The sequence below is a fragment of the Pararhodobacter oceanensis genome, assembly GCF_003076755.1.
Taxonomy (GTDB): domain Bacteria; phylum Pseudomonadota; class Alphaproteobacteria; order Rhodobacterales; family Rhodobacteraceae; genus Pararhodobacter; species Pararhodobacter oceanensis.
Genome location: NZ_QDKM01000007.1, coordinates 1 through 114,230, shown reverse-complemented (window position 1 = coordinate 114,230; position 114,230 = coordinate 1). Strand labels below are relative to the sequence as shown.

Below are 114,230 nucleotides of genomic sequence, written 5' to 3'. Positions count from 1 at the left end.
TATGAATAACCTGACTGAGATGGCGATTGCCTTATGATTAACCGGCCGCTCCACCTGCCGCCCCTCGAATGGATCCGCGCTTTTGAAGCGGCGGCGCGCTGTGGCAGCTTCACCGCAGCGGCGGCGGATATCGGGATCACCCAGTCGGCGGTCAGCCAGCGGATCTCGCAGCTTGAGAAAACCTTGGGCGCGGTGCTGTTCATCCGGCAGGCGCGGGCGATTACCCTGACGGTGGAGGGCGAGGCGTGGTTGCCGCATGTGCAGTCCGCGCTGGGCACGCTGCACGACAGTTCCGAGGCGCTGTTTGGCAGTGCGCGCAAACGGCTGGTGATCTCGGCCAGCCAGTCGGTGATTGCGCTATGGTTGCTGCCGTATTTGCCGGCGTTGCGGCGCATCGCGGGCGGGCAATTGGCGGTGCAAACCATGGTGCTGGGCGCCCATGATGCGCCACCCGAAGAGGTGATCGGGATACGGTATGGCGCGGGCGATTGGCCGCAGGCCTACCGATGCCAATTGTTCCCCGAGAGCATCGCACCGCTGGCGACGCCGGAACTCTGCGCGCAGGCAGAGGCATGGACAGATTTGCCGCGGATTGCCTGCGCGGGGCCAAGGCCGGGTTGGAATACATGGTGCGCGCGGTTTAACGTGCCGACCACGCCCGTGCCGCAGCTTCAGTTCGACACATTTGCCGCGGCGCTGGGCGCGGCGCGGGCGGGAATGGGCGTGGTCTTGGGGTCATTGCCGCTGTGTGCCGAGGATCTGGCTACGGGGCGGTTGCTGCAACTGGGCGATGAGGTTCTGGCGCATCATGAAAGCTATTGGATGATCTCGGGCAAAGACGCGGTCACGCGCCGTCAATGGGACGAGATCTGCGCGGTGATCAGCGCCGCCTGAGGGGGGAAAGGGCCTGCAGTTCCCCGCAAGCCATTGATTTCGCGCTTATTCAAAGGCCCAGCCGTCGTGCTCAATGCGGAAAATCCGGATTGGCGCGCCGGGCTGTCCGGGATCAGCGCGCAGGCGGAAGACGGCGGTATGGGCGCGGCCGAAGTTCGTAATAATAACGTTGATGGTGATCATCCCGCGCAACATCGGCTGCTGCGGATCGGGGAAAGGCGCGCCGATATGGCCCGAGAAATCCTGCGCGCCGATCAGCGGGTCAACCTGTGGTGGATTGCGGCGGATATTCTCGACGACGCCGGAATGGAAGTAATGCGCCGCCTGTGACGGATCGAGCGGGTTCGGGCCACCGACTTGCGCCAGATCGGCGGCTTCATAGAGCGCATACACGAGGTCTATTGCATAGGATACCGGATCGATCTCGGCCTCTTGGGACGGCGTGGAGGGGGCGCTGTCTTCGACCAGATAGCGTGCCGAAACCCAGCCCGCGACGCTCAGATCGGCCGAGCGCATCAGGCACCAGCGTGGCGGCAGGCTGGCAACTTCGGCGTCAGTCATCGCGGAAAAATGCGCCATTGTGTAGAATGGCACGCAGGTCACCATCTGCAACCCGCGCGCGTTATGGGCAAACCGCTCAATCACCGCGTAATCGGTGCCCGGCCCCATACGCGCGTTGAGCCGGTCGTTCGAGGCGACGCCGTGCACCCGCCACGCATCCGGCCCATGGCCGTCAAGTTGCGCCGAAGCGCTGGCGGGAAGTAGCGCAAGGCAGAGGGCGGTTATTGCGACGAGAGGTAGGCGGCGGGTGATAAAATCACGGGTTGTTAAGAGCGTGGTGGCTAAAGTCATTTCAACTCCGAAAACTTGAGAAAACGTTAAAATATTGGGTCAATGGGGGGAGCCTATGAAATAACGCGCATGCGGGTCAATGCAATCTACGGGTGAGTCACGCGCTGGACGGGGCGATAGCTGTGGCGAGGCAGGAAGTAGAGGATCGGACACCTGTGATTTGCGCATCGCGGTCAAGTCTCGGTGAGTCGGGGCTTGACGCATGGCAAAGGCGCCTAGATCAACGCGTAACCCGGCGCGCTTGGTGTAAGCTGCCGTGGATTATAGATGAAATACGCGCAGAGCTGCCTGCGCCCTGCTGGAACGGGCTATGTGATGACCAAGACGAGTTCGCCGATCCCGCCCGACATAAGCGCTGCATTTGAGCGGCAGGCCGCGCGGGTGGTTGACCGGCGACGCAACTACGGATTGGCGGAACGACGGGCGGATCTGGCGCGCTTGTCCGAGGTGATCACGGCGAATGAGGCGGCGATTGTCGCGGCGCTGGCGGAAGATTTTGACAAGCCCGAAACTGAGGTGATCCTGACCGAGATCATTCCGGTGCAGCAGGACATCAAACACGCGCGCCGCCATTTGGGCCGCTGGATGCGTCCGGCGCGCGCGGCGCCGTCGCTCGCCACCTTTGGCACCTCGGCGCGGGTGCGGCCCGAGGCGCGGGGCGTCTGCCTGATCGTTGCGCCGTGGAACTACCCGTTCAGCCTTGCGCTCGGGCCGTTGGTTTCCTGTCTGGCGGCGGGGAATGCGGCGATCCTCAAGCCCTCCGAGATGACGCCGGCCACTTCGGCCCTGATTGCGCGGCTGATCGCCGAGGCGTTTCCGCCCGATCTGGTCACCGTGTGTGAGGGCGCGGTGGAGGTCTCGCAAGCGCTTTTGGCACTGCCGTTTGACCATATTTTCTTCACCGGCAGCCCGGCGGTGGGCAAGATCGTGATGGCGGCGGCGGCGAAAACGCTGGCCTCGGTGACGCTGGAACTGGGCGGTAAATCGCCAACCATCATCGGCCCCGACGCGGATTTAAAACGCGCTGCGGATTGGGTGGTTTTTGGCAAATTCGCCAATGCGGGGCAGACCTGTATCGCGCCGGATCACCTGTATGTGCATGCCTCGGTTAAGGAGGAATTCACCGACCTGCTGCGCGCGCGGATCGGCAAGGCGTTTGGCGACGATGGGGCGTCACCGGCGCTGGCCTCGATCGTAAACGCGAAACACGCCGAGCGGCTGGGCGGGCTGTTGACGGACGCGCGCGATAAGGGCGCCGAGGTCACTTTGGGGGGCAGCCGTGACGGGGTGCGCGTGGCGCCGACGCTGTTGGAAGCGATCATGCCCGAGATGGAGATCGACCGCGAGGAGATTTTCGGCCCGATCCTGCCGATCCTGCCCTTTGAGGATCTGACCCAGGTCATCGCGCAGATCAACGCGCGGCCCAAGCCGTTGTCGCTGTATATTTTCGACAAGGACCGCAGTCGCATCGACCGGATTATTGCCGAGACCAGTTCCGGCAGTGTCGGGGTGAACCTGACGATGATCCAGTTTATTCACCATGGATTGCCCTTTGGCGGGGTGAATAATTCGGGGATTGGCAATGCGCATGGCCGCTACGGGTTTCGCGCGTTCAGCCATGAGCGGGCGGTGCTCAGCAATTATTTCTCGGCGCTGCCGCTGATCTTTCCGCCCTACACGGGTAGGGTCAAGCGGTTGATCGGATTGGCAAAACGGGTGCTGGGCTAGGCGCTTATGGGATCGCTGCGGCGCAGCAGGTAGATGTCCATGATCCAGCCGTGCCGCGCGCGTGCTTCTTGGCGCGCGGCGATGATCGGCGCGGTGGAAGTTGCCAGCGGGCCGTGGTGGAGGATTTGCTCGTCCATGCCCAGAAACGCGCCCCACCAGATGTCCAGCCCCTCGGGCGCAAGGGTTTGAAAGCTACAGTCGCCGTCGAGCATCACCACCAGCGTCTCGGCGTCCTCGGGCCAGCCGTGCTCGCGCAAGCGGCGGCCGGTGGTGACCTGCACCGGCCCGTTCACCGTGTTGAGCGGCAGCGTATGGGCGGCGGTGAGTGCTTGAATCGCAGTGATCCCGGGCACCACGCGCAGCTTAGGGCGCGGGGTTAGGCGCTCGGCGATGCGCAGGGTGCTGTCATAAAGCGAGGGATCGCCCCAAACCAGCAGCGCCACCGGCCCCGCACGCTCGGCCTGTGCCAGAGCCGCTTGCCAGCGCGCGGCGATCTCGTCATGCCAAAGGGTGACGCGGGTTTGATAGGGCAGGGTCGGATCACGCTGCGGGTAGTCGAAGGGGATGATCTGCGCGGTGCTGCCGCTGGCGCGGATGATCTGCAGGCGGAGTTCGGCCAGATCATCCTTACCCGCGCCCTTATGCGGGATCAGGATCACCGCGGCCTCGCGCAGGGCTTGCTGCCCCTCAAGTGTCAGATGCTGCGGGCTGCCGGTGCCGATCCCGATGAGCCAGAGGTCGGTGATCGCGGGATGTTCGGCGATGGTTAAACTGTTGGGCATGTCACTCTTCCACCAAGGGGCCATAGAGGATCAGCGCCGCTGCATCGCCGATCTCGGAGCGCAGCTTTTCGGCCAGCGCGGCCACCGTGGTGCGGGTCAGGTTTTGCGCCGGGCCGCTGACGTCCTCGGCGAGGATCGCCGGCGTGTCGGCGGGTAAACCGTGTGCGTGCAACACCTCGTAAAGCTGCGGGAAGGTGCGTTTGCCCATGAAGACGACGGTCGAGGCCAAGGGGTCGGCGAGGGCCTCTAGGTTCATATCCTCGGGTAGCCCGCCGCTGACGTCATGGCCGGTAACGAATTGCACACGGCGTGCGCTAAGGCGGCGAGTCAGCGGGATGCCGGCGGCGGCGGCGGCGGCGATAGCCGAGGGCACACCGGGGATGATTTCATAGGCGATCCCGGCCTCGCGGAGCGCGACCAGTTCTTCCTCGAGGCGGCCGAACAGCCCGCTGTCGCCGGATTTCAGCCGCACTACCCGCTGCCCGCTTTGCGCGTAATCGACCAGCAGGCGGCTGACGTGATGTTGCCGCGGCGAGGCGCGTCCGGCGCGTTTGCCAACCCCGATCAGATCGGCGTCGGGGCGGGCATGGCTGAGCACTGGGCCGGACGAGAGGTCATCAAACAGCACCGCATCGGCGCGGCGCAACCGGTCGACGGCTTTTAAGGTTAATAACTCGGGATCGCCGGGGCCGGAGCCGACGAAAGAGACAAATCCGCTCATGTTTGCTCCGCGGTGATCAGGTGGAAGAATGTGCCCGTGACATGCCCGCGGTGCGAGCCGGTTTCCGGCACCGGATTGCCGTCGGCATCGCCGACTTTGGCCAGCGGTGCGTCGGGTTGTTCGAGGATGGTCGAATAATGGTATTCATGGCCGCGCAGTTTGGCGCCAGTGGCATATCCGGGCAGAGGCGCCTGCAATTCGGCCTGCCGGTAGCCCAGATGGAATTTGCGTTTCTCGTAGCTGGTGACCAAACCAAGCAACCCCGCCATCTGGTGGCGCGTGCCGTCTTTGTCGATCAGCGCTTCGCCCAAGGCCATATAGCCCCCGCATTCGCCGTGAACGGGGCGGGTCTCGGCGTGGCGACGCAGACCGGCACGGAAGTTTTGCGCGGCGGCGAGGCGACCGGCGTGCAACTCGGGGTAGCCGCCCGGCAGCCAGACCAGATCGGCGTCGGGAGCGGGGGGCTCGTCGGCAAGGGGCGAGAAGGACAGCACCTCGGCGCCCGCTGTGCGCCAGCCCTCGATCAGATGCGGATAGGTGAAGGAAAACGCCGCGTCGCGCGCCAAGGCGATGCGCTGCGCCGGCGGTTTCGGCAGAGGGCCGCCAGCGGGCAGGGGTTTGCCGCGGGCGGCGGCTTTGATCGCCTCGATGTCCACATGTTCGCGCAGGAATTTGGCATAGCCCGCGATGGCCGCCTCAAGATCGGGGTGTTCGACGGCTTGGATCAGGCCCAAATGCCGCTCGGGCAGGGTCAGATCGCCGCGGCGGGGCAGGGCGCCGAGCACCTTGAGACCGGCTTTCTCCATGCCCATGGTGGTGAGCCGCTCATGGCGCGGTGAGGCGACGCGGTTGAGGATCACACCAGCGAACGGCAGATCGGGGTTATAAAGCCGGAACCCCAGCGCCGCCGCCGCCGCCGATTGCGCCTGTCCGCTGACGTCGACCACCAGGATCACCGGCCAGCCCAGTCGCAGCGCGGTCTCGGCGCTGGTGCCATAGCCGCTTTGCCCCTTGGTAGCGACGCCGTCATAGAGGCCCATCGAGCCCTCGGCGACGCAGATTTCGGCGTCATGCGCTTGGGTGGTGATCGCGTCGAGCAACCCGCCGCCCATCGCCCAGGTATCAAGGTTAAAGGAGGCGCGCCCGCTGGCCGCGAGGTGAAACGCGGGATCAATATAATCCGGCCCCGATTTGAACGGCTGGACCTTGAGCCCGTCCTCGGCCAGCGCGCGCAAAAGGCCCAGCATCACCGTGGTTTTGCCGGTGCCCGAGGAGGGCGCCGAGATCATCAGTCCCTTGGGATTATTCATCTGCGTCACTCCAGTTCGCCCAGGGGCTTTGCGCGGTTTGTGGCCGGTAGCGGCGGTCGTAATTCTTGGCATAGAGGCAGCTTTCCTCGAAATCCTCTGCGCCCAAGTCGCGGGCCAACGTAGGGCCAACAAGGATCAAAGCGGTGCGGGTGATGCCCGCGTCGAGCCGCGCTTCGATGTCACCGAGCGTGCCGCGAATGATCTGTTGGTCGGGCCAGCTGGCGCGAAACACGATGGCGACGGGGCAATTGGCGCCGTAAGCGGGGGTCAGGGTTTCTGTGACATGGGCGAGGTTCTGGATCGACAGATGGATCGCCAGCGTCGCGCCGGTGGCGGCGAAATTGGTTAATGACTCGCCCTCAGGCATGGTCGAGGCACGGCCCGGTGTGCGGGTCAGCACCACGGATTGCGCCAGTCCGGGGAGGGTCAGTTCCGCGCCCAGTGCAGCGGCGGCGGCGGCGAAAGAGGGCACGCCGGGGGTGACCGAGACGGGGATGCCGAGCGCGCGGAGGCGGCGGATTTGCTCGCCCATCGCCGACCAGACCGAGAGATCGCCGGAATGCAGCCGCGCCACGTCATGGCCTGCTTCATGGGCGCGCTGCATCTCACTGATGATCGCGTCGAGGTGTAGCGACGCGGTGTTGATGATCCGCGCATTCGTCGGGCAATGGGCGAGGATTTCCTGCGGCACCAGCGATCCGGCATAGAGGCAGACCGGCGCGGCGGCGATCAGATCGCGCGCGCGCAGGGTCAAGAGGTCCGGCGCTCCGGGGCCGGCGCCGATGAAATGGATGGTCATGGGGCGTCTCTTTCTGCGATGGCGCAACTGGCCATGCGGTCGGGGGAGGTTTTTCGCGGGCCGGTGAGGCGCGCGCCGGGGCCAGCGGCGGAGAGCGCGGCGGCCTCGGCGACGCTGCCGGTGCCGTGGGCGGCGATTGCGGCGGCGGAATGGGTGAGCGTCGCTTGGGCGCGCAGGTCTGACGGGGCGACGGCGTGGATGCTGAGGCCTAAGTCCTGCGCCAGGGCCTGCAGCGCGGGACTGCCCGCCTTGCTGGCCGCGGTGGCGAGAAGGTCGGGGCGCGCGCTGGTGAGGTTGAGGGCGGCGCGCAGACTGTCGACGCTGGCGCCTTGGCGAAATCCGAAACCGGCGACGATCATAGGGTGACGCTCCATTGCACCACCGGATAGCTGGATTTCCAGCCGCGTTTGCTACCCAAAGGCGCGGATTGCGCCAGTTCAATACGCAGCAAATCGCCGCCCCATGTCGCCTGCGCGTGCGCGAGCTGGGCTTCGGTTTCCAGCGTCACCGCATTGACGACGAGCCGCGTGCCTTGGGGCAAATGCGTGGTCAGCCAGTCGAGCATATCGGCGCTGAGCCCGCCGCCGATGAACACCGCGTCGGGCGGGGGGAGACCCGCCAGCGCCTCGGGGGCCTTGCCGTGGATCACATTGAGCCGGTCGACGCCCAAACGCGCGGCGTTCGCGGTGATCCGCGCGGCGCGCTCGGCGCGGGGTTCGATGCTGGTGGCGCGCAGGCTGGGGTGCGCAAGCAGCCATTCGATCGCCACCGAGCCCGAGCCGCCGCCGATATCCCATAGATGCTCATGGGGCCGTGGGGACAGCGCCGAGAGGGTCAGCGCGCGCATCGGGCGTTTGGTGATCTGCCCGTCGCTGTCGAACCAATCATCGGCCAGCCCGCTGGATTTGGGCAGCGCCGCGCCCGTGCCAGCCAGTTCGATGGCGGCGCAGACGGGATGGGTGAAGGTGCGCTTGGGGAGCTGTGCGGCAGTGGTGTCGGTGCGGCGCTCGCGGGGGCCGCCGAGAGCCTCAAATATGGTTAAAGCCGAGGGGCCGAAGCCGGTGGTGTTGAGATACTCTGCCAGTTCAGCCACTGCGGCGCCGTCACGCAGCAGCACGATGAGCCGGGTGCCGCGCGCGAGATCGGGGCGCAGGCGGGTTAAGGGGGCGGCGTGGAGCCCGCGGCAGAGCGTGGTTTCCAGCCGCCAACCCATGCGCGCGGCGACCCACGAGAAGGTGGAGGGGCCGGGCAGGGCGGTCCACTCCTCGGGCGCCAGATGCCGCGCGATACTGCTGCCGGCGCCGAACCAGAACGGGTCTTGCGAGGCCAGCGCCACGACGCGGTGTCCGCGCATGGCCTCAAGCCGCGCGATCCCGTCGGTGAAGGGCACGGGCCAAGGGATCAACTCGGCGCTGACCTTGGGCAGCAGCGTAAGATGGCGGGGCGGTCCGATGATGAATTCGGCTGTTTCCAGCGCCTCAAGGCTTGCACGCGGCAGCCCCTCCGGCGCATCTTCGCCCAACCCGACGATGGTCAGCCAAGGAGCCTTAACCATGACATATAACCTTTTGGTTCTGGGCGGCACCTCTGAGGCGACGGCGCTGTGCCAGCGGCTGAGCGCGGCGGGAATACGGGCGACGCTCTCCTATGCGGGCCGTGTGGCGCGTCCGGCGCGTCAAGCGCTGCCGCAGCGGATCGGCGGGTTTGGCGGGGTTGAGGGGTTGATCGCTTACTTGCGCGACAACGCGGTCACCCATGTGATTGATGCGACGCATCCTTTTGCCGCGCAGATGAGCAGTAATGCCGTTGCCGCCTGTGCCGAACTCGGCGTGCCGCTGGTCGCACTGACCCGCCCGGCGTGGCAAGCCGAGGCGGGGGATGACTGGATAAACGTGCCGGATATCGCCGGTGCAGTGGCGGCTCTGCAGCGTCCTGCCTTGAGGGTGATGCTGGCGGTCGGGCGCATGCATCTGGCGGAATTCGCGCCCAATCCGCAGCACTTCTATCTTTTGCGATTGATTGACGCGCCCGACGCGCCGCTGCCTTTCCCTGATTGCGAAGTGGTTCAAGCGCGCGGTCCCTTCACCCTTGCGGATGATCTGGAGTTGATGCGCGCGCATCGGATTGACCTTGTGGTGTCGAAAAACGCCGGTGGTGTCGGCGCCTCGGCCAAGATCGAAGCTGCCCGCGCCTTGGGGATTCCGGTGATCATGATCGACCGCCCCGCAATTCCCGCGCGGCGCGAGCTGCATAACGTCGATGAGGTGCTGGCGTTTATCGGTCATTCGGGCGCCGCATCCATCGGCACCGAGCGCGGCGTGTAAACAATGGGCGCGCCGTCGCGAGTGATCAGCCGCGTGGTCGAATTTCCCAGCAGAACTATAGTGCGCATATCGGCCATCTCGGGGCGGGCCTCGGGCAGCGAGACGATGCGGATCGCCTCTTCAGGGGTCGAGACCGCGCGGGCGAAAATCATCGGGCGGGTGTCGGCGCAAGCTTCGTTGAGGATCTCGAGCACGCGGGCGAAGCCGTCGGGGCGGGCCTTTGAGCGCGGGTTATAGAAGGCCATGGCGAAATCAGCCTCGGCGGCAAGGCGAAGGCGTTTTTCGATCAGTGCCCAAGGCTTGAGATTGTCGCTCAGGTTGATCGCGCAGAAATCATGGCCCAAGGGCGCGCCGACCCGCGCGGCGGCGGCGAGCATGGCGGTGATGCCGGGCAGGACTTCGATCTGCAGGTCGCGCCACGCGGGAGGGCCGGATTCCACCGCCTCGAACACCGCCGCTGCCATAGCAAAAACGCCGGGATCGCCCGAGGAGACCACCACCACATGGCGGCCCGCAGCGGCCATTTCCAATGCGTGGCGTGAGCGGTCCAGTTCGACGCGGTTGTCGCTGGCGTGCAGCGTCAGCCCGTCGCGTGGTGCCACGCGGGCGACATAGGGGATGTAGCCGACGATATCGGTGGCGCGGGCCAAGGCGGCGGTGACCTGTGGTGTGACCAACGCCTCGGCACCCGGCCCGAGACCGGCGATGACCAGCGAGCCGCTCATGGCCGCCGCCCTGTGCCATGCACTATGACAATCGAGAAATAGGGCGCCGGTCCTTGTGTTTCGGCAAGCCTCTGCACGGTTTGTTCCTTGGTGCTGGCGTGTTCGACCAGCCATGCGGCCTCGTATTTACCCGCGCGGCGCAGGGCGCGGCGGAGCTTGTCGATATTGCGCCCGATTTTCATCACCACCAGCGCATCGGCGGCCAGCATATGGCGCGTCAGATCGTCCTCTGGCAGCGTCGCCATCAGCACGCTGAGCACGTCGTCGCCCCAGGTGATCGGCTGCCCCGTTGCCGTCCAAGCCGCCGACATGCCGGTGGTTGCGGGCACCACCTGCAACGGGGTCACGCCGTCAAGACGGGTGTAGAGATGCATGAAGGAGCCGTAGAAAAACGGATCGCCCTCGCAAAGCACGACCACATCTTCGCCGCCCTCGGCCAGCGAGGCCAGATGCGCGGTGCACTCGGCATAGAATGTGGACAGCGCGGTGTTATAGGCAGGGTCGCCAAAGGGCGTTTCGGTGGTCAGCGGGTAGTCCATCGGGAATTCGACCGCCTCGGGATGCAAGAGCCCGTCGACCAGCGCGCGGGCGCGGCCTTTGGCGCCTTTCTTACGGAAATAGGCGATATGGCGGGCGTTCGTCACCAGCCGATGCGCGCGCAGGCTCATCAGATCTGGATCGCCGGGGCCGAGGCCGACACCGTGGATGGTGCCGAGGCGGTTGGTCGCCGGCTGCGATGGGGCGTTGATCGCGGCAGTCATTCCGCGCGGCTCGCGATGGCGTTGATCGCGGCGACGGTGATCGCAGAGCCGCCTAAGCGCCCCTCAACAACGCAAGAGGGCACCGGCTGGTCGGCCCAGAGCGCGTCCTTGCTCTCGCGGGCGCCGACAAAGCCGACGGGACAGCCGATGATCGCCGCAGGGCGCGGGCAGGCGGGATCTTTGAGCATGTTCAAGAGGTGAAAGAGGGCCGTGGGCGCGTTGCCGATCGCGACCAGCGCGCCCTCAAGATGCGGGCGCCAGAGTTCCAGCGCCGCGGCGGAGCGGGTGTTGGACATGCTTTGCGCCAGCGCCGGCACTTTGGGGTCCCAGAGCGTGCAAATTACCTCGTTGTCCTTGGGCAGGCGGGTTCGGGTGACGCCCTCACTGACCATCCGCGCATCGCAAAGGATCGGCGCGCCGGCCTGTAGGGCGGCCCGTGCGACACTGGCGAAATCGGGGGACATGTGGATGTGGTCTTCCAGCCCGACGAGACCGGCGGCGTGGATCATCCGCACGGCGATAGGCTCTTCCTCGGCGGTGAACCGCGCGAGATCGGCCTCGGCGCGGATGATCGAGAAGGACTGCGCGTAAATTGCGGCGCCACTGGTTTCATAGGTGTAAAGCGTGTCGGTCATTGGGTGTTCACTTCGCGAAGAATGTCATCTGGGGAGAGCGCGCGGCGCTCGGGTGTGTCTGTGGCGGTGCCATGGCGGATCAGGTCGAAACGCCCATCGCGGCCGGTGAGTGTCAGGTCGGCAGCGGTTTTGCGCGCGCAGCCTTTGGCGCAGCCCGAGACATGCAGCGTGCCGTTGATTTGGGGCGCGAGGCGCTTGGCGAAGGCGCGGGTTTCGACGCTGGATGAGGGGCAATAGGGCGCGCCGGGGCAGGCATCGACGCGCAGCAATGGGTCGTGCGGATCGGTGAGAAAGGCGTCGGTGTCGGGCAGTGTGCCACCTTCAAGATAGAGCATCCGCCACGGGGTCAGGCGGATCGCTTGCAGGGATTGCGCGCGGATCACCTGCGCAAGCGCTTCGGCGTCGATTTGGCCGAAGGCGGCGCCGATGAGGGAGCCGGTTGATTGCCGGCCGATCTGCGGCGCGGGGGCAGCAGGCAGGGCAGGCGCGTCGCACCATTCTGGCGGCAGGGGGGAATGCGCCAGCACCTGCGCCATGCGGCGGTGATCTGGAGTGAGGTGATCGGCGAGCCATGCCGCCATCTCGAGCAGCGCAGGAATGGCCGTGTCTTCGGTCACCGCACGGCCCGCCGCCGCCCCATCGGCGCGCAGGATCAGGCCAGAGGCGGCGCGTTCGATGCGGATATCGGCGCTGTCGCGGGTCAGCAGCGGTTGTGCGAGTGTATCGATGGCAAAGCCGATTTTCGCGGGCAGGTCTGGCAGGTCTGCGAGCTGGTCGATCAGCTCTATGGAAAGGCGATGGATGAGGTCTCCCGATTGCCAGAAGGGGGCGACGAGAATATTGCGCCGGGATTCAATGGCCGGATCGGTGTCGAGAAGGTCGAGATCGGCCAGCGCCTCGATCAGCGCCAAATGATCGCCCTCGGCGACGCCGCGGATTTGCAGATTGGCGCGGTTGGTCAGGTCCAGATAGCCGTGACCGTAGCGCTGGGCCAAGGCGCAAAGCCCCAGCGCCTGCGCAGCCGTCAGACGTGCCAGTCGCGGGCGGATGCGCACCACCAGTCCGTCCGCCGCCAGCATCGGGCGGTGGGCGCCGGGGCACCAGCCTTTGACCGTCGCCGCGCTCATGCGCTGGCCTCCAAAGTCGCAAGCACCGAGTTGCGCCGCGTTTGCCACAGACCCGCCTGCAAGAGTGCCGCGAAGCGGTCCTGCATGGCGCGATGGGCCTGTGGATTGGCGTCTTGCAAGAAGCCGTCGACCTCGGGGTTGCCCAAGGTGGCCTCATGGTAAAGATCAAACAGATGCGGCGGCACGGCAGCGGCGAGATGGGCGAAATGGGCCATATGCTCGAGCGTCGCGGCAATCTCGGCCGCGCCGCGAAAGCCGTGTAATTTCATGCCATTGATCCAGTCGGGATTGGCGGCGCGGGCGCGGACCACGCGGGCAATCTCCTCGGACAGTGCGCGGGCGCGGGGGGGCTCGGGATCGGTGTTGTCGAGATGGTAAAGCGCGGCCTTACCGCCGGTGAGTGCTTGCGCGGCGGCAAACCCGCCTTCATGCGCGGCGTAATCGGCGGCCAGCAGGAGGTCGGTTTCGGGCAGGTCTTGGGGATGCACGAAAGCATCAGCCTGCGCGACACGGGTGCGGATGCCGCTGGCGTCTTTGGTCGCCGCCTCGCCGTCGAGCGCCCAAGCGCTGGCGTTGAGCCACGTGAGACCGGCTTTCTCGCGGCCCGCGGTGCTGTAATCCTCCAGCGCGTCGCCCATGCCCAGCCCGAAGCTGCCCGGCGCCGGCCCGTAGACCCGCGCCAGATCCGCGCGGCCCGCGTAGGGGTTCCAATCCGGCGCCTCGTCGCGGGCGGCGAGGGCGCGCACGGCTTGGGCGAACAGAGCCGAGAGGGTCGGGAAAACGTCGCGGAACAATCCCGAGACGCGCAATGTCACGTCGATGCGCGGGCGGTCCATTTCGGCCAGCGGCAGGACTTCGATGCCCGAGACGCGCTCAGAGCCCTCGTCCCAGAGCGGGCGCACGCCGAGAAGATGCAGCGCCATGGCGAATTCTTCGCCCGCCGTGCGCATGGTCGCCGAACCCCAGAGATCGACGATGAGGCCGCGCGGCCAGTCGCCCTCGTCTTGCAGGTGCTGCCGGATCAGCTCATCGGCGAGGCGCACGCCCTGCGCATAGGCGGCGCGGGTCGGCACCGCACGCGGATCGGTGGTGAAAAGGTTGCGCCCCGTCGGCAACACATCGCGGCGCCCACGGTAGGGCGAGCCCGAGGGGCCGGCGGCAATGCGCCGCCCATTGAGCGCGTCGAGCAGCGATTGGCGTTCGTTTTCAACCGATTGCGCGGTGGCGAAAGGCGCGTTGCCCTGCGGCGCACGGCCCCAGATATGCAGCCCTTCGCCGAATTGGCTGTCCTTGATATCGCAGACAAATTGGTCGATGCGGGTGATCGCCTCGGCGCTGCAGGCGGCGTGCGCGAGGCCGAGATCATCCTCGAGTCCCTGCGCTTGCGCCTCCGCGCGGATGTCGCTTTGAAGCCGGTCGCGGCGGCGCGGGTCAAGCCCGTCGGCGTTGGAAAACTCGTCAAGCAGCGCCTCAAGACGTGCCAGCCGGTCGGGGGTGCTGCTGGCTTTCATTGGAGGCGGGATATGGCCCAGCGTCACCGCGCCAATGCGGCGTTTGGCCTGCGCGGCCTCGCCGGGGTCGTTGACGATGAACGGGTAGATTATGGGCAATGCGCCGGTCAGCGCCTCGGGCCAGCACTCGGCCGAGAGGGCGACGGATTTGCCCGGCAGCCATTCGAGCGTGCCATGGGCGCCGATATGGACCAGCGCGTCGCAGTGGCTTTGCAGCCAGAGATAAAACGCCACATAGGCGTGGCGCGGGGTGCGGGCGAGGTCGTGATAGCTGTCGGCGCGGCCCTCGGGCGTGTCGCGCTCGGGCTGTAGCGCAAGGGTGATATGACCGCGCTGGGTGGCTTTGAAGTGGAAGGCGCCGTCGCGGAAATCAGGATCATCCTCGGGTGCGCCCCAAGCCTCGGTGAGCTGGGCGCGCAGGGTTTCGGGCAGGCACGCAAGGGCGGTTTTATAGGCGGTGAACGGGTAGGGGATGGCGCGAGCTGCAAGCGCGTCGGTCAGCGGTTGGTCACTGGTGGCGACCGCGTAGCCTGCGCCCTGCAGGGCGGCCAGCATCGCCTCGGCGGATTGCACCGCGTCGAGGCCCACCGCATGGCCCATGTTCCAATCCTTGCCCGGATAGGTCGAGAGGACCAACGCGACGCGCCGTTCGCCTGCGGGTTTGGCGGCGAGGCGGGTCCAGCCCTGCACGCGGTCGGCGATGGCGCCGATGCGGTCAGGCTCGGGGCTGTGCGAGAGGCGGGCGAATTGCAGGTGTTCATCGCGCGCGCCGGGGTCTTTGAAGCTGGCGACACCGGTGGTGATCCGGCCGTCGACCTCGGGCAGCACCACATGCATCGCCAGATCGGCGGGCGAGAGGCCGCGCTCGGCCTCGGCCCATGCTTTGCGGGTGGAGGTGGCGAGGGCGACCTGAAACACCGGCACATTGGCGGCGTCCAAGGGCGAGCTGCCCGTGGCGCCCTTGCCGGAAAACGCGGTGGCATTGACGATGGCGACGGGGGTTAGCGCCTTGACCTGACGGTCGAGCCAAAGGGCTTCCTCGGGGGCTTTGAGCGAGGGCGCGAAGAGCGCGCGCACGTCATAGCCGCGGGCGGTGAAGGCGTCATAGAGCGCGGTGATCGGGGCAAGATCGGCGGCGACCAGATATGAGCGGTAGAAGACCAGAAGGATGCGCGACCTGCCCGCCAGAGCCTCGGGTGAGCCCATCGGCAGCAGCGGGCAGCAAGCGCCCGCTTCAGGAGTCCACGCGCCGACCGGCGGCAGGGATTTACTGCCGCGCACGGGACCGGCGTAGAGACCGGCGGCCAGCGCCATTTGTGCCAATGCGGCCTGCGCGGCAATTGCGCCACCGCTGTCGCAGAGATGTGCCAGACGCCGCAGGGTGGATTTGGGCAGCGTCGACATTTTGTCGAGCCGTGCGTCGGGGCGGCCATCGGCGGGCAGAACCGCCAGCGCGATGCCCTTTTCCTGCGCCAAGGCGCGGATGCTTTGCAACCCGTAGGGCCAATATGGCACCCCGCCGATCAGCCGGATCAGGATGCCCTTGGCGCCGCTCAGGGTCTGCTCGATATAGGTATCGACCGAGAGCGGGTGTTTGAGCGCGGTGATATTGGCCAGCCGCAGGGACGGCAAACGCCCCTGCGGCCCGCCGCCACGATTCCAGCCTTCCGCGAAAGCGCCAAGGTCGGAATCCGATAGCGAGAGCACCACCAGATCGGCGGCATCCTGCGCCAGATCGACGGGCGTCTCGCCTTCGTCCAACCCGTGGCTTTCGCGGAAGACTACATGCACGGCGTTACTCGGCGGCTTCTGCGCGCGCGGCACCCAGCGCGGCGCGGATTGCGTCGGCGTTGATGTCGTCATGCTCGGCGATCACCACCAGACGACCGGCGCGGGGCTCTTCGGCTTTCCACGGGCGGTCGAACTGGTGACGCACCCGCGCGCCCACCGCCTGCACCAAGAGGCGCATCGGTTTGCCCGCAACGGCGGCATAGCCTTTGACCCGCAAGATGTTGTGATCCTTGGCCAATCCCTCGATAGCGCGGACCAGAGCGGCGGGATCGGTGAGTTCGGGGATCTCGACGACGATGCTTTCGAAATCCTCATGCTCGTGATCATCGGCGCCGTCGTGATGCGAGGGCCGCGCGTCAATGTCATCCTCGGCGGCGGCCTCGAGACCCAGAATGATGCGCGGGTCGATCTCGCCCTCGGCGACCTCAATCACCGGAATTGGACGCGGGGCGACGGATGCAATCAGCTCTTTGGCACGCGCAACACCCTCGGCACCGGCCAGATCGGGTTTGGTCAGGAGGATGATATCGGCGCAGGAAATCTGGTCCTCGAAGACCTCGGAGAGGGGCGTGTCATGGTCAAGGCTGTCATCAGCGAGCCGCTGGGCATCGACGCGGGCCACATCGGGCGCGAAACGACCGGCGGCGACGGCTTCGGCATCGGCGAGCGCGATCACCCCGTCAACGGTGATTTTCGAGCGGATGTCGGGCCAGTCAAAGGCTTTGAGCAAGGGTTTCGGCAGCGCCAGACCCGAGGTCTCGATCAGGATGTGATCGGGGCGCGGGTCGAGCGCCATCAGCGCCTCAATGGTGGGGATGAAATCATCGGCGACGGTGCAGCAGATGCAGCCGTTGGCCAATTCCATGATGTTTTCGGCGGGGCAATCGGGGATCGCGCAGGCTTTGAGGATCTCGCCGTCAACGCCGACATCGCCGAATTCATTGACGATAATCGCCAGCCGCTTGCCGCCCGGGTTCTGCATCAACTGGCGCACCAGCGTGGTTTTACCGGCACCCAGAAAGCCGGTGATGACGGTGACGGGGAGTTTCGCAAGATCAGACATTTGGGACCTCCAATGGGGGGATGCGTGCGACGCAGTTGCGTTTGAAATGTTCGGGACGTTCGCGCCACGGGATCAGCCCGTTTTCGGTGGCGTGGTAGCGGGCGGCGCCGTCAAGCAGCATCGCCGGATCGGCAACCTCGTCGAGATTGGCGAAAACATAGGTCCAGCGGTCACCGCCGCGCAGCGCCACGGTGCAGCCGTGGTCGCAGTTTTGCAGGCAGGCGACCGGCGTCAGACGGATCTCTTCGGGCACCGGCAGCGCGGTGAGCGCGTCAAACAGAATCTGGCCGGGCCAGCGGTCGTCATCGGCAACGGTGGCGCGACCACGGCGGCATTTGACGCAGATCAGCAATTCGGTGGGAGGAAGCGGCGTGTCCGCCTGATCTTTCATGGCTCTCGGCCCCATCAATTCAGGGGACGCAGGCATGAAAGGCGAGGGTTCTCCGGTGGCCGGAATCACCCCGACCCCAGAACACCCCGTCCGGTTGCGTCGTCACGTGTTGGCAGGTCTCCCGGCTTACGGATCCAGCGCCAGACATGGCTCTGCGGCTGATCTGCCTTCCCAGCGATTGCCAGTGGCGATGATCGGCCTTTCCGTTCACGGTCGCGGGGGCGGCTGCACTTGACCGCGAGGATTCGCGGCTGCACATTCCCTTTTCACCTGCCACTGGCAGGCACCAACACACCCAGAGCTTTCGCCTATAGCGCATCGCCTGTCAAGCCGAAGGAAGTCACTCGATGGCCAATGATCTGAACGCCCGTCACACGGAAAAAATGCGCAAAATCAAGGCGGCGCGCGATAGGATGATGGAGAGCAAGACCGAAGAGAAAGGCTTGATCATTGTGCATACGGGGCCGGGGAAGGGCAAATCCTCCTCCGCCTTCGGGATGATCATGCGCTGCATCGCCCACGGTATGCCCTGCGCGGTGGTGCAGTTCATCAAGGGCGATAGGCCGACCGGTGAGAAGACCCTGCTGCGCGAGCGATTCGCCAAAGAGTGCCGGTTCTTCGTCTCTGGTGAGGGGTTTACTTGGGAAACGCAGGACCGAGAGCGCGATATCGCGGCGGCGCAAAACGGCTGGCGGATTGCCAAAGAGCAAATTCTCGATCCCGAGATCCAGTTTGTGCTCTTGGACGAGATCAATATCGCGCTGCGCAACGATTATCTGGCTATCGACGAGGTGGTGGAGTTTTTGCTGCATGAAAAGCCCGAGATGACCCATGTCTGCCTGACCGGCCGCAACGCCAAGCCCGAGTTGATCGAGGCCGCCGATCTGGTCACCGAGATGACCCTGCTCAAGCACCCGTTCCGCGACGGGATCAAAGCGCAAATCGGCGTCGAGATGTAATCCGCGATGACCCGCGCAGTGATGATACAGGGCACCGGCTCGAATGTCGGCAAGTCGATGCTGGTCGCCGGTCTGTGCCGTGCGGCGCGGTTGCGGGGGCTCAAGGTGGCGCCGTTCAAGCCGCAGAATATGTCGAATAATGCCGCGGTGACCGAGAATCTGGGCGAGATCGGGCGCGCGCAGGCGCTGCAGGCGCTGGCCTGTGGGTTGGCGGCGCATACGGATATGAATCCGGTGCTTCTGAAGCCCGAAAGCGAGACCGGCGCGCAGGTGATCGTGCAGGGCAAGCGGCTGACGACGACGCGGGGGCGCGAGTATCCGGCGCTGAAACCGCGGCTGATGGAGGCGGTGCTGGAGAGTTTTGCGCGGCTCAAAGCGCGTCATGATCTGGTGATTGTCGAGGGCGCGGGCAGCCCCGCCGAGGTCAATCTGCGCGCCGGTGACATCGCCAATATGGGGTTTGCGCGTGCTGCCGACTGTCCGGTGATCCTGACCGGCGATATTGATCGCGGCGGGGTGATCGCCCAGATCATCGGCTCGCAGGCGGTGATGGAGGCGGGCGATAACGCGATGGTGGCGGGGTTCCTGATCAACAAATTTCGCGGCGATCCGCGGCTGTTTGACGATGGTTACGCGTATATCGCCGCGCGCAGCGGCTGGCGCGGGTTTGGCGTGGTGCCCTATTTTGGTGACGCCTATAAGTTGCCCGCCGAGGATGCGCTGGACCTGCCCAAGGGCGGCGGCGCGGGTGGCTATAAGATTGCGGTTCTGACCCTCTCGCGGATTGCGAATTTTGATGATCTTGATCCATTGGCACAGGAACCCGGCGTCAATCTGACCATGGTGCGCGCGGGGGAGGTGATCCCCTATGACGCCGATCTGGTGATCATCCCCGGCTCGAAATCCACCCGCAGCGATCTGGCGTTTCTGCGCGCGCAGGGCTGGGATATCGACCTCGCGGCGCATGTGCGGCGTGGCGGCAAAGTATTGGGGATTTGCGCAGGGTATCAGATGCTTGGCGCAATGGTGCGCGATCCTTTGGGGATTGAGGGCAGCGCCGGTGAGACCGCCGGTCTGGGGCATCTTGGGGTCGAGACCGAGATGACGCCGGACAAACACTTGACCCAGATTGAGGCGGTGCATCAGGCGACAGGCAGCGGTTTTCAGGGCTATGAAATCCACATCGGGCGCTCGGAGGGCGCGGACCGGCAGCGGCGTTTTGCAACGGTTGACGGGCGGCCTGAGGGCGCGGTCTCGGCGGATGGGCGGGTGATGGGGAGTTACCTGCACGGGATGTTTGCCAATGACGCATTCCGTGCCGCTTTCCTGCGCAGCATCGGCGGCGAGGCTTCCGGATTGCGCTATGCGGACGGCGTGGACGAGACGCTCGACGCACTGGCCGCACACCTCGAGGCGCATGTCGATGTGGCGGGGATTCTGGGCTGCGCGCGGTAGATTTTTGATGTGCTAGGCGTCTGCAGGCGGGCAGGCGGCCAGCGCATCCTTCAGCCGCGCCCATTCCTGCGCCCCGCCGGGCAGGCCGAGCCGCAGCCATGTCTTGGAATAGGGGAAGATCCGCGACCAGATTTGGTGCCGCGCCAGATGGTCCTGAGCGGACTGCGCATCAGGCGTGTCGTAGAGCCGGAACAGCTCGGTGCCGCCAAGCGGCACCCAGCCCGCAGCCTGCGCCAGAGCGTCGGCAAGCCTGGCCTCGGTCCGCAGCCGCTGAATCGTCGCCTCGGCCCATGCCCGATCACCCAGCGCCTGAGTGGCAATACGCAAAGCCGCGCCGTTGACCGGCCACGGCCCCGCCATCTCCTCGAGTTTGCCGATTTCCTCGGCATGGCCAATGGCAAAACCCAGCCGCAAACCGGCCAGCCCGTAGAACTTGCCGAAGGAACGCAAGACGATCAGCCCGCGCGCACCGGCCTTGGGCGCCAATGAGTGTTCGGGCTGCATATCGCCGAAGCTTTCATCGACCAGTAGGCGGGTTTCGCGCGCTAGGTCCTGCAGCGCGTCGGGTGTAAACCGCTGCCCGTCGGGGTTGTTCGGATTGACCACGACGGCCAGATCGGCGCCGGCAAGATCCTCCAATCGCTGCACCTCGCGCACCTGCCAACCGGCGGCGCGCAGGGCGGCTGCGTGCTCATTGTAGGTCGGCGTCAGCACATGCGCGCACCCCGGCGCTGTGAGATAGGGAATCATCTGGATCGCCGCCTGCGCGCCTGCGGTGGCCAGCATCGGCGCCTGCGTGCCGTAGGTCTCGCGCGCTGCGGCCAGCAGGGCGGATTTCGCGGCATGTGTCGGCAGCATCGTCCAATCCTGCGGGGGGATTGCAGGCACGGGATAGGGCTCGCGGTTGATGCCGGTCGAGAGGTCAATCCAGTCCTGCCCGCCGAAACGGGCGATAGCGGCGTCGATATTTCCACCGTGATCGCGCAAAATCGCCTCCGTCATATCAGCGCCAGTCCGGCCAATGCGGCCACCCCTAAGATCATCGCGCGGGCATATAGCGCAAGCCCGCGTCGCAGATCGCGCGCATCGGGGTCGGCGCCGCGGGCATTGACCCAAGGCTCATTGGCGATCCCTTCGGCGTAGACCCGCGGCCCCGAGAGCCGCACTTGCAGCGCCGCCGCCATCGCTGCCTCGGGCCAACCGGCATTGGGCGAACGATGCTTCCGCGCGTCCCTGCGGATGACGCGCAGCGCGGCGCGCGGGCGCGGTGAGGCCAGCGCGAATAGCAGGCCGGTCAGGCGCGAAGCGGGCAGGTTGACCAGATCGTCGATCCGCGCCGAGGCCCAGCCGAAGGCCTCATGGCGCTTGCTGCGGTGGCCGATCATCGAATCCAGCGTGTTGATCATCTTATAGGTCGCGATCCCGGGTAGGCCGAAAATCAGCCCCCAAAACAGCGGCGCGATCACCCCGTCCGAGGTGTTTTCGGCAAGGCTCTCCAAAGCGGCGCGGGCGACGGCAGACTCGTCCATGCTTTTGGTATCGCGGCCCACGATCATCGAGACCTGATGGCGCGCCTCGGGCAAGTCTTGCCGTTTCAATGGTTTGGCGACCGCGGCGACATGCTCATACATCGACCGCATGGCGATGAACGGCCAGCAGAGGATGCCGAGGAGGACCACGCCATAGGGGCCATTGGCCAGCATCTGCACCAGCGTGGCAATAGCGGCGATCCCTGCGATACAAATGATTGCGGCGACCACGCCAGCACGTTTGCGTCGTTTGAAACTGTCGCCCTCGTGGTTCAGCTTACGGTCAAGCGCGGAGATCAAAGCGCCGAACCATGTCACCGGATGGCCGATGGCAACATAGAGGCGGGGCGGCCAGCCGATCGCCAAATCCAGCGCCACGGCGATCAACATGACAGCGGCAAAATCCATCACCGCCCTCCGGCCTGAAAGCGCAGGATCTGGCGGAAACCGGCGTCGCGCAGGGCGGATTCGGCATGCGCAGGCACCGTATCGGGCGCGAAGATCAGCCCGCGCGCAGCACCGGTATGGGCGATGACATGGCCTAGGGCGCCTAGCTCCTGAGCCAATGCTTGGGTCGGGTCCGTAGGCGCGCCGCGCAGGACCAGCGTGCGCTGCGCCGAGCGGCTGGAAAGCTGTGCCAATGTTGGCAGATCACCCGCTTCCGCGGCCTTGGTCCAGACGGGTAGCAGATCGCTGATATCTGGAAAATTGCTGTCCCCGGCATCGGTGCGCTGCATCGAGCCGTAAAATCCGCCAATCACCTCAAAGCGCGGCAGGGGCGGTAATTGCGCCAGAAACTGCCCTTTGCGCGAAGCCCAAAAGAGGCGCTCGGGCTGCGGAAACATCAGCGGGTCCGAGGCGCCCTCGCTGGCGACACAGGCCTCAGCCAACGCCTGCGGCTCGCCTTGATAGCCCGCCAAACGGGCCAATGCGACCAATGCGGCAGTGGAGGCTCCGGCGCCGCCGCCAACCGGCATGTCAGTGTGAAAATCGACGCGTCCGTGCAGGGATAGCCCGAGGCTGCGCAAGAACGCCTGCGCCTGTTCCAGCGTCAGGATCTTCTCACCGCCCAGTTCGAACTCCGCGCCACCGCCCAGATGCGCCCGCAAGCTCAAGACGGGGCAGGGCAGCGAGATCAGCGCCACTGGCCCATCGGCGCCGATGCGGCCCTGTAGCAATTCGCCGAAATGACCTGCCACACGTTGCACCTCGGGATCGGCGGCAGGCCTCCGCCGCGCCAAAGCGCCCGCGTCCCTCTGGTCGATCCCTTCATCGCGTGCCACGGCGCGAATTCTCCTTTCAAGCCCGCGGCGTTTCTGCTTTGTAACGCCTTCAGGAACAAGGGGCTGTTTTCGCATGGCGTATTCTGTGTTGGTCACCGGTGGCGCGCGTTCGGGCAAAAGCCGCATCGCGGAGGCGCGCTGTCTGGAGTTCGGCGCTCCGGCGGTCTATATCGCCACCGCACAGGCCCATGACGATGAGATGCGCGCCCGGATCGCCGAACATCAGGCGCGGCGCGGGCCGGAGTGGCGCACGATCTCGGCACCCGTCGAACTGGCCGCAGCGCTGGCCGAGAGCGACGGCGCCCCGCGGCTGGTTGATTGCCTGACGCTCTGGCTGAGCAATCTGATGCTGGCGGGGCATGACTGGCGCGCCGCGGGTGAAGAGTTGATCGCGGTGCTGGCGACGCAGGTGTCGCCGGTGGTTCTGGTGTCCAACGAAGTTGGCATGGGGATCGTCCCTGAAAATGCCTTGGCGCGCGCGTTCCGCGACGCAGCGGGGCTGATAAATCAATGGGTTGCACAAGATGCGCAGGAGGTTATCTTCGCCGTTTCCGGTCTGCCCTTAAAGGTGAAATAAATGAAATTTACCTCTCTTGATGCGATTGCCGGTCTGGCGTCGGAACTTCCGGTCTCGGATGCGGCTGCGGTCGCGGCGGCGCGCGCGCGGCAAAACAGCCTGACCAAGCCGCCGGGAGCATTGGGGCAGCTGGAGACGTTGGCCGAGTTCATGGCGGGTTGGCGCAAGACTGCGCGCCCCGAGATCACCCGCGCGCAGGCGCTGGTTTTCGCTGGTAACCACGGGATTTGCGCTCAGGGCGTTAACCCTTTTCCGCAAAAGGTCACCGCGCAGATGGTGGCGAATTTTCAGGCGGGCGGCGCGGCGATCAACCAGCTCTGCCGGGTGAATGGCGCCGATCTGAGGGTGTTCGCGCTGGAGTTGGAGCGCCCGACGCAGGATTTCACCCAAGCGCCGGCGATGAGCGAGGCCGAGACGTTGGAGGCCATGCGGATCGGCGCCGATGCGGTTGATCCGCAGGCGGATGTGCTGGTCCTGGGTGAGATGGGGATCGGCAATTCCACCGTCGCTGCGGCTATGGCGGCCGGTTTGTTCGGCGGTGATCTGGCGGATTGGGTCGGGCCCGGCACCGGCTCGGATGCGCCGGGGATGGCGCGCAAGATTGCCGCGATTGAGGCAGGTCTGGCGCGCCACAAGGGCGCCAAGGGCATGGGAATTCTGGCGGCGCTGGGCGGGCGTGAGCAGGCGGCGATTTGCGGCGCGGTGCTGGCGGCGCGGGCGGCGGGGATCGTGGTCTTGCTGGACGGATTTATCTGCACCGCTGCTGCGGCGGCATTGCACGGTGCCGATCCGCGGCTGCTGGATCATTGTTTGATCGGCCATCAAAGCGCCGAGCCGGGGCATCGCAAGCTTTTGGAGAATCTCGGTAAATCTGCAATTCTGGGTTTTGATATGCGGTTGGGCGAAGGCTCGGGCGCGGCCTTGGCGCTGGGCATTCTGCGTTCGGCTCTGGCCTGTCACAACGGTATGGCGACCTTCGGTGAGGCCGGGGTGAGCGAGGCGTGAGGCGTCTGGCGGAGTTTCGGCTGGCGCTGATGATGCTCACGCGGCTACCCGCAGGGCACATCGCCGCGCCGCCTTCCATCGGCGCCTCGGCTTGGGCGTTTCCGCTGGTCGGCGGGATCGTGGGCGCGCTCTCGGCTCTGGCTTTGCTGGTGGCGCTTTGGTTCGGCATCGCGCCGGTGATCTGCGCCGGATTGGCGCTCGTGGCTATGGTGTTTGTCACCGGCGGGCTGCATGAAGACGGGCTGGCGGATCTGGTGGATGGTTTCGGTGGCGGGCAGAGTGTAGCGCGTAAGCTCGAGATCATGCGCGACAGCCAGATCGGTAGCTATGGGACGCTGGCGCTGATCCTCTCATTGGGGCTGCGCTGGATGGCGCTGCATGTGGTGCTGGTGCATGCCGGTGCTTGGGCCGCTGCCACTGCATTGATCGCAATCGCGGTGGCCAGTCGCTCGGGATTGGCGGCGGCATTAACCTTAATGCCCGCAGCACGCGCAGACGGACTGGGCCGCGCGGCGAGCGGGGGCAGCAGCCTTCAAGCGGCAATCGCCTCGATCATCGGCGTCGCCGTGCTGCATATCGCCTTTGGATGGTCCGGCCTGATCCTCGCCGCTGTCATTGCTGCCGCGCAGATCGGCCTTGCTCGCCTCGCCATGCGCCAGATCGGCGGGCAAACCGGCGATGTTCTGGGCGCGCTGCAACAGATCGCCGAAATCACCGGCTGGGTCGCCCTGACGGCGCTGCACTGACCGCGCTAATGCCCCCACTTTATGCCACAAATATCCCGGGGGAGCGCGCAGCGCGGGGGCAGCGCCCCCATTCGCGTCAGTCAATCTGCGGGAACACATGGGTCTGTTTGACCACCCCGTAGACAAAGCTGCTGTCGATCGAGCCGATGCTGCCAATCGGATGCAAATGTTTGCGCACAAAGACCTCGTAATCGGCCAGATCGGCGACCACCACGCGCAGCAGGTAATCCGAGGTGCCGGTCATCATGAAGCATTCCAGCACCCGTTCGACGCGGCTGATCTCTTGTTCGAATTGGCGCACCACCGCCTCGGTATGGCCGTTGAGGATGATGCGCACGAACACGGTGACCGGCAAACCGTAGGCTTCGGCGTCGACGGTGGCGCTATAGCCGGTGATCGCGCCGCTTTGCTCCAGAAGTTTGAGCCGCCGCAGGCAGGGTGAGGGCGAGAGGTTGACCTCGGCAGCGAGGTCTTGATTCGTCATCCGTCCGTTGCGCTGAAGGGCGCGGATGATCTGGCGGTCTTTTGCGTCCATCTGGTGGATCCTTGGCATAATCTGCCAAGAACCTATCCAGAGACGCCTATCTTCGCAATCAAATTGCCCCGGTCTTGGCATATCATCGGTGTGAACACAGAGGAGCCCGCCATGCGCAACCGTCCCGACAGCTTTGCCACCACCGCGATTCATCACGGCTATGACCCGATGCAGAACGAAGGCGCGCTAACGCCGCCATTGCATCTGACCTCGACCTTTGCCTTCGACACCGCCGAGGCCGGCGGCGAGATGTTTGCAGGCGACCGCGCGGGGCATATTTACTCGCGGATTTCCAACCCGACGAATGCGCTATTAGAGGCGCGGATCGCGGCGCTGGAGGGGGCCGAGGCGGGGTTGGCGCTGGCCTCAGGCATGGGTGCGATCACCGCCACGATGTGGACTTTGCTGGCGCCGGGTGACGAGGTGATCCTTGATAAGACCCTCTACGGCTGCACGTTCTCCTTCATGCAGCACGGGTTGGCGAAATTCGGCATCACCGTGACCCATGTCGATCTGACCGACCCGCAGGCGCTGGCGGCGGCGATCACGGCCAAGACCAAAGTGGTCTATTTCGAGACGCCCGCGAACCCGAATATGCGGCTCGTCGATATCGCCGCGATCAGCGAGATTGCCCATGCCAGCGGCGCGCTGGTGGTGGTCGATAACACCTATGCAACGCCTTATCTCACGCGGCCGGTTGAGCATGGCGCAGATATTGTGTTGCATTCGGCGACCAAATATCTGGGCGGGCATGGCGATGTGGTGGCGGGGCTCTTGGCGGGCTCGCAAGAACTGGTCGACCAAATCCGGCTCTATGGCATGAAGGATATGACCGGCGCGGTAATGGCGCCGTTCAACGCGATGTTGATCCTGCGGGGCCTAAAAACGCTGGAGCTGCGGATGGATAGGCATTGTGGATCGGCGCAGAAGTTGGCCGAGTTGCTGGCGCAGTCCGATGCGGTCTCGCAGGTGCATTACCCCGGGTTGCCGGATTTTGCCCAGCATGACCTGGCGCAGCGGCAGATGGCGCAGTTTGGCGGGATGATTGCCTTTGAACTCAAGGGCGGGATGCAGGCCGGGATCGAATTGATGAACCGTCTCAAGCTGATCACCCGCGCGGTGTCTTTGGGCGATGCCGAGACGTTGATCCAGCATCCGGCCAGCATGACCCATTCGACCTATACGCCCGAGGAGCGCGCGCTGCACGGGATCAGCGAGGGGCTGGTGCGGGTGTCGGTTGGCCTTGAGGGGGTTGAGGATATACTGGATGATCTGGCGCAAGCCTTGCCCAAAACGCCGCTGCGTTCTGCCGCGTAAATCTGACCGCAGGAGATTGTGATGCCCCGCTCGACCGCCCATCTAAAAACCGTTGAACAGCGTCTGTTGTGGCTGTCGCATTGGATGATCCATAACGCCAACCACATTCGGCCCAAGGCGGACGGGATCAAGGTCGGCGGGCATCAGGCGTCCTCGGCCTCGATGGTGTCGATCCTGACCGCGCTCTATTACTCGGTGCTGCGGCCCGAGGATCGGGTGGCGGTCAAGCCCCATGCCTCGCCGATCTTCCATGCGATGCAGTATCTGATGGGCAATATGCCGCTGGAAAAGATGGAGAATTTTCGCGGCTACGGCGGGGTGCAAAGCTATCCCTCGCGCACCAAGGATATTGATGACGTGGATTTCTCCACCGGCTCGGTCGGGCTGGGGGTGGCGATCACCTCGTTTGCCTCGATCATTCAGGACTATGTGCAGGCCAAAAGCTGGGGCAAGGATCTGCCGCTGGGCCGGATGATCGCGCTGATGGGCGATGCCGAACTTGATGAGGGCAATATCTATGAATGCCTGCAAGAGGGCTGGAAACATGATCTGCGCAACACCTGGTGGGTGATTGATTATAACCGCCAGTCGCTGGACGGGATCGTGCGCGAAGGGTTGTTTGCGCGGATCGAGAAGATTTTTGACGCTTTCGGTTGGGATGTGGTGCGGGTCAAATACGGCGAGTTGCAGCGCGCTGCCTTCGCCGAACCCGGCGGCGAGAAACTGCGCGACTGGATCGACGCCTGCCCCAACCAGCAATATTCGGCGCTGACCTATATGGGCGGCGCGGTCTGGCGCAAACATCTGATGGATGATCTCGGCGATCAGGGCGATGTGACGGCGCTGATCGAGCGGCGCTCGGATGAGGCGCTGGCCGAGCTGATGGAGAACCTCGGCGGCAACTGTGTTGCGACAATGGCCGAGAGTTTCGCTGCCATCGACCATGAGAGGCCAGTGTGCTTTCTGGCTTATACCGTCAAGGGCTGGGGCACGCCGATTGCCGGGCATAAGGACAACCACGGCGGCTTGATGACCAAGACGCAGATGGCCACGTGGCAGAACGATATGGGCGTGGCCGAGGGGCAGGAGTGGGAGCGCTTTGCCACCGTTGACGACCCCGAGGCGTTTGAGGCGTTCCTGCGCGAGACGCCGTTTTTCCAGACCTATCCGCGCCGCTATACGGATGCGAAACTCGATGTACCGCAGATCGGGATCTCCAGCGACCGCGAGATTTCTACGCAGATGGGCTTTGGCAAGATACTGGATGATCTCTCCAAGGGTGACAGCGAATTGGCGGCACGGATCGTCACCACGTCGCCGGATGTGACCGGCACCACCAACCTCGGGCCGTGGGTGAACCGGCGCAAGCTGTTTGCCCGCACCGCGCAGGCTGATGCCTTTATCGAGCATCGCATCCCCTCGACCGCGAAATGGGAGTTCACGCCCGATGGCCAGCATATCGAGTTGGGCATTGCCGAGATGAACCTGATGCTGCTCTTGGGTGCGGCGGGGCTCAGCCATTCGCTGTTTGGCAAACGCCTGATCCCGATTGGCACGGTCTATGATCCCTTTGTCGCGCGCGGTTTGGATGCGCTCAACTACGCCTGCTATCAGGACGCGCGGTTTATGCTGGTAGGCACGCCCTCGGGGGTGACTTTGGCGCCCGAAGGCGGCGCGCATCAATCCATCGGCACGCCGCTGATCGGCATGTCACAGGACGGGGTCGCGGCGTTTGAACCGGCGTTTGTCGATGAGCTGGCGGTGATCATGGAATGGGCGTTTGATTACCTGCAGCGCGATGGCGAGGGTGATCCCGATGAGCGCACATGGCTGCGCGATGAGACCGGCGGTTCGGTCTATCTGCGCCTGACCACCGACCCGATCGAGCAACCCGGCACCCGCCATGATGACGCCTTCCGCCAAGGGGCGATTGACGGCGCCTACTGGCTGCGCAAACCGGGGCCGAATTGCTCGGTGGTGATCGCCTATCAAGGCGCGGTGGCGCCCGAGGCGATTGCCGCGGCGGGGATGATCGGCGAGCATCGGCGCGATGTCGGCGTGCTGGCGGTGACCTCGGCCGACCGGCTGAATGCGGGCTGGAGTGCCGCGCAACGCGACCGCGCGCGCGGCAATGCGCGGGCGATCAGCCATGTGGAGACGCTGCTCGTCGATCTGCCCGAGAGTTGCAGCATTGTCACGGTGATTGACGGTCATCCGGCGACTTTGTCGTGGCTCGGTTCGGTGGCGGGGCATAAGACCATCGGCCACGGGGTCGAGCATTTCGGGCAGACCGGGTCGATCTCGGATCTCTACCGGCATTTTCGGCTGGACCGCGACGCGCTGGTGCAATCGGTGAATGCGCTGACCAGCGGGCGGCGGAGCGGTTGAGCGGCTCTGTTAAACGCAGGTGACGCCAGCTTATGGGTTGGCGTCACATACTGTTTGCGAACGTCTACCCGGGCAACAGGCCAGTCACATCTAAATTCTGTTTCGCGCGGCGGCACCGCCGGGCCGCGCCCGACCCTCCCCCCGGGAGGGCGCATGGCGATGGTGATCGTAGCTTACACGCCGTGGATGCTTTGGAGCGCAGCGCGTTGTGGAAAGGGGGGAGCCCTCCCAGGATCGGGCGCGACCCTTCGCACGTTGTATCGGCCGGGTTCGACCGTTCGGGTCGGGCCTCAACCCGGGCCGCTGCCGACCCTCCCCTCGGGAGGGCGCCTTGGCGATGTCACTCGCAGCTCACCCAACTTGGATGCTGTGAATCTATAGGCGCCAATTCGAGGGTGTCGCGCCCACCCAGGGTCGGGCGCGTCCCTTAGCGCCTTGCTTCTATCAGTGTCCGAAAGGCCTCAGCCCATGGTCATATTTGCCGCGCTCTCCGGCAGTTCCTCACCAAAGCAGCGCTGGTAGAATTCGGCCACGGTCTGGCGCTCCAATTCGTCGCATTTGTTGAGGAAGGTCAGCCGGAACGCATAGCCGATATCGCGGAAAATCCGTGCGTTCTCGGCCCAAGTGATCACCGTGCGCGGGCTCATCACCGTTGACAGTTGGCCTTTGACAAAAGCGGTGCGGGTCAGGTCGGCGACGGTGACCATCTGGCCGATCTCCTGCCGCCCCTTGGCGGTGTTATAGGCCGGGTTTTTCGACAGCACGATATTGGTTTCCGCGTCGTGGCTCAGGTAGTTGAGCGTCGCGACCAGCGACCAACGGTCCATTTGCGCTTGGTTGATCTGCTGCACACCATGGTAAAGACCGGTGGTATCGCCCAAGCCGACCGTGTTGGCGGTGGCGAACAGGCGGAACGAGGGATGCGGGGTGATGATTTCGTTTTGATCCAGCAGCGTCAGCTTGCCGTCATGCTCAAGCACGCGCTGGATCACGAACATCACATCGGCGCGGCCCGCGTCATATTCATCGAACACAATCGCGCAGGGGTTGCGCAGCGCCCAGGGCAGAATGCCCTCGTGGAACTCGGTCACCTGCTTGCCGTCGCGCAATTTGATCGCGTCTTTGCCGATCAGGTCGATACGGCTGATATGGCTGTCGAGGTTCACCCGCACCGTCGGCCAGTTCAGCCGTGCCGCGACCTGCTCGATATGGGTCGATTTACCGGTGCCGTGATAGCCCTGGATCATCACCCGGCGGTTATAGGCAAAGCCCGCAAGGATCGCCAACGTCGTGTCGGGATCGAATTTATAGGTCGGATCGAGCGCCGGCACACGGTCGGTTTTCTCGGCGAATCCTTTGACCATCATGTCGCTGTCGATGCCGAAGACCTCGCGCACCGAGATTTCTTCGGTCGGTTTCTCGGTGGGTTTCGCAGTGCTATCGCTCATCGGGTTCGCCTTTGGTTCAAATTCGTGCGCGGGGCCAAGGGGCCTCGTTTTGTCGGGCGGCTCGTTATATTCGGGCCTCGCTTTGTGCCCGATTTGTGGAGCATTCCGCGCGTGCGCGCAAGGGGGCCAAAACCGGCGAAGGCGCGGGCAGGCGGGCTGCGGCGAAAAACCTTGCGTCGCAGGCCCGCGGGTGGCTGACGGGCGGCCGAGACGAAGGTGTCGGGGCCACAACGCGCGGGCGCTGAACGGAACCCTTCGGCGGTTGCGGCGTTGCACCACTACCGCGGCCTCTATAGGGTTTTGGCAAGACATTGAGTTTGAACGGGTAAAGCGAGGGCGGATGAGCGGACTTCTGGCACTATTGGATGACGTGGCGGGGATTGCCAAAGTGGCCGCGGCCAGCGTCGATGATGTGGTCATGCATGCGGCGAAAGCGGGCTCAAAGGCGGCGGGGGCGGTGATTGACGACGCTGCGGTGACGCCGAAATTCGTCCACGGGTTTGCACCGGCCCGCGAATTGCCGATTGTCGGCAAGATTGCCCTCGGCTCGATCCGCAACAAAATCCTGATCCTGCTGCCCGCCGCCTTGCTGCTCTCGGCCTTTGCGCCCTGGATGATCGTGCCGCTGTTGATGCTGGGTGGCTCGTATTTGTGTTTTGAGGGCGCCGAGAAAGTCTATCACCTGTTTCGACCGCATGCGCCCTACGCCGATGGGCAAGCGCCGCAGGATGGCGATGTGACACGGCTCGAGCGCCAAAAGGTTGCGGGGGCGATCAAGACCGATTTCATCCTCTCCGCCGAGATCATGACCATCGCGCTGGCGGCCTTGCCGACCGGACAGACGATCTGGCTGCAAGCGGCGGTGCTGGCGCTAGTTGCAGTGGGGATCACGGCGGTGGTTTACGGGTCGGTGGCGCTGATCGTCAAAGCCGATGACGTCGGGCTGTGGATGGCGCGGATCGGGCATACCGGTGCCACACGGGCGCTGGGGCGCGGGATTGTCGCGGTGATGCCGGGGTTTCTGAAGCTGCTGCTGATCATCGGCACCGCAGCGATGATCTGGGTCGGCGGCTCGATCATTGTGCACGGGCTCAAGGATCTGGGCTGGCCGCAGACTTACGACTGGATTCACCATATCGCGGTGGATTTGGCGCTGATGTCGCCGACCGCGACGGGGTTTGTCGAATGGTTCGTGACCGCGTTTTTCGACGGTATCCTCGGGCTGGCTTACGGGCTGCTACTGATCCCGCTGGTCGCTTGGGTGATTGACCCGCTGATCCACAAAGTGACCGGCGCGCCGGACAGCGGCGCGGCGCATTAAGCGCAGAACGCAACGCTTGCGTGGTGGCTCCCTGCGTGCTTGAGTGCTGGCACCAATGGGGGGAGCGCACTTTATGTGTTGGACGATGGGCGTATCGGCAACCATGGTGGCGCTCGGTGGCGCGGCCACGGCAGTGACCATCAAGCGCGGCGATGCACCGGCGATCCCGGTGACCCTGGGCTATTTCACCGCGATGGAGGCGCTACAGGTTGCCGGCTACGCGGTGATCAATGATTGCACCTCCTCGGTGAACCAGACGGTGACCATCCTGTCGGTGCTGCATATCGTGTTCCAGCCGATTGTGATCAACGCTTTCGCCATGGAGCTGGTTGCCAAGCCGGTCAGCCTGCGAATGAAATCATTGGTCTTCACCCTCTGCGCGCTGTCCTCGGTGCTGATGCTCTTGCAGCTATACCCGTTTGAATGGGCCGGAGGCTGCGCGGCAGGCTCGAACCTCTGCGCCGAGCGGCTTTGCACCGTGTCGGGCGATTGGCATCAGGCTTGGGACGTGCCCTATAACGGACTAATGGTGCCCCTAGAGGCGGCGATCGGCACCAATTGGGGCTTTCCGAGTTATCTCTTGGTGACTTTCTTGCTGCCGCTGATCTATGGCGCCTGGCGGCTGGTGGTCTTCCATGCCCTGGCGGGGCCGGTATTTGCCGGACTACTGACCAGCAACCCCAATGAAGTGCCGGCGATCTGGTGCCTGTTTTCGATTGCGATTGTCGCCATTGCACTGAGCCCGGCGATCCGGCGGCGCATGTCGGTGCCTGCGCTGGCTTAAGGCAAAGGGGAGGGGGCTTTGCCCCTCTTCGCTGCGCGAATTCACCCCCAGGATATTTATCGACAGATGACGGAGTGGCGTGCGCGCTCTGGCTTCATCTTGCCCTAAATACTCATCTTTTTTTGGCTCAGTCGCGGAAGCTGCGGCTTTCTTTGATTTGATCCCAAGCCCAGACGACCTCTTGCAGGCGCTCTTCATCGGCGCGGTTACCGGCGTTGCGGTCAGGGTGAAGATCCTTGACCAAGCTCTTGTATTGCTTGCGGATTTCGGCGCGGGACCAATTGTCGCGCGCGTCGAGGATCTCCAGCGCCTTACGCTCGACCGAGGGCAGTTTGCGGGTGGCGCGGCCGCCTTGGCGGGTTTGCTCGGGTTTGCTTTGGGTGGCTTTGTCGCCCAGCACCTGATGCGGGTCATTGATGCCGTGGCGGGCCCAGCCTTTGGCCTCGCGCGCGGCCGAGCCGAAGGGCTGGGTGGCGCGGCCCCAGACGCGGTCATGCTCCATCGTGCCCTGCATCTCGGCCTCGGTCTGGCCCTCGAAGAAGTTCCACTTGAGGTTGTATTCGCGGATATGCTCTTTGCAAAACCACAGGTAATCATCGAGTTGATCGCGCGCGCGGGGGGCGCGGTATTGGCCGGGTTCGGTGCAGCCCGCGTGGTGGCACTGCTGGTGTGAGGTTTCCACGGCGCCCGACATCCCGCGGCGGCCGCGGGTCTTCTTTTTCTTGTCGGTCGACGCGCGCATGTCGAAATTGAAAGGATCGCGGCTCATGGGGCTCCTGCGAGACTGCTCGTTGTATGGGGTGCGTTCAATCGCGCCCGTTGAATGGATCTGCCGGTCGTCTGACGCGGGCCTGCGAGGCCCCTTGCGACTCGGAGGCGATAGTCTAAGTGTTCTGAACAGGAAAAGGAAAGGGCTTGTTGGCAATGAGTGATGACATCCGCATCAGCGACCAGATCGAAGCGCGGTTGCGTGCTGCTTTCACCCCCGAGGCGCTGAGTGTCGAGGACGAGAGCGAGAGCCATCGCGGGCATGCAGGCTGGCGCGAGGGTGGGCAGACCCATTTCCATGTGGCGTTGCAGGCCCCTGAATTAAAGGGGCTGACGCGACTGGCGCGGCACCGGGCGGTGCATGCAGCATTGGGGGCGGAGTTGATCGCGCGCATTCACGCGCTGCGGCTGACCTTGAGCTAAGCGCCTCTGGCGACGCGGCTGTTACTCGTCGTCACCGCGCGGCGCATGCGGGCGCAGCACCGGTTCGGCGCGGCCTGCGGGATCCTGACGCATCATCGGATTGGCGCGAAACAGCGGCTCTTGACGGCGCGGCGGCAGGGTGGCGGCGTGCTCGGGACGCGGTTCCGTGCGCGGCTCGGATCTGGGCTCGGCACGGAGTTCGACGCGCGGCGCAGGCTCGGCCTCATGCTGCGGCTCGGTGTCGGGCTCATAGGTGGGTTCGGCATCGTAGGGCTCAAAGGCGGTGTCCGGATCGGCCTCAAAACTGGCTTCCTCTGGCGCTGCGCTTTCCTCGGTGGCCACCGCAGGTGCAAGCTGCGCGGCGGCCAAAGCGGCACCGGCATCGGGGCGGGGCGCGTCGAGATCGCGGGCGAAGATCATCACCACCTGCGTCGAGGCTTTGGTGCCGCCGAAGAATTTGCGCTCTTCGCAGGACAGGGTTTCGACCCGCTGGAACTGCCAGCCGCCCGCGGCCTCGGCATTGATCCGTTCGGCCAGCGTATGGGCGAAGCGCTCGTGCGTGGTCTTGAGCCCCTTGACTTTGGCGGCGCGCACCGGGGCGGGGACGACTTTGTATTCGAACATCTGGCTTTTCCGGGATTGATTTTCGCGCTTTTACCGGCAATCGGGCCGGTTTTGCAAGCCATCCCGTGGCGTCGGCATGGCCACGGGGGCAAAAGCCCGCCCAATCCGGCATCGCGCTCCGGCTGCCCACGCGCCCTTATATCATAGCCCAAGCGAGCAGTGCCGAGGCGCGGAGAAAGGCGCTATCTCACAAACCCCGCACGGTTTTTTTATTGAGTGGGCAAAGCTGCGGGTGTTAGCGTGAGGAATCGTATTTTCTTACGGAGGAGTCCTATGCATTTATTTCGGACAAGTATTTCTGCCTCGATCTTCGCGATTGTCATCAGCGCGCCCGCCATGGCGCAGGTCAATTTAGGAGGGATGATCAGCGGCACGGATGTGGACCGCATTCAAGAGTTGGCCAGCGCTTATGGCCCGGTCGAGCGGCGCAGCGATGAAGACGGGGTCTGGGTGCGCGGCGAGATGGACGGCACGATCTATACGATCTCGTTTCTCAATTGTGACGACAATAACCAGAATTGCTCATCGGTGCAGTTCCGCGCCTGGTGGGAGTCAAATGGCAGCCATACGGTCGCGGCGATGAACCAGTGGAACCGCGACCGGCGGTTTTCGGCGGCCTATCTTGACAGTCGCGGCAATGCGACGATCGAGTTTGACGTGAACCTTGCCGGCAGTGTCACGGCGGTCAATTTCGACGACACCATCCAATGGTGGGAAGCGGTGCTCGAGCAGTTCAAAGAGATGGTGATTGATCCGGGCTTTAACGGCGAGGAGTATACCGGCACGCCCTCGACACCTTCAGCGCCCGCGACGCCGGCCCTTCCGGGCAAGTAACCGGCAGTTATTGCGCTGCAGCGGAGGCGGGCGCGGTTGCGTTCAGCTTTGGCATTGGGGCAGGGCGCGGGTGAATTCCGCGACCTCACGGCGTTTGGCGGGGTCGCGCATTGGCGGCCAGTCGGCGGCAATCCCGCCGCGACCCTGCGCCGTCACCCCGTCACGCAGCACCGCCGCGGTGGCGATCCGCACCGCGCAGGCGAGATTGGCGGCGCCATTATAGAGCCCGCCTTCGGGCAGATCGCAGCCGTGATAGCGCGCGGTGGCTGGCGAGATTTGCAGCAATCCACGGTAACGCCCGCCGCCGCCTGAGGCGCGCGGGTTCCAGGTGCTTTCAAACCGTGCGAGGCCGGAGAAAAACGCCACATAAAACGCGGCGCGCTCGGCCGGAGTGGCCTCGTCATAGCCCGGGCACCACGTATCGGTGTCCTCGGGCACCAGTGCCAGCATCGGTGCGCCATCGGTCATCAGCGCCTGCATCATTGCCGTGTTCCAGCGGTTGGCCTCGGGGCGGTGGTCCCAGCGCGTGGCGACCTCAATCGGCGCTTCTTGTGCATGTGGCGCATCAAGGCAGGCGGTCAGGGCCAGCACCGATATCGCGGCAAAGGCAAGCTTGATGCGGGCGGTGACGCGGCGGCGGGTCGGGCTGGAAACGGGGCGATACAACATGGCGCTCTAATGCGCGGCGGGCTGGGGTTCGACAACTCACGGCGTCGTGAACGCGCGGAAACCTGCCATCGGGGGCGCGGCGGTGCTGTATTGACGCCCAAAAGGCGCGAGAACAGCGGCCATAGGCTCTTCCCTCTGCGGGCAAGGCGTTCTAGAACCGGCGGCAGAATTGATGAGGACCAAACCATGCTCGATCTCAGCTTTGAAGCCCCCAAGCCCAAGGTGATTGCCGGTGCCACCGGCGATTGGGAGTTGGTTATTGGTATGGAAATCCATGCGCAGGTGGCCTCGGAGGCGAAACTGTTCTCGGGTGCATCGACCAAATTCGGCGCCGAGCCGAACGCGAATGTGTCGTTCATTGATGCGGCGATGCCGGGGATGCTGCCGGTGGTCAATGAGTATTGCATCGAGCAAGCGGTGCGCACGGGCTTGGGCCTGAAGGCGCAAATCAACCTGCGTTCGGCCTTTGACCGCAAGAACTATTTCTATCCCGATCTGCCGCAGGGCTACCAGATTTCGCAACTTTATCATCCGCTGGTTGGCGAGGGCGAAGTTCTGGTGGAACTGTCCGAGGGTGTCGCGCGTCTGGTGCGCATCGAGCGTATCCATGTCGAGCAGGACGCGGGCAAATCGATCCATGATATGGACCCGAATATGTCCTTTGTGGACCTCAACCGCACCGGCGTCGCCTTGATGGAGATCGTCAGCCGCCCCGACATCCGCGGCCCCGAGGAAGCGGCGGCCTTCGTGGTCAAGCTGCGCCAGATCCTGCGCTATCTGGGCACCTGTGACGGCAATATGCAAAACGGCAATCTGCGCGCGGATGTCAACGTTTCGGTCTGTCGTCCCGGCCAGTATGAGAAATATCAGGCGACGCAGGATTTCGGCCATCTGGGCACCCGTTGCGAGATCAAGAATATGAACTCGATGCGGTTTATCCAGCAGGCGATTGACTATGAGGCGCGCCGCCAGATCGCGATCCTTGAAGATGGCGGCAAGGTCGATCAGGAGACCCGTCTCTATGATGCCGACAAGGGCGAAACCCGCTCGATGCGATCGAAAGAAGAGGCGCATGACTACCGCTATTTCCCCTGTCCCGACCTGCTGCCCTTGGAGATCGAGCAGGGCTGGGTGGATGATATCGCCGCTGCAATGCCGGAACTGCCCGACGCTAAGAAGGCGCGCTTCATGGCGGATTTCGGCCTGACTGATTATGATGCTTCGGTGCTGACCGCTGACCTTGATTTGGCGCGCTATTTCGAGGAATCGGTGGGCGGTGGCGAAGGTAAGCGCACCGCGAACTGGATCATCAACGAGGTTCTGGGCCGTGCCAATAAAGCCGAAGTCTCGCCGCGCGAGATTGCCGCTCCGGCGGTGAATACGGCGATCATGGCGATGGTTTCGGCGCAGGAAATCTCGTCGAAAGGCGCCAAGGATGTGCTGGAAATCCACATCGAGACACGCCGCGATCCGGTCGAGATTGTCGAAACCGAAGGCATGAAACAGGTCACCGATACTGGCGCGATTGAAAGTGCCGTTGACGAGATCATCGCGGCCAACCCTGCGCAGGTCGAAAAGGCCAAGCAGAACCCGAAGCTGGCTGGCTGGTTCGTTGGGCAGGTGATGAAAGCCACCGGCGGCAAGGCCAATCCGGCGGCGGTCAACGCGGTGGTCAAAGCCAAGCTGGGAGTCTAACCTCCTACCGGATCAAGGTTTATCCGGTAGAGGGGGCGCGCCGTGGCGGGACAGCCTACGATACTGCTGCATCTGGGAACGCATAAGACCGGCACCACCTCGCTGCAGCATAATTTCGCGCGCCACCGCAAGGTGTTGCGCGAAGAGGGGGTGCGGTTTTTTGGGCCGGGGCGGGCCTATCCGTATCTCTATTCGGCGTTTCTGGACGATCCGATGGTTGATGCCTGGAACCGGCTGTCAGGGCTGGATGCCGCGCAGATCAAATCCCGCGACCGCACCGCGCTGGCGGAATTGCAGCAGCGGCTGACGCGCAAACGCTTCCCTTGGATGATCCTGTCGAATGAATATCTGGCGCTGCTACCGGCCGAGGCGCTGGCGGCGCTGCGCGATTGGCTGGCGCCCCATGGGCGGGTGGTGGCGGTCTATGGCTACCGCGAATTGCGCGATTGGATGTCCTCGGACACCCAGCAAATGGCGAAATCCGGCCTTGGCACGCGGCGCACGACATTTGACATCGGCCTGCAGCGGATTGCCGGTTTTCCGGCCAAGATCGTTCAGGTTTTCGGTGTCGAGAACACCCGTTTTCTGCGCTTTGAGGATGCGAAGAAAATCGGTGTCTGCAACCATTTCCTACAAAGTTTTGGCCTGAAGGATTTCACCGCGCTGGGGCTGGAGGAAAGCCGCCAGAATGTCTCGATCTCGGGTCCGGCGGTTGAGGCGCTTCTGGCCTATAACCGCGCGCATCCCTTGGGCTCGGGGCGGCGCGATGCGGCGGACGTGGCGCGGCTCAAGGCACTGCCGGGCCCGCGATTTGACATCGGCGCATTCTCTGCGGGCGAGATCGCACGCTACGCCGAGGCTTACCCGCTCGCCCGCAGGTTGGGGCTGCGGATTGCCGCGCCCGACGAGATGGAACGCCAACCGCGTCTGGCCGGTGTGCGTGATCGTTTGGCGCGTGGCTTGCACCGCTAGTGTCGCGGGCAGGGGGTGCGTGACCCCGCGCGGCTGTGACGATATAGTAACACTCAAGGCCAGCGTGACCGCCGTGGCGGTTAAATCCGCCGCATTGCCTTGAGGCCGCGCGGCTTGGTGAGATAAACCCTAGGCACTCCTGACTTTGCCGCCGGTCCCATGGTCTGTAGAGTCGCCCCATCTAATGAAATCGAGTGAGCCCATGCGCCGAATTGCCCTTGCGTCCCTGATCGCCACATCGCTTGCCGCGCCGAGTTATGCGCAATCGGGACGGTTGACGCTGGGCATCGGGCGCACCGAGACCCCTTCGACCGTCTTTGTGATGAACTGGCATTCGGCGCCGCGCCCTGCCGGTTGGAGCTATGCGGCGGGGCTGCATGCGACGTCTTTGGGCTCGGCCTGGATCGGTGTCGGCGCGTCCTATTCGCTGCCCTTGGGCAATAGCCCCTACTTCCTGCGCGGCACCTTCATGCCGGGTCTTTACACGCGCGGGTCGGATATGGATCTGGGCGGTCCGCTGCAGTTCACCACCTCGGTCGAGTTTGGCACCACCCTGCGCAATGACGCCGAAGTGTCGCTGCTGTTGTTGCACCGCTCGAATGGCGGGATTTACCGGAACAATCCGGGGGTGAATGCATTGAGCGTGAACTACACGATTCCGCTCAACTGAGCCGGCTTCCTGCCTGCGCCTGCTGCCGGTTGATACCGCGCCACATCTGTGTTGCACTCAAGACCTTGGGGAAAGAATTTCTTTTACCCATAGATACGGGTGTTATATGTAGGGGCGAGAGAGCGCGACAGGGCGCAAGATAAGGTGGGCATCGATGTCGCAGAAATTGGTCTGGACCCTTGGCGGGGCCACTGCTGTGGCCGGTGCGGCAGTCGTTGCGGTGATCGCCAGCGGGCTGTTTCGCGAGACAGCGGTGGTGCCGACAGGTGATCCGGTCGCCGCGCAGGGGGAGGCCGTGGCGCCGACGACCCCGCCGGAGTCGGTAGCTGCGGGGGCATCGCCTGACGCTACCGCTCCCCAGCAGACGGCTCCAGAGCAAACCGCTGATATGGCCTCCCCAACTGGTGATCCTGCCGGGGTCGCCGCTGTCGATCCTACTGCCGCATCCGAGACCACCAGCTCAGAAACCTCCAGCCCTGAAGCGGCTCAAGCCTCCGCCCCGCCGACATTCGACGTGGTGCGCGTGGCGCGTGATGGCGGGGCGTTGGTGGCCGGAGAGGCCGCACCCGGTGCCGCGATCATCCTGCGCGTTGATGGCGCTATGGTGGCGGAGACTGCGGCAGACGGCTCGGGCCAATTCGTCGCGCTCTTCGGGCTTGGCGCGTCGGAAGCGGCGCAAGTGATGACCTTGGAAATGCAGGACGCGGGCGGGGTGGTGATCGCCTCCGAGGACAGCGTGATCCTGACTCCGCGGCCCTCAACGGTGGCGCTCGCCGAGGTCGAGGCGGAAACGGCGCCGGAGACCCAACCCGAGGCAACTCCTTCGGTTGACGAGACCCCGAGTGCCTTGGCCGCGCTGGCGCCCGAGACCACCACGCCTCCGCCAGCCCCGGCAGCTCCTGCCGAAGTTTTGGCAGAAAGCACCGCAGTCTCGTCAGCAGCTGACGTGATGGCGTCGAGCGAAATGCCTGTGGCGGTCGAAACGGCTTCGGTGCCAAATGCGGGTGAATCGCTGGCAGAGAGCACCATTGCTGCGGGTGAGCAGCCGGAAACCGCCGCAGTGCCGAGAGTGGATATTTCGCCCGCGCAGCCAGTAGAGAGCGCCGCGCCAGAGGCTTTGGCGCTGGGTCAAACGCTGGATGCGCGCCTGCAAGCCGAGACCGCCGCCACGCTGGACGGCGAGGCTGTGGTCGCGCTGGCCGAGCCGGTTGATGCGGGCGGTGCGGCTTCCAGCGAGGCACCGCAGGATACCACCCCACCGACAGGTGCGCAGATCGCGAGCGATACCGCCACCGCATTGGCCGATGCTGCGCCCGCCGAAAATGAAACAACGAGCACCGAAGCTACCACGGGCATCGCCGCCGGTGACAGCGCGCGTCTGCCCGATGATCTGCCGACCGCATTCTTGCTGCGTGGCAGTGGCGAGGTGGAGGTTTTGGACCGCGCTCCGCAGGTTCAGGACAATGTAGTGATCGACTCGATCAGCTATTCAAGCCTCGGCGAGGTGCAGATTGCCGGACGCGCGGCGCAGTCGCGACCGGATTCGACCCTGCGTATCTATCTGAATAACCAGCCGATTGCCGTGGCACGGGCGGAACACGGCGATTGGGCCTCGGACCTGCCGCATGTCGATCCCGGGGTCTATACGCTGCGCGTTGATCAGGTGGATGAGACGGGGCAGGTGGTGTCGCGGTTCGAGACCCCGTTCCAGCGCGAGGCCCCTGAATTGGTGGCCGCGGCGCAGGCAGCGGCAGGTGCAACTGCGGGCGAGGGGGCCAGCGAAACACCGATTACCGCAACGCCTGTAGCCCCGGAGATCAGCGCCGCGGATGTATCAGCGCCTGAGGCTGCAACTCCTGCCGACACCTCAACCGAGACCGCTGCTGATGCCGCGGCCAGCAGTGCCGACGCGCTGGCTACAGTAGAGCCCGCAGCCAGCCCCGAGCCACCCGCCCGCGCCCCCGCCAATGACAGCGCCAGCGCGCCAGCTTTGGCCTCGAACGCCTCCGCGCCCACACCCGCACCCGCACCCGCACCACCGGTGTCGCTGATCACCGTGCAGCCGGGCCATACGCTCTGGCATATTTCCCGCGAGCGCTACGGCGCGGGCGAGCGCTATGTGGTGATCTACCGCGCCAATCGCAGCCAGATCCGCGATCCCGATCTGATCTATCCGGGGCAGATTTTCTCATTGCCCGACGAATAATCCGGCGAATAGGCTTGCCAAATAGCACGCTGCATCCGCACTGATGCTGTGCGGCACTGGCATTCGACGGCGCGGGGCATTACCTGAGGACGAACCCTGAACAGGAACGTCCCAGATGAGAAACAGACCCAGCGCAAGTGCTTTGCCAGGTGACAATGATGCGGGCGAGCCCTCGGCCTCGGGCTGGGCGACGCTGCGCCGCGTGGCGCCCTATCTCTGGCCCGAGGGTGAGAGTGGCGTCAAAATCCGCGTCGTCGTGTCGATGCTCTTTCTGTTGATGTCCAAGATGGTCGCGGTGGGCACGCCGCTGCTATACAAGGGCGCGGTCGATGCGCTGACCCCTTCGGACCCCGGCGCGGGCTGGTTGATTGGCGTCGGCGCGGTCGGGCTGACCGTGGCCTACGGCATGGCGCGGCTGATGACCAATGGCTTTCAGCAATTGCGCGACGCGGTGTTTGCCGTGGTCGGACAGCGCGCCTTGCGCAAACTGGCGCTGGAAACCTTTGTCCATATGCACCGCCTCAGCCTGTCCTATCATCTGACCCGCAAGACCGGTGGTCTCAGCCGGATCATCGAGCGCGGCATCAAGGGCGTCGATTTCCTGCTGCGTTTCATGCTGTTTTCAATCGGGCCGCTGATCCTCGAGCTTGTGCTGATCGCTGGCGTGATACTGGTGATGTTTGACGTCTGGTATGTGGCGGTGATTGCGGGGACGATTGCGCTTTATGTCTGGTTCACCTTCACCGTCACCGAATGGCGGGTGAAGATCCGCCGCGAGATGAACGAGCAGGACAATGACGCCAATCAAAAGGCGATCGACAGCCTGTTGAACTTTGAAACCGTTAAGTATTTCAGCGCCGATGATCGCGAGGCCATGCGCTATGACCGTGCGATGGAAGGGTATGAGAGCGCCGCGCTCAAGACCGCCTATTCGCTGGCGGCGCTCAATTTCGGGCAGTCGGCGCTGATCACCTCGGGCTTGGTGATCGTCATGGCGCTGGCCGCAGTGGGGGTCCAGAACGGCGATCTGACGGTGGGCGATTTCGTCTTGGTCAACGCCTATATGGTGCAGATCACCATGCCGTTGAACTTTCTGGGCACGGTTTACCGCGAGATCCGGCAGGCGCTGGTCGATATGGGGCAGATGTTCGGACTGCTGGGGCAGGTGCCGGATGTGGTCGAGCGCGCCGGTGCCAAACCTCTGGAACTGGCAGGCGGGACCGTGCGGCTGGAGGATGTGACGTTTTCCTATAACGTGGCGCGGCCGATCCTCAAGAACGTCTCGCTGGAGGTGAGCGCGGGGCAGAAGGTGGCGCTGGTCGGTCCCTCTGGCTCGGGCAAATCGACCATCGGGCGGCTGTTGTTCCGGTTTTACGATGTCGACAGCGGTGCGCTGACCATCGACGGGCAAGACGTGCGCGATCTGACGCTGAAAAGCCTGCAATCGGCGATTGGCGTGGTGCCGCAGGACACGGTGCTGTTCAACGATACGGTCTATTACAACATCGCCTACGGCAAGGATAACGCCACCCGCGAAGAAGTCGAAGCCGCCGCCCGCGCCGCGCGCATCCATGATTTCATCGTCGGATTGCCCGAGGGCTATGACACGCAAGTGGGCGAGCGCGGGCTGAAATTGTCGGGCGGTGAGAAGCAGCGCGTGGGCATCGCGCGCACCTTGCTGAAAAATCCGGCGATTTTGCTACTGGATGAGGCGACCAGCGCTTTGGACACCCAGACCGAGCAGGATATTCAGGACTCGCTGGCCGCGATGGGGCAGGGGCGCACGGTGATCACTATTGCGCACCGGCTCTCGACGGTGGTGGATGCGGATCGGATTGTGGTGCTGGAAGACGGAGAGATCGTCGAAGAGGGCCGCCATGAGTTGCTGCTGGCGCAGGGTGGCCGTTATGCGCGGATGTGGCAGCGCCAAGCGCATGAGCAGGATGACGCGACGGCGGCACAGTGAGGCACAGTCGGGGTGATGATGGCGCGCCCGTGAACCGAGCGCGCCATGCGGGATCAGTCGCGTCCGCGGGCTTCGAAACGGGGCAGCATGGCCGAGAAGTCCTTGCCCAATCCGCCTTCGGCTTCGACGAAGGCCTCATAGAGTTTCGCCGCCATCTGGCCCATTGGCGTATCGGCATCGGCGCTCTCGGCGGCTTGCTGGCTGAGCCGCAGGTCCTTGAGCATCAATTCCGCCGCGAAACCGGGCTTATAGCCGTTGTCCGAGGGCGATTGCGGCCCGACACCGGGGGCCGGGCAATAAGCATTCATCGACCAGCTATAGCCCGATGAGGTGCTGACCACATCGAACATCTTCTGCCGGTCGAGGCCGAGCTTATCGGCCAGCGCGAAGGCCTCGCAGGTGGCGATCATGGTGACGCCGAGGATCATATTGTTGCAGATCTTCGCCGATTGACCGGCCCCCGCCGCGCCGCAATGCACGGCTTTCTGGCCCATGATCTCGAAGAGCGGGGCCACCGTCGCGAAGGCCGCATCACCGCCGCCGACCATGAAGGTCAGCGTGCCATTGGTGGCGCCGACGGTGCCGCCCGAGACCGGCGCATCCAGCGAGCCCAGACCCGCCGCTTCGGCCTGCGCGGCCACGGCTTTGGCGCTGTCGACATCCACCGTCGAGCAGTCACAGAGCACCGCGCCCGCAGCCATCGCGGGGATCACCTGATCGGCAACCGCGCGCAGGATTTTGCCGTTCGGCAGCATGGTGATCACCACATCGGCTCCGCTGGCGGCTTCGGCGGCGCTTTGGGCCATGGACAGCCCCTCGGGCTTGGCGACAGTGTCGAACCCCACGACCTCATGGCCCGCGTTTTTCAGGTTCACGGCCATGGGCGCGCCCATATTGCCCAATCCGATAAATGCAATTTTCATCTTGTTTTCCTTTTCCAAAGGGCAGGAGGTCGTTTGTTTTAGAGGTCGTCGGCACCCAAAGGCGCCAGCATCGCGGCGACGTCAGAGTCCGAGACTGCGTCCGGTGCGGGGTGTTGCCACTGCGGGTTGCGGTCCTTGTCGATGATCTGCGCGCGCACGCCTTCGAGAAAATCGCCCTTGTCCATCGAGCGCCATGTCCAGCGGAACTCTTGCCGCAGGGCTTCGGCCAGCGAGGCGGGGGCAGGGCGCAGCATCGCCAGCGTGCTGGCCATCGACAGCGGCGAATTGCGCCGGATCGCCTTGAGCGCGGCGGCGGCAAGGGGCGTGTCTTCGGCCTCAAGCGCGGTGATGATCTCGGGCAGGCTGGCGCCGGAAAACAGGCGGTTGATCTGGTCGATTTGCGCGGAGAGCGGTGCCTCGGGGGTGGAATGCGCGGGCAAGGACGTGACATCGCCGCTCTCGATCAAGCGCTGCTTGACGCCCTCCCATTCGGCCTCAGGGATGAAATGATCGGCAAATCCCACGGCAATCGCGTCGCCCGCGCCCATGCGCGCGGCGGTGAGTGCCAGATAGACCCCGAGGTGACCGGGCGCCTGACCGAGCAGCCAAGTGCCGCCGACATCGGGGATCAACCCGATGCCGCATTCGGGCATCGCCATCTGCGTGCTCTCGCCGACAATCCGGTGGCGGACATGGCAGCCATAGCCAACCCCGCCGCCCATTACAAAGCCCTGCATAAAGCTGACGATCGATTTGGGGTATTCGGCCAGCAGCGCGTTCATCCGGTATTCGTCACGCCAGAATTCGCGGCCCATTGCGAAATCGCCGTTGCGCCCTGCGGCGGCGACCTGCGCGATATCGCCGCCCGAGCAAAACGCCCGCTCGCCCGTCGCGTCAATGATCACCAGATCAACCGCCGGGTCGTCGCGCCATGCGATGAGCGCGGCCTCGGTTTGCAGGCATTGGTCATGGGTCAGCGCGTTGAGCGCCTTGGGCCGGTTGAGGGTCAGGCGGCCTGCGCGGCCCTCGGTGCGGATGATAAGATCGGTCATGTGGGTTGGGTCCGGTGTTTCATATGAAGTCGTAACAGTTAAGTCTGGTCGCCCGGCGGCACCGCCGGGCAGCGCCGACCCGCCCCCACGGGGCGGCGCTTCGCTTTGCCCCGCAGGTCGGCGCTGCCCTAGTTCATCCCCGCTCGGCCAGCAATTGCCGCGCGGTGATCATGCGCATGATCTCATTGGTGCCCTCAAGGATCTGATGCACCCGCAGATCGCGCACGATCTTCTCGATACCGTAATCGCTCAGATAGCCATAGCCGCCGTGCAATTGCAGGCATTGATCGGCCACGCGCGAGCCGGTCTCGGTGACAAAACATTTCGCCATCGCGCAGAACTTCGTCGCATCGGGGGCTTTGGTGTCGAGTTTCCATGCCGCTTGGCGCAAGAAGGTGCGCGCGGCTTGCAGTTCGATCTCCATATCCGCGAGGCGGAATTGCAGCGCCTGAAACTGGTCGATGCTTTTGCCGAAGGCCTTGCGCTCGCCCATATAGGTCAGGGTCTGGGTCAACGCCGCCTGCGCGCCGCCGAGGGAACAGGCCGAGATGTTCAGCCGCCCGCCATCGAGCCCCGCCATGGCGTATTTGAACCCGTCGCCTTCACTGCCAACAAGGTTCTCGGCGGGCACCGCGCAATCATCGAATTGCACCTGCCGCGTGGGTTGCGAGCGCCAGCCCATCTTGGCCTCGAGCCCGCCGTAGGACAGGCCCGGCGCGCCGTCTTCGACCACCACGGTCGAGATCCCGCGCGCGCCCTCGTCGCCAGTGCGGCACATTACGACATAGGCATCGGAATAGCCGCCGCCCGAGATAAACGCCTTGGTGCCATTGAGGGTATAGCCGTCATTCGTCCGCGTTGCGCGGGTTTTGAGCGCCGCCGCGTCACTGCCGGCACCGGGTTCGGTCAGGCAGTAGGATAGCAGTTTTTCCATGGTGATTGCAGGGGCGAGGATGCGGGCTTTGATGTCATCCGAGCCGAATTTATCCAGCATTGCCGCGCACATATTATGGATCGAAAGGAACGCCGCGACCGAGGGGCAGGCCATGCTGAGCGCTTCAAACACCAGCGTGGCGTCCAGCCGCGTCAGGCCGGTGCCGCCGGACTCTTCGGAGACATAAAGCCCGCCGAGGCCGAGTTCGGCGAGCTGTGTCCAGATCTCGCGCGGGATGGTGCCCGCAGCCTCCCACTCTTGGGCGTAAGGGGCGATATGCTCTTGCCCGAAGGCATAGGCCATGTCGAAAATGGCACTCTGTTCCTCGGTGAGGGCGAAATCCATGGCACAACCTCCTGCAAGCGCGAATTGAACAGATGTTTAATTCACCATTCTTGCCAGAATGTTGCAGGCGCGCGGGGGGAGTGCAAGAATATTGCAGCCGCCGCACGCAGCGTTTTCGCGGATCACAGGCGCCGAATGGCGCCGTCAGGTCACCGTGACGGTGCCGCGCATCGCGGGGTGAAAGCGGCAGCGATAGGCAAAGGTGCCGGGGGTGTTGAAGGTCAGCGACTCGCTGTCGCCGCTGTTCAACGTGCCGGTGTCGAGCCCCGCCGATTGCGCCGTCGCGGTATGGGGTGCGGCGTCGTTATTGGTGAATGTCACCGTGTCGCCGGCGGCGATGCTCAGGCTGGCGGGGGAGAAGGCAAACCCTTCGATAGAGACCTCATGGGTCGTGGTGGCGTTGGCCGATGTGGCAAGGCCCGCCGAGAAGGGCGCGATACTGGCGGCGAGAAGGAACTGGCGTCTGGATAGGGGCATGTTGCATGTCTCCGGTGACGGTCTGTCGGGCAAAGATGGGAAGCGGCGGAGGCTGCGGCAAGAGGCAAGGGCGGGTGTCACATAAAGATGATGGCGGGGATGGGCATGCTGGGCATACCAATTGCAACCGTCCCGCCCGTGGGAACCACGGACCGCGCCCGACCCTCCCCCCGGGAGGGCGCCTTGGCGAAGTGGTGTATGGCTCAGGCGGCATGCGTGCTTTGGAGCGCGGCGCAAAATGGAAAGGGTGCGGGCGCCATCCCTGGGTCGGGCGCAGCCCTTAGCGCCTTTAGCGGACCATTTCAGATCCGTCCCGCGCGTGGGAACCACGGGCCGCGCCCGACCCTCCCCATGGGAGGGCGCCTTGGCGATGTCAATCAACGCTCGACCGGCATGAGAGCTTTGGAACGCGGCGCGTTGTGGGAATGTGGTTGCTCCCACCCAGGGTCGGGCGCGGCCCTTTGTGCTTTGGGGCACAGCAGGAGTTCTCTTCACAAGCAAACGCCGCGCCCCAAAGGGAGCGCGGCGCAGATATCTTCCATTGTCCAAAGCCGCAGGGCTAAAGCAATCAATCCATCGCTTTGAAGTTGAACTCGCCGCCGGTGCGAATGCCCGAGGGCCAGCGCGAGGTGACGGTTTTGGTCCGCGTGTAAAAGCGGAACCCGTCCGGTCCGTGTTGGTTCAGATCGCCAAAGCCCGACTTTTTCCAGCCGCCAAAGGTGTGATAGGCCAGCGGCACCGGGATCGGCACGTTGATGCCGACCATGCCGATATTGATCCGGCTGGCGAAATCGCGGGCGGTGTCACCGTCGCGGGTGAAGATCGCGGTGCCATTGCCGTATTCATGGTCCATCGCTAGGCCGAGCGCTTCTTCATAGTCATTGGCGCGCACCATCGACAGCACGGGGCCGAAGATTTCGGTCTTATAGATGTCCATATCGGGGGTGACATGGTCGAAGAGATGGGCGCCGACAAAGAACCCGTCTTCATAACCCTGCAGATTGAAACCGCGCCCGTCGACGACCAGTTCGGCACCCTGCGCCACGCCGGTTTCGACCAACCGCAGGATGTTTTCCTTGGCGGCGGAGGTGACCACCGGACCGTAATCGACATCATTGCCCGCAGTATAGGGGCCGACCTTGAGCGCCTCGATTTTCGGCACCAGACGCTCGCGCAGGGCTTCCGCCGTGCCTTCGCCCACCGGCACCGCGACCGAGATCGCCATGCAGCGTTCGCCCGCCGCGCCGAAACCGGCACCGACCAGCGCGTCGGCGGCTTGATCCATATCCGCGTCGGGCATGATGATCATGTGGTTCTTCGCACCACCGAAGCACTGGGCGCGTTTGCCCTGCTCGGCGGCCCGCTCGTAGATATATTGTGCGATCGGGGTCGAGCCGACAAAGCCCACCGCCTGAATGATCTCGCTATCAAGAATGCCGTCGACGCTTTCCTTATCGCCGTTGATCACCTGCAGCACGCCGTCGGGCAGACCCGCCTCTTTGCAGAGTTCGGCGATCATCATCGGCACCGAGGGATCACGCTCGGAGGGTTTGAGGATCATCGCGTTGCCCGAGGCCAGCGCCGGACCCATTTTCCACAGTGGGATCATCGCGGGAAAGTTGAACGGCGTGATACCGGCAACCACACCCAGCGGTTGGCGCATCGAATACATGTCGATACCGGGGCCGGCGCTGTCGGTGAACTCCCCCTTGAGCATTTGCGGCGCGCCGATGCAGTATTCGATCACTTCCAGACCGCGCTGGATGTCACCCTTAGCGTCGGGGAAGGTCTTGCCGTGCTCGCTTGACAGCATCTCGGCCAGTTTGTCCATGTCGCGGTTGAGCAGGCCAACCAGCGCCATCATCACCCGTGCGCGGCGCTGCGGGTTGGTGTTGCCCCAAGCGACCTGTGCCTTGGCGGCCGAGGCAATCGCGGCGTCGAGCTCGGCTTTGGAGGCCAGCGCGACCTTGGCTTGCACTTCGCCGGTGGCGGGGTTGAACACATCCGCCGTGCGCCCCGAGGTGCCCGCGACCACTTTGCCGTCAATCCAATGACCAATCTCTCTCATGCGATCCTCCTGATGCGTTTGAAACTGTGTTGGGCGCACAATAGCCTTGCATAAATCCCCTGAACAGAGGCAGTTTGCCAAAAAGGGTTTTGCATTTTTGCAAAGCATGCGTTTGCCCGTCAGGGGGGAATATGGCCGATTGGGATGATCTGCGAGTGTTTCTGGCGGTGGCGCGGGGCGAGAGCCTCAGTCGCGCCGGAAAGGTGCTGAAGCTCGACGCGGCCACGGTGGGGCGACGGGTGGCGCGGCTGGAGGCGGCGATGGGCGCGCGGTTGTTCACCCGCTCGCCGCAGGGTTACGGGCTGACCGACGAGGGCGGGCGGCTGGTCTCGCATGCGCAGGCGATTGAAAGCGAGATGGCGCGGGCCCATGATGCGCTGACCGGTGCGGGTGAGGGGATCACTGGCCAAGTGCGGATCGGCGCACCGGATGGGGCGGCGAATTACCTGTTGCCACAGGTGGTTGCCGAGATCGTCGCAGAGAATCCCGCGCTCGAGGTGCATATCGTGGCGCTGCCGCGGGTGTTCTCGCTGTCACGGCGTGAGGCGGATATGGTGATTGCGGTGTCGCGCCCCGAGCAGGGCCGCGTGATCGCCCATAAGATCGCCGATTACCGCCTGCATCTGACCGCCGCGCAGAGCTATCTGGACAAGGCGCCGCCCCTGACAACGCTGGATGATCTGCCCGCGCACCGGATCATCGGCTATATTCCGGATATGATTTTCGACCGTGAGTTGGATTATCTTTCGGATCTGGGCATCGACCAGCCGCCGGTCGCATCGAACTCGGTCTCGGTGCAGCTCAACCTGATCCGTCACGGTGCGGGCGTTGGTGTGGTGCATGATTTTGCGCTGCCGGCAGTTGATGGCGTGCGGCGTATTCTCACCGATCAGGTGTCTTTAACCCGTGCGTTTCATCTGGTGCGCCATGCCGATGACCGCAACACGCCGCGGATCGAGCGCTTCGCGGCGGCACTGGTCAGCGGGTTCCGCCGCGAGTTGGCGCGGCTCGAAGCCCTTGCAGAGCGCGCTTGACAGAGCACCGCAATCTGGTGACGCTATGAAAAAACAGGAGAGTCTTATGCTGGTCAGCCAAATCCTCAAAAACAAGGCGCAAGGCGTGTTGACGGTCTCGCCCGACTCGATCGTCAAGGATGCGGTGGATCTGCTCACCAACAAGCGGATCGGCGCGGTGGTGGTCTCGGAAACCGGCAAAGACGTCAAGGGCATCCTGTCTGAACGCGATATCGTCCGCGAATTGTGCCGCGCCGGAGATGTGACGCTGAAAGACCGCGTGGAAAACCTGATGACCCGCGCGGTGACCGGCTGCGCACCCTCGGACACCATTGAATCGGTGCTGGAAACGATGACCAACAAGCGCTTTCGCCATATGCCTGTGGTCGAGAATAACGAGATGGTCGGCTTCATCTCCATCGGAGATGTGGTCGCCGCGCAGCTCAGCGAATTGCGCATGGAGAAAGACGCGCTGACCGGCATGATCATGGGCAATTGAGCCAGATCCGAGAGCCAGCGGCGATAATTTGATAAAAACCCGCCGCGTGTTGAATTGCGCAACACGCGGCTTTTTTGTTTTCTGCACTTGCAAAGCATAGAGCAATATTGTTGCGTGGGTCCGTGAGACCAGACGGCTAGACTATGCTAAGGGACAAAAGATGCGCATTGGGCTATATCCGGGAACTTTTGACCCGCTGACACTTGGGCATATGGACATCATCGAACGCGCCGCGATTCTGGTGGACCGGTTGGTGATTGGCGTGGCGATCAATCGCGACAAGGGGCCGCTGTTCTCGCTCGACCAGCGGGTGGCGATGATCGAGGCCGAATGCGTCAAGCTGAGCGCCAAGACCGGCACCGAGATTATCGCCCATCCGTTCGAGAACCTGCTGGTGCATTGCGCCCATGATGTCGGTGCGCAGGTGATCATCCGCGGGCTGCGGGCGGTGGCGGATTTCGAGTATGAATTCCAGATGGTCGGCATGAACCGCTCGATGGACGAAGAAATCGAGACCGTGTTCCTGATGGCCGACGGGCGGCGGCAGGCGATTGCCTCGAAGCTGGTCAAGGAAATCGCGCGGCTGGGGGGCGATGTGTCGAAATTCGTCAGCCCCGAGATCAATCTGGCGCTGCGCGATAAATTCGGCCCGATGCTGGACCGCAGCAAGAGCTGACTTCAGCAAGATCTGAGCCTTAATATCGGCCTGCCGCCATGGGTCAGGCGGGTTTGGCCGAGAGCGCGCTATGGTCGATCGAGACGCCACGTTTCTCGGCGCTTTCCGTCACCGCCGCGCGCAGGCTCGGGTCATCGCGCAGAAGTTTCAGAAAGCGCGGCTCGTCCAGCGTCAGCAGGGTGCATTGGGTGATCGCCGTGGTCTGGCTGCGAAACGGCGTGCGGCGCAGCAGCGATAGATGCCCGAACATGTCACCACGGCCCAGCCTATAGACCTGTCCGGCGCGCACCTGTTCCACCGCGCCCGAGGCGATGAACCAGACCTTATCCGGCACCTCGTCATTGCGAAACAACACCCGGCCCTTGGCGACATAGACGGTGCGCATCTGCCGCACCAGCCGCTTGCGGGTGCTCTCGGGCATGTCCGAGAACAGCGGGAAACGGGCGATCAATGTCTCGCGCTGCACCGCCATATCCAGCCGCGGGCGTTTGGCCAGCTCGTTGCGGCGGTCGTTGATCCCCATCGACAGCGCATGGCGCAATTCGGGGCCGATCAGCCCGTCATCGACCAGCGCCGCATATTCATGCTCTTCCTGCGTCAGCACCATCTGGCGGATCAACCGGCGATCGAGTTCCTCGGCATAGCCCGGAAACTGCAGGCGCATCCCGTCCAGCGCCTGCTCGCTCTCCTCCAGCCGCCGGTCCAGAAGGTCGTGCAGCAGATCGGCCACCCGTTTGCCATGAATGCGGCGGATGCGGGCGTCGATGAAACTGTGCAACTCGCGCAGGATCGGCCCCACCGAAACGCGGTGCTCGAAGCGTTCGGCGGTGGCGGCGGCAAGGGGTTTGGAGATGCGCAACCGGTTGTGCAGAAAGGCCGAGAACGCCTCCCAAGTGCCGGTGCCACGGCTCATCCGCGCGGTCGAGAGATAGCCGAGCCGCCCGCCGGCGCGCGTGCCCTCGATCAACCGGTCGGCATCGGCGACCATGCGGTTGGCCAGACTGGCGGGGATCAGACCGTCGCGGAACCGCTCGAGAATCAGATCACGCTCGCGACCGGCCAGCGCCACCAGCCCGAGGGTCACGCGGTCGCGGTCGGAAATCTCGCTGCCCTCGACCGCCTCAGCCACCGCATGGTCCACGCGGGCGGCAAAACGCTTGCCCTCATCGCGCACGATATCATTGGTCAGGCCAAAGGTGCGGGCGGTCTCGGTCACTGTCTCGCGCACCGATTGCAGCGCCACGGCGACGACCTGCGCGGCCAGTGCGCTGTCGAGTTTCGACAATCGGTCGAGCCCGAGTTTCGCGATCACCAGCCGCAGGGTGGTCCCCTGCACGATCAGGGTGAACAGCGTAAAACCGGTGGCAATAATCCCGACCTGCCGTTTGACATCGACCGGAATGCGGATGCTCTCGGTCACCGCCAATGCCAGCGCCAGCGTGACCGCGCCGCGCAGCCCGCCCCAGAGGATGCCGCCCTTATAGCGGTTGTTGATCTTGGGCGAGAGTTTCAGCCGCGTCAGCAGGGGCAGCAGCGCAAACAGCATGAAGGCGCGCGAACTCAGCGCCGCAATCACCGCCACGGCGATCAGCAGGAAATCAAACGGGCGGGCATCCGCGAGCAGACCGGGGATCAAGAGTGCGGCCAGCACAAAGATCAGCCCGTTGGCCCAATGACCGAGCAAATCCCAAGTGTCTTGCAGCTTGGCTTGGGTCGGCGGCGACAATTGCCCCGGCGCGTGGAAATTCAGCGCCAATCCGGCGGCCACCACCGAGACCACGCCGGAGACGCCCAGCAGCTTTTCGGCCATCAGATACAGCAAATAGGGCAGCGCCACCGAGAGCGACATCTGCCCCAAAGGATGCATGCCGAGCCGCGCCAGCACCCGCAGCGCCACCCAGCCCGCGATCCAGCCGACCACACCGCCGCCGATCAAAAGCCACGGGAATTGCACCAGAATTCCCGATAGGCTGGGGTTGGGAATACCAAAGGCGACAAAGGCAAAGAACAGGCTGAACAGGGCAATCGCGGCGGCGTCATTCAACAGGCTCTCGCCTTCGACAATCCGTGCCAGCCGCTGCGGCGCGGCGGTGCTGCGAAAGATGCCGACCACGGCCGAAGGGTCGGTGGTCGAGACAATCGCGCCGACCATCAGGCAGGCCATGATCGACATGCCCGCCAGCGGGAACAGCGCCCAGCCGACCGCCATCGTGCTGACCACCACCGCAACCACCGCCATCAGCAGGATCGGCACCCAGTCGTCCAGCATCCGTCGCAGGTCTAGCGAGAGGGTGACCTGAAAGATCAGCGTCGGCAGGAACACAAACAAAAACAGGTCCGAGCGGATCGGAAGCGCCTGAATTGCGCTGGCGGCGGCGGTCAAAGCCTCGGGCACCGGCAGGGTGATCATCAGCGTCGAAAGGGTGCCGATGACGATGCCCAAAAGCGCCAGTATCACCGTCGCCGGCAGGCGCAAACGCGCCGCCAGCGGCTCGGCAAGACCGATAACCACGAATAGGCTCGCAACGATGGCAACGATAACAACGATGGTCATGGGGTTATCGTAAAAGACCCGCCGGAAATGTGCGAGATGTCAAAACCGTTTGACGGTAACTTTTTGGTTTTGCACCCGATTTAAGCGAGGGTTCCGATATGTGCCGCGGTATCGAGCATCCGGTTCGAGAACGCCCATTCATTGTCATACCACGATAGCACCCGCACCATATTGCCGCCCATCACGCGGGTCTGGTTGGGTTCGATGATCGACGAGCGCGGATCATGGTTGAAATCAATTGACACATTCGGGTGTTTTGTGACCGCCAGAACGCCGTTCAGCGGGCCATCGGCGGCGGCTTGCAGGGCGGCGTTGATTTCCTCGACCGTGGTGTCGCGGGCGGATTCGATGGTCAGGTCCACCGCCGAGACATTCGGCGTGGGCACACGGATCGCGACCCCGTCCAGCTTGCCGTCCAATTCGGGCAGCACCAGACCGACCGCGCGGGCCGCGCCGGTGGTGGTGGGGATCATGCTGAGCGCGGCGGCGCGGTCGCGGTAGGGGTCTTTGCCCAAGGCATCGAGCACCGGCTGGCTGCCGGTATAGGCGTGCACCGTGGTCATAAACCCTTTGGTGATGCCGACCGTGTCATTGAGCACTTTGGCCAAGGGCGCGAGGCAATTGGTGGTGCAGCTGGCGTTCGAGATCACCTTGTCGCTGGTCTGGATCGCGTGATGGTTGACCCCGTAAACCACGGTGCGATCCGCGCCTTTCGAGGGGGCCGAGACCAACACCCGTTTGGCGCCCGCTTCGAGATACGCCTTGGCCTTCTCGGCGTCTTTGAAAATACCGGTGCATTCGAGGACGATATCCACATCCGACCACGGCAACTCGGCGGGGTTGCGAATGGCGGTGGCACGGATGCGGCCTTGGCCCACGTCAATCCAGTCCTCGCCGGTGGTGATCTCGCCGGGGAAACGGCCATGGACGCTGTCAAAGCGCAGCAGATGCGCCAGTGCGTCGACCGGTCCCAGATCATTGATCGCGACGATTTTGAGGTCATCGCGCCCCTGTTCGATCAATGCCCGCAGAACGAGGCGGCCAATACGGCCAAATCCATTGATGGCGATGGTTGTGGTCATCGGGTGACTCCTTGCGCTGGGGCCACCATTCGCGGGGCCTGCATGTCATGGGTGAGTGCTTGTGGTGGCGCTAACATGAATGCGGCGCGGCGTCAATCAAACGCCGCAGGGCAGGGGCGTTTGGACAGCATCTGGGCATGAAAAAACCCGGCGCGCGGGGCACCGGGTTTGATAATTCTCAATATGGTGATGGTCAGATCAAGCGGCCCATGGCACCGGCGACATCGCCCATGCGGGTCGAAAAGCCCCATTCATTGTCATACCACGCCAGCACCCGCACCGTGCGCCCGACGACTTTGGTCTGGTCGGGGGCAAAGATCGAGGAATAGCTGGTGTGGTTGAAATCGATCGAGACTTTCGGCTCGTCGTCATACGACAGCACCGCGCCCATCGCACCGGCAGCAGCCTCGCGCATGATTTCGTTGACATCGGCTTCGGTGACATCTTTGGCGGCCTGGAAGGTCAGGTCTACAGCCGAGACATTCGGCGTCGGCACGCGGATTGCCGAACCGTCGAGCTTGCCGATCAGTTCCGGCAGTACATCACCCAGCGCTTTGGCGGCGCCGGTCGAGGTCGGGATCATCGCCATTGCCGCGGCGCGGGCGCGGTAGAGGTCGGAGTGGCGGCGGTCGAGCGTTGGCTGGTCGCCGGTATAGCTGTGGATCGTGGTCATAATGCCCGACTCGATGCCGATCGCATCGTTGAGCACTTTCGCCAGCGGCGCCAGACAGTTGGTCGTGCAAGAGCCGTTCGAGACCACCAGATGTTCGCTGCGCAATTCGCGGTGGTTAACGCCGTAAACGATGGTTTTATCGGCGTTCTTCGCCGGAGCCGAGACCAGCACCCGCTTGGCGCCGCGGCCCAGATGCACGGCGGCCTTGTCACGCTCGTTAAACTTGCCCGAGCATTCGAGAACCACATCGACACCTTCCCAGTCCAGCTCGGTCGGGTCATAGGTCGACATCACACGGATCGGCCCGCGGCCCAGATCCAGCGTGTTGCCCTCGACGCGGATCTGACCGGGAAAGCGGCCATGCACGCTGTCGTATTTGAGCAGATGCGCGTTGGTTTCAATCGGTCCGGTGGCGTTGATCGCGACGACCTGAACATCGTTGCGCGCGCTTTCCGCGATCTGGGACAGGGTGCAGCGCCCGATGCGTCCGAAACCGTTAATACCAATGGTGATGGTCATGTTGCCAGCCTCCGAAGAGCAAGTTTCGACTTGAGCAGCCGCAGGTTTTCACCGTCCGCGTCCGTTCACGTATTTGCGCTATATATACAGGGGCAATCATGTCTAAGAAAGGGCAAGAAACGAGATTTCGCAAGACGTTAGCGCAAACCGTGGGGCGAAATTCACTGTTTGCGATAACGTTTCTGCGCGCGTCTCTTGGCGGAATTGTTGGGGTGCTGTCGGTGAAGACGCATTGCACCCTCGCCGCGGCTCTTTTAAGACACTGGCAATCAAAGATATGGGCCAGAGTCATCGGCCAAATTTCCGGGCGGACGCAAATGATCCTTCAACTGGCGGTGTTTACCTATCTGGCCGCAATCAATGCCGGCGCCTTCTACCTGTTTGTGGTCGATAAACGCGCCGCGATTGCGGGCGAGCGGCGGATCTCAGAGGACCGGCTGCTGGCGGCGGCGTTTCTCGGGGGCTCGATCGGGGCCAAATCCGCGCAATTGCTGGTGCGCCACAAGATCCGAAAAGAGCCGTTTCGTCAGCAACTCAACGGGATCATTGCGGTGCAGATCGTTGCCCTCGCGGCGGCTTTCGCGGTGTCGATCCTCTCGGCGACGCCGGTGGTCAGCGCCTGACGACAGGGCGGCGCTATGGTGAACGCCGCGCCAAATAATGTGCGATTACAGCGCGTTGCGCAGAATATCCAGGAATCTGTCGACATCACCCTCACTGGTTGACCAAGAGGTCACCAGCCGCGCTTGCGATGCGCCTTCGGCCACTTGTGTGCCGATATCGGCGGGCCAGTCGTAGTAGATCGCACCGGCGTCACGCAATGCTTGATGGGCAGTGTTCGGGAGTTCGACAAACAGCATATTGCCGCCCACCGGATGCAGGATTTTCACGCCCGCCGCTTGCATGTCCCGCTCGCGCAATTCCGCCTCGAGCCGCGCCGCAGCCGCATTCGCGCGGCCCGCAAGGTCGAGCCAGAGCCCGTCGGTCAAATAGGCCTCCATCTGCGCCGAGAGATAGCGGTGTTTGGAGGGCAGATGCCCGCCACGCTTGCGGCGCAACTCGAATTCGCGCGCCTTGGCGGGATCAAAAATCACCACCGCTTCAACGCCGATCAGCCCGTTCTTGGTGCCGCCAAAGCTGAGCACATCGACGCCCGCGCGCCATGTCATTTCGGCAGGGGTGCAGCCCTCGGCGACCAGCGCATTGGCAAAGCGCGCGCCGTCCAGATGCACCGGCAGACCGTGGGTCTTGGCGATCCCCGCCAGACGGGTGATCTGCGCCACGGTATAGCGCGAGCCGCGCTCGGTGAGATTGGTCAGGCTGAGGATACCCGGTTGCGCGTGGTGCACGGCGGTGGGGGCGTTCTGCATCCGCAGCGCGAAGGCCTCGGCGTCGATCAGCCCGTCGGCGCCCTCCAGCAAGGTCAGTTTGGCGCCACCGGCATAGAACTCGGGGGCGTTGCATTCATCCTCTTCGATATGGGCGACGCGGTGGCAATAGATCGTCTGCCACGGCTGGATGAATGTCGCCAGCGCCAGCGCATTGGCGGCGGTGCCGGTGGCGACAAGGTAAACCTCGGCTTCAGGCGCCTCGAAAATCTCACGGATTTGGGCACGCACGCGGTCCATATAGGTGTCGGCGCCGTAGCCCATGGCGTAGCCGTCATTGGCGCTTGTGATGGCGTCGATCACTTGGCGCGGTGCGCCGGAGCCGTTGTCGGAGGCAAAAAACATCAGATTTCCTCGTCGATGATATAGTCTTCCCAGTCTTCCTCGGGCACGTCGAATTCGCCCACGGTGCGATAGCGGATCGAGGCGCCGGCAGTGTGCACGGTGTTCGGATCGCCCGAGATCAGCGGGTGCCAATCGGCCAGCCCGCGCCCCTCGTTGATGCGGCGGTAGGCGCAGCTTTTGGGCATCCAATAGGCGGTCTCATCCAGCGTCTCGGGGGTCAGGATGACGCATTCCGGCACGATGGTCTTGCGCACCTCGTAGTTCGAGCAGCGGCAGGTGGTGTCATTGAGCAACCGGCAGGCGATACGGGTGAAGAACACCTCGCCGCTGTCGGCATCTTCCAGTTTTGCCAGACAGCATTTGCCGCAGCCGTCGCAGAGCGCCTCCCATTCCGGTTGGGTCATCTGGTCGAGCGGCACTGTCTCCCAGAATTTGGGACGCAGGGCGGGCGGGGGTGTTTTCGTGACTTTACTCATCGCGCGAGACTCGGTGATTGCGGCCCGAAAGGAAAGGGCGCGGCGTGGAATTTTACCGGCGCGCGACAAATGGCGCGGAATTGGGCACTCAAATACCGGCGAGGATCTCGCGGGCCTGTGCGCTATCGGCATCCATTTGGGTGATCAGCGCTTGCAGCCCGTCGAATTTCGCCTCGGGGCGCAGATATTCGACCAGCGCCACCGAGAGATGCGCGCCATAAAGATCGCCGTTGAAATCGAAAAGATGGACCTCGAAATTCGGTGTGTTGACGCCAAACATCGGGCGCACGCCCAGCGAGGCGACGGCGTCATAGCAGCCCTGATGCGGGCCGGTCATCACCTCGGCTTTGACCGCATAAACGCCGAGCTTTGGCAGATGCAGCCCATCGACGGTCATATTTGCGGTTGGATAGCCCAGTTCGCGGCCGCGTTTGGCGCCGTGCACCACTTCGCTGTCGATGCGGTGGCGGTGGCCGAGCATCTCGGCGGCATCGCGGGCGCGTCCTTCCGAGAGCGCCTTGCGGATCGCGGTCGAGGAAAACACACCGTCGGTTTTGCCGATCAAAGGCACCACGGTGACCTCAAACCCCATCTGCGCGCCGTAGTCTTGCAGCAGCGCGACATTGCCCGCGCGGCGGTGGCCGAAGCAGAAATCCTCACCGACCACAACGTTCTTGATGCCCAAGCCCTCGCTGAGCACATCGCGGGCGAAATCCTCGGGCGGCAGCGAGGCCAGCGCTTGGTTGAACGGCAGCTCATAAAGCCGCTCGACGCCGAGCCTCTCCAGCCGGTTGCGGCGCGCCTCGGCGTTCATCAAGCGGAAGGGCGGGGCGTCGGGGGCGAAATACTCGCGGGGATGGGGCTCGAAGGTGATCACGCCCAGCGGCGTATCCGCGCGCCGTGCCGCGTCGATCACCGCTTGATGGCCTCGGTGGACACCGTCGAAATTGCCCATGGCAACAGAGGCGCCGCGCGCGCCCGGATCGGTGAGGGTCCAAGTCTTGAAAATCTGCATCCGGCTCCGCGTCCCCCACCCTCGGGGGGCAGGTCAGTCGAACTTGCGGCTCGGCGCCAAAACCAACGCGTCGCCCTTCAAAACGGTGGTATTGCCCACCATGCAGCGACAATCAAGACCCACACGGCGCTTGGCATAGTCGATTTCGCGCACCGACACTTCGGCAGTGACCACGTCACCGGGCCGCACTGGCGCCAGAAACTTGAGGTTTTGCCCCATATATATCGTGCCATGACCGGGCAATTGCTCGCCGATGATCGCGGAAATCAGCCCGGCGGTCAGCATGCCATGGGCGATCCGCCCCTCGAAAATCGTGTCGCGGGCATAGTCGTCATCCAGATGCACCGGATTGTGATCGGTGGAAATCTCGGCAAACAGCTCGATATCGCGGTCGGTGATTTCCTTGCGCAGGTGGCGTATCATCCCGACTTCGAGATCCTCGATGCAGATCGTTCCACGGGGCAGATTATCGGCGGGGCGCGTGTCGAGCATAGCAGGGGTTCCGGTTTTTTGTCCCATGGGGCGGGCTGACTGGCTTGTTGATACTGCGTTGCAGCATAGCGGGATCTGCACTGCGGCGCAAGATGGGTGCGCAAGATAAATACCTAGCAGCCAAAAATGGCGTAATTATGTTGCGTGTGAGGTTTTCGCGTGCTGCACGCTCAGGCCATGCGAAGCGGGTGGAGTGTGAAAGGCGGGAATCAGCTTTCCCCCAAGGCAAAGGCGCAGTAAGAGGCGGCAGGCAAGCGATTGGAGGCACGCATGAAGGCGGCGGTCATCACTTTTCCCGGATCCAACTGTGACAGAGATCTGGCAGTTGCGTTCGAACAGGCAGGCGCCGAGGTCACCCGCGTCTGGCACAAGGACGCGTCCCTGCCCGAGGGCACGGATATCGTCGGCATCCCCGGCGGGTTCTCCTTTGGCGACTATCTGCGCTGCGGCGCAATTGCGGCACGCTCGCCGATTGCCAAGGCGATCAGCGCCCATGCCGAGCGCGGCGGCTATGTGCTGGGCGTTTGCAACGGGTTTCAGGTGCTCTTGGAAACCGGCCTTCTGCCCGGCGCATTGATGCGCAACGCGGGGCTGAAATTCATCTGCAAGCCGGTGGCTTTGCAGGTTGCGACCACCGATAGCGATTTCACCAGCGGCTATGATCTGGACACGCCGGTGGTGATTCCGGTGGCCCATCACGACGGCAACTACCAAGCCGACGACGAGACGCTGGGGCTGTTGCAAGCCGAGGACCGCGTGGCCTTCCGCTATGCAGACAATCCCAACGGCTCGCGCGGGGATATCGCCGGTATTCTGTCGCACAACCGGCGGGTTCTGGGCATGATGCCGCATCCCGAGCGTGCGATTGACCCGCATCACGGCGGCACCGATGGCGTCGCGATGTTTGCGGGGCTGGTGGGCGCTTTGGCGCTTACGTGATCGCGGGCGGGGCGACTGACGCTTGAGCGCCTCGGCACTGCGGCGTAAGTTCGCCCAATGACAGGCGAAAGCGGACATTTCCTAGAGGACGGCGACGCGCAATCCGCGCTGCGCTCGGGCATGCCGCCTTGGGGCAAGGCGGTGGTCGTGCTGCTGGTGGTGATCGCCGCGGCGGTGGTCTGGGTGCTCGATGATTGGTTGAGCGAAAGCTTCGCCGTCGACACCCGCAACCGCGCCGAATTGCGGCTGGTGCTCTATGCCGGCAATATCGAAGCCGAGTTGCAGCGCACCCAGATTGTGCCGATCCTGATGGCCCGTGATCCCGAATTGCGGCAGGCGCTGGAAAGCATGAATTTCGCCTCGATCCCGCAGCTGTTGATCAGCCTGCAAGAGGATGTCGGCGCGGCTTCGATTGAACTTCTGGACACCTCGGGCCGTGTGGTCGGCGCCACCGACCGCAACCGGCTGGGCGTAATGCGCGCCACCGAGCCCCTGTTTGTCGACGGGCGGCGCGCCAATGATACGATCTTTACCGTGCATCCGCGCGACACCGGCGGCTATGGCTTTGCCTTTGCCCGCGCGATCCGAAGCGGCACGCAGGTGTTGGGTGTGGTCACGGTCGAGGTCGATTTGGCGAAATTTGAGCGCGCGTGGTCGGGGTTTGCCGATGCAGTGGCGCTGTTGGATAGCGAGGGGCGGGTGATCCTGTCGACCGAGCCGCGCTGGCGGGGCCGTACCGAGGCCGAGGCTTTGGCGCTGCGCGATGCGCCCTCGGCGATTGAGCGGGCGCTGCGTTATACCGCCGATCTGACGGGCAGGGGGCCCGATACATTCATTGCCAGCGAGGCGGTTTTACGCTCGGAAACCCGCGTGCGTCACCGTGGCTGGCGGCTGATCAGCTACACCGGTTACGGCGGCGTGCGCGAGAAGGTTAACGGTGTGCTGGCGCTGGTGATCATGGGGTTTGCGCTGCTGCTGGCGATGGTGTTCTACCTGTTCTCGCGCCGTGCCTGGTCACAGTCGGCGCGGTTCGAGCAGGAATCAGTAGAGCTGCGGCAGCTCAACATCCGTCTGCAGCGCGAGATTGCCGCCCGCGAGAAGATGCAAAAAGAACTGACCGTGGCCGAGCAGACGCTGGCGCAATCCTCGAAACTGGCGGTGCTGGGCGAGATGTCGGCGGCTGTGAGCCATGAGTTGAACCAACCTCTGGCGGCGATGAAAACCTATCTGGCGGGGGCGCGGTTGCTGCTCAATCGGCGGCGCTCGGAGGAGGCGCTGGTGTCGTTCCAGCGGATCGACGATCTGATCGACCGGATGGGGGCGATCACCCGGCAACTCAAATCTTTTGCGCGTAAGGGGGGCGATGCCTTCGCGCCGCTCGACCTGCGGCTTTGCGTGGCCGAGGCGCTGGCGATGATGGAGCCGCGTCTGCGCCAGCGCCGCGTGTTGGTGGTGCGCACGATGCCGAAAGAGCCGGTGATGGTGATGGGCGATGCGCTGCGGCTGGAACAGGTGCTGATCAACCTGTTGCGCAATGCCGTGGATGCGACCAACAAGATCAACGCGCCTCAGGTTGATATCGTGGTCACGCAGGGTGAAACGGTGTCGCTGATTTTCCGTGACAACGGTGTCGGGATCGCCGATATCGACAAGATATTCGAGCCCTTCCACACCTCCAAGAAACCCGGCGAGGGCGTCGGGCTGGGGCTGGCGATTTCCTCGGGTATCATTGCCGACCACGGCGGCCGCCTGACCGCGCGCAACCTGGCCGAAGGTGGCGCCGCCTTTGAGATTGCACTTCCCGTTTTGGTGAGCACTGCTGAAACGGCGGCATAAATGCTATACTTACAAGATAAATTTCAAGGAGACTCACGATGAACATCAGCGAGAGTGCCCCGAAGGTCGGCCGCAGTCCCGCGCGGATCGTGGTGGTGGATGACGAAGAAGACATGCGCGCCTCGATCAGCCAATGGTTGTCGCTGTCGGGTTTCGAGCCCGAGGCTTATGCCAGCGCCGAAGAGGCTTTGGCGGTGATCGGCTCGGATTTCGCCGGCATCGTGGTGACTGATATCCGCATGCCCGGTATGGACGGGATGGCCTTTCTCAAGCGGTTGATGGGGCTGGACGCGACGGTGCCGGTGATCATGATCACCGGTCACGGCGATGTGCCGATGGCGGTCGAGGCGATGCGGCTGGGCGCCTATGATTTCCTCGAAAAGCCCTTTGACCCCGAGCGGATGACGGAATTGGCCCGCTCTGCGTTGAAGGCGCGGGGTTTGGCGCTGGAAAACCGCGCACTGCGGCATGAGTTGGCCGATGGCGGCACTTTGATGCGGCGTCTGGTAGGCAATTCGCCCGAGATGGTGCGGCTGCGCGAGGATATTCTCGATTACGGGCAGGCCGATGGGCATGTGCTGATCGACGGCGAGACCGGCACTGGCAAGACCTTGGTCGCGCATGCGCTCCACGCGGTGGGGCCGCGCGCGGGCAAGCGGTTTGTCACCGTGTCCTGTGACGGGATGGAGGACGCGCAACTCGCCGCGCGGTTGTTCGGACCGGTGGAAACCGGCGGCCTGCCGCTGGTCGAAGAGGCGCGCGGCGGCACGCTCTGTCTTGAAGACGTCGAGGCGCTTAGTCCGGTGCTGCAGGGGAAGTTGCTGAGTTTCATTAACGACCAGCCCAGCCCGCCGGCGACACGGATTGTCGCGGTGTGCAATGCGCATACGGCGGGAAATACGCTGCAGGATGTGCTGCGACCGGACCTCTATTTCCGGCTGGCGGCAATGCAATTGACCCTGCCGCCGCTGCGCACCCGTGGCGAGGATATTCTGGCACTGTTTAAAAGCTATGCCGAGGATTACGCCGATGAATACGGCTGCCCCGCGCCCGAGCTATCGGCGCAAGACGCGGCCTATCTGCTGCAGGCGCCTTGGCCGGGGAACATCCGGCAGTTGATCTCGATCGCCGAACAATCGGTGCTTCAAAACCGTCGCGGCTCGGGCTCGGTGGTGTCTTTGGTGATGGCCGAGAACGAAGCCTCGGGCGGGGCGATGACCACCGAGGGCAAGCCGCTCAAGGACTATGTCGAGGCGTTTGAGCGCACCTTGATCGACAACACAATGCGCCGCCATAAGGGCTCGATTGTCGCGGTGATGGAGGAATTATGCCTGCCGCGCCGGACGCTGAACGAGAAAATGGCCAAATACGGGTTGAGCCGCGCCGAATACGTCTGATTTCCGGCGGTCTATGCGGCCCTACCCAAAGCCACGCGCAGCATAGTGTGCGTGGCTTTGATGCCTATTTGCGCGCATTTTTCGCGATTTTCCTGACAATTGTGCGCAATTCACGCTGCGTGAGCCGCAATCGGGGCGAAATGAACAGTGGATATTTGCAATTAGCCATTGCAGGAGGCCACTCATAGACCCTATGTTTATAGAACGGACGTGTCGCGTTACACGCTCCGGAAGAAATTCACAGCCCGCGCCTCCCTGTTTTTTGGTCGTGACGTGGGTGGGATCGGCCCTCAAAAGCCGCTGGAATGCCGGATGAGGCTTGTGTCCATCTGGTCTTGAACGGGCATCCGATGCGTTTCGCTTTAGGGTGCCGGAGCATGAAACCGCGATGCAACGAAGAGCATCAGCAAGATCCGTGAACGGGCCGCGCATAGGCGCCGCCCTGCGATTGCTGCTGCCCTGTATCGCCCACACCATTCCCCGTGATCCAATTCCGCGTGGGCCCTCTGGGTCTTGCGCGCATCGGCGTGGGGTAAGCAGGATATTATGGGAAAGAAGCTACTTATTGACGCCACACACGCGGAAGAAACCCGCGTTGTGGTGGTGGACGGCAACAAGGTCGAGGAATTCGATTTTGAGACCATCCACAAGCGCCAGCTCGCTGGCAACATCTATCTAGCCAAGGTTACGCGCGTCGAGCCGTCGCTGCAGGCGGCCTTTGTCGATTACGGTGGCAATCGCCACGGGTTCTTGGCCTTTGCGGAAATTCACCCCGATTACTATCAAATCCCCGTCGCGGATCGCGAGGCGCTGCTGGCTGAAGAGCGTGCTCTGGCCCGTGAGCAGGAGGATGATAACGGCAATGGAGGAGGTCATGGAAATGGCAATTCTGGGAATGGCAACGGCGCTTCTGCTGACGGCAACGGCAATGGCAACGGGGGCGGCAATGGCAAAGGCTCCGGTCGCCGTACGCGTCGCCGCCGCTCGTCAAACAGCGACGACAAAGCCAAGAGCGTAAGCGCCGAGGACAACCTCGATACCAATGGCGAGACCACTGCCGAGGCGGTGCCGGCTGTTGATGCAAAGCCCGAGAACGGCGATGCAAAGGCGCATGGCGACACGGTAAAAGCGAGCGATCAGGCGCCTGCAGAGCAGGCGACCGCCGAGCAGACGGCCGCCGAGCCTGTCGCTGAAACCGTTGCCGAGCCGGTCGCCGAGACCGCCGCGCCTGCCGAAGCCGAGACGGTTGATGCGCCTGCGCAAGGCGCCGCGACGCCTGAAGCCGCCGATAGCGCAGAACCTGCGGCAGTTGACGCGCAAGAGGACGCACCGGCGGAAGCGGCTGTCGCCAGCGAAGATACTCCGGCAGATCCAGCTGTCGCCGAGGAAACTGTTGACGCGGCACCGGAAGAGACCGCCGAAGAAGCACCGGTGGTGGAAGCTGAGGCTGCTGATGCCCCCGCCGAACCTACCCCCGAGGCTGCTGAAACCGAGGCCGACACCGCCGAGCCCGCGCAGGACGAGAGCACGGCAAATGACACCAACCCCAACCCCTCGGGCGGCGCCATCGCGGCGAATGCCGAAGGGATGGATAAGGTCACTTACGGCGCCATGGATGTGGTCGATCTCGGCGAGGATGAGGGCGAGACCGAGAGCGACGACGCTGACGCATCCTCCGATGACCAAGCTGCTGGTAACGACGAGCCCGGTAACGACACCTCGGGCAGCGACGACTCAGGCAACAACGACTCGGGTGATCACTCCGACGACGAGCCGGAACCCTACCGCGCCGCCGATTTCGCCAGCGAGAACGACAGCCAGATCGAATCGGTCGCCGACGAAGACGTGCAGGACGAGGTGCGCCCGCCGCGTCGCCCCCGTGCCCGCCGCTACAAGATTCAAGAAGTGATCAAAGTGCGCCAGATCATGCTGGTGCAGGTGGTCAAGGAAGAGCGCGGCAACAAAGGCGCGGCACTGACCACCTATCTGTCGCTGGCCGGTCGCTACTGCGTATTGATGCCTAATACCGCGCGCGGTGGTGGCATCAGCCGCAAGATCACCAATGCCGCCGACCGCAAGAAACTCAAGGAAATCGCCGGTGAAATTTCGGTGCCCGAAGGCGCCGGTCTGATCATCCGCACCGCAGGCGCGAACCGCACCAAGCCGGAAATCCGTCGCGACTACGAGTATCTGTTCCGCGTCTGGGAGCGGGTCCGCGAATTGACCCTCAAGTCGATTGCACCGGCACCTATCTATGAAGAAGGCAACCTGATCAAACGCTCGATCCGCGACCTTTATAACCGGGATATTGACGAGGTTCTGGTCGAGGGCGAGGCTGGCTACCGCACCGCCAAAGACTTCATGAAAATGATCATGCCCTCGCACGCCAAGAATGTGCGCCCCTACCGCGAGACCATGCCGCTGTTCGCGCGCTATCAGGTCGAAAGCTACCTCGGCAGCATGTTCAACCCGACCGTGCAGCTGAAATCCGGCGGCTATATCGTGATTGGCGTCACCGAGGCTTTGGTCGCGATCGACGTGAACTCGGGCAAATCGACCCGCGAGGGCTCGATTGAGGACACCGCGCTGAAGACCAACCTTGAGGCCGCCGATGAGGTCGCCCGCCAGTTGCGTCTGCGCGATCTGGCCGGTCTGATCGTGATCGACTTCATCGACATGGAAGAGCGCCGTAACAACGCCTCGGTGGAAAAGCGCATGAAAGACGCGCTGCGCACCGACCGCGCGCGCATTCAGGTCGGCCGCATCTCGGCCTTCGGTCTGATGGAGATGAGCCGCCAGCGCCTGCGTCCAGGTATGCTCGAGGCGACGACGCAGCCCTGCGCCCATTGCCACGGCACCGGCTTGATCCGCTCGGACAACTCGCTGGCACTGCAGATCCTGCGCGCGCTGGAAGAAGAGGGCACACGCGACCGCTCGAAGGAAGTGTTGGTCAAGGCGCCGACCGAGGTGGTGAACTATCTGTTCAACACCAAACGCGAGCATATCGCCCAGATTGAGGCCCGCTACGGGATGGCGATCCGGCTCGAGGCGGATACCTCGCTGATCAGCCCCGATTACACCATCGAGAAGTTCAAGACCGCGACGCGGATCGTCACCATCGCGCCCTCTGCGGTCGTGTCTCTCGACGCCAAAACCATGTCCGACCTCGACGATGAGTTGAGCGACAACGCATGGGATGACGAGGCCGAGAGTGACGCGAATGAAGCCAGCGAGGCGCCGCAGGACAGCGACGATCAGGCGACCAGTCGTGATGACGACAGCCAGTCGGACAACGGTGACGGCGGTAAGCGCAAGCGTCGGCGTCGGCGTCGGCGCCGTGGTGGCAGCGACCAGAACGGCGAGCAGCGCGGTGACGGTGGCTCCGATAACGGCTCCGAGGGTGGGTCTGACGGCCAATCCAATGGGCAGTCTGATGCATCCACCGATGGATCTGATGCCGGGGATGCTCCGGTAACCGACGGCGCCGAGGCGTCATCGGTGGATACGGCAGAGGGCGAGAGCGCAAAACCCGCACGTAAACGCCGCAGCCGCAGCCGCAAAAAGTCCGGCGATGACGAGGCAGCGTCTGAGGCGTCTGCCGAGGCCGCAAGCGAAACGGTGACCGAGGCAAGCGCCGAAGCCACCGACGCTGCGAGCGACGCTGCCGAGGCGCCTGCGCCGAAAAAGCGCACCCGCGCGCGGCGCCCGTCGAAGGCCGCCGCCGAGGCGGCGAGTGCCGAAACGCCAGCACCCGTCGCGGAAGCTGTGACCACCGAGCCTGCAACCGACGCACCAGTTGCAGAAGTTGCGAGTGCTGAGGTTCCGGCTGCCGAGGCTGTGGCAGAGGCTGCAGCGACGCCAGAGGCGGAAACGCCGAGCGAACCCGCCGCCGAACCGGCAACCGAGGCCGCGCCGGAGGCCACCGCTGAGCCGGAAGCGCCGGAGGAGACCGCCGAGCCTATGCCTGCCGCGGAACCCGAAACCGCAGCAGCAGAGCCCGCACCCGAAGCGCCGCGCAAGCCAAGACGCGTCGGCTGGTGGTCGCGCAAAGAGTGAGCGCGATAGAGGGAATGTGACCGCGCCCCCCGTGACAACGGGGGGCGTTTTCCTATACCTGAGCCACCCGGCCTTGCCCCGGGCCGCAGATACTCCCGGGGACCCTGATGTTCGGAATTGACCTCTTCGACGCCGCGCTGATGCCGTCACTTGCCGTGGCCCTGCTGGCCGGTCTGCTGTCCTTTCTCAGCCCCTGTGTGCTGCCCATCGTGCCGCCCTATCTGGCCTATATGTCGGGCATCTCGATGCGCGACCTGACCGAAGACAGCAAAGGCCCCAGCCGCGCCACTTTGCCCGCTCTGTTCTTTGTCATGGGGCTGAGCACGGTCTTCCTGTTCCTCGGCTTCACCGCTTCCACCCTCGGGCAGGTGTTCCTATTTCACCGCGAGCTATTCGCCCAGATCGCCGGCGTGGTGGTGGTGATCATGGGTCTGCATTTCCTCGGCCTGTTCCGCATTGGCTTCCTGATGCGCGAGGCTCGTCTCGAGGCTGGCAACCGTGGCGGCTCGGCCTTTGGAGCCTATGTGCTTGGTCTGGCGTTTGCCTTCGGCTGGACCCCCTGCATCGGTCCGATCCTCGGCATGATCATCACTCTGGCTGCCTCCGAGGGCTCGGTGGCCCGCGGCACCGCGCTGCTCGGGGTCTATGCCCTTGGTCTCGGCGTGCCGTTCCTCTTGGCGGCGATCTTTATCAGCCGCTCGATGACCCTGATGAACCGCATCAAACCCTGGCTCGGGGTGATCGAGAAAGCTATGGGTGTCTTGTTGATCATCGTTGGCCTTGCGCTGATCACCGGCGCGATGGCTAGCGTGTCCTTCTGGCTCCTCGACACCTTCCCGACCCTGCAATCCCTCGGCTAACGCCTTTCGTCCACCGCCCCGCGACCGAGCACATGCAGCCGGACCAAGCGCCGAAGTCAGTGCACGCCGACAGCCCCCTCATCTGTCCAGAAATATCCTGGGGGTGAGCCCGGCACGGGCGAGGGGGCAACGCCCCCTGAAGGCCCAAGTGACCCTAGGCGGCGCTATGGACCCACGCCTCCTGGCCTCGAAACAGCCGTAGGGTGTGTGCTTTGCACGCACCGTTCGAGAGCCGCGCCAGCGCCGTTGTTCAGGTGATCACATCCGGCGCATCGCGCCCGCTGCGCGCTTTGATCCCCGCCAGCGCCTCGATTGCCGCCGCCACCGGCGCCAGCGCCGCCTGCGGGTCCTGGCCGAAGTCGCGGGCGTCAAAGCGTTCCAGATAGACCCGCAGTGTCGCGCCCTCGGTGCCGGTGCCGGACAGCCGCAAGACCACCCGCGCGCCGCCCTCGAATGATATCTGTATCCCTTGGCGCGCCGCCGTTGATCCATCGACCGGATCAGTATAGCTGAAGTCCTCGGCGCTCTGCACCACCAGCCCCGCAACCTCGCGTCCGATGAGATCGGGCAGGGCGGCGCGGAGGTCATCCATTAAGCCGTTGGCGGCTTGGCTGTCGATCGCCTCATAGTCATGGCGCGAGTAATAAGTGCGGCCGAATTCCGCCCAATGCTCAGCCATGACCTCACCCACCGACATGCGTTTGACCGCCAGAATATTCAGCCACATCAGCACCGCCCAAAGCCCGTCTTTCTCGCGCACATGGTCCGAGCCGGTGCCTGCTGATTCCTCACCACAAAGTGTCGCCAGCCCCGCGTCGAGGAGGTTGCCAAAGAACTTCCATCCCGTCGGCGTCGCATAGCACGCCATGCCGCGCGCCTCGGCCACGCGGTCGACGGCGCAGGAGGTCGGCATCGAACGCGCCACACCTTTGAGCCCCGTGGCATAGCCCGGCGCCAGATGCGCATTCGCCGCCAGCACCGCCAGCGAATCCGATGGCGTGACATAGCAGCTCTTGCCGACAATCATATTGCGGTCGCCGTCACCATCCGAGGCGGCGCCGAAATCGGGCGCATCCGCACCATACATCGCAGCCATCAGCTCTTTGGCCCAGACCGGATTGGGATCTGGGTGCCCGCCGCCGAAATCGGGCAGGGGCACCGCGTTCTTCACGCTGCCCTTCGCCGCCCCCAGACGGTTCTCCAGAATTTCCACCGCATAGGGGCCGGTGATCGCATGCATCGCATCGAAATGCACCTTGTAGCCAGAGACAAAGAGAGCGCGTAGCGCGTTGAAATCAAACAGTTCTTCCATCAGTGCGGCGTAATCCGCGACCGGGTCGACGACTTCCACTACCATCGCGCCAACCCGCGTCTCGCCAAGCGTGGAGAGGTCGATATCCGGTGTTTCCAGCGTCAAATAGTGATCGATGCTCTGCGTCGCGGCATAGATCGCATCGGTAACCGCTTCGGGCGCCGGTCCGCCATTGGGCGTATTGTATTTGATGCCGAAATCTTCATCAGGCCCGCCGGGATTATGGCTTGCCGAAAGGATCACCCCGCCATCCGCGCCACGTTTGCGGATCAGGTTCGAGGCGGCGGGTGTCGAGAGCAACCCGTCTTGCCCGACGATCACCTTTGCCGCGCCCGAGGCCGCCGCCATCCGCAAGATCACCTGAATTGCTGCATCGTTGAAATAGCGCCCATCGCCGCCGACCACCAACACGCGGCCATCGACACCGCCGATGCCACTCCAGATGCTCTGCACGAAATTTTCCAGATACCCCGCCTGCATAAACACGCGGGTTTTCTTGCGCAGCCCCGAGGTTCCGGGTTTCTGTCCCTCAATCGGTTGCGTTGCGACGCGGGTGACTTGCATATTTATGATCCGTTTCTTCCAGCTTGGGTCATGATCGTGCCGGTCTCGCGCAGGCTTGCGGCGGAAATGAGACCGGAAAGGGGAATTGGCAGGCGGCGGCGCCAGTTTGGATGCTCAAAGACTGTGCCGGGCAGATTGGCCTGCTCGGTGGCGCCCGCCAGATCCTCGGCCTGCACCGCAACCAAAGCGCTGGCGGTTTGCGCCAAAAACCGGTGCAGTGCCGTCAGGTCGCTGCCGCCTGCGCTGGCGTCAAAGGCGCGGACTTCTTGGGTGCGCAACGCATGGGCGGCATCGGTATCGCTGAGTTCACCAAGCTGTGCCCGCCAGTCGATATCGCGGCCCTGACGCCAGCCCTGCCATGTCGGCAGATCATGGGTGCCCCAACTGGCCAGCGCTTCGGGCGCATAGGCCTCGGGGGGCGTGAAATCACCGGTGCCGTCCCAATCCCTCTCGAACATCGCCACGCGGCAGCCCATCACGCCAGAACCCGCCAGCGCATCACGTAACCCCTCGGGGATGGTGCCGAGATCTTCGCCGATCACGAAGGCTCCGGCGTGGCTGGCCTCAATGCGCAGCACCGCCAGCAGTTCCTCGCGCGGCATGGTGACATAGAGGCCGGGCAACCCGTCGGGCAGCCAGAAACTGCGCTCCAGCCCAAGAATATGGTCAATGCGCAAGAGGCCGCAAAACCGCATCTGTTGCCGCAGCGTCTGGGCAAAGGCGGCATAGCCGGTGGCGCGCAGCATATCGGCGCGCAGGGGTGCAAGCCCCCAGCGCTGGCCAGCGGGGCCAAGCAGATCGGGCGGCGCGCCAAGGCTGATGCCCTGCGCGAACATGTCGCGCTCGGCCCAAGTTTCGGCGCCATGCGGATGGGTGCCCACCGCGATATCGAGATAGAGACCAAAGGCCATCCCCGCCGCTTTCGCGCGCGCCTGTGCCTGCGCCAATTGCCCCTCGGCCTGCCACTGCGCCCAGGCGTGGAACCGCAGCCGTTGGGGATGCGCGCGGGCGAATGCGGCGACCTCAGGCGTATCGGGGGACTGGTAGGCCTCGGGCCAAGTCGACCAATAGGGCCCATGGATCTCGCTGAGCGCCTGATGGGTGGCGAAACGCTCCAGATCCGTGCCGCTCGCTGCGCGCCATGCGTCGAAGCCCGCATCATTGGTGAAGGCGGAAAACGCCGCCTCCAGTGCGGCGCGCTTTGCATGGATAGCGGGCGCATAGTCGATCAATGCACCGCTCTCTGGCATTACGTGGCCGGTCTCGACATGCAGCGCGTTCAGCCGCCGGCGGTGCGAGGGGGCATAGGGACTGAAATTCTCAGGGTCCATGGGAAAACCCGCGTGGATCGGGTTGATCCCGATGAAAGACGCGCCGGCGGGGGCGCAGCCCTCGGCAAGCTCACCCAGTTGCGCATAGCTGCCAAACCCCGCCTGCTGCCCCTCCCAAAGCGCGAATAGGGGCAGGGTCAGCCCCCAGCGTCGTGGTGGGGCGGGCAGCCGGTCAGGGGCGGCCAGAAGATGCACGGTCCAGCCGTTGTGATGAATGCGGTGATAGCCCACGGGTAGCGGTGGCAGCGGGCCTTCGCCGTGGATCTCCTCTCCCGCTTCGGTAATCAGATGCCAAGCGCCGGGGCCCCAATCCTTGGGTTCATGGGCGCGGATGGCAAGACTGGTGGATCTGTTAAGGTCGTCGGGTAACGCGTTGGCATCATTGCCATACCCAAGAGCCGATAGCACCGCCTCGCGGCTGGCTTCGGGCGCTTCCTGCATCTCTCCGGCGCCGTCACGGTAGCGCCAGATCAGACCCGCTTCGGCGCAGAGATCATCGAGCGCACTCATGTGTCGCTGTCCAGCACCAGTGCCGAGACCGAATGCGCGGGCACGGTTAATTTGCCAAAGGCGATGCGTTCATGCGGGGCCTCGGGGGCATAGGAATTGATCCGCCGCGACCAGATCATCCCGTCCGGCGTTGGCGGCAGGGAAATCTCTTGCGCGGCACCGGCGTTGAACACCATGAACAGCGCATATTCGAGGTCGGAATAGGCGGGTGTGTCGCTGGCAGTGCGCATCTCGACGCAGACGAAACTAAGCGCCGGATCCTCCCAATCGGCAGCACTCATCCGGCGGCCCTCGGGGTGCCACCAGAGCACATCAGCCTTGCCGTCAGAACTGCGCGCTTTCGAGTGCAGGAACAGTTTCTGCCGCAGGATCGGATGGTTTTTTCTGAACTCAATCAATCGTTTGGTGAAGGCGAGCATCTCCACATCGGCCTGCGCCCAATCCAGCCATGAAATCTCGCTGTCCTGACAATAGGCGTTGTTATTGCCCTGTTGCGTGTGGCCGATCTCGTCGCCCGCAAGGATCATCGGCGTGCCCTGCGAGAGCAGCAGCGTCGCCATCAGATTGCGCCGCCGCAGGGCCCGCATTTCATTGACCTGAATGTCGTCGGTGGGCCCGTCAACGCCCATATTATCCGAGTAATTCTCGGAGTGGCCGTCGCGGTTATCCTCGCCATTGGCGATGTTGTTTTTCTGCGCGTAGCTGACCATATCCATCAGGTTGAACCCGTCATGGGCGGCGATGAAATTGACCGAACTGGTCGCCATCCGGCCGGAATGATCAAACTGGATCGCCGAGCCGGTGATGCGGGCGGCGAGTTCCGGTGCAGGCCGGTGATCGCGGCGCCAGAACCGGCGCACCCCGTCGCGGTATTTGTCGTTCCACTCCATAAACGGATTGGGAAAAGCGCCCAATTGATAGCCTCCGGGGCCGATATCCCAAGGCTCGGCGATCAGTTTCACGCGGTTGAGCACCGGATCTTGCCGGATCGCGGCAAAGAACGCCGAGTTGGGCTGAAACCCGTGGTCATCGCGCGCCAGCGTTGAGGCCAGATCAAAGCGAAACCCGTCAATATGCATCACCTCGACCCAGTAGCGCAGGCTGTCCATCACCATGCGCAGGACCATCGGGTGATCAAGGTTCAGCGTGTTGCCGCAGCCGGTGTCATTGATGTAATGGCGCGGATTGGGGGCGAGGCGGTAGTAGCTTTTGTTGTCGATCCCGCGGAATGACAGGGTCGGCCCCAACTCACTGCCTTCGCAGGTATGGTTATAGACAACATCGAGAATAACCTCGATCCCTGCCGCATGAAGACGCGCGACCATGTGTTGGAATTCATTGATCTTTCCATGGGTCATGTAGCGCGGTTCAGGGGCGAAAAAGCCTAATGTCTGATATCCCCAATAATTTGTCAGACGTTTCTCGACCAGCCAGCGATCGTTGAGAAAAGACTGGACCGGCAAGAGTTCAATCGCGGTGATGCCGAGATCGACCAGATGGTCGATCGCCTGATCCGAGGCCAGCCCCAGAAAGCTGCCGGGATGGGCGCACTCCATGTTGCGGGTCAGCCCTTTGACATGCGCCTCATAGATAATCGTTTCATTGGCGGGCGTTGCCAGCGGGCGGTCATTGCCCCAGTTGAAACTGGGATCTTCGACCACGCATTTGGGCATAAAGCGCGCGGAATCGCGGGTTGAATAGGTCAGATCCAGCGTTTTTGCGCCGGGATTATAGCCGAACAGCGCATCCGACCAGCGCGGGTGGCCGGTGATCCGCTTGGCATAGGGGTCCAGCAGCAGTTTGTTGGGGTTAAACCGGTGGCCATCTTCGGGCGCAAACGGCCCATGCACGCGGTAGCCATAGCGCTGGCCGGGGCAGAGGCCGGGCACCCGCCCGTGCCAGATCCAGCCGCTGCGCTCGGGCAGGAACATCCGGTCGGTTTCACGCATGCCATCAGGTGAGAAAAGACACAGTTCCACCGCCGTCGCATGTTCCGAAAAGATCGCGAAATTGACCCCGTCGCCGTCGAAATTGGTGCCGATGCGGTCGTGCCGTCCGGCTTCGATTGTCAGTGTCATGGCGCCTCCTGAGCGTCAGTTGCGAGGCGGTTGAACAGCGCGGCATAGAGCGGCGCGCTGGCCTCCCAGCCGACCGGTTGCGTCATGGCGTTGCCTTGCAGGCGCTGAAACAGCGGCTGATCGGCGTAGAGCGTGCAAAGCTGCGTCAAAGCGGCGGTGAGGGCGGGCACCGAATCCGGTTTATGAGTGATGCCGGTGGCGCATTTGGTGGCCAGCGCGGCGGCATTGGCGTGGATCACCGTATCAGCCAGCCCGCCGGTGCGCGCGACTACCGGCAGCGCTCCGTAGCGCAGACCGTAAAGCTGGGTCAGCCCGCAAGGCTCAAACCGTGAGGGCACCAGCACCGCGTCGGCACCGGCAAACATGCGGCGCGACAGCGCGTCGTCATAGCCGATGCGCACACCGATATGCTGTGGGTTTGCAGCGGCGGCGGTTAACCAAGCGTGTTCCAACTGCCGGTCGCCGGAGCCCAAAAGCGCCAATTGTCCGCCGCGTCCGATCAGGGCGGGCAGGGCTTGCAGCAGCAGGTCCAGCCCCTTTTGATCCGACAGCCGCGAGACCACCACCGCCAGCGGCCCGTCGCTATCGGCAAGGCCGAATTCCGCGCGCAGGGCCTGCGTGTTGCGCGCCTTACCCGCCGGGGACGAAAAGGGTTTGATCGCCGGATCGCTTTGCGGGCACCACAGGTTGGTGTCGATCCCGTTGAGAATGCCGGTGAGCGCCCCAGCGCGGGCGCGGATCACCCCGTCTAGCCCCATGCCGAACTCGGGTGTCATCAGCTCTTGCGCATAGGTCGGGCTGACCGTGGTCAGCGCTTGCGCCATGGTCAGACCGGCCTTGAGCGCCGAGATATGCCCGTAGTATTCAAACCCGTCTATGTCGAACCCCGAAGCGGGAAGACGTAGTGATTTCAAGCGGTTGCGCGAGGTCAGCCCGTGGAAGGCCATATTGTGGATGGTCATCACGCAGGGCTGCGTCGCGCCCATTTCCTGCATATAGACCGGCGTTAATCCCGCCTGCCAATCATGCAGATGCAGCACATCGGGCCGCCAGTCTTTCACCGCACCTGCGGCGATCTCGGCGGCGGCAAAGCTGAGGGCGGCAAAGCGCAGGTCATTGTCGCGCCAGTCCTTGCCGCTCTCGTCAAGATAGGGCGTGCCGCCGCGTGCAAACAGCGCGGGCGCGTCGAGGATCAACAGGTCCAACCCGTGGCATTTGGCGGCCAAGATCCGCGCGGGATGGCCCAATAGATCTTTGCGGGTGAACAGCGGTTTCGCCTTGCCGATTTGCGCCATCACCGCGGGGTAGCCGGGGATCAATGTGCGGATCTTGAGGTCATGTGGGGCCAGCGCATGGGGCAGGGCGCCGACCACATCGGCGAGACCGCCGGTCTTAACCATGGGCGCGCATTCCGACGCCACGGCGAGGATATTTCGCAAGCTGGTCATAGCTGCTCCGCCCGCCGGTCGAGCATTGTCTGGGTGATCAATGTCACGCCGCCCTCGGTGACGCGAAACCACTGCGCGTCCTGCTCAGGGTCTTCGCCGACCACCAGCCGATCGGGGATAGTCACCCCGCGGTCGATCACCACATTCGACAATTGCGCGTGACGCCCGATCGTCGCATAGGGCAGGATCACCGCGCTTTGCAGCGTTGAATAGGAGTTCGAGCGCACGCCGGTGAAGATCAGCGAATTGCGCACTTCGGTGCCGGAAATGATGCAGCCGCCCGAGATCAGCGACGAGATCGCGACGCCGCGACGGCTGTCCTCGTTATGAATGAATTTCGCCGGTGGCACGCTTTCGGAATAGGTCCAGATCGGCCATTCGCGGTGCCAGAGGTCAAGGTCTGGGTCGAAATCCGTCAGGTCGATATTGGCCTTCCAGAACGCATCAATCGTGCCGACATCGCGCCAATAGGCCGGAGCATCGGGGCGGTGGCGCACGCAGCTATCCTCGAACAGATGCGCCATCGCCTTGCCGTTTCTGACCACCGTCGGGATGATGTCGCTGCCGAAATCGCGGCTGGAATTCGCGTCATGGGCGTCATCCATCAACAGTTGCCGCAGGAACTTCCAGCGAAACACATAAATCCCCATCGAAGCCAGAGTGTTCTGCGGATCGTCGGGCAGGCCCGGGGGATCGGCGGGTTTTTCGATGAAATCGGTGATCCGTCCGGCCAGATTGACCTGCATAACGCCAAAGCCCGACGCCTCGGCGCGCGGCACCGTTAGACAGCCGACGGTAACATCGGCACCGTTTTCCACATGCTCGCGCAGCATCACCTCATAGTCCATTTTATAGATATGGTCACCGGCAAGAATGACAACGTAATCAACATCATAGCTGTCGATGATGTCGATATTCTGAAACACCGCGTCGGCGGTGCCCTCATACCACATCGACTCGCTGACCCGCTGCGAGGCAGGCAGAATGTCCAGATATTCATTGCGTTCCGCGCGAAAAAAGCTCCAACCGCGCTGGCAGTGGCGGATCAAGGAATGCGCCTTATACTGCGTCGCCACGGCCATTTTGCGAATGCCCGAGTTCAGCGCATTCGAGAGCGCAAAGTCGATGATCCGCGATTTGCCGCCGAAATAGACCGCCGGTTTGGCGCGCGCGTCGGTCAACTCGTTGAGCCGCGAGCCGCGCCCACCCGCCAGAATAAAGGCCATGGCGCGGGTGCTCAGCCGGTTGGACGGGATGTTCATCGGGGCTCCTTTGGGCAGAAAAACAGGGTTGAGAGGGGCGGCAGGGTGATCAGGGCGCTATGCGGCTGGCCAGCATGGGGCGGGCCATCGGCGGTGACCTTGCCCAGATTGCCACGGTTGCCGCCGCCGTAAACCTCGGCATCGCTGTTGAGCATCTCTTCCCATGTGCCCGTTTGCGGCAGACCGAGGCGCCAGCGCCGCTCAACCGGAGTGAAATTGGCGATCACCGCGACAGGCGGCTGCCCCGCATGCCCCCAGCGCAGCCATGAGAACACGCTCTCTGCCGACGCGTCCTGATTGATCCATTGGAACCCGTGTGGATCGGCGTCGCGTTGGTGCAGCGCAGGTGTGCCGCGGTATAGCCGGTTCAGATCGCGGATCAGCCGTTGCAGCCCGGCGTGGGCGGGGTCTTGCAGCACGGACCAATCAAGCTGGGCGTCGTGGTTCCATTCCTGCGGCTGGGCAAATTCGCAGCCCATAAACAGCAGTTTCTTGCCCGGATGGCCCCACATGAACCCGTAATAGGCGCGCAGATTGGCGAGCTTTTCTGCGTGCGTGCCGGGCATTTTCGCCAGCATACTGCCCTTGCCGTGGACCACTTCGTCATGGCTGATCGGCAGCACGAAATTCTCGGAGAACCCGTAGACCAGCCCGAAAGTCATCAGATCGTGGTGATGCGCGCGGTGAATGGGCGGATGCGCCATATAGCGTAGCGTGTCATTCATCCAGCCCATATTCCACTTGAACCCAAACCCCAAACCGCCCGCGTACACAGGCTGGGTGACACCGGGCCAAGAGGTGCTTTCTTCGGCCATGGTCATCACCCCTTCGGGCGTGTCGCCATAGGCTTGGGTGTTCATTTCCTGAATAAAATCAATCGCCTCATAGTTCTCGCGCCCGCCGTCACGGTTGGGGATCCATGCGCCATCCGCCCGCGAGTAATCGCGGTAGAGCATCGAGGCCACCGCATCAACGCGCAGCCCGTCGAGGTGGAATTCGCGCAGCCAATAGACCGCATTGGCGCTGAGGAAATTGCGCACTTCATTGCGGCCGAAGTCATAGATCAGCGTGTTCCAATCGGGATGAAACCCCTCGCGCGGATCGGCGTGTTCATAGAGCGGCGTACCGTCGAAATGCGCCAATCCATGAGCGTCCGAGGGGAAATGCGCGGGCACCCAATCCATGATCACGCCCAAACCCTTGGCATGGGCGGCATCGATCAAAGCGCGGAACTCATCGGGCGCGCCATGGCGGCAGGTCGGCGCATAGAGACCGGTCGGCTGATAGCCCCAAGAGCCGCCAAACGGGTATTCGGTCAGCGGCATGAACTCGATATGGGTAAAACCCATATCATGCACATAATCGACCAGTTCTTCGGCGGCTTGCGTATAGAGCATTGGCTGCCCGTCATGGTGGCGCCAACTGCCCAGATGCACCTCATAGATCGAGATCGGCGCCTCACGGGTCTGGCGGGTCGCGCGGCCCGCCATCCAACCGGCGTCGCGCCAAATGTGAGCGCCCGTCCCGCGCACCACCGAAGCGGTTTGCGGCGGATGCTGCGCGCCAAATGCCAGCGGATCGGATTTGAGCACGGGCGGGCCGGACTGCGGCAAGACCTCGTATTGATAGCTGTGGTTTTGCATCACGCCGGGCAGGAAAATCTCCCAAACTCCGGCGTTGCGGCGGCGCATCGGGGCACGGCGCCCGTCCCAGGCGTTGAACTCGCCAACCACCGAGACGCGGCGGGCATGCGGCGCCCAGACCGCAAAATGGGTGCCGGTGATGCCTTGATGGGTGATCACATGCGCGCCCAAGGCCTGCCAAAGCCGCCGGTGCCTGCCTTCGGCGATCAGATGCAGATCGAGATCACCAAGCACGGGACCAAAGCGGTAGGGATCATCATAGCTCCAGTCGCGGGTGCCGTCACTGCCGCGCAGCCGGTAAGGCGCATCACCGATATCACCAGTAAAAATGCCGCCGCCCAAAGGGGCCAGCGGCAGCACATGGTCAAGCGTCAAAGCATCCATGGTTCTGGCATGAGGATCAAAGCACAATAGCCGCCCGGGAATGCCGCGATGATCGGGGCCAAAAACCGCGAATGGATCGGCGAGGTCTCCCGATAGAATTGCGGTGATATCCGCTTGGGAAACTGCATCGGATAAAGAGTTTTTCGCCCGGTCCATGCCAGTTTTTTGGCGCAGGTCCGGGCGAAAGGCAATCAAATTGTTAACGTCTTAAACACCTGACGGCGTTAAATCATCGGCGCGATCGACCAGATATCCTGCATATAGCTTTTGATCGTGCGATCCGAACTGAGCCAGCCGCTGCGTGCGGTGTTCAGCGCCGCCATGCGGGTCCAGTTGTCGCGGTCGAACCAAGCCTGATCAACCTGCCGCTGGGCGTCCCAGAAACTGTCAAAATCGGCGCAGACGGTGAAGTAATCATGCGTTCGCAGGTTTTGTGTCAAGTCACGGTAGGTGCTCGGGTCGCCATGCGAGAAGGTGCCGCTTTCGATCAACTCAATGGCGCGGGTGAGCCGCTGACTGCGGGCGATGGCTTTGGCCATATGCGCGGGGTCTTGGCGGCAGGCGACCACTTCATCGGCGGTCATGCCAAAGAGAAAGAAGTTCTCGGCCCCGACCAGCTCGCGGATTTCGACATTCGCGCCGTCCAGCGTGCCGATGGTTAGCGCACCGTTGAGGCTGAACTTCATGTTGCCGGTGCCCGAGGCCTCTTTGCCCGCGGTCGAGATCTGCTCGGAGAGATCCGCGGCGGGGATCAGCCGCTCGGCCATAGTGACATTGTAATTGGGCGGGTAGACCACGGTCAGCAGATCGCGGGTGAGTTTGTCGGCGTTGATCACCCGGGCGACATTGTTGATCAGGTGGATGATTTCCTTGGCCATAACATAGCCGGGCGCGGCTTTGCCGCCGAAAATCTTGACGCGGGGCGCCCAATTGGCGGTGGGATTCTCGCGGATTTCCTGCCAGAGCGCGATGATTTCAAGGATGTTCAGATGCTGGCGCTTGTATTCATGAAAGCGTTTGATCTGCACATCGAACATCGCGTCGGGGTTCACTTTGATCCCCATATCCTGCCCGATCCATTGCGCCAGATCGGATTTATTGCGCGCTTTCACCTGCGCGAATGCGTCGCGGAATTCGGGCGTTGCAATCGCCGGTTCCAAGTCGCGCAGGCGCTCCAGATCATCCTCCCAACCGCTGCCGATGGTGTCGGTGATCAGCGCCGAGAGCCGCGGATTGGCACCTTTGAGCCAGCGGCGCGGGGTGATGCCGTTGGTCTGGTTGATGATCCGCTCGGGGTGTAACCTATGCAAGTCATTGAAAACGGTGGATTTCACCAGTTCGGTATGCAGCGCCGAGACGCCATTCACTTTATGCGCCATGACAAAGGACAATTCGCCCATCTTCACCTCGCCACCCTCAAGGATAGTGGCCTGTCGGGTCGGATGGCGCTGCGCGTGCAGGGCATCGATGCGTTCGATCAACTGCATATGGCGCGGCAGAACGCGGGTCATCAGCGCCTCGGGCCAGCGTTCCAGCGCTTCGGGCAGCAGCGTGTGGTTGGTATAGGCCAGACAGGCGCGGGCGGTGTCGACGGCAGTCTCGAATTCCATGCCACGCTCGTCATGCAACAGGCGCACCAGCTCGGGACCGGCAATCGCGGGATGGGTGTCATTCATCTGGATCGCCACGCGGTTTGGCAATTGGCTCAGATCGCTGCATTCTCTGGCAAAGCGGCGCAGAATGTCGCGCAAAGAGGCGGCGGTGAAGAAGAACTCCTGCTTGAGCCGCAACTCTTTGCCCTGATCGGTGGTGTCATCGGGATAGAGCACGCGGCTGATCGTGCGGGCCAAAGCCTCGGGCGCGGCGGCACCGGTGAAATCGCCGCTATTGAAGGCGTCGAGATCGAAGGCGTCGATCGCTTCGGCCCCCCAGAGGCGCAAGGTATTGGCCCATTTGCCCTGCCAGCCGATCACCGGCGTATCATAGGCTTTGGCGAGCACGGCGTTATCGGGGGTCCAGACCGCGGCGCGCCCTGACTCGGCGACGATACCGCCAAAACCGATCTGGAAGGCGGTGTCAGGGCGGGCGAATTCCCAGCCGTGGCGCTGGCGGAGCCAGTCTTCGGCACTTTCCAACTGGCGGCCGTCGGGGCCAAAGCTTTGGCGGAAGAGCCCGTGTTCATAGCGGATGCCGTAGCCGTAAGCGGGGCAGCCCAGCGTTGACATGGAATCGAGGAAACAAGCGGCCAGACGACCGAGCCCGCCATTGCCAAGCGCGGCGTCGGGCTCATCATCCAGCACATCGCGGAAATTATGGCCGAGGCCGGCCACCGCCTCATGTGCGGCCTCGGTCAACCCGAGGTTCATCACCGCGTCTTCCAAGAGGCGCCCGATCAGGAACTCCATCGACAGGTAATACACCCGTTTGGATTGCGCCTGATAGCTGGCGCGGTTGGCGCGAAACCACGGCTCGACCACCTTGTCGCGGATCGCGAGGGTCAGGGCCATACGCATGTCGTAGAGGCTGGCATTGGCCAGATCCTTGCCCTGTGAATACTCCAGATGTTTGAGAATGGCGTCGCGCAGCGCGTTGGCGGTCATCGGCAGCATATCCTTTGCCGGCGTTTCGGGGTTTCGGGCGTCATGCGCCCAACCGCTCATGCCGCTGGTGTTTTTGTCAAACGTCATCGAACGCATGAATTTCATTCCCTGCTCCTGTTCCCCGCGCCACAGCGCGACCGCCACCAAAATAGCGCCAATAAAAAAATCGCCTCACGATAGCTATCGCTGGCGATCCGGGCCTAATCTGGGCAGTCACAGTATGGTTTTTTGTCGAAAACGGGGTTTTTTGCGGCCATTTACCTCAAATTGAGGTGGAAATGGCCGCAGTCAACTCAGGCGTTGTGTTTAGCGTGTGGTTTCGGTCAGACGCCGCGACACATAGGTTTTCACGTGATCAAGCATCGGGTTCATATGCGCCTCTTCATCGCGGAAGAAGTGGTCAGAGCCCTCGATCTCGGTATGGGTGATGGTGATGCCCTTTTGCTCGTGCAGCTTGCCGACCAGACCGGCGACATCCTTGGGCGGCGCGACGCGGTCGGCGGTGCCGTTGATGATCAGACCCGAGGCCGGGCAGGGCGCGAGGAAGCTGAAATCATAGAGATTTGCGGGCGGGGCCACCGAGACAAAGCCGCTGATATCGGGGCGGCGCATCAGGAGTTGCATGCCGATCCAGGCGCCAAAGCTGAAGCCAGCGACCCAGCAATGGCGGGTGTTGGAGTTGATCGATTGCAGATAATCGAGCGCCGCTGCCGCATCGCTCAACTCGCCGACGCCCTGGTCGTATTCACCCTGGCTGCGCCCGACACCGCGGAAGTTGAACCGCAGCACCGAGAACCCCATTTCATGAAAGGCGTAGTGCAGGTTATACACCACTTTGTTGTTCATCGTGCCGCCGAATTGCGGGTGCGGGTGCAGCACAATGGCCAGCGGGGCGTCGCGGTTGGGTTGCGGGTGATAGCGTCCTTCAAGACGACCATCGGGGCCGGCAAAAATCACTTCGGGCATCCAGGGACCTTCTACAAAAACGGATGGTTCCGGCGGCTGGCTTCTATTGTTGACAAAAGAAGTCGGCTAACCTAGAACGGTTCTAATCTCTGCAGCCTCATGGTTTGCAGACTTGGTTTATGCGCTAGCAGTTAAGCAGGGCGGCGCTAAACGTCAATCTCTATGCACCGCTTCGGTGCGCAGGCAATTGGTCAAGGCAAGGGTTAAAGCTATGAAACTGTCGACAAAAGGGCGTTACGCGATGGTTGCCATGGTCGATTTGGCGATTTTGACGCGGCGCACGCCCAATAAACATGTGTCTTTGGCCGAGATTGCGCGCCGTCAGGATGTCTCGCAGGCCTATCTTGAGCAATTGTTCGTCAAATTGCGCCGCGCCGGATTGGTCGAATCGGTGCGCGGGCCGGGCGGCGGCTACCGGCTGGCGCGTGAACCGGAAGACATTCGCACCGATGAGGTGCTCGAAGCGGTGGAAGAGACGGTCTGCGCGATGGAACTCGGCGCCGGTGCCTCGGGCGGGGTCTCGGGATCGCAGGCGCAGTCGATGACCAACCGCCTGTGGGAAGGGCTCTCGGCGCAGGTCTATGTCTATTTGCACCAGACCACGCTGGCCGATGTCGCGGGCAATGCGCTTAAACCCTGTCCGGCGGTGCCCGGCCTGTTCCATGTGCTTGCATGAGCGGGCGGGTTTACCTTGACTGGAACGCCAGCGCGCCGCTGCGCCCCGAGGCGCGCGATGCAATGATTGCGGCGATGGATGTGACCGGCAATGCCAGTTCGATCCACGGCGAAGGGCGGGCGGTGCGCGGCTTGATCGAGAAGGCGCGCGCGCAGGTCTCGGACGCGCTTGGCGCGGCGGGTGCGGATATCGTCTTCACCTCGGGCGCCACCGAAGCCGCCGCTTTGGCCTGTGCAGGGCGTGATTTGCACTGCGCGGCGGTGGAACACGACGCGGTCTCGGCGTGGTGTCACGCGGATTTGCCGGTGGATGCGCAGGGTCATGTCAGCGTCAGCGATCCGGCGCATACGGCATTGCAACTGGCCAATTCGGAAACCGGCGTGGTGCAAAAACTGCCCGAAGGGATCGCGGTGTGTGACGCGACGCAGGCCTTTGGCAAACTGCCGATGGCGTTCAACTGGCTGGGCGCCGATATGGCGATGGTCAGCGCCCATAAGCTGGGCGGGCCGAAAGGCATCGGCGCGCTGGCCTTGCGGCAGGGGCTGGATGTCACCGCCGGGATCAAGGGCGGCGGGCAGGAAATGGGCCGCCGCGCAGGCACCGAGAATGTGCTTGGCATCGTCGGTTTCGGCGCCGCCGCCGAGGCCGCCGCGCGGGATCTGGCCAATGGCCTGTGGCAGGAGGTCGCAGAGTGGCGATTAATGCTGGAACAGGCACTAGAAGCCGAGTGTGAGGGGATTATCTTGCTCGGTAAGGATCACCAACGACTGCCCAACACCTTGAGCCTGATTGCGCCGGGGTGGAAGGGCGAAACGCAGGTGATGGCGATGGATCTGGCTGGCTTCGCGGTCTCCGCGGGTTCGGCCTGTTCGTCGGGTAAGGTAAGTGCCAGCCGCGTGTTGCTGGCGATGGGATATGATGCGGCGCAGGCCGGATCGGCGCTCAGGGTGTCCTTTGGCCCCGAAACCGGGCGCGAGAACGTGCTCTCCTTTGCCAAGGCCTATGCCAAGGCTTATGGGCGGGCACAGAATAGACAGAAACAAGCAGGGCTTGCCCTGCCGAAAAACAAGACGGGATAACACAGATGTCTGCATTGGATGAAACGCTTGAAGTGCGCGACGGAGTGGATCGCGAAACGGTAGAAACCGTGCAGTCGATGGCGGGTAAATACAAACACGGCTGGGAAACCGATGTCGAGATGATCTTTGCCCCGAAAGGGTTGAACGAAGACATCGTGCGGCTGATCTCGGACAAGAATAAAGAGCCCGAGTGGATGACCGAATGGCGCCTTGCGGCCTTCCGCCGTTGGCAGCAGATGGAAGAGCCGGATTGGGCGATGCTCAACATCCCGCCGATCGACTATCAAGACCAGTATTACTATGCCAAACCCGCCAGCATGGTGGAAAAGCCCAAGTCGCTGGATGAGGTCGATCCCAAGCTGTTGGCCACCTATGCCAAGCTGGGGATTCCGCTGGAAGAGCAGAAAATCCTCGCCGGTGTCGAGGGTGCCGAAGACGCGCCGCGTCAGGTCGCCGTCGATGCGGTCTTCGACTCCGTCAGCCTTGGCACCACGTTTAAGGACGAGCTGCTCAAAGCCGGTGTGATCTTCTGCTCGATCTCGGAAGCAATCCGCGAACACCCTGAGCTGGTGAAGAAATACCTCGGCACCGTGGTTCCGGTCTCGGATAACTATTTCGCCACGCTGAACTCGGCGGTGTTTACCGATGGGTCGTTTGTCTACATCCCCGAGGGTGTGCGTTGTCCGATGGAGCTTTCGACCTATTTCCGCATCAACGCCGAGAACACCGGCCAGTTCGAGCGCACGCTGATTGTCGCCGAGAAGGGCTCGCATGTGTCCTATCTCGAGGGTTGCACCGCACCGCAACGCGACACCACGCAGCTGCACGCGGCGGTGGTGGAGATCGTCATCCTTGAGGACGCCGAAGTCAAATATTCGACGGTGCAGAACTGGTATCCGGGCGATGAAGACGGCAAAGGCGGAATTTATAATTTCGTGACCAAACGCGCCGATTGCCGTGGCGACCGCGCCAAGGTGATGTGGACGCAGGTCGAGACCGGCTCGGCGATCACCTGGAAATACCCCTCGTGCATCCTGCGCGGTGATGACAGCTCGGGTGAGTTCTACTCGGTCGCGATCACCAACAATATGCAGCAGGCCGACACCGGCACCAAGATGGTCCATCTGGGCAAACGCACGCGTTCGCGGATCGTGTCGAAAGGGATCAGCGCCGGTAAAGCGCAGAACACCTATCGCGGTCTGGTTTCGATGCACCCGAAAGCCGCGGAATCGCGCAACTATACCCAGTGCGACAGCCTGCTGATCGGCAGCGAATGCGGCGCCCATGCGATCCCCTATATCGAAGTGCGCAACGGCACCTCGCGGATCGAGCATGAAGCGACGACCTCGAAGGTTGACGACGATCAGCTGTTCTATTGCCGCCAGCGCGGCATGGACGAGGAAGAGGCCGTCGCCTTGGTGGTCAACGGGTTCTGCCGCGAAGTGCTGCAGGCGCTGCCGATGGAGTTTGCCATGGAAGCACAGGCGCTGGTGGCGATCTCGCTGGAAGGGTCCGTCGGGTGAGTTTTTGGGACTATGTGCGCGCTGAACTGAAGTCCGCGCCGCTGTTCTTGCTGGTGTTTCTGGGCATTGGTGTCGCGATGGACACCTTTGTCTGGCAAACGCCGGTCAACTGGATCGAACGCGGCGTGGTGTCTTTGCTGGTGACAGTGGTGTTCGTGCTACTGACCGCACGGCGTAAAAAGGCGCGTTCAGAGTAAGGTTGGCGGTTCGCGCCGCTTGCTTTGCCCCGTGCGGAAAAAACGCGCGGGGCGGGAGCAATAGCGGCAGGAACGCCGGCCCCTTGCCTCGGCGGTGACAAAGGAAATCTGAGATGAACTGGAAATGGCTACTGACAACCGCTGAACCGCGCTCGCGCTATGTTCTGCTGGTCGCCATCGGCGTGGTGCTGATGATGTCGCTTTCCTATCCGGTTTGGTATCCCGGCGGGCGCGGCATGGCCGCTTTCGCCGCTATTGCGGCCGTTATTCTGAGCCATATCTCGGCCAAATCCATCATGCGTAAATAACTGCGAACAGGACGAAAAAAATGCTAGAAATCAACAACCTGCACGTCGAACTTGAAGACGAGGACAAAGCGATCCTGAAGGGGTTGTCGCTGAAAGTCGAGGCGGGCAAAGTGCACGCCATCATGGGGCCGAACGGCTCGGGCAAATCGACGCTTTCTTATGTGCTGTCGGGCCGTGACGGCTATGAGGTCACCCAAGGCACCGCGACGCTGGACGGTCAGGATCTGCTGGATCTCGAGCCCGAAGAGCGCGCCGCCGCTGGCCTGTTTCAGGCGTTCCAGTATCCGGTAGAAATCCCCGGTGTTGGCAATATGACCTTCCTGCGCACCGCGGTGAACTCGCAGCGCAAGGCCCGTGGCGAGCCGGAAATGTCTTCGGGCGATTTCCTCAAACTGGTCCGCGCCAAGGCAAAAGAGCTGAACATCGACGCCGATATGCTCAAGCGTCCGGTCAACGTCGGCTTCTCGGGCGGTGAGAAAAAGCGTAACGAAATCCTGCAGATGTCGGTGCTTGAGCCGCGTATGTGCATCCTTGACGAGACCGACTCCGGTCTTGACGTGGACGCGATGAAACTGGTTGCGGACGGTGTGAACGCGCTGCGCAGCGAGGGGCGTTCCTTCCTTGTGATCACCCACTACCAGCGTCTGCTTGACCACATCAAACCGGATGTTGTGCATATTCTCGCCGATGGTCGCATCGTCAAAACCGGCGGTCCCGAGCTGGCGATCGAAGTGGAAACCAATGGCTATGCGGACATCCTCGCAGAGGTGGCGGCATGACCACAGCATCTGCCGTTAGCCCCCGCGCGGCGCGATTTGCGGCGCGGTTGAAGGACACCGAGGCGCATCTATCTTCGGTGACGCTGCCTGCATCCGCCGCTTGGCTGATGCGCGCGCGCGAAGCCGCGATGGAGCGGCTCAAGGGCATGGGCATGCCCGAAAAGCGCGATGAATACTGGCGCTACACCGACCCCGCGCGCTTTGTCAGCAGCGCGCCGACGCCCGCCGAGGTCTTTGTCGCCGATGACGAGCCGGTGATGTTCGGCGGCATCGAGCGCCTGTCGCTGGTCTTTGTCGACGGTGTGTTCAGCCCCGAGCAGTCGGATAAGATCGAAGGCGAAGGCCTTGAGATTGAACGGCTTTCCGAAGCTGGTGAGGCCGATATCCATTGGGCCAAAGACCTTTATGGCACGCTCGAGGCCAAAGCGCAGAACCCGGTGCCGCGCCCGCTTGCCGCGCTCAACACCGCCACCGCCACCGATGGCGTGTTGATCCGTGTCACTGGTCGCGTCTCGCGTCCGGTGTCGCTGGTCTACCTGCGCTCGGATGCGAATGCCGAGATGGTCTTGCACCATGTCGTGCGTGTCGAAGAGGGTGGCGAAGTGACGCTGCTCGAGAACGGGCCGGGTGCGGCGCGGGTTTCGACGGTGCTCGAGGCGGATCTCGCCGACCGCGCCACGCTGCATCACGTCCGCGCCATGGGCCGCGATCACCAGCGCGCCGGTTGCACGCATATCTTCGCGCGCCAAGGCGCCGAGTCGCATTTCCGCTCGTTCACCCTGTCGGTGAATGGCGCCATGGTGCGCAACGAGATGGTGGTCTGGCTCGAAGGCGAGGGCGGTGTGGTGCATCTGGCCGGTGCCGCGATGGGCGATGGGGATTTCCACAACGACGACACGATTTTCGTCACCCATACCGCGCCCGCTTGCGAAAGCCGTCAGGTCTATAAGAAGGTGCTCTATCACGGTGCTGTCGGGGTGTTTCAGGGCAAGATTCTGGTCGAGCAATCCGCGCAACTCACGGATGGCTATCAGAAAAGCCAGGCGCTGCTGATGGACGAAAGCGGCCAGTTCCTTGCCAAGCCGGAGCTGGAAATCCACGCGGATGACGTGAAATGTTCGCACGGATCGACCTCGGGTGAGCTGGACGAGGATCACCTCTTTTACCTGCGCGCCCGCGGCGTGCCCGAGGATGACGCCAAGCGTCTGTTGGTCACCGCTTTCTTGGGCGAGTCGCTGGACGAGATCGAAGATCACGATCTGGCCAATGACATCCGCCTGCGCCTTGCCGGTTGGCTGGAGCGTCACGGAGAGTGATCTGATGTCCGTCAGCACTGACATGCTACGCAGTTTTCGCAATCCCCGGGCAGTTGTCCGGGGGTTGCGGCAAGGCCAGCGCCGCGAAGCGCGGATATTGGTCTATCTGATGATCGCCTGCGCGTTGTTTTTCATCGCGCAATGGCCACGTTTGGCACGGCAGGCGCATCTCGACGACTCGGTGCCTTTCGAGGCACTGATGGCTGGCGCGCTCTTTGGCTCGGTGTTCATGGCGCCGCTGATGTTCTATGCGATCGGCGGCATTCTGACTTTGGTCTGCCGGATTTTTGAGAGAGCAATCAATGGGTTCGACGTCAGGCTGGCGCTGTTCTGGGCGCTTTTGGTGGTCAGCCCACTGGTCTTATTGCAAGGCTTGGTGACCGGAATGATCGGCAATGGGCCGCAAGCCACGCTCACCGGCGCGGCGGTGTTTGCGGTCTTCGCCATGGTTCTGGCGGCAGGCCTGCGGGTGGCGCTTGAAGCCGCGCGCGCGCAGGCGTAGGGAAGCGGCATGACACAGACTTCGACCCTGTTAGCATTGGCGCGGCTCAGCGTTGTCGACCCCGAGGCCGGTGGCCGTGCGGTGATCGCCGTCAATCCGCCGCTGGTGGTGCGCTGGATGCTGCTCTCGGCGGCGATTCTGGTCTCGGTTTTGCTGTTTTACGCGGTGCCCTTCATGTCCGGCCAGCTCGAGATGATGCCGCCGCCGGTTGGCTTTGCCGCGGCGCAATTCGGGCTCAATGTATTGGTCGTCGGCCTCGTGGCCTATGTCGGGCGCGGCTTCGGCGGCACCGGCTCGTTTGACGATGCGCTCTGGCTGATGGCATGGCTGCAGGCGGTTACGGTGGTGCTGTTCGTGCTGCAACTGGTGGCGATCCTTGCGCTGCCGGGACTCAATGTTCTGGTCACGCTGTTTTCGATCATTATTTCCCTGTGGATGCTGACCGGATTTATCTGCGCGCTGCACGGGTTCCGCTCACGCGCGATGGTGCTGGTCGGCGGGGTGATGGTGTTCACCATCATGTCCTTTGTGTTGTCGGTGATTCTGCTGTTCCTAGGCTTCGATTTCTCAGGAGTGTCCGATGTTTGACGTCGAGGCCGTTCGCCGCGATTTTCCGATCCTGTCGCGCAAGGTTAACAACCGGCCGCTGGTCTATCTCGACAGCGGTGCCTCGGCGCAGAAACCGCAGATGGTCATCGACGCGATCACCACCGCTTACTCGCAGGAATATTCCAACGTTCACCGTGGGTTGCACTATCTGTCCAACCTCGCGACCGATAAATACGAGGCCGTGCGCGGCACCGTTCAGCGGTTTTTGAACGCGGGTTCCGAGGATGAAATCCTGTTCACCTCTGGCACCACCGAGGCGATCAACCTGATCGCCTACGGCTGGGCGATGCCGCGGATGCAGGCGGGCGACGAGATCATCCTCTCGGTGATGGAACACCACGCCAATATCGTGCCGTGGCATTTCCTGCGCGAGCGGCAGGGTGTCAAACTGGTCTGGGTCGATATCGAGGCCGACGGCAGCCTTGATCCGGCGCGGGTGCTTGAGGCGATCACACCGCGCACCAAGCTGATCGCGGTCAGCCATATGTCGAACGTGCTGGGCACGGTGGTCGACATCAAAACCATCGCAGAGGGCGCGCGCGCGCAGGGTATTCCGGTGCTTGCCGATGGCTCGCAGGCGGCGGTACATATGCCGGTGGATGTGCAGGATCTCGGCGTCGATTTCTACCCGATCACCGGCCATAAGCTGTATGGCCCCTCGGGCTCGGGTGCGATCTATGTGCGTGCTGAGCGTCAAGCCGATATGCGCCCGTTTTTGGGCGGTGGCGATATGATCCGCGAGGTCACCCGCGACACGGTCACTTATAACGACCCGCCGCACCGGTTCGAGGCCGGCACCCCCGGCATCGTGCAGCAGATCGGCATGGGCGTGGCGCTGGAATATCTGATGTCGCTGGGCATGGAGCATATCGCCGCGCATGAGAAAACGCTGGCCAGTTATGCGCGTGAGCGGCTCAACGGGTTGAACTGGCTGAATATTCAGGGCGACGCCCCGGGCAAGGGCGGGATCTTCTCGTTCACCATGAACAACGGCGCGCATGCCCATGATATCTCGACGATTCTCGACAAACAGGGTGTCGCCGTGCGCGCCGGTCAGCATTGCGCAGGCCCGTTGATGGAGCATCTTGGCATCTCCGCCTCCTGCCGCGCCAGCTTCGCGATGTATAACACCAAAGCCGAAGTTGATGCCTTGGTCGAGGCGCTGGAATTCTGCCACGAGCTCTTTGGCTGACACGGTAAATCTGCGCTGGAGCCGCCTTAGGGCAAATCATGCAAAATCCCAATTGCACCCTGAGGATTAAGTCCCTATACAGCGGCCAGTGGATCCATAGCTCAGCTGGATAGAGTGTCGCCCTCCGAAGGCGAAGGTCGCAGGTTCGAATCCTGCTGGGTCCACCATCTCACCACATTCCCCGCCAGCGCCCGACATGCATCGGCCTAGGTGTTTTGTTGTCTATGCGAGATCGGTGTCGATACCGCCGGACCCGCTGAGAAGCCGTTAACCGTCAAATGCGCGGCACACGCGGTCTGTTGGTGATCGACCAGCAGCGTGTGCCACGCGCACATGGATTTGGTGTGGTTAACGAGATGCGTCTCGGCGCCGTTATCGCAAAATTTTTGGTTGAGCCAAACGCCTAGCGCAACCGCCGCAGCAACTCCTGCGACGGCGTGCCGGTCACCGGCAATCCAGCGCTTTCTTGATAGGCGCTGATTGCGGCTTCGGTGTTGCGTCCGATCACCCCGTCCGCCCCTTCGGTATCAAATCCGCGCGCGGTTAGCCGCTCTTGCAGGGTGATCCGGTCGCGCCGCGTTAGCCCGTTTTCGTCGGGTGGGAAACTGCCGCGCAGGGGGCCGGCACCGGCGATCCGGTCAGCCAGATGCCCGACGCCAAGCGCATAGGCGTCCGAGGGGTTATAGCGTTTGATCACCCGAAAATTGCTGGTGGTGTTGAACCGCGGCCCGCCGGTTTGCGGCTGGATCACACGATCTTCGGGGCCGCTGCTACCGCGCCCGCCGATTTCGCCGCCCCAGCGCAAACCGCGGGTCCAGCCGTGGCGCTTGAGGTAATTCGCGGTGGTGGCCAGTGCATCGGTCGGGTCTTCGGACCAGATATCGCGCCGCCCGTCGCCGGTGAAATCCACCGCGTATTCCTGAAACACCGTCGGCATGCATTGCGTATGCCCCATCGCGCCCGCCCAGCTGCCGGTCATATTCGGCGCGTCGATATCGCCGTTCTGCACGATCCTCAGCGCCGCCATCAACTCACGCTCAAAATAGCGGCCGCGACGCCCCTCAAAAGCCAGCGTCGAGGTGGCGGAGATCACCGGGATCAATCCCTGCCGCTCGCCATAGAAACTCTCGAGCCCCCAGATCGCGGTGACGATCTCGGCGTCGACGCCGTATTGCTCTTCAATCGCGTTCAACGTGCGGCGGTGGCGGGCCAGCGCCTGACGGCCCTTCTCGATGCGTTCATCCGAGGCGGCGATCGAGAGATAATCCTCGAGCGTGCGGTTAAACTCGGTTTGGTTGCGGTCGCGCGTCACCACACCGGGCAGGAAACCGGCGCCGCGAAAGGCGCGGTCCAGCGTCGCCGAGGTGATCCCGTCCGCCTGCGCTCGGCCGCGAAATCCGGCGACCCAAGCGGAATATTCGGCATTCGGCGCGGGCAGCAGGTCTGCTGGCAATTCATCGCGCGCCGGCGTGCTGTAGGTTCCGCCTGCGCCGCCCATGCTCACGCGTGAACAGGCGGTCAGGCCAAAGCCCGCGAGCCCCAGTCCAAACAGGCGTCGGTTGATCATCATGTCTCTGCTCACCACTTTTCGAGTTTTGCGCCATGGTGCCGATTATGGCCCGCCAGTGCAATGGCGCAATTCCCGCGTAAAGGTGGCGCCCTGGGGGCTTAGGCCGCCCGTCCGAACCGCTCTAACAGCCCGCCGACCAGCGCCTGTTGCTTTGCTACCGCCTGTTCCTTAACCGGCCCGTAACCGCGCATCTCTAACGGTGCGGACAGGATTTGCACTGCGGTATCAATATCTTGCGCGGTGATCTTTGGCGCGATCTGCTGCAGGATATCCTCATACCAGCCGATCAGCGCCACTTCGCCGCGCCGCTCAGAGGTATAACCGAAGGGGTCCAACACGCTGCCGCGCAGACCTCGCATCCGCGACAATCCGCCGAGCACGGGCGTCAGCCACGCGCCGAATGTGCGTTTGCGCGGCCGCCCGCGCGCATCCGTTCCGCGTGACAGGACCGGCGGTGCCATATGGTATTTGACGGTGAAACCGGGTTCGAATTCCTGTGCCAGTTGGGCCTCGAAACCGGTCTCGCGGTGCAGGCGCGCGACTTCGTATTCATCCTTATAAGCCATCAGTTTGAACAGCGATTTCGCGGCGGCACTGGTTAATGCGTCAGCCTGTTCGGCAGTCAAAACCGACGGCAGCGCGGATTGGAACCGCGCCAGCGTGTCGCGAAAGCGCTTGGCGTAGCGGGCGTTTTGATAGGCGGCCAATTCGCGCGCGCGGTGGTCGATCAACCCCTGCGCATTCTGCACCGCCGGACCCGCGTCCGGTGGCGTCAACGCCGAGGGATCATGCGCCGCGACACGGCCCAGATCAAAGGCGCGGCGGTTTTTCTCGATCGCCACACCGTTAAGCAACAACGCCTGTTGCAACGCCCCGTGGCTCACCGGCACCAGCCCCTTTTGCCACGCATAGCCCAGCAGCATCACATTGGCGAAAACACTGTCGCCCAGAAACCGCTCGGCCAGCGCATTGGCCTCGATGCCCTCGACACAGTCCTTGCCAACCGCCGCTTCGATCGCCACTTCGCGGTCATCGACCCGCAGTTGCGCATCGCGGTGGAGCACCAGATCGCCGGTGGGCATTTCGGCGCGGTTAAGCACGATTCTGGTGCCCTTGCGGTAAAGCACCGAGGCGCGCGGGGCCGAGGAGACCACGATATCGCAGCCGATCACCGCATCCGCCGAACCATTCTCGATCCGCACTTGGTTAATCGCGTCGGGCGTCTGGCCCAAACGGATGAAACTGAGAACGGTGCCGAATTTCTGCGCGAAACCGGTGAAATCGAGCACGCTGGAGCCTTTGCCCTCAAGATGCGCGGCCATGGTGATCAGCGCGCCCACCGTCACCACGCCGGTGCCGCCAACGCCGGTAACCAAAAGGTCATAGGGCGTATCGAGCGCGGGCAATGCCGGATCGGGCAGGGCGGCGGTTAGCGCGCTGAGGTCGATATCATCGCCGGTTTTCTTCTTGCGTGTTGCGCCCTCAATGGTGACGAAGCTCGGACAAAACCCGTTCAGACAGGAAAAATCCTTGTTGCAGGTCGATTGGTTAATCTTCCGCTTGCGGCCGAATTCCGTCTCCAGCGGCTCGACACTCAGACAGTTGCTTTCCAGCGAGCAATCGCCGCAGCCCTCACAAACCGCAGGGTTGATCATCACGAACTTCTTGGGATCTTCCATCGTGCCACGTTTGCGGCGGCGGCGCTTTTCCGTGGCGCAGGTTTGCTCGTAAATCAGCACCGTGACACCCGGAATATCGCGCAGCATGCGCTGCACTTTGTCCATTTCTTCGCGGGAGTAAAACTGCGTGCCTTTGGGGAAATCACCGGCGTTGAATTTGCCGATATCATCCGAGACCAGCGCGATCACCTCGACCCCTTCGGCGCGGCAGGATTGGGCGATGCCCTGCACGCTGACCGGCCCGTCTACTGGCTGGCCGCCGGTCATCGCCACCGCGTCGTTATAAAGGATTTTATAGGTGATATTGGTGTTGGCCGCGACCGCCTGCCGGATCGCCAGCGAGCCCGAGTGATACCAAGTTCCCTCGCCAAGGTTCTGGAAAATATGCTTGCCACCGTTGAACTTGGAGGCGACCACATGGGGCACGCCTTCGCCGCCCATCTGCGCATAGCCGACGGTATTGCGGTCCATCCAACCCGCCATCACATGGCAGCCGATGCCGGAAGCGGCGATCGAGCCTTCGGGCACTTTCGTCGAGGTGTTATGCGGGCAGCCCGAGCAGAAATAGGGCGTGCGATTGGCGCCCGAAATGTTGATCAACTGCGGCGGCACTTCGGTCAGGCGGCGGGCCTTTGCGGGGAGGTTTTCTTCGGGGAAGAACCGGTCTAACCGCTCGGCCAACATCGGGATCAGCGCTAACGGGCTTAACTCGCCGGTCCAGGGCAGTAAGGGATCGCCGACGGCGCGGTGTTTGCCGACCATCTTTTCGGGCTTGTCACCGGGCCAGTCATAGAAATATTCCTTGAACTGGCTCTCGATGATGCCGCGCTTTTCCTCGACAACCAGCACCTCTTTCTTGCCGCGCACAAAAGCCAGCGCGTCGCGACGGGCCAGCGGCCAGACCATGCCGACCTTGTAGATGTCGATGCCCAAATGGCGGCAGGCGGTCTCGTCCAGCCCCAAGAGACGCAACGCCTCCATCAGGTCGAGATGGCCTTTGCCGGTGGTGACGATGCCGAACGTCGCCTCCGCCACGTCATAAATGCGCCGGTCGATCGGGTTGGCCTCGACGAAGGCCTCGACTGCTTTGAGTTTATGGATAATGCGGGTCTCGATCTCGGGGCTGGGCAGATCCGCGGTGCGCACATGCAACCCACCGGGCGGCAGGTCCAGCGGCGGCGTGGTAAACACACGCTCAGCGGGTGGCACGATGGACTGCCCGCTTTCAACGGTTTCCGACACCGCCTTGAAGCCGACCCAAGTGCCCGAATAGCGGCTGAGCGCAAAGCCGTAGGCGCCAAACTCGAGGTATTCGGCGACATTGGCCGGATTGAGCGTCGGCATGAACCAGGTCATGAAGGCGACATCGGATTGATGCGGCATTGAGGATGAGACGCAGCCGTGGTCATCGCCCGCCACCACCAACACGCCGCCCTTGGGCGCTGAGCCGTAGGCGTTGCCGTGGCGCAGGGCATCGCCCGAGCGATCCACGCCGGGACCCTTGCCATACCACATGGAAAACACGCCCTCGACCTCGCACTGCGGGTCAAGAGTAGCCTGCTGCGCGCCCAGCACCGCGGTGGCGCCGAGATCCTCGTTGACGGCGGGCATAAAGGTTATCTTGTTGTTTTCCGTCACCTCCTTTGCGCGCCACAGTTCCAGATCCAGCGCCCCCAGGGGCGAGCCGCGGTAGCCCGAGATGAACCCCGCCGTGTTTAGCCCCGCGTCGCGGTCACGGCGGGCCTGATCCAGCATGATCCGCACCAAAGCTTGCGTTCCGGTTAAGAACACCCGCTGGGGCGCTTCCTCATAGCGGTCGGCAAGCGCATAGGATGTCAAAGCAGTGGGTGGGGAGAGATCATTCATCGCGGGCCTCCTGCAGGATTTTCCCTATGATACACGGGCGAGGCTGGAGAAACTGACCAGAATAGGTGAGTATCTGGCGAATCGTGAAAGATATATTCAGCAGACACCTTAATGGGGGAAATTTGAACCGATGGAGCTTGATGACCGTGACAACCGTCTGTTGATGGCGCTGCAGCAGGATTGCCGGATTTCGAACGGGGATCTGGCGCAAAGCGTCGGCATGTCGGCCTCGGCTTGCTGGCGGCGGGTGCGCGCATTCGAGGAGGCTGGCGTGATCGAGGGCTACGGCGCCAAACTCGCGCCCGAGGCCGCTGGGATGCAGTTTCAGGCCTTGGTGCAGGTGCAATTGGCCCGCCATAATCCTGAACATCTGCAGGAGTTCATCGCGGCGGTTGAAAAACGCCCCGAGGTGCTGGATTGCTATGCCACCACCGGACAGGCGGATTACCAAATGCGGGTGCTCTGCCGCGATATCGGCAGCTACAACCGGTTTCTCGAGGGGTTTTTGTTCCGCCTGCCTGCGGTGCAAAGCGCGCAGACCAATGTCATTCTGCGCGAGGTCAAACGCGGTGCAGCGATAGCACTATGAGGTGGCGGCAAATGCTTGCTTTAGCAATGATCGCCGGATAGCCATAGGCAAATGCAGCGGCAGGAGGCCCCGATGAGCGACGCTTATAACCCTGAAACCGAGGGCGCGAAGATGTCTTTCGCGACGGATATGAGCTATGGCGATTATCTGGGGATGGATGCGATTCTGGGCGCGCAGACGCCGCAATCGAGCGCCCATGACGAGATGCTGTTCATCATCCAGCACCAGACCTCGGAACTGTGGATGCGGTTGATTTTGCACGAGTTATCCGCTGCTCGTGAACTGATGCTGGCGGGGGATACGGCGCCGGTGTTCAAGATGCTGGCCCGTGTCGCGCGGATATTCGAGCAGCTCAACAACGCCTGGGATGTGCTGCGCACGATGACGCCAAGTGACTACACGACCTTTCGCGAGAGCCTCGGCGCCTCGTCGGGGTTTCAGTCGCATCAATACCGGCTGATCGAGTTTATGCTGGGCAATCGCAACACCGCGATGATGCGGGTGCATGAGCACCGCGCCGATCTGTTGGGTAAGTTGGAGGCGGAGTTAGAGCAGCCGAGCCTTTACCATATTGCCCTGCGCGCGTTGGAGCGGGAATTGGGCGTGAGTTTCGACGCCGAGGTCTACCAGATGCGCGCGCCGCATGCTTCGAACGACGCGGTGATCGAGGCTTGGGCGCAGGTTTACCGCGCGCCGTCGGAGCATTGGGTGCTCTATGAACTGGCCGAAAAACTGGTCGATCTGGAGGATTATTTCCGGCGTTGGCGGTTTAATCATGTGACCACGGTTGAGCGGATCATCGGCTTCAAACGCGGGACGGGGGGCACCAGCGGGGTGAAATACCTGCGCCGGATGCTCGAGGTCGAGTTGTTCCCCGAGTTGTGGCATGTGCGGGGGGTGCTGTAGGGGGAGCGCATATCCTTCTGCGGGACGGGCTGCGCCTGCAAAGACCTCGTTCCATCCGAGATTAAAGCGCTAAGGGTCGCGCCCGATCCTGGGAGGGCGTATTCAGCCTATGATCGGTGCGCTGTCCTAAGAAGCATGAATGTCGCGTGAGTTTTGCATGACATCGCCAGTGCGCCCTCCCGGGGGGAGGGTCGGGCGCGGCCCGTGGTTTCCACGGGCCTGACAGAGTATTACCGTTTCAAAAAAGGCAAAAGGGCAGCTTTGCCCCTCAATCGCCGATCCGCTCCAGTGCTGCCTGCGCTTGCTGCGGGAGGCCCAGCTGCCGGTAGACCTGCGCCAATTGCCGGTTCAAAGGGATGCCCAGCGGATCATAGGTCCGGCGCATTTCCAGCACCTGTTGCGCCGTCGAGAGCGCGCCTGACTTGAGCAACACATCCAGATGCACCTGCTCAAAGAAATCGCGCTGCGCATGGGAGCCGCCGATTTCGCCCATACGGGGCAGGGCGCGGCCCAATTCGCGCGCGGCCGTGGCCATATCCCCCGCCGCCCGTGCCACAATCCCGCGTGCGGCGGGCAGGGCGACCTCGGCCCAAGCGGCTTGATCGTGGCTCGGCTCTTGCGCGCGCGCCTCGATGGCCGCCATGAGCGCCTCTGCCTCAGGCAACCCCGCAACGCAGAGCGCATAGAGATACTGCAACGTCAGGAAAGGCGAAACCGTATCCGGCCCACGTGCCGCGATCCGCGCGGCGACCTCTTGCCAGCGGTCACCCACGTCGATACCCGCGAATTCCAGCCGCGCCAATAAAGAGACCGCGCCGACCTGATCTTGCGAGTAGTCCTTTTCGCAGGCCCAGACATGGGCGTCATAGACCCGCAACGCATCCGCCTGCCGGTCGCGGCTGATGTAAAACAGCGCCAGATGCCACCAGTTATGCGTGTGCATGAAGGAATTCAGCCCCTCCCACATCGGCGCCACCTCTTCCATGAAGGCGATCCCCTCATCGATCCGCCCCTGTGTCAGCATCACATGCGCCAAAGCGTGATGCGCCCAAGGATCGCTGGGCTCGATTTGCAGGGCGCGGCGGGCGGCGGCTTCGGCCTCCTGCATCAGATGGCATTGCTCATAGCCGAAAGCGATCATGCCGTGGACATAGGGTGCGGCCTCGCCCTCGGGCAGCGCATGCAGCGCCAGTCGCAACATCCCCGCCGCATCGCCAAGGTTGAAAAGATGATACTGCGCCAGTTTGATCGCCACGAGGTCACTTGGATAAGCGCGTGCAATCTCTTCGCAGAGCCGGATGGTCAGGGGGATATCACCCGCGACCCAAGCCGCGAGCACCTGCGCGTTCGCCCGCTCGCGCGGGGTGCCCGCGGCGGCGAGGGCGCGGTCGCGGTAGGGCGCGGCTTTCGCGGGCGCTTCGGGCGCCTCGAGGAACATCCACAGAAACCCCGCGTAGGTATTGGTGAGACAGCTCTCGGGGTGGTCATCGACAAAACCCAGCAGCGTGACAGCTTGGGTTTGATAGGCGAGAAACCCTTGAATGAAGTCATTGAGCCCCGCGACAATCTGCGGGTCGCTGTCAGTGATCGGATTGCCAAGAAGATCAGTGGTCATCGGGTTCACCCTTGTAAAAACGGGATCAAAGCGGCGGTGACGGCCTCGGGCGCGTCCCAATGCAGCGAGTGACCGGCCTGCGGGATGCGCTGCAGGGTCAGGTCGGGGATTGGCGCAAGCGCCGCTTCGATCACTGCGGGCGGCATCAACAGATCGCTGTCGCCCATCAAGGCCAATGTCGGGCAGGAAATCCCCTCGGGCAAGTCTGTCATCTCGATTTCCCGCAGCGCGGCGATCTGGGCGGCCATTGCGACGGCGGATTGCGCATGTGGATAGGCAAGCGACTGCGCTATTGCGGCGTCAAGCTGGCCAGGTGCGTCAAAGAACCTTGGATGAAACAGCCACGGCAAGAAGGCGCGCAGCCACAGATCCGGCGTCTGCCCCTCGGCGCGCAATTGTAGCAGAAGGTCAAACAGCGCCATATTGCGCGGCGAAGAGACCGGCGCGCAGGCCAGCAGCGCCAGCCGTGAGATGGCTTCGGGCGCCATCTGCGCCATACGCAGCGCGATCATCCCGCCCAAGGAATGCCCGACTACGGCCATCGGCCCCAACCCGAGGTGATCGGCCAGCGCTAAAGCATCCTGCGCCCAATGCTCCAGGGACAGCGGCGGATCTACAGGCATCGTGCGGCCGGTACTGCGGTTGTCGGGGCGGATGACTGTGAACTGCGCGGCCAAGGGCGCGGTCAGTGCTCCCCAACTCGCCGAGTCGCTGGCGGTGCCGGCGATCAGCATCACCGGCGGGCCCGTGCCCTCGATCTCGTAATGCAAAGACAGATCGGGCAGGGCAAGGCTGGGCATCACAGGCTCCGGTAACAGGGTAATAGATCACCTTCGGCGGGGGTGGCCTCATAGACCGCGCGGGCAATCGCGCGGCTCAGGCAGAGCGCGGCGCCGTGGCCGATCTCGGCGAGCTCCATGTCCGAGGCCGGTTCGCCTGCGCCGGTCGAGACACCGAACACCAGATCGCCGTCGCTCGGCGTATGCGCGGGGACAATCGCGCGCGCGATCCCGTCATGCGCGGCGACGGCGAGCCGGTGGCATTGGGCCTTGGTCAGCGCGCGGTCGGTGGCGACAATCGCGATGGTGGTATTGGCGCGCGTGCTGGTGGCATTCGTCCCGAATAGCGCCTCGGCTTTGAGGGACGCAGGTGCGGCGCAGAGGCCGGTTTGCGTGTCGACACCGGCACCGCCGAGCTCGCCGTCCATCTCGAAAGGCGCCGCCCAGAAATGCCGCTCGCCCGGCGTGGTGACGCTGCCGACAGGGTTCGCCGCCACCAGAGCGCCGACCGTGGTGCCATCGCTCAACACCAAAGAGGCCGAGCCAAGCCCGCCCTTTTGCATCGCCGCCAGCGCCCCGGTGCCCGCACCATGGCTGCCCAAGGCAAAGTCATAATCGCTGGCCTCAAAGGCTTCGCGGCCCAGATCCGCGTAGGGGTTCTGCACCCAATCCTTCGCCCCGCCGTTGAGCAGATCAAAGAGGATCGCGCCGGGCACCAAGGGGATCAGCGCCGCACCCAGTTGCAGCCCGCGCCCGCGCGCCCGCAGCGCTTCGGTCACACCCGAGCAGGCGTCGAGCCCGAAGGCCGAGCCGCCCGAGAGCACCAGCGCATCCACCGCCGCGACGCTTTTGTCGGGCGCCAACAGGTCGGTTTCGCGGGTGCCCGGCGCGCCGCCCATCACATGCACGCCAGCCACAAAAGGCGCGTCGCCCGAGAGCACCGTGGTGCCGGATTTCAGCGCTGCGTCCTGCGCATTTCCGACCCGCAATCCTGCCACATCGGTGATCAGGTTGCGCGGGCCGGTCGTGTAGGCCAGGCTGCGCTTAGATGCAGCGGCCACCGTCAACCTCCATGGCGACGCCGGTGATCATCGACGCCTCGTCAGAACACAGGAAACAGGCGGCGTTGCCCATATCCTCGGCGGTCGAGAACCGGCCCAAGGGGATCGTCGAGAGGAATTTCGCCCGCACTTCCGGCGTGTCCTGCCCCATAAAGGACTTCAAAAGCGGCGTTTCACCGGCCACCGGATTGAGCGCATTCACCCGAATGCCCGCAGGCGCCAGTTCCACCGCCAGCGACCGTGTTGCGGTGATGACCCAGCCCTTGGAGGCGTTATACCAGCTCAGACCGGGGCGCGGCGAGACACCGGCGGTGGAGGCGATGTTGAGGATATTCCCCGAGCCACGCTCTTTGAACGCGGGCACAAAGGTCTGCGTCATCAGGTAGATCGCCTTCATATTCACCGCGACGATCTTGTCGAAATCGCTCTCGGTGACATCCTCGGTGGCGCTTGGCAAATGCGTGACACCGGCGTTGTTGACGATGATATCCACCGGCCCCGCCGCGGCGGCGATATCGCGCAGCTTTTCTACATCCGCGCGGTCAGCGACGTTGCAGGTGACCGGGGTGCCGTTGATCTCTTTGGCGACCTCGGCGGCGGCCTCGCCATTGATATCGCTGACGATCACATGCGCGCCCTCGGCGGCGAATTTGCGCGCGATACCGGCGCCAAAGCCCGAGCCCGCGCCGGTGATGATTGCGATTTTATCTTTCAGTCTCATGCTCTTATCCATGCCAAGTTGCGACGGTTTTGAGCGTCGAGAAGCCATAAAGCGCCTCGAAGCCTTTTTCGCGTCCATGTCCCGATTTGCCGACCCCGCCAAAGGGCAGTTCCACGCCCCCGCCAGCGCCGTAGTTGTTCACGAATACCTGCCCGGCGTGCAGCGCTTTCGCCAGCCGCATCTGCCGCCCGCCGTCGCGGGTCCAGACTGCGGCGACCAGCCCGTAGTCGGTGGAATTGGCGATGCGCAGCGCGTCGGCCTCATCATCAAAGGGGATGATCACCTGCACCGGCCCGAAGATTTCCTCTTGCGCCAGCGGATGGTCGGCGGGGACATCGGTGAACAGCGTCGGCAGGACATAGTGGCCCGCGTCGTCGGCGTCCTTTGTCAGGGCGCCGGTGGCGGCGACGGTCAGATCGGCGCCTTTGGCCAAGAACCCCTCGATGATGGTTTTCTGGCGCGCCGAGATCACCGGCCCGACGCGGGGATCGGACAAAGCGGGGCCGACAGTCAACGCACGGTAGCCCTCGGCCATACGGTCGCGGACCTGATCATAGACGCCGCGCTGCACCAGAATGCGCGACGAGGCCGAGCAGGTCTGCCCCGCGTTCTGCACACCGGCGTTGACCAAAAACGGCAGCGCGCGGTCGAGATCGGCGTCATCAAACACGATCTGCGGGGATTTGCCGCCCAGTTCCAGCGTCACCGGCACTACATTCTGCGCCGCCGCCGCCTGGATCATGCCGCCAACGGCGACCGAGCCGGTGAAGGAGACATGCTGGATGCCCTTATGCGACGACAGCGCCGCGCCCGCCTCGGCGCCCAGTCCGGTGACCACATTGAGCGCGCCTGCGGGCAGCCCTGCTTCCATCGCCAATGCGGCGAAGGCCAGCGCGGTGAGGCAGGCTTCCTCGGCGGGTTTGAGCACGCAGGCGTTGCCCATGGTCAGCGCCGCGCCGACCGAGCGGCCGATGATCTGCATCGGATAGTTCCACGGCACGATATGGCCGGTAACGCCGTGCGGCTCGCGCAGGGTATAGACGGTATAGCCATCCAGATAGGGGATGGTCTGACCGGTAATCTTATCCGCCGCGCCGCCGTAAAACTCCATATAGCGGGCCAGCGCCACCGCATCGGCGCGCGCTTGCGACAGAGGTTTGCCGACGTCGCGCGCCTCGAGTTCCGCCAGTTCTTCGGTGCGGGTCAGGATCAACTGGCCGAGCCGCGTTAGAATGCGCCCACGCTCGAGCGCGGTCATCTTGCCCCAGTCGCTCGCGCGCGCCTGATGCGCGGCAGCGACGGCGGCGTCGATGTCACTGGCCTTGCCGCGCGCGATTTGGGTGATCGGCGCGCCGGTTGAGGGATCGCTTAACGTCAGACTTTCAGCGCAGGGGATCCACTCCCCGCTAATCAGATTGCAGGATGCGGGAATATTGAACAAATTAAGGGGCATGGGCGAGGGTCTTCATGTCAGGAAGTTGCGGGGCGGCAGCCAGAAGCGACTGCGTATAGGGGTGCTGCGGGTTCGAGAACACGGCTTCGGTCTCGCCCTGTTCGACGATCTCACCGGCTTTCATCACCATCACGCGGTCGGTGATCGTGCGCACCACGCTCAGATCATGGCTGATGAACAGATAGCTTAGGGGCCGCGCGCGGCACAGATCGGCGAGGAGGTCGAGCACCTGCGCGCGCACCGAGACATCGAGCGCCGAGACCGCCTCGTCAAAGACGATCAGCGCCGGATCATTGATCAGCGCGCGGGCAATGGCGATGCGCTGGCGCTGGCCGCCGGAAAACTCATGGATGAATTTATCCGCGTCGCTGGGTTGTAGGCCCACATCGGTCAGGGCGGTGGCAATCTTCGCTTCACGCTCGGCACCGGTGGGCGGCGAGGGCAGCAGATGGAAGGGCTCGCAGATCAGTCGCCGCACGCGGTGGCGCGGGTTGAAACTGCCGTAGGGGTCTTGGAACACCACCTGCATCTGGCGGCGCACCTCCAGATTGGGTTTGCGGTCCGCCCAGACCGGCGCGCCGCCGAGGGTGATCTCGCCGTCTTGCACCGGCTCGAGCCCAAGAATCGCTCGCGTCAGGGTCGATTTTCCGCAACCGGATTCGCCCACCAGCCCCAGACGTTCGCCGGTGTTGAGGGTAAAGGACACATCATCCACCGCCCGCATCTCGGGGCGCGGGCCGAACAGGCTTTTGCGCGGCAACCGGTAGTTGCGCACCACGTTCGCGACTTTCAGCAGCGGCGCTGAGGCAGGTGGCTCGGGCAGGTTGACCTGATGGCTCGAGGCTTTGAACAGCGCCCGCGTATAGGGGTGCTGCATATTCGCCAAGAGGTCAGCGGTGGGCCCGCTTTCGACCACATCGCCCTTTTGCATCACCACGATCTTGTCGGCCATATCCGCAACCACCGCCAGATCATGGGTGATCATCAACAGGCCCATGCCAAACTCGCGGGTCAGATCCTTGAGCAGTTCCAGAATATGCGCCTGTGTGGTCACATCCAGCGCCGTCGTCGGCTCGTCGGCGATCAAGAGTTGCGGGCGGAGCGCAATGGCCATGGCGATCACCACGCGCTGGCGCTGGCCGCCGGACAGTTCATGCGGATAACGCGACAGCGGGAAGCGCTCGGCAGGCAGGCCGACGCGGTCGAGCATCGCGCGGGCGCGCCGCATCGCCTCGGATTTGGGCAGATTCTCATGGATGCGGATGGTCTCGGCGACCTGCGCGCCGATGGTCTGCACCGGATTGAGCGCGGTCATCGGCTCTTGGAACACCATGCCGATCTTGCGCCCGCGAATGCGGCACATCTCGGCCTCGGAGGTGTCCAGAATGTCGATCCCGTCCAGCAGAATCCGCCCGGTCGGCAGCGCACCGCCGGGCAAGAGGCCGATGGTGGCCGAGGCGGTCATCGACTTGCCCGAGCCGCTTTCGCCGGTGATCGCGACGATCTCGCCAGCGTCGACGGTGAAGGACACGTCATGGAGGATCGGGATCAACCCTATGGAAAGATTCAGGTTTTCAATGTTTAACAGGCTCATGTGCGCCCCCGCCGGATGCGTGGGTCAAGGACATCGCGCAGCCCGTCGCCCATCAGATTGAGGCCCAGCACCATGAACACAATCGCCAGACCGGGCATCAGCGCGACATGCGGCGCGATCGAGGCCAGTGTCTGCGCATCGGCCAGCATCCGCCCCCAGCTTGCGGTCGGCGGTTGCGCGCCAAGCCCGATATAGGAGAGTGCGGCCTCGGCCAGAATTCCCAACGAGAACTGGATGGTGCCCTGCACGATCATCAGATTGCCGATGTTGGGCAGGATATGCTCGACGGAGATCCGTGCCGGAGATTTCCCCGACACCCGCGCCGCCAAAATGAAGTCGCGCGACCAGAAACTGAGCGCCGCGCCACGGGTGAGGCGGGCAAAGACCGGCACGTTGAAAATCCCGATGGCGATGATTGCATTGACCGCGCTGGCCCCGAAAACGGCGGTGATCAGGATCGCAATGACAAGGCTGGGAAAGGCAAAGATCAGGTCGTTGCCGCGCATGATCACTTCATCGAGCAGTGACCCACGCCGCGCCGCTGCCACCAGCCCCAAGGGCACGCCCAGTCCCATGCCGATGCCGACGGCCAGCAGCGCCACCGCAATCGAGGTGCGCGCGCCCATCATCAGCATCGAGACGATATCGCGGCCCAACTGATCGGTGCCCAGCCAATGCGCCTCGCTCGGGCCCTGCAGGCGCGACGGGATGTCGAGGAGTTCGATATTATAGGGCGTCCAGACAAAGGACAGCAGCGCCGCCCCAAGGAACACCAGTGACAGGATCGCGCCGAATATCAGGCTGCGGGGCAGGGTCATATGCGCACTCTCATGTTCTGGCTCTCAGGCGCGGGTCAACGGCGGCATAGGCCAGATCGACGGTGAAATTGACCATGATGACAAGGAACACCAGCAGCATGACGACGCTCTCCACCACGATCAGGTCGCGGGCTGAGATCGCCTGAAAGATCAACCGCCCGAGACCGGGCAGGAAAAATATCTGTTCGATGACAATGCCACCGGCGAGAAGGAAAGAAAATTGCAGCCCGATGATCGTCAGCACGGGGATCAGCGCATTGCGCACCGCATGGCGCCAGAGCGCCTGACGGCGGCTCAGGCCTTTGGCACGGGCGGTGCGGATGAAATCCTCGCCCAGCATATCCAGCAAGGATGAGCGCATCACGCGGGCCAGAATCGCCGCTTGCGGCAGCGCCAGCGCGATGGCGGGCAGGAACAGCGCCTTGAGGCCGGTGAATAACCCTTGATCCCAACCCGGAAAGCCACCGGCAGAGAACCAGCGCAGGTTGATCGCGAAGATCAGGACAAGGATCATCCCGAACCAGAAATTCGGCACCGCGACACCCAATTGCGTGGCGCCCATGACGGTAATGTCACCGGCTTTGCCGCGACGGCTGGCGGCATAGATCCCGGCGGGAAAGGCGATCAACACGGTCATCGACAGGGCAAACAGCGCCAGCGGCACCGAGACCCAGACACGGTCGGCGATCATTTGGCTGACCGGTGAGCGGTAGGTGTAGGATTGGCCGAAATCGCCCTGCAACATGCCGGTGGTCCAGGCCAGATAGCGCTGTGGCAGCGACACATCCAAGCCGAGTTCGGCACGCAGGGCCGCGACCGTATCGGGGCGCGCATTGACGCCGAGCATATAGGCGGCGGGGTCGCCGGGGATGACTTCGACCACGGCAAAGATCACCACCGAAGCGACGACGAGGCTGAGGATCAAAGAGGTCAAGCGACCGATGGTGTATCGGATCATAGCGCCAATAGGCTCCAGCGGGAGGGTGTGAAATGAAACAGGCGCACGGCGGGGGATGCGGTGCGCCTGCGTGAGGGCGGCACTGGGATCAGCGCCGCCCCGCGGGTTTTAGGGCCAGGTGACGCCGGTCAGATCAATCGCCGAGGTCGGCTGGTTGAGCCACAGACCCTCGATACCGGCGCGGGCGACGGTGGGGAAAGCCAGCTCGAACAGGTAGCCGTTGACGTAATCCTCGGCGATAATGGTCTGCGCCTCGGCCAGCATCTCCGAACGTGCCGCGGGGTCGCTGGTCACGTCCAGCGTTGCCATCAACTCCTGGAGTTCGGCATTGTCATACTGGAAGTAATATTCCGGATTGGCATAGATCCCGATGTCCATCGGCTCGGTGTGACTGACGATGGTCAGGCCAAAGTCATAGCCGCGGAAGGTGCTTTCCAGCCATTGCGCCCATTCCTGATTCTCGATCTCGGCATTGATGCCGACGGCGCGCAGTTGCGCGGCGATGATCTCGCCCCCGCGGCGCGCATAGGACGGCGGCGGCAGCTTCAGCGTGGTGTCAAACCCGTCGGCGAATCCGGCCTCGGCCAGCAATTCGCGCGACCGCTCGGGGTCGTATTGCGAGATGCCGGTCAGATCGACGTAATCGGGATGATGCGGCGCGAAATGGGTGCCGATCGGCGTGCCCAGACCATACATCGCGCCGTCAATCACTGCTTGCCGGTCGATTGCATGAGCCACGGCCTGACGCACCAGCACATTGTCAAAGGGCGCGCGCTGGTTGTTCATCGCGAGGATGGTTTCACCCTCGGTATTGCCGACCAGAACCTGAAAGCGCGGATCCGCCTCGAACTGCGGCAGGTTCTCAGGCGCGGGGAAGCCGGTAAAGACGTCGACATCTTCGGCCATCACCGAGGCGAAGGCCGCCGTCGGGTCCGAGATAAAGCGGAAGGTCGCGGTTTCGAGGTTGGCGGGCGTGCCCCAGTAGTCGGGATTGCGCGCGATATCAATGCGGTCGCCCTGCACCCAGTTGGAGAACATGAAAGCGCCGGTGCCAATCGGGTTGGTGGCGATATCCTCGATGCTCTCGGGCGCGACAATCACCGCATCCCCCCAAGCGAGGTTGAACAACAGCGAGCCGTTCGGCGCACTCAGGGTCAGTTGCACGGTCAGCGGGTCGATGACGGTGACATCCGCGATGCTGGTGAACAGCGCTTTCTGGGCGTTGGCGCTATCCTCGGCGCGGGCACGGTCAAGGCTGAACTTTACATCCTCGGCGTCCATCGTGGTGCCGTCATGGAAGGTCACACCGTCGCGCAGGTGGAAGGTATAGGTCAGCCCGTCCTCCGAAATCTCCCAGCTTTCGGCCAATCCCGGCACCACCGAGCCATCCGACATGAACCGCGTCAGACCCTCGAAGATGTTGGAATAGACAACCGCATCAATGGCTTGCGCGGCGGCGCTGGTCGGATCGAGATGCGGCGGCTCAAGCTGCATGGCGACGCGGATATGGGTTTGCTGGGCGGCGGCGGCACTCGCAAACAGCGCCGTCGATCCTGCCAACAGCAGTTTGGTGATATGTTTCATCAGTTGTTCTCCCGGTTTTAATCCTGAGGCAGCAGCAGGGCTGCAAGGCTACGCGCCATGACTGCCGCGCTGTCCATCATATCGTCAACGCCGACATATTCATCAGGTTTATGCGCCAGTTCCAACAGGCCAGGGCCATATGCGATGCAATTTTTCAATTTGCCGATACGGTCGATGTGTTTTTGGTCATAACTGCCGGGTGAGGCGACATATTCTGCCTCTTTGCCCATCACATCGCTGATCGCTTGCGCCACGGTGCGCACAATCGGCGCCTCCTTATCGGTCATCGAGGGGATGATATGGTTCAACTCCTTGACCGCATAGTCGAATTTGGGCCGCTCTTCTTTCAGATCATCCAGCAGGCCGATGATCTCGCCGCGCACATTGTCGATGTCTTCCTCAACCAGATAGCGCCGGTCGATCACGATCCGGCAGCTGTCGGGAACACAGGGCGAGGGCAGGGCGGTCGAGCCTTTGAGTTGCTCGATCTGCCCGCCGTGCACCGAATTGATGTTCATCGTCGAGGAGCGCGCGCCCTCGGGCACCACCGGCATATCGGTGCGCCGTGCGGCCATGGCGGGGAAGAGATGGCGCTCAAAAGTGTTGAGAACTGCCCCCATGTGGCGCACTGCGCAATCGCCGAGAAACGGCATTGAGCCGTGGGCAATCTCGCCAAAGGTTTCGATCTCGGCCCACCAGCCGCCGCGGTGACCCAGACAGACGCGGTCCTTTTGCAGCGGTTCGGGGATGATCACATGCTGGACCTTTTGCGGCGAGAAGAACCCCTTCTCGGCCAGATAGGCGACACCACCATAGCCGCCCGATTCCTCATCGGCGGTGCCCGAAATCTCGATTGCGCCGCTGAACTCGGGGTAGGTGGCCAGAAACGCCTCGGCCGCGATGATCGAGGCCGCCAGCCCGCCCTTCATATCGCAGGCGCCGCGCCCGTAGATCTTGCCATCGACCAATTCGCCGCCAAACGGATCAAAGGTCCAGCCCGCGCCGACTTCGACCACATCGATATGGCTGGTGAAATGCACGCAGTCACCGGGCCGTGTGCCTTCGCGGCGCGCGACCACATTCCAGCGCGGATAGGCATCGGTGTCACCGGGCGTGCCATAGGCGCGGATCATCTGCGCCTCGAATCCCGAGGCCTTCAGGCGACGCTCGAGAAATTCGCAAATCTCGAGGTAATTATCGCCCGGCGGGTTCAGCGTCGGAATGCGGATCAGCTCTTGGGTCAGCGTGATCAGATCGTCGCGACGGTCCTGCAGGGCGGCCATCAGAGCGGTGAAACGGGTGTCTTGCGCAATATTGTTCATACAAGCAGCTTGCCCTGTGGAATATACGGTATCAATACCGTATAAATACGGCATGAAACACTCCGACGATTATTTCCGGCGGCTGGCCTTTGACGAGGCGCCCACCGGCCTTGTGCTGACCGAAAACCGCATCATTCGGATCTGCAACCGGCGCTTTGCCGAGCTGCTGGGCTATCATGTCGAGGATCTGCTCAACCAATCTTTCCGAATATTTTATGGCTCGGATGAGGAGTTCGAGAGCATCCGCGATGTTGGGCTGAGCAAACTGCAAGAGACCGGCGGTTATACCGATGAGCGGTTGATCCGGCATCGCTCGGGGCAGGGGATCTGGTGCCAGTTCCGCGCCCGCACCCTGAACCCAGACGCGCCGCTCGAACGCGTGGTGATGAGCTTCGCTCCGATCAATGAGGCGCAGACCCTGCGCCTGTCGAAACGCGAGCGGCAGGTGCTCGACCTGATGAACCAGCGGTTGACCAGCAAGGAAATCGCCCGCCGTCTGGGCCTGAGCCCGCGCACGATTGATGATGTGCGCGGACGGCTGATCAAGAGATTCGGCCTGCGCCGCGCCGAAGACCTGCTCAGCCAGTTGCGCGGGGCCAGCCACTGAAGGCGCGTTGATCAGGGAAGACGGCGACGGTGGCCTTGAACTCACGCAAGCGAACTGGTCACCGCGCGCGGCGCCCTCACATTCTGCGGCTATCGCCTTGTAAAGCCGCGGTGCCGGATCACCCCCAACCCCGCCTTTTTCACCCATCTGCCACAAGTTTCCCGCCAACCCCCAATAGCCCCTTGCACCCCGCCCCCCTCCCGCGCTAAGGCTGCGCCAACGGAGCGGTGGCCGAGTGGTCGAAGGCGCACGCCTGGAAAGTGTGTAGGCGGGGAACCGTCTCGAGGGTTCGAATCCCTCTCGCTCCGCCATTGGTCATTGAAATCATTGAATAATTCCATGATTTCTCAGTGCTACCCCACAAAACACCCCACATAGAAAAACGCTTGAATGCGCTCTAGGTGAGAATCGAACCCCCTCTAGGAAATTCGCGGCTGTGCGTATCTTGCATCATGCGCCGGTCCGTTTCGGCGATGCTGCAGAGAATTGCCCGGCCCCCGTTCTGCGTGGGTTTGAGCGAAACTACTGAATTGTGGATGGGCGCGTTCTGCACTGGTCGCCGGTCCGCTCATTGCTCTGCACAAGGTTTGCGACCAGCCCCCACTGTTGCGGCTAGTCCATGTTTTCTTCTCAGTTATGGCCATGAGGAAAAACGCCTAAGTGCGCCGGTCCGGTTGGTCGCCGCTTTAGGAATTGGACACCCCCCGAGGTTCCACAAGTCGTTCGACCTCGCGCGCCGACCTCACTAGTTCGCTTATTAATCTCCGAGTGTGCTGGGCATCTTGCGACCTCATGCCATGCCGCCACGCGGCGTTGCCGGGGCCAGCGGGTGCGCCGCCACCCGCGCCATGCATCCGGCATACCGACCAGCCGCGCCGCGCCGGGGCTTTGCACTGGTTGCCGGTTGTCTTGGCCTTTGCGTGGCATCTGAGCGCGCTGTGGGCCTTGTGCATGGGGTTGGTGATCGGTTTCATTTCTATCCCCCCTACCTTCGACTTTCGCCAGCTAGCGCAATAATTGTCACTCCGATGACGACCGCCCACCAAGGGTGCTCATATTTCGCCCAATTCCAGATCCAACTGGGAACGCTCCAAGCGGCCTCGAAACCCACCAGAACCGCTCCGACAGGCACAGCCCAGATATCATCCGAGCCTGAGCCAGTAGCAAAAACGGCGTGGATAAGCGCGGTCACCGCCACGAAAGCACCCCATAAAATCGCGGCAAAGAACCAGAGCGGAAACGCTCCCAACAGCAAGACGCAAGCGGCGATGGTCTCCCAAAACATCCTAAGCCTCTTTTTGTATGTTGCCGACAATCGCTTGCCCGCCATCATTCACCGTCACGTGCTCGACCGTAACCTTTTGTTGTCCACCTGTGCGATATCGTTTCAGCGCCTGCATTTGTGTGAAGTAGGTCCGGGCCAGTTTGTTCAATGCCCGTTCAGCTGCGTCTTGTTGGGGAATGTTGGTAACGTGATTGAGCCGACGCGCCATCATCATCGTGGCTTGGTGGATAGCCCCCATCTGCACCGCAAGCATGGCTTCGAGTTCATCACGCGGCTGGACGCCTCGCACCACCGACAGCAAGAAATTGCTATTCGTGTCGTTTAGCTTCGCCCCATGCGCGCCGATGATGGCAACTTGGCTGAGAATGCCCGCCATAAAATCAGGGTCGCAGGTGCCAAGATCGGCCATCAATAAAAGCCGCGCGGTGGTGTCGTCGTTATGAGTGAACGTTGATGATATGCCGGTGTCAGTTTCGCGCACGCGCATGGATGGGCCATTGGCGCGGGCTGCAGCTTTGTCGGCAACTTCCTTGATCCGTTCACGTTCTGCCGCGTCACGTTTTGCGCAGACGGTCTTGGGCGCAATCGCCGCGTTGAGTTCGCCTGTCATGGCATCACCTCTCGATTTGTAGGTTGGAAATCGTGCATCATAAATAACCTTAGACCCTTCCCCCTGTTTCCCTCTGCACTGAGCCGTGCTGCGCATTTGGCATGGGTTCGACATTACCCGTGCTACCAACGCCGGGGTTTAAGCGGTTCAGCACGTAGGTTTGCGGTCTGGACCCCGCGCGATGCCTGCCCGCCAGCCGCAACAGCCCAGCGCCCTCCAGCGTGCGCCGCGCGCCGCGCAGGCGCGGAACGGACAGATTGAGCAGTCCCGCCGCCCGCATGGCTTTGAAGTCGAGCGGGAACCGTTTGCCGGGGGTGTGACCGTGACGATCTACCAACAGCACCAGCAGGGCGATAGCGTCGGCATCATTGGCGCAGCCGCGCAAAGCATCCAGCGCCAGCCGGTCAACGCGGAACGCACTGTTGCGGCCCTGATAGATTTGATTTTCCAATCGACGCGCCCAAGCCCATCCGGCAATGCTGCGCAGTTCTGCATCTGGTATGGTGGCGGGGTCATCGCACCTATCATCGCGGATGCTGGCAAGGTTCGCGGTCAATTCCTCGGCGCTCTCGACGCATTCGACCATCGCGATGGCCTCCTTTATCAAGCTATCATGCCGCTGGCCGGTCTGGATCGGCGCGGGCTTTGTGGCTGTGACGCGGCGCAGGATCGGCAAGGCATCGACGCCCAACACGCCCTTGGCCGGGGCATAGAACCAGCCATCAGGGCGCAGCGATAGCGGCCCCATGACATAGGAACGCGCGCCGGTCTTGATATCCACCGGCAAACCCTCGGCGCGTAGGTTTGGCGCGGTGCCATTGGCGCGGTAATAAAGATGCCGACCGCGCGGTGTTTCGACGTGAACCGGCGATGCACCGAACCGCGCTTCGAGCTGCGCCACAAGTTCTGCGTCGTCGCTATCGCAATCCACCACCGCCAACTTATCAAGCCGCACCCCGTAAGCCTGTGACCCCGTGCGATGCATCGGGGCTAGGATCTGCGCCAGCGTTAAGCCGGGGCCAGCCCAAGCGCGCACCATCGGGGCTTTGCCTTCCTCGCCACCGCCCAGCGGTAAGAGGGTGTGACCCGCCCCTTTCAGGCGAGCCACTTCGTTGCGGATGGCGCCTGGCAGGCTGGACGCCCGCAGCGCGGTCATGTCTTGCCCTCGCCGTAAGCCAGCGCGGCGATGGAGCGTGCGACGGATGGCGACACGCCAAACCGCCGACATATGCGGGCGATGCGCTGGGCCATCATGCGCGCCCCTCCATCCACTGGATCTTGACGGCGCTGCGCAGGCGATAAACGCTATGTTCACCGGGATATTTGCCGCCGTGCTTTTCCCAATCGGTGTCGATGCTGACGCCCTTGCGGCGCAAACTATGGACATATGCCGAAATGCGCGGTGCAGGATTTTGCCGACTGGTGATGCCGGTCTCGCCAGCTTTGAGCAGTTCCATCAGCGCCCAAGCCTGACGCCCCTGCAGGTGCAATGTCTGGCGGATTTCGCCGGTTTCAATTCGTGCTGTGAGTTTCATGTTTCGGTTTCCAATGTTGAAACCGGAACGGATTGGGGATATTCTCGCGCCTGTCCAAAGCCGCATCTGACCTGCCCCCCATGGGTCCCTCACTCATAACGAGAGTTTGCAGGTTTGGTTTTGATAGTTTGGGGTTCCGGATTGGGCAAGCGCGGTGGGCGCGGAGCCCTCAAATTGCTCAAGCGCCTGCCG

At 63.2% G+C, this 114,230-nt stretch carries 99 protein-coding genes, 2 tRNA genes and 1 riboswitch; of the genes, 43 read left to right on the top strand and 58 right to left on the bottom strand.

The window, feature by feature from the left end; genetic code table 11:
- Positions 1-33: 33 nt before the first annotated feature.
- Complete coding sequence (locus tag DDE20_RS14740; protein WP_116559282.1) at positions 34-894, top strand: LysR family transcriptional regulator; 861 nt, start codon at positions 34-36, stop codon at positions 892-894.
- Between the two features lie 45 nt (positions 895-939).
- On the opposite strand, the gene DDE20_RS14735 is transcribed toward DDE20_RS14740, so the two are convergent.
- Positions 940-1,746 carry an SH3 domain-containing protein gene (locus tag DDE20_RS14735; protein WP_133240357.1) on the bottom strand — a complete coding sequence of 269 codons (807 nt, stop codon included), beginning with the start codon at positions 1,744-1,746 and terminating at the stop codon, positions 940-942.
- A gap of 267 nt (positions 1,747-2,013) precedes the next feature.
- Here DDE20_RS14735 and DDE20_RS14730 point away from each other — a divergent pair, with 267 nt between their 5' ends.
- Positions 2,014-3,474, top strand: coding sequence for an aldehyde dehydrogenase family protein (locus DDE20_RS14730; protein ID WP_116559280.1), 1,461 nt, complete (start codon positions 2,014-2,016; stop codon positions 3,472-3,474).
- Here the strand turns inward: DDE20_RS14730 and cobF are convergent.
- The 6 genes from cobF to cbiE are packed head-to-tail and all read right to left on the bottom strand — an operon-like array spanning position 3,471 to position 8,641.
- Positions 3,471-4,256 (bottom strand): precorrin-6A synthase (deacetylating), encoded by a 786-nt coding sequence (gene cobF, locus DDE20_RS14725; RefSeq protein ID WP_116559279.1) that lies wholly within the window; start codon positions 4,254-4,256, stop codon positions 3,471-3,473. The two genes, DDE20_RS14730 and cobF, sit on opposite strands and share 4 nt — an antisense overlap.
- Position 4,257: 1 nt before the next feature.
- Positions 4,258-4,977: a uroporphyrinogen-III C-methyltransferase gene (gene cobA / locus DDE20_RS14720; protein ID WP_116559278.1), complete on the bottom strand. Its 720-nt coding sequence runs from the start codon at positions 4,975-4,977 to the stop codon at positions 4,258-4,260.
- Entirely contained in the window at positions 4,974-6,287 is a 1,314-nt protein-coding gene (locus DDE20_RS14715; protein WP_205961680.1) for a cobyrinic acid a,c-diamide synthase CobB, read from the bottom strand. Before DDE20_RS14715 ends, cobA begins: the two co-directional genes overlap by 4 nt.
- Positions 6,280-7,086, bottom strand: coding sequence for a precorrin-4 C(11)-methyltransferase (gene cobM / locus DDE20_RS14710; RefSeq protein ID WP_116559276.1), 807 nt, complete (start codon positions 7,084-7,086; stop codon positions 6,280-6,282). Before cobM ends, DDE20_RS14715 begins: the two co-directional genes overlap by 8 nt.
- Entirely contained in the window at positions 7,083-7,445 is a 363-nt protein-coding gene (locus tag DDE20_RS14705; protein WP_116559275.1) for a cobalamin biosynthesis protein, read from the bottom strand. The genes cobM and DDE20_RS14705 overlap by 4 nt, the downstream gene beginning before the upstream one ends.
- Positions 7,442-8,641 carry a precorrin-6y C5,15-methyltransferase (decarboxylating) subunit CbiE gene (gene cbiE / locus DDE20_RS14700; protein ID WP_116559274.1) on the bottom strand — a complete coding sequence of 400 codons (1,200 nt, stop codon included), beginning with the start codon at positions 8,639-8,641 and terminating at the stop codon, positions 7,442-7,444. The genes DDE20_RS14705 and cbiE overlap by 4 nt, the downstream gene beginning before the upstream one ends.
- Between cbiE and DDE20_RS14695 the strand changes: the two genes are divergently transcribed.
- Complete coding sequence (locus tag DDE20_RS14695; RefSeq protein WP_116559273.1) at positions 8,640-9,410, top strand: cobalt-precorrin-6A reductase; 771 nt, start codon at positions 8,640-8,642, stop codon at positions 9,408-9,410. The genes cbiE and DDE20_RS14695 overlap by 2 nt on opposite strands.
- Here DDE20_RS14695 and cobJ read toward each other — a convergent pair.
- Genes cobJ through DDE20_RS14660 form a run of 7 tightly spaced genes read right to left on the bottom strand, consistent with a single transcriptional unit; the run spans position 9,368 to position 17,414 of the window.
- Positions 9,368-10,135, bottom strand: a complete 768-nt coding sequence (cobJ, locus tag DDE20_RS14690; protein ID WP_116559272.1) for a precorrin-3B C(17)-methyltransferase — start codon at positions 10,133-10,135, stop codon at positions 9,368-9,370. The genes DDE20_RS14695 and cobJ overlap by 43 nt on opposite strands.
- A complete protein-coding gene (gene cobI, locus DDE20_RS14685) occupies positions 10,132-10,896 on the bottom strand; it encodes a precorrin-2 C(20)-methyltransferase (protein ID WP_116559271.1) in 765 nt (254 codons plus the stop codon). Before cobI ends, cobJ begins: the two co-directional genes overlap by 4 nt.
- The gene (locus DDE20_RS14680; RefSeq protein WP_116559270.1) at positions 10,893-11,531 is read right to left on the bottom strand and encodes a precorrin-8X methylmutase; all 639 of its coding nucleotides are present in this window, start codon (positions 11,529-11,531) and stop codon (positions 10,893-10,895) included. Before DDE20_RS14680 ends, cobI begins: the two co-directional genes overlap by 4 nt.
- Entirely contained in the window at positions 11,528-12,658 is a 1,131-nt protein-coding gene (locus DDE20_RS14675) for a cobalamin biosynthesis protein CobG (RefSeq protein ID WP_116559269.1), read from the bottom strand. The genes DDE20_RS14680 and DDE20_RS14675 overlap by 4 nt, the downstream gene beginning before the upstream one ends.
- Positions 12,655-15,960 (bottom strand): cobaltochelatase subunit CobN, encoded by a 3,306-nt coding sequence (cobN, locus tag DDE20_RS14670; RefSeq protein ID WP_116559335.1) that lies wholly within the window; start codon positions 15,958-15,960, stop codon positions 12,655-12,657. Before cobN ends, DDE20_RS14675 begins: the two co-directional genes overlap by 4 nt.
- Positions 15,961-15,964: 4 nt before the next feature.
- Positions 15,965-17,023 carry a cobalamin biosynthesis protein CobW gene (gene cobW / locus DDE20_RS14665; RefSeq protein ID WP_116559268.1) on the bottom strand — a complete coding sequence of 353 codons (1,059 nt, stop codon included), beginning with the start codon at positions 17,021-17,023 and terminating at the stop codon, positions 15,965-15,967.
- Entirely contained in the window at positions 17,016-17,414 is a 399-nt protein-coding gene (locus DDE20_RS14660; protein WP_116559267.1) for a DUF1636 family protein, read from the bottom strand. The genes cobW and DDE20_RS14660 overlap by 8 nt, the downstream gene beginning before the upstream one ends.
- Positions 17,415-17,508: 94 nt before the next feature.
- A riboswitch (cobalamin riboswitch) is annotated at positions 17,509-17,720 on the bottom strand.
- Between the two features lie 41 nt (positions 17,721-17,761).
- Here DDE20_RS14660 and cobO point away from each other — a divergent pair.
- Both cobO and DDE20_RS14650 read left to right on the top strand, forming a co-directional pair.
- A complete protein-coding gene (cobO, locus tag DDE20_RS14655) occupies positions 17,762-18,373 on the top strand; it encodes a cob(I)yrinic acid a,c-diamide adenosyltransferase (RefSeq protein ID WP_116559266.1) in 612 nt (203 codons plus the stop codon).
- 6 nt (positions 18,374-18,379) lie between these two features.
- Positions 18,380-19,828 carry a cobyric acid synthase gene (locus tag DDE20_RS14650; protein WP_116559265.1) on the top strand — a complete coding sequence of 483 codons (1,449 nt, stop codon included), beginning with the start codon at positions 18,380-18,382 and terminating at the stop codon, positions 19,826-19,828.
- Positions 19,829-19,840: 12 nt separating this feature from the next.
- Here DDE20_RS14650 and cobD read toward each other — a convergent pair whose 3' ends face one another.
- The 3 genes from cobD to DDE20_RS14635 are packed head-to-tail and all read right to left on the bottom strand — an operon-like array spanning position 19,841 to position 22,640.
- A complete protein-coding gene (gene cobD / locus DDE20_RS14645; protein WP_116559334.1) occupies positions 19,841-20,815 on the bottom strand; it encodes a threonine-phosphate decarboxylase CobD in 975 nt (324 codons plus the stop codon).
- 11 nt (positions 20,816-20,826) lie between these two features.
- Positions 20,827-21,765: an adenosylcobinamide-phosphate synthase CbiB gene (gene cbiB / locus DDE20_RS14640; protein ID WP_116559264.1), complete on the bottom strand. Its 939-nt coding sequence runs from the start codon at positions 21,763-21,765 to the stop codon at positions 20,827-20,829.
- Complete coding sequence (locus tag DDE20_RS14635) at positions 21,765-22,640, bottom strand: propanediol utilization protein (protein ID WP_276308533.1); 876 nt, start codon at positions 22,638-22,640, stop codon at positions 21,765-21,767. Before DDE20_RS14635 ends, cbiB begins: the two co-directional genes overlap by 1 nt.
- 73 nt (positions 22,641-22,713) lie before the next feature.
- On the opposite strand from DDE20_RS14635, the gene cobU reads away from it, so the two are divergent.
- From cobU to DDE20_RS14620, 3 genes are read left to right on the top strand one after another with little or no spacing between them, the layout of a single operon-like run.
- Entirely contained in the window at positions 22,714-23,217 is a 504-nt protein-coding gene (cobU, locus tag DDE20_RS14630) for a bifunctional adenosylcobinamide kinase/adenosylcobinamide-phosphate guanylyltransferase (protein ID WP_116559263.1), read from the top strand.
- On the top strand, positions 23,218-24,222 hold the full coding sequence (gene cobT, locus DDE20_RS14625) for a nicotinate-nucleotide--dimethylbenzimidazole phosphoribosyltransferase (RefSeq protein ID WP_116559262.1): 1,005 nt from the start codon (positions 23,218-23,220) through the stop codon (positions 24,220-24,222).
- Positions 24,219-24,968 (top strand): adenosylcobinamide-GDP ribazoletransferase, encoded by a 750-nt coding sequence (locus DDE20_RS14620; protein WP_240608095.1) that lies wholly within the window; start codon positions 24,219-24,221, stop codon positions 24,966-24,968. Before cobT ends, DDE20_RS14620 begins: the two co-directional genes overlap by 4 nt.
- A 76-nt stretch (positions 24,969-25,044) precedes the next feature.
- Here DDE20_RS14620 and DDE20_RS14615 read toward each other — a convergent pair whose 3' ends face one another.
- Positions 25,045-25,503, bottom strand: a complete 459-nt coding sequence (locus DDE20_RS14615; RefSeq protein WP_116559261.1) for an Lrp/AsnC family transcriptional regulator — start codon at positions 25,501-25,503, stop codon at positions 25,045-25,047.
- Positions 25,504-25,614: 111 nt separating this feature from the next.
- Here DDE20_RS14615 and DDE20_RS14610 point away from each other — a divergent pair, with 111 nt between their 5' ends.
- Positions 25,615-26,820, top strand: coding sequence for a methionine gamma-lyase (locus tag DDE20_RS14610; protein WP_116559260.1), 1,206 nt, complete (start codon positions 25,615-25,617; stop codon positions 26,818-26,820).
- A gap of 21 nt (positions 26,821-26,841) precedes the next feature.
- Positions 26,842-29,208: a transketolase gene (locus DDE20_RS14605; RefSeq protein ID WP_116559259.1), complete on the top strand. Its 2,367-nt coding sequence runs from the start codon at positions 26,842-26,844 to the stop codon at positions 29,206-29,208.
- Between the two features lie 461 nt (positions 29,209-29,669).
- Here DDE20_RS14605 and cobS read toward each other — a convergent pair whose 3' ends face one another.
- Entirely contained in the window at positions 29,670-30,656 is a 987-nt protein-coding gene (cobS, locus tag DDE20_RS14600; RefSeq protein ID WP_116559258.1) for a cobaltochelatase subunit CobS, read from the bottom strand.
- Positions 30,657-30,996: 340 nt separating this feature from the next.
- Between cobS and DDE20_RS14595 the strand changes: the two genes are divergently transcribed.
- Positions 30,997-31,977, top strand: coding sequence for a DUF808 domain-containing protein (locus DDE20_RS14595; protein WP_116559257.1), 981 nt, complete (start codon positions 30,997-30,999; stop codon positions 31,975-31,977).
- Positions 31,978-32,050: 73 nt separating this feature from the next.
- Positions 32,051-32,761 carry a DUF5765 domain-containing protein gene (locus DDE20_RS14590; RefSeq protein WP_116559256.1) on the top strand — a complete coding sequence of 237 codons (711 nt, stop codon included), beginning with the start codon at positions 32,051-32,053 and terminating at the stop codon, positions 32,759-32,761.
- A 127-nt stretch (positions 32,762-32,888) separates the two neighbouring features.
- On the opposite strand, the gene DDE20_RS14585 is transcribed toward DDE20_RS14590, so the two are convergent.
- Complete coding sequence (locus DDE20_RS14585; protein ID WP_116559255.1) at positions 32,889-33,530, bottom strand: J domain-containing protein; 642 nt, start codon at positions 33,528-33,530, stop codon at positions 32,889-32,891.
- Between the two features lie 155 nt (positions 33,531-33,685).
- Here DDE20_RS14585 and DDE20_RS14580 point away from each other — a divergent pair, with 155 nt between their 5' ends.
- Positions 33,686-33,952, top strand: coding sequence for a BolA family protein (locus DDE20_RS14580; protein WP_420812371.1), 267 nt, complete (start codon positions 33,686-33,688; stop codon positions 33,950-33,952).
- Between the two features lie 21 nt (positions 33,953-33,973).
- Here DDE20_RS14580 and DDE20_RS14575 read toward each other — a convergent pair whose 3' ends face one another.
- Positions 33,974-34,576 carry a hypothetical protein gene (locus tag DDE20_RS14575; RefSeq protein WP_116559254.1) on the bottom strand — a complete coding sequence of 201 codons (603 nt, stop codon included), beginning with the start codon at positions 34,574-34,576 and terminating at the stop codon, positions 33,974-33,976.
- Between the two features lie 273 nt (positions 34,577-34,849).
- Between DDE20_RS14575 and DDE20_RS14570 the strand changes: the two genes are divergently transcribed.
- On the top strand, positions 34,850-35,410 hold the full coding sequence (locus tag DDE20_RS14570) for a YbjN domain-containing protein (protein WP_116559253.1): 561 nt from the start codon (positions 34,850-34,852) through the stop codon (positions 35,408-35,410).
- 42 nt (positions 35,411-35,452) lie between these two features.
- Here DDE20_RS14570 and DDE20_RS14565 read toward each other — a convergent pair whose 3' ends face one another.
- Entirely contained in the window at positions 35,453-36,079 is a 627-nt protein-coding gene (locus DDE20_RS14565; protein WP_116559252.1) for a lytic transglycosylase, read from the bottom strand.
- Between the two features lie 186 nt (positions 36,080-36,265).
- Between DDE20_RS14565 and gatB the strand changes: the two genes are divergently transcribed.
- The 5 genes from gatB (at position 36,266) to DDE20_RS14540 (ending at position 43,588) form a co-directional block, all read left to right on the top strand.
- The gene (gatB, locus tag DDE20_RS14560) at positions 36,266-37,774 is read left to right on the top strand and encodes an Asp-tRNA(Asn)/Glu-tRNA(Gln) amidotransferase subunit GatB (RefSeq protein WP_116559251.1); all 1,509 of its coding nucleotides are present in this window, start codon (positions 36,266-36,268) and stop codon (positions 37,772-37,774) included.
- Between the two features lie 42 nt (positions 37,775-37,816).
- Positions 37,817-38,746, top strand: coding sequence for a hypothetical protein (locus tag DDE20_RS14555; RefSeq protein WP_116559250.1), 930 nt, complete (start codon positions 37,817-37,819; stop codon positions 38,744-38,746).
- 202 nt (positions 38,747-38,948) lie between these two features.
- Positions 38,949-39,416 (top strand): acyloxyacyl hydrolase, encoded by a 468-nt coding sequence (locus DDE20_RS14550; protein ID WP_165814529.1) that lies wholly within the window; start codon positions 38,949-38,951, stop codon positions 39,414-39,416.
- A gap of 154 nt (positions 39,417-39,570) precedes the next feature.
- On the top strand, positions 39,571-41,622 hold the full coding sequence (locus tag DDE20_RS19255; RefSeq protein WP_116559248.1) for a LysM peptidoglycan-binding domain-containing protein: 2,052 nt from the start codon (positions 39,571-39,573) through the stop codon (positions 41,620-41,622).
- A gap of 115 nt (positions 41,623-41,737) precedes the next feature.
- Positions 41,738-43,588, top strand: a complete 1,851-nt coding sequence (locus DDE20_RS14540; protein WP_116559247.1) for an ABCB family ABC transporter ATP-binding protein/permease — start codon at positions 41,738-41,740, stop codon at positions 43,586-43,588.
- A gap of 53 nt (positions 43,589-43,641) precedes the next feature.
- On the opposite strand, the gene mmsB is transcribed toward DDE20_RS14540, so the two are convergent.
- The 5 genes from mmsB to DDE20_RS14515 all read right to left on the bottom strand — a co-directional run bounded on the left by mmsB (position 43,642) and on the right by DDE20_RS14515 (position 49,387).
- Positions 43,642-44,511: a 3-hydroxyisobutyrate dehydrogenase gene (mmsB, locus tag DDE20_RS14535; RefSeq protein ID WP_116559246.1), complete on the bottom strand. Its 870-nt coding sequence runs from the start codon at positions 44,509-44,511 to the stop codon at positions 43,642-43,644.
- A 38-nt stretch (positions 44,512-44,549) separates the two neighbouring features.
- Positions 44,550-45,563, bottom strand: coding sequence for an enoyl-CoA hydratase/isomerase family protein (locus DDE20_RS14530; protein WP_116559245.1), 1,014 nt, complete (start codon positions 45,561-45,563; stop codon positions 44,550-44,552).
- Between the two features lie 133 nt (positions 45,564-45,696).
- Entirely contained in the window at positions 45,697-46,842 is a 1,146-nt protein-coding gene (locus DDE20_RS14525; RefSeq protein WP_116559244.1) for an acyl-CoA dehydrogenase family protein, read from the bottom strand.
- A 144-nt stretch (positions 46,843-46,986) separates the two neighbouring features.
- Complete coding sequence (locus DDE20_RS14520; RefSeq protein WP_116559243.1) at positions 46,987-47,319, bottom strand: cupredoxin domain-containing protein; 333 nt, start codon at positions 47,317-47,319, stop codon at positions 46,987-46,989.
- 568 nt (positions 47,320-47,887) lie between these two features.
- On the bottom strand, positions 47,888-49,387 hold the full coding sequence (locus DDE20_RS14515; RefSeq protein ID WP_116559242.1) for a CoA-acylating methylmalonate-semialdehyde dehydrogenase: 1,500 nt from the start codon (positions 49,385-49,387) through the stop codon (positions 47,888-47,890).
- Between the two features lie 131 nt (positions 49,388-49,518).
- Between DDE20_RS14515 and DDE20_RS14510 the strand changes: the two genes are divergently transcribed.
- The 3 genes from DDE20_RS14510 (at position 49,519) to coaD (ending at position 51,575) form a co-directional block, all read left to right on the top strand.
- Complete coding sequence (locus DDE20_RS14510) at positions 49,519-50,421, top strand: LysR family transcriptional regulator (RefSeq protein ID WP_116559241.1); 903 nt, start codon at positions 49,519-49,521, stop codon at positions 50,419-50,421.
- A gap of 46 nt (positions 50,422-50,467) precedes the next feature.
- Entirely contained in the window at positions 50,468-50,899 is a 432-nt protein-coding gene (locus tag DDE20_RS14505; RefSeq protein WP_116559240.1) for a CBS domain-containing protein, read from the top strand.
- Between the two features lie 160 nt (positions 50,900-51,059).
- Positions 51,060-51,575, top strand: a complete 516-nt coding sequence (gene coaD, locus DDE20_RS14500) for a pantetheine-phosphate adenylyltransferase (RefSeq protein ID WP_116559239.1) — start codon at positions 51,060-51,062, stop codon at positions 51,573-51,575.
- Positions 51,576-51,618: 43 nt separating this feature from the next.
- On the opposite strand, the gene DDE20_RS14495 is transcribed toward coaD, so the two are convergent.
- The 3 genes from DDE20_RS14495 to gap (DDE20_RS14485) form a co-directional block, all read right to left on the bottom strand.
- Positions 51,619-54,129 (bottom strand): cation:proton antiporter, encoded by a 2,511-nt coding sequence (locus tag DDE20_RS14495; protein ID WP_116559238.1) that lies wholly within the window; start codon positions 54,127-54,129, stop codon positions 51,619-51,621.
- An 80-nt stretch (positions 54,130-54,209) separates the two neighbouring features.
- Entirely contained in the window at positions 54,210-55,211 is a 1,002-nt protein-coding gene (gene gap, locus DDE20_RS14490; RefSeq protein WP_116559237.1) for a type I glyceraldehyde-3-phosphate dehydrogenase, read from the bottom strand.
- A gap of 193 nt (positions 55,212-55,404) precedes the next feature.
- Positions 55,405-56,403 (bottom strand): type I glyceraldehyde-3-phosphate dehydrogenase, encoded by a 999-nt coding sequence (gene gap / locus DDE20_RS14485; RefSeq protein ID WP_116559236.1) that lies wholly within the window; start codon positions 56,401-56,403, stop codon positions 55,405-55,407.
- A gap of 317 nt (positions 56,404-56,720) precedes the next feature.
- Between gap (DDE20_RS14485) and DDE20_RS14480 the strand changes: the two genes are divergently transcribed.
- Positions 56,721-57,026: a DUF1294 domain-containing protein gene (locus tag DDE20_RS14480; protein ID WP_116559235.1), complete on the top strand. Its 306-nt coding sequence runs from the start codon at positions 56,721-56,723 to the stop codon at positions 57,024-57,026.
- A gap of 45 nt (positions 57,027-57,071) precedes the next feature.
- On the opposite strand, the gene DDE20_RS14475 is transcribed toward DDE20_RS14480, so the two are convergent.
- The 4 genes from DDE20_RS14475 to DDE20_RS14460 form a co-directional block, all read right to left on the bottom strand.
- Positions 57,072-58,136 carry a threonine aldolase family protein gene (locus DDE20_RS14475; protein ID WP_116559234.1) on the bottom strand — a complete coding sequence of 355 codons (1,065 nt, stop codon included), beginning with the start codon at positions 58,134-58,136 and terminating at the stop codon, positions 57,072-57,074.
- Positions 58,136-58,612 carry a YcgN family cysteine cluster protein gene (locus DDE20_RS14470; RefSeq protein ID WP_116559233.1) on the bottom strand — a complete coding sequence of 159 codons (477 nt, stop codon included), beginning with the start codon at positions 58,610-58,612 and terminating at the stop codon, positions 58,136-58,138. The genes DDE20_RS14475 and DDE20_RS14470 overlap by 1 nt, the downstream gene beginning before the upstream one ends.
- A gap of 88 nt (positions 58,613-58,700) precedes the next feature.
- Positions 58,701-59,627, bottom strand: coding sequence for a bifunctional riboflavin kinase/FAD synthetase (locus DDE20_RS14465; RefSeq protein WP_116559232.1), 927 nt, complete (start codon positions 59,625-59,627; stop codon positions 58,701-58,703).
- A 33-nt stretch (positions 59,628-59,660) separates the two neighbouring features.
- On the bottom strand, positions 59,661-60,119 hold the full coding sequence (locus tag DDE20_RS14460) for a MaoC family dehydratase (RefSeq protein ID WP_116559231.1): 459 nt from the start codon (positions 60,117-60,119) through the stop codon (positions 59,661-59,663).
- A 270-nt stretch (positions 60,120-60,389) separates the two neighbouring features.
- Here DDE20_RS14460 and purQ point away from each other — a divergent pair, with 270 nt between their 5' ends.
- The 5 genes from purQ to DDE20_RS14435 all read left to right on the top strand — a co-directional run bounded on the left by purQ (position 60,390) and on the right by DDE20_RS14435 (position 69,207).
- Positions 60,390-61,058, top strand: coding sequence for a phosphoribosylformylglycinamidine synthase subunit PurQ (gene purQ, locus DDE20_RS14455; protein WP_116559230.1), 669 nt, complete (start codon positions 60,390-60,392; stop codon positions 61,056-61,058).
- A gap of 120 nt (positions 61,059-61,178) precedes the next feature.
- On the top strand, positions 61,179-62,894 hold the full coding sequence (locus tag DDE20_RS14450) for a sensor histidine kinase (RefSeq protein WP_116559330.1): 1,716 nt from the start codon (positions 61,179-61,181) through the stop codon (positions 62,892-62,894).
- A 38-nt stretch (positions 62,895-62,932) separates the two neighbouring features.
- Positions 62,933-64,291, top strand: a complete 1,359-nt coding sequence (locus DDE20_RS14445) for a sigma-54-dependent transcriptional regulator (RefSeq protein WP_116559229.1) — start codon at positions 62,933-62,935, stop codon at positions 64,289-64,291.
- Positions 64,292-64,837: 546 nt separating this feature from the next.
- Positions 64,838-68,347: an Rne/Rng family ribonuclease gene (locus DDE20_RS14440; protein ID WP_116559228.1), complete on the top strand. Its 3,510-nt coding sequence runs from the start codon at positions 64,838-64,840 to the stop codon at positions 68,345-68,347.
- A 107-nt stretch (positions 68,348-68,454) separates the two neighbouring features.
- Positions 68,455-69,207, top strand: a complete 753-nt coding sequence (locus DDE20_RS14435) for a cytochrome c biogenesis CcdA family protein (RefSeq protein ID WP_116559227.1) — start codon at positions 68,455-68,457, stop codon at positions 69,205-69,207.
- Positions 69,208-69,457: 250 nt separating this feature from the next.
- Here DDE20_RS14435 and DDE20_RS14430 read toward each other — a convergent pair whose 3' ends face one another.
- The 8 genes from DDE20_RS14430 to DDE20_RS14395 all read right to left on the bottom strand — a co-directional run bounded on the left by DDE20_RS14430 (position 69,458) and on the right by DDE20_RS14395 (position 83,305).
- Positions 69,458-71,083 carry an alpha-D-glucose phosphate-specific phosphoglucomutase gene (locus DDE20_RS14430; protein ID WP_116559226.1) on the bottom strand — a complete coding sequence of 542 codons (1,626 nt, stop codon included), beginning with the start codon at positions 71,081-71,083 and terminating at the stop codon, positions 69,458-69,460.
- 2 nt (positions 71,084-71,085) lie between these two features.
- Entirely contained in the window at positions 71,086-72,924 is a 1,839-nt protein-coding gene (malQ, locus tag DDE20_RS14425) for a 4-alpha-glucanotransferase (protein WP_116559225.1), read from the bottom strand.
- Positions 72,921-75,002, bottom strand: coding sequence for a glycogen debranching protein GlgX (gene glgX / locus DDE20_RS14420; RefSeq protein WP_116559224.1), 2,082 nt, complete (start codon positions 75,000-75,002; stop codon positions 72,921-72,923). The genes malQ and glgX overlap by 4 nt, the downstream gene beginning before the upstream one ends.
- Positions 74,999-76,441 (bottom strand): glycogen synthase GlgA, encoded by a 1,443-nt coding sequence (gene glgA / locus DDE20_RS14415; protein ID WP_116559329.1) that lies wholly within the window; start codon positions 76,439-76,441, stop codon positions 74,999-75,001. Before glgA ends, glgX begins: the two co-directional genes overlap by 4 nt.
- 5 nt (positions 76,442-76,446) lie before the next feature.
- Positions 76,447-77,712: a glucose-1-phosphate adenylyltransferase gene (gene glgC / locus DDE20_RS14410; protein WP_116559223.1), complete on the bottom strand. Its 1,266-nt coding sequence runs from the start codon at positions 77,710-77,712 to the stop codon at positions 76,447-76,449.
- A complete protein-coding gene (gene glgB / locus DDE20_RS14405) occupies positions 77,709-79,895 on the bottom strand; it encodes a 1,4-alpha-glucan branching protein GlgB (RefSeq protein ID WP_116559222.1) in 2,187 nt (728 codons plus the stop codon). Before glgB ends, glgC begins: the two co-directional genes overlap by 4 nt.
- A gap of 68 nt (positions 79,896-79,963) precedes the next feature.
- On the bottom strand, positions 79,964-82,348 hold the full coding sequence (locus tag DDE20_RS14400) for a glycogen/starch/alpha-glucan phosphorylase (RefSeq protein WP_116559328.1): 2,385 nt from the start codon (positions 82,346-82,348) through the stop codon (positions 79,964-79,966).
- A gap of 297 nt (positions 82,349-82,645) precedes the next feature.
- Positions 82,646-83,305, bottom strand: a complete 660-nt coding sequence (locus DDE20_RS14395; protein WP_116559221.1) for an alpha/beta hydrolase — start codon at positions 83,303-83,305, stop codon at positions 82,646-82,648.
- A 211-nt stretch (positions 83,306-83,516) separates the two neighbouring features.
- Here DDE20_RS14395 and iscR point away from each other — a divergent pair, with 211 nt between their 5' ends.
- The 11 genes from iscR to DDE20_RS14340 all read left to right on the top strand — a co-directional run bounded on the left by iscR (position 83,517) and on the right by DDE20_RS14340 (position 91,653).
- Positions 83,517-83,981: a Fe-S cluster assembly transcriptional regulator IscR gene (gene iscR / locus DDE20_RS14390; RefSeq protein WP_116559220.1), complete on the top strand. Its 465-nt coding sequence runs from the start codon at positions 83,517-83,519 to the stop codon at positions 83,979-83,981.
- On the top strand, positions 83,978-85,060 hold the full coding sequence (locus tag DDE20_RS14385) for a cysteine desulfurase family protein (protein ID WP_116559219.1): 1,083 nt from the start codon (positions 83,978-83,980) through the stop codon (positions 85,058-85,060). Before iscR ends, DDE20_RS14385 begins: the two co-directional genes overlap by 4 nt.
- A 5-nt stretch (positions 85,061-85,065) precedes the next feature.
- Positions 85,066-86,583: a Fe-S cluster assembly protein SufB gene (gene sufB, locus DDE20_RS14380; protein ID WP_116559218.1), complete on the top strand. Its 1,518-nt coding sequence runs from the start codon at positions 85,066-85,068 to the stop codon at positions 86,581-86,583.
- Positions 86,580-86,780 (top strand): hypothetical protein, encoded by a 201-nt coding sequence (locus DDE20_RS14375; protein WP_116559217.1) that lies wholly within the window; start codon positions 86,580-86,582, stop codon positions 86,778-86,780. Before sufB ends, DDE20_RS14375 begins: the two co-directional genes overlap by 4 nt.
- A 113-nt stretch (positions 86,781-86,893) precedes the next feature.
- Positions 86,894-87,088: a hypothetical protein gene (locus DDE20_RS14370; protein WP_116559216.1), complete on the top strand. Its 195-nt coding sequence runs from the start codon at positions 86,894-86,896 to the stop codon at positions 87,086-87,088.
- A gap of 20 nt (positions 87,089-87,108) precedes the next feature.
- Positions 87,109-87,867, top strand: coding sequence for a Fe-S cluster assembly ATPase SufC (gene sufC, locus DDE20_RS14365; protein WP_116559215.1), 759 nt, complete (start codon positions 87,109-87,111; stop codon positions 87,865-87,867).
- Positions 87,864-89,183: a SufB/SufD family protein gene (locus tag DDE20_RS14360; protein WP_116559214.1), complete on the top strand. Its 1,320-nt coding sequence runs from the start codon at positions 87,864-87,866 to the stop codon at positions 89,181-89,183. The genes sufC and DDE20_RS14360 overlap by 4 nt, the downstream gene beginning before the upstream one ends.
- A gap of 4 nt (positions 89,184-89,187) precedes the next feature.
- Positions 89,188-89,685, top strand: a complete 498-nt coding sequence (locus DDE20_RS14355; RefSeq protein WP_116559213.1) for a YIP1 family protein — start codon at positions 89,188-89,190, stop codon at positions 89,683-89,685.
- Positions 89,686-89,694: 9 nt separating this feature from the next.
- Entirely contained in the window at positions 89,695-90,273 is a 579-nt protein-coding gene (locus DDE20_RS14350) for a YIP1 family protein (protein WP_116559212.1), read from the top strand.
- On the top strand, positions 90,266-91,486 hold the full coding sequence (locus DDE20_RS14345) for a cysteine desulfurase (protein WP_116559211.1): 1,221 nt from the start codon (positions 90,266-90,268) through the stop codon (positions 91,484-91,486). Before DDE20_RS14350 ends, DDE20_RS14345 begins: the two co-directional genes overlap by 8 nt.
- A gap of 90 nt (positions 91,487-91,576) precedes the next feature.
- Positions 91,577-91,653 (top strand) — tRNA-Arg (locus DDE20_RS14340).
- Positions 91,654-91,889: 236 nt separating this feature from the next.
- Here DDE20_RS14340 and DDE20_RS14335 read toward each other — a convergent pair.
- Positions 91,890-93,056, bottom strand: coding sequence for a lytic murein transglycosylase (locus DDE20_RS14335; protein WP_116559210.1), 1,167 nt, complete (start codon positions 93,054-93,056; stop codon positions 91,890-91,892).
- Between the two features lie 98 nt (positions 93,057-93,154).
- Entirely contained in the window at positions 93,155-96,601 is a 3,447-nt protein-coding gene (locus DDE20_RS14330) for an indolepyruvate ferredoxin oxidoreductase family protein (RefSeq protein ID WP_116559209.1), read from the bottom strand.
- 130 nt (positions 96,602-96,731) lie between these two features.
- Between DDE20_RS14330 and DDE20_RS14325 the strand changes: the two genes are divergently transcribed.
- Both DDE20_RS14325 and DDE20_RS14320 read left to right on the top strand, forming a co-directional pair.
- Positions 96,732-97,190 carry an Lrp/AsnC family transcriptional regulator gene (locus tag DDE20_RS14325; RefSeq protein ID WP_116559208.1) on the top strand — a complete coding sequence of 153 codons (459 nt, stop codon included), beginning with the start codon at positions 96,732-96,734 and terminating at the stop codon, positions 97,188-97,190.
- A 72-nt stretch (positions 97,191-97,262) separates the two neighbouring features.
- Entirely contained in the window at positions 97,263-98,096 is an 834-nt protein-coding gene (locus DDE20_RS14320) for a tryptophan 2,3-dioxygenase (protein WP_116559207.1), read from the top strand.
- 268 nt (positions 98,097-98,364) lie between these two features.
- Here the strand turns inward: DDE20_RS14320 and DDE20_RS14315 are convergent, their stop codons facing one another.
- From DDE20_RS14315 to DDE20_RS14270, 10 genes are all read right to left on the bottom strand, one after another.
- Positions 98,365-99,711: a tetratricopeptide repeat protein gene (locus DDE20_RS14315; protein ID WP_116559206.1), complete on the bottom strand. Its 1,347-nt coding sequence runs from the start codon at positions 99,709-99,711 to the stop codon at positions 98,365-98,367.
- 5 nt (positions 99,712-99,716) lie between these two features.
- Positions 99,717-100,511: an alpha/beta fold hydrolase gene (locus DDE20_RS14310; RefSeq protein ID WP_116559205.1), complete on the bottom strand. Its 795-nt coding sequence runs from the start codon at positions 100,509-100,511 to the stop codon at positions 99,717-99,719.
- Positions 100,511-101,551, bottom strand: a complete 1,041-nt coding sequence (locus DDE20_RS14305) for a P1 family peptidase (protein ID WP_240608093.1) — start codon at positions 101,549-101,551, stop codon at positions 100,511-100,513. Before DDE20_RS14305 ends, DDE20_RS14310 begins: the two co-directional genes overlap by 1 nt.
- A complete protein-coding gene (locus DDE20_RS14300; RefSeq protein ID WP_116559204.1) occupies positions 101,535-102,272 on the bottom strand; it encodes a glucose 1-dehydrogenase in 738 nt (245 codons plus the stop codon). Before DDE20_RS14300 ends, DDE20_RS14305 begins: the two co-directional genes overlap by 17 nt.
- A 4-nt stretch (positions 102,273-102,276) precedes the next feature.
- A complete protein-coding gene (locus DDE20_RS14295) occupies positions 102,277-103,725 on the bottom strand; it encodes an aldehyde dehydrogenase family protein (protein ID WP_116559203.1) in 1,449 nt (482 codons plus the stop codon).
- On the bottom strand, positions 103,715-105,319 hold the full coding sequence (locus DDE20_RS14290; RefSeq protein WP_116559202.1) for an ABC transporter ATP-binding protein: 1,605 nt from the start codon (positions 105,317-105,319) through the stop codon (positions 103,715-103,717). Before DDE20_RS14290 ends, DDE20_RS14295 begins: the two co-directional genes overlap by 11 nt.
- Positions 105,316-106,131: an ABC transporter permease gene (locus DDE20_RS14285; RefSeq protein WP_116559326.1), complete on the bottom strand. Its 816-nt coding sequence runs from the start codon at positions 106,129-106,131 to the stop codon at positions 105,316-105,318. Before DDE20_RS14285 ends, DDE20_RS14290 begins: the two co-directional genes overlap by 4 nt.
- Before the next feature lie 16 nt (positions 106,132-106,147).
- Positions 106,148-107,095, bottom strand: a complete 948-nt coding sequence (locus tag DDE20_RS14280) for an ABC transporter permease (RefSeq protein ID WP_116559201.1) — start codon at positions 107,093-107,095, stop codon at positions 106,148-106,150.
- Between the two features lie 108 nt (positions 107,096-107,203).
- Positions 107,204-108,679 (bottom strand): ABC transporter substrate-binding protein, encoded by a 1,476-nt coding sequence (locus DDE20_RS14275; RefSeq protein WP_205961679.1) that lies wholly within the window; start codon positions 108,677-108,679, stop codon positions 107,204-107,206.
- Between the two features lie 17 nt (positions 108,680-108,696).
- Positions 108,697-110,001, bottom strand: coding sequence for an acetylornithine deacetylase/succinyl-diaminopimelate desuccinylase family protein (locus DDE20_RS14270; RefSeq protein WP_116559200.1), 1,305 nt, complete (start codon positions 109,999-110,001; stop codon positions 108,697-108,699).
- 52 nt (positions 110,002-110,053) lie between these two features.
- Between DDE20_RS14270 and DDE20_RS14265 the strand changes: the two genes are divergently transcribed.
- Both DDE20_RS14265 and DDE20_RS14260 read left to right on the top strand, forming a co-directional pair.
- The gene (locus DDE20_RS14265; RefSeq protein ID WP_116559199.1) at positions 110,054-110,608 is read left to right on the top strand and encodes a helix-turn-helix domain-containing protein; all 555 of its coding nucleotides are present in this window, start codon (positions 110,054-110,056) and stop codon (positions 110,606-110,608) included.
- Positions 110,609-110,829: 221 nt separating this feature from the next.
- Positions 110,830-110,919, top strand: a tRNA-Ser gene (locus DDE20_RS14260).
- Positions 110,920-111,593: 674 nt separating this feature from the next.
- On the opposite strand, the gene DDE20_RS14255 is transcribed toward DDE20_RS14260, so the two are convergent.
- From DDE20_RS14255 to DDE20_RS14240, 4 genes are all read right to left on the bottom strand, one after another.
- Complete coding sequence (locus DDE20_RS14255; RefSeq protein ID WP_116559198.1) at positions 111,594-111,893, bottom strand: hypothetical protein; 300 nt, start codon at positions 111,891-111,893, stop codon at positions 111,594-111,596.
- A 1-nt stretch (position 111,894) separates the two neighbouring features.
- Positions 111,895-112,503, bottom strand: a complete 609-nt coding sequence (locus tag DDE20_RS14250) for a hypothetical protein (RefSeq protein ID WP_116559197.1) — start codon at positions 112,501-112,503, stop codon at positions 111,895-111,897.
- Between the two features lie 49 nt (positions 112,504-112,552).
- Positions 112,553-113,659, bottom strand: a complete 1,107-nt coding sequence (locus tag DDE20_RS14245) for a bifunctional DNA primase/polymerase (protein ID WP_116559196.1) — start codon at positions 113,657-113,659, stop codon at positions 112,553-112,555.
- 94 nt (positions 113,660-113,753) lie between these two features.
- Positions 113,754-114,038, bottom strand: coding sequence for a winged helix domain-containing protein (locus tag DDE20_RS14240; protein ID WP_116559195.1), 285 nt, complete (start codon positions 114,036-114,038; stop codon positions 113,754-113,756).
- Positions 114,039-114,230: the final 192 nt, after the last annotated feature.

Excerpts from the sequence above, each read along its gene's own strand:
- DDE20_RS14280 (WP_116559201.1), bottom strand. The coding sequence starts at position 107,095 with ATGATCCGATACACCATCGGTCGCTTGACCTCTTTGATCCTCAGCCTC.
- DDE20_RS14515 (WP_116559242.1), bottom strand. The coding sequence starts at position 49,387 with ATGAGAGAGATTGGTCATTGGATTGACGGCAAAGTGGTCGCGGGCACC.
- glgX (WP_116559224.1), bottom strand. The coding sequence starts at position 75,002 with ATGACACTGACAATCGAAGCCGGACGGCACGACCGCATCGGCACCAAT.
- DDE20_RS14730 (WP_116559280.1), top strand. The coding sequence starts at position 2,014 with ATGAAATACGCGCAGAGCTGCCTGCGCCCTGCTGGAACGGGCTATGTG.
- DDE20_RS14350 (WP_116559212.1), top strand. The coding sequence starts at position 89,695 with ATGACACAGACTTCGACCCTGTTAGCATTGGCGCGGCTCAGCGTTGTC.
- DDE20_RS14475 (WP_116559234.1), bottom strand. The coding sequence starts at position 58,136 with ATGTTTTTTGCCTCCGACAACGGCTCCGGCGCACCGCGCCAAGTGATC.
- cobJ (WP_116559272.1), bottom strand. The coding sequence starts at position 10,135 with ATGAGCGGCTCGCTGGTCATCGCCGGTCTCGGGCCGGGTGCCGAGGCG.
- DDE20_RS14470 (WP_116559233.1), bottom strand. The coding sequence starts at position 58,612 with ATGAGTAAAGTCACGAAAACACCCCCGCCCGCCCTGCGTCCCAAATTC.
- DDE20_RS14680 (WP_116559270.1), bottom strand. The coding sequence starts at position 11,531 with ATGACCGACACGCTTTACACCTATGAAACCAGTGGCGCCGCAATTTAC.
- DDE20_RS14650 (WP_116559265.1), top strand. The coding sequence starts at position 18,380 with ATGACCCGCGCAGTGATGATACAGGGCACCGGCTCGAATGTCGGCAAG.
- DDE20_RS14335 (WP_116559210.1), bottom strand. The coding sequence starts at position 93,056 with ATGATGATCAACCGACGCCTGTTTGGACTGGGGCTCGCGGGCTTTGGC.
- DDE20_RS14495 (WP_116559238.1), bottom strand. The coding sequence starts at position 54,129 with ATGACCATCGTTGTTATCGTTGCCATCGTTGCGAGCCTATTCGTGGTT.
- DDE20_RS14360 (WP_116559214.1), top strand. The coding sequence starts at position 87,864 with ATGACCACAGCATCTGCCGTTAGCCCCCGCGCGGCGCGATTTGCGGCG.
- DDE20_RS14590 (WP_116559256.1), top strand. The coding sequence starts at position 32,051 with ATGTGTTGGACGATGGGCGTATCGGCAACCATGGTGGCGCTCGGTGGC.
- DDE20_RS14610 (WP_116559260.1), top strand. The coding sequence starts at position 25,615 with ATGCGCAACCGTCCCGACAGCTTTGCCACCACCGCGATTCATCACGGC.
- DDE20_RS14450 (WP_116559330.1), top strand. The coding sequence starts at position 61,179 with ATGCCGCCTTGGGGCAAGGCGGTGGTCGTGCTGCTGGTGGTGATCGCC.
- DDE20_RS14370 (WP_116559216.1), top strand. The coding sequence starts at position 86,894 with ATGAACTGGAAATGGCTACTGACAACCGCTGAACCGCGCTCGCGCTAT.
- DDE20_RS14445 (WP_116559229.1), top strand. The coding sequence starts at position 62,933 with ATGAACATCAGCGAGAGTGCCCCGAAGGTCGGCCGCAGTCCCGCGCGG.
- DDE20_RS14595 (WP_116559257.1), top strand. The coding sequence starts at position 30,997 with ATGAGCGGACTTCTGGCACTATTGGATGACGTGGCGGGGATTGCCAAA.
- DDE20_RS14520 (WP_116559243.1), bottom strand. The coding sequence starts at position 47,319 with ATGCCCCTATCCAGACGCCAGTTCCTTCTCGCCGCCAGTATCGCGCCC.
- cobA (WP_116559278.1), bottom strand. The coding sequence starts at position 4,977 with ATGAGCGGATTTGTCTCTTTCGTCGGCTCCGGCCCCGGCGATCCCGAG.
- gatB (WP_116559251.1), top strand. The coding sequence starts at position 36,266 with ATGCTCGATCTCAGCTTTGAAGCCCCCAAGCCCAAGGTGATTGCCGGT.
- cobO (WP_116559266.1), top strand. The coding sequence starts at position 17,762 with ATGGCCAATGATCTGAACGCCCGTCACACGGAAAAAATGCGCAAAATC.
- DDE20_RS14250 (WP_116559197.1), bottom strand. The coding sequence starts at position 112,503 with ATGACAGGCGAACTCAACGCGGCGATTGCGCCCAAGACCGTCTGCGCA.
- cobI (WP_116559271.1), bottom strand. The coding sequence starts at position 10,896 with ATGACTGCCGCGATCAACGCCCCATCGCAGCCGGCGACCAACCGCCTC.
- DDE20_RS14660 (WP_116559267.1), bottom strand. The coding sequence starts at position 17,414 with ATGAAAGATCAGGCGGACACGCCGCTTCCTCCCACCGAATTGCTGATC.
- cobW (WP_116559268.1), bottom strand. The coding sequence starts at position 17,023 with ATGTCTGATCTTGCGAAACTCCCCGTCACCGTCATCACCGGCTTTCTG.
- DDE20_RS14465 (WP_116559232.1), bottom strand. The coding sequence starts at position 59,627 with ATGCAGATTTTCAAGACTTGGACCCTCACCGATCCGGGCGCGCGCGGC.
- coaD (WP_116559239.1), top strand. The coding sequence starts at position 51,060 with ATGCGCATTGGGCTATATCCGGGAACTTTTGACCCGCTGACACTTGGG.
- gap (WP_116559236.1), bottom strand. The coding sequence starts at position 56,403 with ATGACCATCACCATTGGTATTAACGGTTTCGGACGCATCGGGCGCTGC.
- DDE20_RS14565 (WP_116559252.1), bottom strand. The coding sequence starts at position 36,079 with ATGTTGTATCGCCCCGTTTCCAGCCCGACCCGCCGCCGCGTCACCGCC.
- DDE20_RS14550 (WP_165814529.1), top strand. The coding sequence starts at position 38,949 with ATGCGCCGAATTGCCCTTGCGTCCCTGATCGCCACATCGCTTGCCGCG.
- DDE20_RS14605 (WP_116559259.1), top strand. The coding sequence starts at position 26,842 with ATGCCCCGCTCGACCGCCCATCTAAAAACCGTTGAACAGCGTCTGTTG.
- DDE20_RS14255 (WP_116559198.1), bottom strand. The coding sequence starts at position 111,893 with ATGTTTTGGGAGACCATCGCCGCTTGCGTCTTGCTGTTGGGAGCGTTT.
- DDE20_RS14460 (WP_116559231.1), bottom strand. The coding sequence starts at position 60,119 with ATGCTCGACACGCGCCCCGCCGATAATCTGCCCCGTGGAACGATCTGC.
- DDE20_RS14400 (WP_116559328.1), bottom strand. The coding sequence starts at position 82,348 with ATGCTGCCGATGACCGCCAACGCGCTGCGCGACGCCATTCTCAAACAT.
- DDE20_RS14525 (WP_116559244.1), bottom strand. The coding sequence starts at position 46,842 with ATGGATTTCGCCCTCACCGAGGAACAGAGTGCCATTTTCGACATGGCC.
- DDE20_RS14615 (WP_116559261.1), bottom strand. The coding sequence starts at position 25,503 with ATGGACGCAAAAGACCGCCAGATCATCCGCGCCCTTCAGCGCAACGGA.
- DDE20_RS14580 (WP_420812371.1), top strand. The coding sequence starts at position 33,686 with ATGAGTGATGACATCCGCATCAGCGACCAGATCGAAGCGCGGTTGCGT.
- DDE20_RS14440 (WP_116559228.1), top strand. The coding sequence starts at position 64,838 with ATGGGAAAGAAGCTACTTATTGACGCCACACACGCGGAAGAAACCCGC.
- DDE20_RS14430 (WP_116559226.1), bottom strand. The coding sequence starts at position 71,083 with ATGCAAGTCACCCGCGTCGCAACGCAACCGATTGAGGGACAGAAACCC.
- cobU (WP_116559263.1), top strand. The coding sequence starts at position 22,714 with ATGGCGTATTCTGTGTTGGTCACCGGTGGCGCGCGTTCGGGCAAAAGC.
- DDE20_RS14480 (WP_116559235.1), top strand. The coding sequence starts at position 56,721 with ATGATCCTTCAACTGGCGGTGTTTACCTATCTGGCCGCAATCAATGCC.
- malQ (WP_116559225.1), bottom strand. The coding sequence starts at position 72,924 with ATGAGTGCGCTCGATGATCTCTGCGCCGAAGCGGGTCTGATCTGGCGC.
- DDE20_RS14275 (WP_205961679.1), bottom strand. The coding sequence starts at position 108,679 with ATGAAACATATCACCAAACTGCTGTTGGCAGGATCGACGGCGCTGTTT.
- DDE20_RS14315 (WP_116559206.1), bottom strand. The coding sequence starts at position 99,711 with ATGACCACTGATCTTCTTGGCAATCCGATCACTGACAGCGACCCGCAG.
- cbiE (WP_116559274.1), bottom strand. The coding sequence starts at position 8,641 with ATGGTTAAGGCTCCTTGGCTGACCATCGTCGGGTTGGGCGAAGATGCG.
- DDE20_RS14325 (WP_116559208.1), top strand. The coding sequence starts at position 96,732 with ATGGAGCTTGATGACCGTGACAACCGTCTGTTGATGGCGCTGCAGCAG.
- gap (WP_116559237.1), bottom strand. The coding sequence starts at position 55,211 with ATGACCACAACCATCGCCATCAATGGATTTGGCCGTATTGGCCGCCTC.
- DDE20_RS14715 (WP_205961680.1), bottom strand. The coding sequence starts at position 6,287 with ATGAATAATCCCAAGGGACTGATGATCTCGGCGCCCTCCTCGGGCACC.
- DDE20_RS14575 (WP_116559254.1), bottom strand. The coding sequence starts at position 34,576 with ATGTTCGAATACAAAGTCGTCCCCGCCCCGGTGCGCGCCGCCAAAGTC.
- sufC (WP_116559215.1), top strand. The coding sequence starts at position 87,109 with ATGCTAGAAATCAACAACCTGCACGTCGAACTTGAAGACGAGGACAAA.
- cobM (WP_116559276.1), bottom strand. The coding sequence starts at position 7,086 with ATGACCATCCATTTCATCGGCGCCGGCCCCGGAGCGCCGGACCTCTTG.
- DDE20_RS14540 (WP_116559247.1), top strand. The coding sequence starts at position 41,738 with ATGAGAAACAGACCCAGCGCAAGTGCTTTGCCAGGTGACAATGATGCG.
- DDE20_RS14240 (WP_116559195.1), bottom strand. The coding sequence starts at position 114,038 with ATGAAACTCACAGCACGAATTGAAACCGGCGAAATCCGCCAGACATTG.
- cobS (WP_116559258.1), bottom strand. The coding sequence starts at position 30,656 with ATGAGCGATAGCACTGCGAAACCCACCGAGAAACCGACCGAAGAAATC.
- DDE20_RS14355 (WP_116559213.1), top strand. The coding sequence starts at position 89,188 with ATGTCCGTCAGCACTGACATGCTACGCAGTTTTCGCAATCCCCGGGCA.
- DDE20_RS14270 (WP_116559200.1), bottom strand. The coding sequence starts at position 110,001 with ATGAACAATATTGCGCAAGACACCCGTTTCACCGCTCTGATGGCCGCC.
- DDE20_RS14505 (WP_116559240.1), top strand. The coding sequence starts at position 50,468 with ATGCTGGTCAGCCAAATCCTCAAAAACAAGGCGCAAGGCGTGTTGACG.
- cbiB (WP_116559264.1), bottom strand. The coding sequence starts at position 21,765 with ATGGATTTTGCCGCTGTCATGTTGATCGCCGTGGCGCTGGATTTGGCG.
- purQ (WP_116559230.1), top strand. The coding sequence starts at position 60,390 with ATGAAGGCGGCGGTCATCACTTTTCCCGGATCCAACTGTGACAGAGAT.
- DDE20_RS14705 (WP_116559275.1), bottom strand. The coding sequence starts at position 7,445 with ATGATCGTCGCCGGTTTCGGATTTCGCCAAGGCGCCAGCGTCGACAGT.
- DDE20_RS14570 (WP_116559253.1), top strand. The coding sequence starts at position 34,850 with ATGCATTTATTTCGGACAAGTATTTCTGCCTCGATCTTCGCGATTGTC.
- DDE20_RS14265 (WP_116559199.1), top strand. The coding sequence starts at position 110,054 with ATGAAACACTCCGACGATTATTTCCGGCGGCTGGCCTTTGACGAGGCG.
- iscR (WP_116559220.1), top strand. The coding sequence starts at position 83,517 with ATGAAACTGTCGACAAAAGGGCGTTACGCGATGGTTGCCATGGTCGAT.
- DDE20_RS14330 (WP_116559209.1), bottom strand. The coding sequence starts at position 96,601 with ATGAATGATCTCTCCCCACCCACTGCTTTGACATCCTATGCGCTTGCC.
- DDE20_RS14310 (WP_116559205.1), bottom strand. The coding sequence starts at position 100,511 with ATGCCCAGCCTTGCCCTGCCCGATCTGTCTTTGCATTACGAGATCGAG.
- DDE20_RS14385 (WP_116559219.1), top strand. The coding sequence starts at position 83,978 with ATGAGCGGGCGGGTTTACCTTGACTGGAACGCCAGCGCGCCGCTGCGC.
- DDE20_RS14435 (WP_116559227.1), top strand. The coding sequence starts at position 68,455 with ATGTTCGGAATTGACCTCTTCGACGCCGCGCTGATGCCGTCACTTGCC.
- DDE20_RS14735 (WP_133240357.1), bottom strand. The coding sequence starts at position 1,746 with ATGACTTTAGCCACCACGCTCTTAACAACCCGTGATTTTATCACCCGC.
- cobF (WP_116559279.1), bottom strand. The coding sequence starts at position 4,256 with ATGCCCAACAGTTTAACCATCGCCGAACATCCCGCGATCACCGACCTC.
- DDE20_RS14395 (WP_116559221.1), bottom strand. The coding sequence starts at position 83,305 with ATGCCCGAAGTGATTTTTGCCGGCCCCGATGGTCGTCTTGAAGGACGC.
- mmsB (WP_116559246.1), bottom strand. The coding sequence starts at position 44,511 with ATGAAAATTGCATTTATCGGATTGGGCAATATGGGCGCGCCCATGGCC.
- sufB (WP_116559218.1), top strand. The coding sequence starts at position 85,066 with ATGTCTGCATTGGATGAAACGCTTGAAGTGCGCGACGGAGTGGATCGC.
- glgC (WP_116559223.1), bottom strand. The coding sequence starts at position 77,712 with ATGAACATCCCGTCCAACCGGCTGAGCACCCGCGCCATGGCCTTTATT.
- cobT (WP_116559262.1), top strand. The coding sequence starts at position 23,218 with ATGAAATTTACCTCTCTTGATGCGATTGCCGGTCTGGCGTCGGAACTT.
- DDE20_RS14695 (WP_116559273.1), top strand. The coding sequence starts at position 8,640 with ATGACATATAACCTTTTGGTTCTGGGCGGCACCTCTGAGGCGACGGCG.
- glgB (WP_116559222.1), bottom strand. The coding sequence starts at position 79,895 with ATGGACCGGGCGAAAAACTCTTTATCCGATGCAGTTTCCCAAGCGGAT.
- DDE20_RS14320 (WP_116559207.1), top strand. The coding sequence starts at position 97,263 with ATGAGCGACGCTTATAACCCTGAAACCGAGGGCGCGAAGATGTCTTTC.
- DDE20_RS14290 (WP_116559202.1), bottom strand. The coding sequence starts at position 105,319 with ATGAGCCTGTTAAACATTGAAAACCTGAATCTTTCCATAGGGTTGATC.
- DDE20_RS14300 (WP_116559204.1), bottom strand. The coding sequence starts at position 102,272 with ATGAGACTGAAAGATAAAATCGCAATCATCACCGGCGCGGGCTCGGGC.
- DDE20_RS14740 (WP_116559282.1), top strand. The coding sequence starts at position 34 with ATGATTAACCGGCCGCTCCACCTGCCGCCCCTCGAATGGATCCGCGCT.
- DDE20_RS14245 (WP_116559196.1), bottom strand. The coding sequence starts at position 113,659 with ATGACCGCGCTGCGGGCGTCCAGCCTGCCAGGCGCCATCCGCAACGAA.
- DDE20_RS14510 (WP_116559241.1), top strand. The coding sequence starts at position 49,519 with ATGGCCGATTGGGATGATCTGCGAGTGTTTCTGGCGGTGGCGCGGGGC.
- DDE20_RS14530 (WP_116559245.1), bottom strand. The coding sequence starts at position 45,563 with ATGACCGATCTTATCATCCGCACCGAGGGCCGCGCAGGCCGCCTGACC.
- DDE20_RS19255 (WP_116559248.1), top strand. The coding sequence starts at position 39,571 with ATGTCGCAGAAATTGGTCTGGACCCTTGGCGGGGCCACTGCTGTGGCC.
- DDE20_RS14345 (WP_116559211.1), top strand. The coding sequence starts at position 90,266 with ATGTTTGACGTCGAGGCCGTTCGCCGCGATTTTCCGATCCTGTCGCGC.
- DDE20_RS14585 (WP_116559255.1), bottom strand. The coding sequence starts at position 33,530 with ATGAGCCGCGATCCTTTCAATTTCGACATGCGCGCGTCGACCGACAAG.
- DDE20_RS14675 (WP_116559269.1), bottom strand. The coding sequence starts at position 12,658 with ATGAGCGCGGCGACGGTCAAAGGCTGGTGCCCCGGCGCCCACCGCCCG.
- DDE20_RS14295 (WP_116559203.1), bottom strand. The coding sequence starts at position 103,725 with ATGCCCCTTAATTTGTTCAATATTCCCGCATCCTGCAATCTGATTAGC.